At 67.9% G+C, this 110,428-nt stretch carries 112 protein-coding genes, 1 tRNA gene and 1 pseudogene (2 of these 114 cut by a window edge); 57 read left to right on the forward strand and 57 right to left on the reverse strand.

Annotated features, from left to right (window positions below; genetic code table 11):
* From E1H18_RS22880 to rhmD, 6 genes are all read right to left on the reverse strand, one after another.
* Positions 1-606, reverse strand: the 5' portion of a protein-coding gene (locus E1H18_RS22880; RefSeq protein WP_172273273.1) for a glycoside hydrolase family 88 protein. Its footprint begins 504 nt before the window's first position; the window shows 606 of its 1,110 coding nt (coding positions 1-606); its start codon is at positions 604-606; its stop codon lies off the left edge, out of view.
* A 58-nt stretch (positions 607-664) separates the two neighbouring features.
* Positions 665-961, reverse strand: a complete 297-nt coding sequence (locus E1H18_RS22885) for an L-rhamnose mutarotase (RefSeq protein WP_172273669.1) — start codon at positions 959-961, stop codon at positions 665-667.
* 77 nt (positions 962-1,038) lie between these two features.
* The gene (locus E1H18_RS22890; RefSeq protein WP_172273276.1) at positions 1,039-1,947 is read right to left on the reverse strand and encodes an amidohydrolase; all 909 of its coding nucleotides are present in this window, start codon (positions 1,945-1,947) and stop codon (positions 1,039-1,041) included.
* A 19-nt stretch (positions 1,948-1,966) separates the two neighbouring features.
* Complete coding sequence (locus E1H18_RS22895; protein ID WP_172273279.1) at positions 1,967-2,716, reverse strand: SDR family NAD(P)-dependent oxidoreductase; 750 nt, start codon at positions 2,714-2,716, stop codon at positions 1,967-1,969.
* The gene (locus E1H18_RS22900; RefSeq protein ID WP_172273282.1) at positions 2,713-3,576 is read right to left on the reverse strand and encodes a fumarylacetoacetate hydrolase family protein; all 864 of its coding nucleotides are present in this window, start codon (positions 3,574-3,576) and stop codon (positions 2,713-2,715) included. The genes E1H18_RS22895 and E1H18_RS22900 overlap by 4 nt, the downstream gene beginning before the upstream one ends.
* Before the next feature lie 21 nt (positions 3,577-3,597).
* A complete protein-coding gene (gene rhmD, locus E1H18_RS22905; RefSeq protein WP_172273285.1) occupies positions 3,598-4,776 on the reverse strand; it encodes an L-rhamnonate dehydratase in 1,179 nt (392 codons plus the stop codon).
* Between the two features lie 258 nt (positions 4,777-5,034).
* Between rhmD and E1H18_RS22910 the strand changes: the two genes are divergently transcribed.
* The 4 genes from E1H18_RS22910 to E1H18_RS22925 are packed head-to-tail and all read left to right on the forward strand — an operon-like array spanning position 5,035 to position 8,531.
* On the forward strand, positions 5,035-5,838 hold the full coding sequence (locus E1H18_RS22910; protein ID WP_172273288.1) for an IclR family transcriptional regulator C-terminal domain-containing protein: 804 nt from the start codon (positions 5,035-5,037) through the stop codon (positions 5,836-5,838).
* A 23-nt stretch (positions 5,839-5,861) separates the two neighbouring features.
* Positions 5,862-6,623 (forward strand): SDR family NAD(P)-dependent oxidoreductase, encoded by a 762-nt coding sequence (locus E1H18_RS22915; protein ID WP_172273291.1) that lies wholly within the window; start codon positions 5,862-5,864, stop codon positions 6,621-6,623.
* Between the two features lie 4 nt (positions 6,624-6,627).
* Entirely contained in the window at positions 6,628-7,770 is a 1,143-nt protein-coding gene (gene lldD, locus E1H18_RS22920; protein WP_172273294.1) for an FMN-dependent L-lactate dehydrogenase LldD, read from the forward strand.
* Positions 7,767-8,531 carry a GDSL-type esterase/lipase family protein gene (locus tag E1H18_RS22925; RefSeq protein WP_172273297.1) on the forward strand — a complete coding sequence of 255 codons (765 nt, stop codon included), beginning with the start codon at positions 7,767-7,769 and terminating at the stop codon, positions 8,529-8,531. The genes lldD and E1H18_RS22925 overlap by 4 nt, the downstream gene beginning before the upstream one ends.
* A 115-nt stretch (positions 8,532-8,646) precedes the next feature.
* Here the strand turns inward: E1H18_RS22925 and E1H18_RS22930 are convergent, their stop codons facing one another.
* From E1H18_RS22930 to E1H18_RS22955, 6 genes are all read right to left on the reverse strand, one after another.
* Entirely contained in the window at positions 8,647-9,903 is a 1,257-nt protein-coding gene (locus tag E1H18_RS22930; RefSeq protein WP_370526581.1) for an oligogalacturonate lyase family protein, read from the reverse strand.
* Between the two features lie 111 nt (positions 9,904-10,014).
* Positions 10,015-10,686, reverse strand: coding sequence for a DUF6250 domain-containing protein (locus tag E1H18_RS22935; RefSeq protein WP_206679124.1), 672 nt, complete (start codon positions 10,684-10,686; stop codon positions 10,015-10,017).
* Complete coding sequence (locus E1H18_RS22940; RefSeq protein ID WP_172273303.1) at positions 10,683-12,074, reverse strand: glycoside hydrolase family 28 protein; 1,392 nt, start codon at positions 12,072-12,074, stop codon at positions 10,683-10,685. The genes E1H18_RS22935 and E1H18_RS22940 overlap by 4 nt, the downstream gene beginning before the upstream one ends.
* Positions 12,071-13,042, reverse strand: coding sequence for an alpha/beta hydrolase (locus E1H18_RS22945; protein WP_172273306.1), 972 nt, complete (start codon positions 13,040-13,042; stop codon positions 12,071-12,073). Before E1H18_RS22945 ends, E1H18_RS22940 begins: the two co-directional genes overlap by 4 nt.
* A gap of 93 nt (positions 13,043-13,135) precedes the next feature.
* Entirely contained in the window at positions 13,136-14,119 is a 984-nt protein-coding gene (locus E1H18_RS22950; protein ID WP_172273309.1) for a flippase-like domain-containing protein, read from the reverse strand.
* Positions 14,116-15,318 carry a glycosyltransferase gene (locus E1H18_RS22955; RefSeq protein WP_172273312.1) on the reverse strand — a complete coding sequence of 401 codons (1,203 nt, stop codon included), beginning with the start codon at positions 15,316-15,318 and terminating at the stop codon, positions 14,116-14,118. The genes E1H18_RS22950 and E1H18_RS22955 overlap by 4 nt, the downstream gene beginning before the upstream one ends.
* A 373-nt stretch (positions 15,319-15,691) precedes the next feature.
* Here E1H18_RS22955 and E1H18_RS22960 point away from each other — a divergent pair, with 373 nt between their 5' ends.
* Entirely contained in the window at positions 15,692-16,456 is a 765-nt protein-coding gene (locus E1H18_RS22960) for an NTP transferase domain-containing protein (RefSeq protein WP_172273315.1), read from the forward strand.
* Between the two features lie 100 nt (positions 16,457-16,556).
* Here E1H18_RS22960 and E1H18_RS22965 read toward each other — a convergent pair whose 3' ends face one another.
* Genes E1H18_RS22965 through E1H18_RS22985 form a run of 5 tightly spaced genes read right to left on the reverse strand, consistent with a single transcriptional unit; the run spans position 16,557 to position 21,178 of the window.
* A complete protein-coding gene (locus E1H18_RS22965) occupies positions 16,557-17,408 on the reverse strand; it encodes an NTP transferase domain-containing protein (RefSeq protein WP_172273318.1) in 852 nt (283 codons plus the stop codon).
* On the reverse strand, positions 17,312-18,466 hold the full coding sequence (gene bcerS / locus E1H18_RS26985) for a ceramide synthase (protein ID WP_172273321.1): 1,155 nt from the start codon (positions 18,464-18,466) through the stop codon (positions 17,312-17,314). Before bcerS ends, E1H18_RS22965 begins: the two co-directional genes overlap by 97 nt.
* Complete coding sequence (locus E1H18_RS22975; protein WP_172273324.1) at positions 18,466-19,527, reverse strand: LptF/LptG family permease; 1,062 nt, start codon at positions 19,525-19,527, stop codon at positions 18,466-18,468. Before E1H18_RS22975 ends, bcerS begins: the two co-directional genes overlap by 1 nt.
* A complete protein-coding gene (locus E1H18_RS22980; protein ID WP_172273327.1) occupies positions 19,524-20,744 on the reverse strand; it encodes an LptF/LptG family permease in 1,221 nt (406 codons plus the stop codon). The genes E1H18_RS22975 and E1H18_RS22980 overlap by 4 nt, the downstream gene beginning before the upstream one ends.
* Positions 20,741-21,178: an HIT family protein gene (locus E1H18_RS22985; protein ID WP_172273330.1), complete on the reverse strand. Its 438-nt coding sequence runs from the start codon at positions 21,176-21,178 to the stop codon at positions 20,741-20,743. The genes E1H18_RS22980 and E1H18_RS22985 overlap by 4 nt, the downstream gene beginning before the upstream one ends.
* Positions 21,179-21,242: 64 nt before the next feature.
* Between E1H18_RS22985 and E1H18_RS22990 the strand changes: the two genes are divergently transcribed.
* Entirely contained in the window at positions 21,243-21,743 is a 501-nt protein-coding gene (locus E1H18_RS22990) for a DUF2141 domain-containing protein (RefSeq protein WP_172273333.1), read from the forward strand.
* On the opposite strand, the gene E1H18_RS22995 is transcribed toward E1H18_RS22990, so the two are convergent.
* A complete protein-coding gene (locus tag E1H18_RS22995) occupies positions 21,736-22,620 on the reverse strand; it encodes a metallophosphoesterase (RefSeq protein ID WP_172273336.1) in 885 nt (294 codons plus the stop codon). The two genes, E1H18_RS22990 and E1H18_RS22995, sit on opposite strands and share 8 nt — an antisense overlap.
* Positions 22,621-22,697: 77 nt before the next feature.
* Here E1H18_RS22995 and E1H18_RS23000 point away from each other — a divergent pair, with 77 nt between their 5' ends.
* Genes E1H18_RS23000 through E1H18_RS23010 form a run of 3 tightly spaced genes read left to right on the forward strand, consistent with a single transcriptional unit; the run spans position 22,698 to position 25,605 of the window.
* On the forward strand, positions 22,698-23,825 hold the full coding sequence (locus tag E1H18_RS23000; protein WP_172273339.1) for a CDP-alcohol phosphatidyltransferase family protein: 1,128 nt from the start codon (positions 22,698-22,700) through the stop codon (positions 23,823-23,825).
* Positions 23,822-24,736 carry a diacylglycerol kinase family protein gene (locus E1H18_RS23005; RefSeq protein ID WP_172273342.1) on the forward strand — a complete coding sequence of 305 codons (915 nt, stop codon included), beginning with the start codon at positions 23,822-23,824 and terminating at the stop codon, positions 24,734-24,736. The genes E1H18_RS23000 and E1H18_RS23005 overlap by 4 nt, the downstream gene beginning before the upstream one ends.
* Positions 24,733-25,605 (forward strand): hypothetical protein, encoded by an 873-nt coding sequence (locus E1H18_RS23010; protein ID WP_172273345.1) that lies wholly within the window; start codon positions 24,733-24,735, stop codon positions 25,603-25,605. Before E1H18_RS23005 ends, E1H18_RS23010 begins: the two co-directional genes overlap by 4 nt.
* Before the next feature lie 60 nt (positions 25,606-25,665).
* On the opposite strand, the gene spt is transcribed toward E1H18_RS23010, so the two are convergent.
* The 7 genes from spt to lptC form a co-directional block, all read right to left on the reverse strand.
* Positions 25,666-26,880: a serine palmitoyltransferase gene (gene spt / locus E1H18_RS23015; protein WP_172273348.1), complete on the reverse strand. Its 1,215-nt coding sequence runs from the start codon at positions 26,878-26,880 to the stop codon at positions 25,666-25,668.
* Between the two features lie 4 nt (positions 26,881-26,884).
* The gene (locus tag E1H18_RS23020; protein ID WP_172273350.1) at positions 26,885-27,136 is read right to left on the reverse strand and encodes an acyl carrier protein; all 252 of its coding nucleotides are present in this window, start codon (positions 27,134-27,136) and stop codon (positions 26,885-26,887) included.
* 76 nt (positions 27,137-27,212) lie between these two features.
* A complete protein-coding gene (cerR, locus tag E1H18_RS23025; protein ID WP_370526582.1) occupies positions 27,213-28,175 on the reverse strand; it encodes a ceramide reductase in 963 nt (320 codons plus the stop codon).
* Positions 28,150-29,868: a fatty acyl-AMP ligase gene (locus E1H18_RS23030; RefSeq protein WP_172273356.1), complete on the reverse strand. Its 1,719-nt coding sequence runs from the start codon at positions 29,866-29,868 to the stop codon at positions 28,150-28,152. The genes cerR and E1H18_RS23030 overlap by 26 nt, the downstream gene beginning before the upstream one ends.
* Complete coding sequence (locus E1H18_RS23035) at positions 29,831-31,216, reverse strand: lipopolysaccharide biosynthesis protein (RefSeq protein ID WP_172273359.1); 1,386 nt, start codon at positions 31,214-31,216, stop codon at positions 29,831-29,833. The genes E1H18_RS23030 and E1H18_RS23035 overlap by 38 nt, the downstream gene beginning before the upstream one ends.
* Positions 31,213-32,337, reverse strand: a complete 1,125-nt coding sequence (locus tag E1H18_RS23040) for a glycerophosphotransferase (RefSeq protein WP_172273362.1) — start codon at positions 32,335-32,337, stop codon at positions 31,213-31,215. The genes E1H18_RS23035 and E1H18_RS23040 overlap by 4 nt, the downstream gene beginning before the upstream one ends.
* Before the next feature lies 1 nt (position 32,338).
* Positions 32,339-32,971 carry an LPS export ABC transporter periplasmic protein LptC gene (gene lptC / locus E1H18_RS23045; protein ID WP_172273365.1) on the reverse strand — a complete coding sequence of 211 codons (633 nt, stop codon included), beginning with the start codon at positions 32,969-32,971 and terminating at the stop codon, positions 32,339-32,341.
* Positions 32,972-33,148: 177 nt separating this feature from the next.
* Between lptC and E1H18_RS23050 the strand changes: the two genes are divergently transcribed.
* From E1H18_RS23050 to egtB, 3 genes are all read left to right on the forward strand, one after another.
* Positions 33,149-34,228 (forward strand): LLM class flavin-dependent oxidoreductase, encoded by a 1,080-nt coding sequence (locus tag E1H18_RS23050; RefSeq protein WP_172273368.1) that lies wholly within the window; start codon positions 33,149-33,151, stop codon positions 34,226-34,228.
* A complete protein-coding gene (locus E1H18_RS23055) occupies positions 34,225-34,848 on the forward strand; it encodes a cysteine hydrolase (protein WP_172273371.1) in 624 nt (207 codons plus the stop codon). Before E1H18_RS23050 ends, E1H18_RS23055 begins: the two co-directional genes overlap by 4 nt.
* 313 nt (positions 34,849-35,161) lie before the next feature.
* A complete protein-coding gene (egtB, locus tag E1H18_RS23060; RefSeq protein WP_172273374.1) occupies positions 35,162-37,324 on the forward strand; it encodes an ergothioneine biosynthesis protein EgtB in 2,163 nt (720 codons plus the stop codon).
* 149 nt (positions 37,325-37,473) lie between these two features.
* Here egtB and E1H18_RS23065 read toward each other — a convergent pair whose 3' ends face one another.
* Together E1H18_RS23065 and E1H18_RS23070 are read right to left on the reverse strand one after the other, a co-directional pair.
* Entirely contained in the window at positions 37,474-37,677 is a 204-nt protein-coding gene (locus tag E1H18_RS23065; RefSeq protein ID WP_172273377.1) for a general stress protein, read from the reverse strand.
* Between the two features lie 23 nt (positions 37,678-37,700).
* A pseudogene (locus tag E1H18_RS23070) lies at positions 37,701-37,857 on the reverse strand (hypothetical protein).
* Between the two features lie 118 nt (positions 37,858-37,975).
* Between E1H18_RS23070 and E1H18_RS23075 the strand changes: the two are divergent.
* Positions 37,976-38,644 (forward strand): DUF1345 domain-containing protein, encoded by a 669-nt coding sequence (locus tag E1H18_RS23075; RefSeq protein ID WP_172273383.1) that lies wholly within the window; start codon positions 37,976-37,978, stop codon positions 38,642-38,644.
* On the opposite strand, the gene E1H18_RS23080 is transcribed toward E1H18_RS23075, so the two are convergent.
* The 5 genes from E1H18_RS23080 to E1H18_RS23100 all read right to left on the reverse strand — a co-directional run bounded on the left by E1H18_RS23080 (position 38,619) and on the right by E1H18_RS23100 (position 44,133).
* On the reverse strand, positions 38,619-39,359 hold the full coding sequence (locus tag E1H18_RS23080; protein WP_172273386.1) for a hypothetical protein: 741 nt from the start codon (positions 39,357-39,359) through the stop codon (positions 38,619-38,621). The genes E1H18_RS23075 and E1H18_RS23080 overlap by 26 nt on opposite strands.
* A gap of 90 nt (positions 39,360-39,449) precedes the next feature.
* Positions 39,450-40,859 (reverse strand): ATP-binding protein, encoded by a 1,410-nt coding sequence (locus E1H18_RS23085; protein ID WP_172273389.1) that lies wholly within the window; start codon positions 40,857-40,859, stop codon positions 39,450-39,452.
* Positions 40,856-41,632, reverse strand: a complete 777-nt coding sequence (locus E1H18_RS23090; protein ID WP_172273392.1) for a response regulator — start codon at positions 41,630-41,632, stop codon at positions 40,856-40,858. The genes E1H18_RS23085 and E1H18_RS23090 overlap by 4 nt, the downstream gene beginning before the upstream one ends.
* 101 nt (positions 41,633-41,733) lie before the next feature.
* Positions 41,734-42,444, reverse strand: a complete 711-nt coding sequence (locus tag E1H18_RS23095; RefSeq protein ID WP_172273395.1) for an MBL fold metallo-hydrolase — start codon at positions 42,442-42,444, stop codon at positions 41,734-41,736.
* 72 nt (positions 42,445-42,516) lie between these two features.
* Positions 42,517-44,133, reverse strand: coding sequence for an amino acid permease (locus tag E1H18_RS23100; RefSeq protein WP_172273398.1), 1,617 nt, complete (start codon positions 44,131-44,133; stop codon positions 42,517-42,519).
* 167 nt (positions 44,134-44,300) lie between these two features.
* Between E1H18_RS23100 and hrpB the strand changes: the two genes are divergently transcribed.
* Together hrpB and E1H18_RS23110 are read left to right on the forward strand one after the other, a co-directional pair.
* The gene (hrpB, locus tag E1H18_RS23105; protein WP_172273400.1) at positions 44,301-46,742 is read left to right on the forward strand and encodes an ATP-dependent helicase HrpB; all 2,442 of its coding nucleotides are present in this window, start codon (positions 44,301-44,303) and stop codon (positions 46,740-46,742) included.
* A gap of 84 nt (positions 46,743-46,826) precedes the next feature.
* A complete protein-coding gene (locus E1H18_RS23110; RefSeq protein ID WP_172273403.1) occupies positions 46,827-47,297 on the forward strand; it encodes a hypothetical protein in 471 nt (156 codons plus the stop codon).
* Between the two features lie 4 nt (positions 47,298-47,301).
* Here the strand turns inward: E1H18_RS23110 and E1H18_RS23115 are convergent, their stop codons facing one another.
* Genes E1H18_RS23115 through E1H18_RS23130 form a run of 4 tightly spaced genes read right to left on the reverse strand, consistent with a single transcriptional unit; the run spans position 47,302 to position 51,338 of the window.
* On the reverse strand, positions 47,302-48,147 hold the full coding sequence (locus E1H18_RS23115) for a DUF4350 domain-containing protein (protein WP_172273448.1): 846 nt from the start codon (positions 48,145-48,147) through the stop codon (positions 47,302-47,304).
* 18 nt (positions 48,148-48,165) lie between these two features.
* The gene (locus tag E1H18_RS23120; RefSeq protein WP_172273451.1) at positions 48,166-48,957 is read right to left on the reverse strand and encodes an RNA methyltransferase; all 792 of its coding nucleotides are present in this window, start codon (positions 48,955-48,957) and stop codon (positions 48,166-48,168) included.
* A gap of 5 nt (positions 48,958-48,962) precedes the next feature.
* Positions 48,963-49,874 (reverse strand): class I SAM-dependent methyltransferase, encoded by a 912-nt coding sequence (locus tag E1H18_RS23125; protein WP_172273454.1) that lies wholly within the window; start codon positions 49,872-49,874, stop codon positions 48,963-48,965.
* Between the two features lie 15 nt (positions 49,875-49,889).
* On the reverse strand, positions 49,890-51,338 hold the full coding sequence (locus tag E1H18_RS23130; RefSeq protein WP_172273457.1) for a glycosyltransferase: 1,449 nt from the start codon (positions 51,336-51,338) through the stop codon (positions 49,890-49,892).
* Between the two features lie 189 nt (positions 51,339-51,527).
* Here E1H18_RS23130 and E1H18_RS23135 point away from each other — a divergent pair, with 189 nt between their 5' ends.
* Genes E1H18_RS23135 through E1H18_RS23150 form a run of 4 tightly spaced genes read left to right on the forward strand, consistent with a single transcriptional unit; the run spans position 51,528 to position 54,706 of the window.
* The gene (locus tag E1H18_RS23135; protein ID WP_172273460.1) at positions 51,528-52,163 is read left to right on the forward strand and encodes a WHG domain-containing protein; all 636 of its coding nucleotides are present in this window, start codon (positions 51,528-51,530) and stop codon (positions 52,161-52,163) included.
* 4 nt (positions 52,164-52,167) lie between these two features.
* Entirely contained in the window at positions 52,168-52,974 is an 807-nt protein-coding gene (locus E1H18_RS23140) for an ABC transporter substrate-binding protein (protein WP_172273463.1), read from the forward strand.
* On the forward strand, positions 52,917-53,957 hold the full coding sequence (locus E1H18_RS23145) for a FecCD family ABC transporter permease (protein ID WP_370526578.1): 1,041 nt from the start codon (positions 52,917-52,919) through the stop codon (positions 53,955-53,957). The genes E1H18_RS23140 and E1H18_RS23145 overlap by 58 nt, the downstream gene beginning before the upstream one ends.
* A complete protein-coding gene (locus E1H18_RS23150) occupies positions 53,954-54,706 on the forward strand; it encodes an ABC transporter ATP-binding protein (RefSeq protein WP_172273470.1) in 753 nt (250 codons plus the stop codon). The genes E1H18_RS23145 and E1H18_RS23150 overlap by 4 nt, the downstream gene beginning before the upstream one ends.
* Here E1H18_RS23150 and E1H18_RS23155 read toward each other — a convergent pair.
* The gene (locus tag E1H18_RS23155) at positions 54,703-56,799 is read right to left on the reverse strand and encodes a lytic transglycosylase domain-containing protein (RefSeq protein WP_172273473.1); all 2,097 of its coding nucleotides are present in this window, start codon (positions 56,797-56,799) and stop codon (positions 54,703-54,705) included. The genes E1H18_RS23150 and E1H18_RS23155 overlap by 4 nt on opposite strands.
* A 245-nt stretch (positions 56,800-57,044) precedes the next feature.
* Between E1H18_RS23155 and dapA the strand changes: the two genes are divergently transcribed.
* Together dapA and smpB are read left to right on the forward strand one after the other, a co-directional pair.
* A complete protein-coding gene (gene dapA / locus E1H18_RS23160) occupies positions 57,045-57,929 on the forward strand; it encodes a 4-hydroxy-tetrahydrodipicolinate synthase (protein WP_172273476.1) in 885 nt (294 codons plus the stop codon).
* Positions 57,929-58,387: an SsrA-binding protein SmpB gene (gene smpB / locus E1H18_RS23165; protein ID WP_172273479.1), complete on the forward strand. Its 459-nt coding sequence runs from the start codon at positions 57,929-57,931 to the stop codon at positions 58,385-58,387. Before dapA ends, smpB begins: the two co-directional genes overlap by 1 nt.
* A gap of 12 nt (positions 58,388-58,399) precedes the next feature.
* Here the strand turns inward: smpB and E1H18_RS23170 are convergent, their stop codons facing one another.
* From E1H18_RS23170 to E1H18_RS23180, 3 genes are all read right to left on the reverse strand, one after another.
* The gene (locus tag E1H18_RS23170; RefSeq protein ID WP_172273481.1) at positions 58,400-58,513 is read right to left on the reverse strand and encodes a hypothetical protein; all 114 of its coding nucleotides are present in this window, start codon (positions 58,511-58,513) and stop codon (positions 58,400-58,402) included.
* Positions 58,514-58,633: 120 nt separating this feature from the next.
* The gene (locus E1H18_RS23175) at positions 58,634-58,831 is read right to left on the reverse strand and encodes a hypothetical protein (RefSeq protein WP_172273484.1); all 198 of its coding nucleotides are present in this window, start codon (positions 58,829-58,831) and stop codon (positions 58,634-58,636) included.
* Between the two features lie 139 nt (positions 58,832-58,970).
* Positions 58,971-59,966, reverse strand: coding sequence for a DUF2891 domain-containing protein (locus tag E1H18_RS23180; RefSeq protein WP_172273487.1), 996 nt, complete (start codon positions 59,964-59,966; stop codon positions 58,971-58,973).
* 126 nt (positions 59,967-60,092) lie between these two features.
* On the opposite strand from E1H18_RS23180, the gene E1H18_RS23185 reads away from it, so the two are divergent.
* The 4 genes from E1H18_RS23185 (at position 60,093) to E1H18_RS23200 (ending at position 66,018) form a co-directional block, all read left to right on the forward strand.
* The gene (locus E1H18_RS23185) at positions 60,093-60,866 is read left to right on the forward strand and encodes a class II aldolase/adducin family protein (RefSeq protein ID WP_172273490.1); all 774 of its coding nucleotides are present in this window, start codon (positions 60,093-60,095) and stop codon (positions 60,864-60,866) included.
* A gap of 80 nt (positions 60,867-60,946) precedes the next feature.
* Positions 60,947-61,654 (forward strand): hypothetical protein, encoded by a 708-nt coding sequence (locus tag E1H18_RS23190; protein ID WP_241736160.1) that lies wholly within the window; start codon positions 60,947-60,949, stop codon positions 61,652-61,654.
* Between the two features lie 117 nt (positions 61,655-61,771).
* Entirely contained in the window at positions 61,772-62,875 is a 1,104-nt protein-coding gene (locus tag E1H18_RS23195) for an efflux RND transporter periplasmic adaptor subunit (RefSeq protein WP_172273496.1), read from the forward strand.
* On the forward strand, positions 62,875-66,018 hold the full coding sequence (locus E1H18_RS23200; RefSeq protein WP_172273499.1) for an efflux RND transporter permease subunit: 3,144 nt from the start codon (positions 62,875-62,877) through the stop codon (positions 66,016-66,018). The genes E1H18_RS23195 and E1H18_RS23200 overlap by 1 nt, the downstream gene beginning before the upstream one ends.
* Here the strand turns inward: E1H18_RS23200 and E1H18_RS23205 are convergent.
* From E1H18_RS23205 to E1H18_RS23215, 3 genes are read right to left on the reverse strand one after another with little or no spacing between them, the layout of a single operon-like run.
* Positions 66,015-66,386, reverse strand: a complete 372-nt coding sequence (locus E1H18_RS23205) for a nuclear transport factor 2 family protein (protein ID WP_172273502.1) — start codon at positions 66,384-66,386, stop codon at positions 66,015-66,017. The genes E1H18_RS23200 and E1H18_RS23205 overlap by 4 nt on opposite strands.
* Positions 66,383-66,772 carry a nuclear transport factor 2 family protein gene (locus tag E1H18_RS23210; protein WP_172273505.1) on the reverse strand — a complete coding sequence of 130 codons (390 nt, stop codon included), beginning with the start codon at positions 66,770-66,772 and terminating at the stop codon, positions 66,383-66,385. The genes E1H18_RS23205 and E1H18_RS23210 overlap by 4 nt, the downstream gene beginning before the upstream one ends.
* Complete coding sequence (locus E1H18_RS23215) at positions 66,769-67,275, reverse strand: cytochrome c family protein (RefSeq protein WP_172273508.1); 507 nt, start codon at positions 67,273-67,275, stop codon at positions 66,769-66,771. The genes E1H18_RS23210 and E1H18_RS23215 overlap by 4 nt, the downstream gene beginning before the upstream one ends.
* 293 nt (positions 67,276-67,568) lie before the next feature.
* On the opposite strand from E1H18_RS23215, the gene E1H18_RS23220 reads away from it, so the two are divergent.
* From E1H18_RS23220 to E1H18_RS23230, 3 genes are all read left to right on the forward strand, one after another.
* The gene (locus E1H18_RS23220; RefSeq protein ID WP_172273512.1) at positions 67,569-68,072 is read left to right on the forward strand and encodes a GcrA family cell cycle regulator; all 504 of its coding nucleotides are present in this window, start codon (positions 67,569-67,571) and stop codon (positions 68,070-68,072) included.
* A gap of 83 nt (positions 68,073-68,155) precedes the next feature.
* Positions 68,156-68,377 (forward strand): hypothetical protein, encoded by a 222-nt coding sequence (locus tag E1H18_RS23225; RefSeq protein ID WP_172273675.1) that lies wholly within the window; start codon positions 68,156-68,158, stop codon positions 68,375-68,377.
* 202 nt (positions 68,378-68,579) lie between these two features.
* Positions 68,580-69,107 (forward strand): MarR family winged helix-turn-helix transcriptional regulator, encoded by a 528-nt coding sequence (locus tag E1H18_RS23230; RefSeq protein WP_172273515.1) that lies wholly within the window; start codon positions 68,580-68,582, stop codon positions 69,105-69,107.
* A 6-nt stretch (positions 69,108-69,113) separates the two neighbouring features.
* On the opposite strand, the gene arfB is transcribed toward E1H18_RS23230, so the two are convergent.
* From arfB to E1H18_RS23245, 3 genes are all read right to left on the reverse strand, one after another.
* Positions 69,114-69,536: an alternative ribosome rescue aminoacyl-tRNA hydrolase ArfB gene (gene arfB, locus E1H18_RS23235; protein WP_172273518.1), complete on the reverse strand. Its 423-nt coding sequence runs from the start codon at positions 69,534-69,536 to the stop codon at positions 69,114-69,116.
* On the reverse strand, positions 69,533-69,994 hold the full coding sequence (locus E1H18_RS23240; protein WP_172273520.1) for a YaiI/YqxD family protein: 462 nt from the start codon (positions 69,992-69,994) through the stop codon (positions 69,533-69,535). Before E1H18_RS23240 ends, arfB begins: the two co-directional genes overlap by 4 nt.
* Positions 69,995-70,020: 26 nt before the next feature.
* Positions 70,021-70,095: transfer RNA gene (locus E1H18_RS23245), tRNA-Thr, on the reverse strand.
* A gap of 157 nt (positions 70,096-70,252) precedes the next feature.
* On the opposite strand from E1H18_RS23245, the gene folD reads away from it, so the two are divergent.
* Genes folD through E1H18_RS23260 form a run of 3 tightly spaced genes read left to right on the forward strand, consistent with a single transcriptional unit; the run spans position 70,253 to position 72,927 of the window.
* A complete protein-coding gene (folD, locus tag E1H18_RS23250; protein ID WP_172273522.1) occupies positions 70,253-71,146 on the forward strand; it encodes a bifunctional methylenetetrahydrofolate dehydrogenase/methenyltetrahydrofolate cyclohydrolase FolD in 894 nt (297 codons plus the stop codon).
* Positions 71,146-71,505 carry a cytochrome c5 family protein gene (locus tag E1H18_RS23255; protein ID WP_172273524.1) on the forward strand — a complete coding sequence of 120 codons (360 nt, stop codon included), beginning with the start codon at positions 71,146-71,148 and terminating at the stop codon, positions 71,503-71,505. The genes folD and E1H18_RS23255 overlap by 1 nt, the downstream gene beginning before the upstream one ends.
* Positions 71,506-71,520: 15 nt before the next feature.
* Positions 71,521-72,927, forward strand: a complete 1,407-nt coding sequence (locus E1H18_RS23260; protein WP_172273526.1) for a D-arabinono-1,4-lactone oxidase — start codon at positions 71,521-71,523, stop codon at positions 72,925-72,927.
* On the opposite strand, the gene E1H18_RS23265 is transcribed toward E1H18_RS23260, so the two are convergent.
* The 3 genes from E1H18_RS23265 to E1H18_RS23275 all read right to left on the reverse strand — a co-directional run bounded on the left by E1H18_RS23265 (position 72,924) and on the right by E1H18_RS23275 (position 75,423).
* Complete coding sequence (locus E1H18_RS23265; RefSeq protein ID WP_172273528.1) at positions 72,924-73,406, reverse strand: Hpt domain-containing protein; 483 nt, start codon at positions 73,404-73,406, stop codon at positions 72,924-72,926. The genes E1H18_RS23260 and E1H18_RS23265 overlap by 4 nt on opposite strands.
* 91 nt (positions 73,407-73,497) lie before the next feature.
* Complete coding sequence (locus tag E1H18_RS23270; RefSeq protein WP_172273530.1) at positions 73,498-74,280, reverse strand: NAD kinase; 783 nt, start codon at positions 74,278-74,280, stop codon at positions 73,498-73,500.
* Between the two features lie 57 nt (positions 74,281-74,337).
* A complete protein-coding gene (locus tag E1H18_RS23275) occupies positions 74,338-75,423 on the reverse strand; it encodes a DUF2336 domain-containing protein (protein ID WP_172273678.1) in 1,086 nt (361 codons plus the stop codon).
* Positions 75,424-75,577: 154 nt separating this feature from the next.
* On the opposite strand from E1H18_RS23275, the gene glpK reads away from it, so the two are divergent.
* From glpK to E1H18_RS23290, 3 genes are all read left to right on the forward strand, one after another.
* Positions 75,578-77,068 carry a glycerol kinase GlpK gene (gene glpK / locus E1H18_RS23280; protein WP_172273532.1) on the forward strand — a complete coding sequence of 497 codons (1,491 nt, stop codon included), beginning with the start codon at positions 75,578-75,580 and terminating at the stop codon, positions 77,066-77,068.
* A 132-nt stretch (positions 77,069-77,200) separates the two neighbouring features.
* Positions 77,201-77,863 carry an RpiB/LacA/LacB family sugar-phosphate isomerase gene (locus E1H18_RS23285; protein ID WP_172273534.1) on the forward strand — a complete coding sequence of 221 codons (663 nt, stop codon included), beginning with the start codon at positions 77,201-77,203 and terminating at the stop codon, positions 77,861-77,863.
* Between the two features lie 424 nt (positions 77,864-78,287).
* On the forward strand, positions 78,288-78,686 hold the full coding sequence (locus tag E1H18_RS23290; protein ID WP_172273537.1) for a hypothetical protein: 399 nt from the start codon (positions 78,288-78,290) through the stop codon (positions 78,684-78,686).
* Here the strand turns inward: E1H18_RS23290 and E1H18_RS23295 are convergent.
* The gene (locus tag E1H18_RS23295; protein ID WP_172273540.1) at positions 78,683-79,360 is read right to left on the reverse strand and encodes a uracil-DNA glycosylase; all 678 of its coding nucleotides are present in this window, start codon (positions 79,358-79,360) and stop codon (positions 78,683-78,685) included. The genes E1H18_RS23290 and E1H18_RS23295 overlap by 4 nt on opposite strands.
* 1 nt (position 79,361) lies before the next feature.
* Positions 79,362-79,958, reverse strand: a complete 597-nt coding sequence (locus E1H18_RS23300; RefSeq protein WP_172273543.1) for an NYN domain-containing protein — start codon at positions 79,956-79,958, stop codon at positions 79,362-79,364.
* Positions 79,959-80,007: 49 nt separating this feature from the next.
* On the opposite strand from E1H18_RS23300, the gene folK reads away from it, so the two are divergent.
* The 5 genes from folK to E1H18_RS23325 all read left to right on the forward strand — a co-directional run bounded on the left by folK (position 80,008) and on the right by E1H18_RS23325 (position 85,141).
* Positions 80,008-80,496: a 2-amino-4-hydroxy-6-hydroxymethyldihydropteridine diphosphokinase gene (folK, locus tag E1H18_RS23305; RefSeq protein WP_172273546.1), complete on the forward strand. Its 489-nt coding sequence runs from the start codon at positions 80,008-80,010 to the stop codon at positions 80,494-80,496.
* Between the two features lie 42 nt (positions 80,497-80,538).
* Positions 80,539-81,138, forward strand: coding sequence for a YdeI family protein (locus E1H18_RS23310; RefSeq protein WP_172273549.1), 600 nt, complete (start codon positions 80,539-80,541; stop codon positions 81,136-81,138).
* Between the two features lie 144 nt (positions 81,139-81,282).
* Positions 81,283-81,642: a DNA-directed RNA polymerase subunit omega gene (gene rpoZ / locus E1H18_RS23315; protein WP_172273552.1), complete on the forward strand. Its 360-nt coding sequence runs from the start codon at positions 81,283-81,285 to the stop codon at positions 81,640-81,642.
* A 251-nt stretch (positions 81,643-81,893) separates the two neighbouring features.
* Complete coding sequence (locus tag E1H18_RS23320) at positions 81,894-83,972, forward strand: bifunctional (p)ppGpp synthetase/guanosine-3',5'-bis(diphosphate) 3'-pyrophosphohydrolase (RefSeq protein WP_241736178.1); 2,079 nt, start codon at positions 81,894-81,896, stop codon at positions 83,970-83,972.
* Positions 83,973-84,049: 77 nt separating this feature from the next.
* Positions 84,050-85,141 carry an alpha/beta hydrolase gene (locus E1H18_RS23325; protein WP_172273555.1) on the forward strand — a complete coding sequence of 364 codons (1,092 nt, stop codon included), beginning with the start codon at positions 84,050-84,052 and terminating at the stop codon, positions 85,139-85,141.
* On the opposite strand, the gene E1H18_RS23330 is transcribed toward E1H18_RS23325, so the two are convergent.
* Entirely contained in the window at positions 85,138-85,548 is a 411-nt protein-coding gene (locus E1H18_RS23330) for an NUDIX domain-containing protein (RefSeq protein WP_172273558.1), read from the reverse strand. The genes E1H18_RS23325 and E1H18_RS23330 overlap by 4 nt on opposite strands.
* A gap of 82 nt (positions 85,549-85,630) precedes the next feature.
* On the opposite strand from E1H18_RS23330, the gene pyrE reads away from it, so the two are divergent.
* From pyrE to rnc, 5 genes are all read left to right on the forward strand, one after another.
* Entirely contained in the window at positions 85,631-86,215 is a 585-nt protein-coding gene (pyrE, locus tag E1H18_RS23335; RefSeq protein ID WP_172273684.1) for an orotate phosphoribosyltransferase, read from the forward strand.
* Between the two features lie 5 nt (positions 86,216-86,220).
* Complete coding sequence (locus E1H18_RS23340) at positions 86,221-86,976, forward strand: pyridoxine 5'-phosphate synthase (RefSeq protein ID WP_172273561.1); 756 nt, start codon at positions 86,221-86,223, stop codon at positions 86,974-86,976.
* Positions 86,973-87,377, forward strand: a complete 405-nt coding sequence (gene acpS / locus E1H18_RS23345; protein ID WP_172273564.1) for a holo-ACP synthase — start codon at positions 86,973-86,975, stop codon at positions 87,375-87,377. Before E1H18_RS23340 ends, acpS begins: the two co-directional genes overlap by 4 nt.
* 126 nt (positions 87,378-87,503) lie before the next feature.
* A complete protein-coding gene (lepB, locus tag E1H18_RS23350) occupies positions 87,504-88,343 on the forward strand; it encodes a signal peptidase I (protein WP_172273567.1) in 840 nt (279 codons plus the stop codon).
* 21 nt (positions 88,344-88,364) lie between these two features.
* Positions 88,365-89,060 carry a ribonuclease III gene (gene rnc / locus E1H18_RS23355; protein WP_172273570.1) on the forward strand — a complete coding sequence of 232 codons (696 nt, stop codon included), beginning with the start codon at positions 88,365-88,367 and terminating at the stop codon, positions 89,058-89,060.
* Between the two features lie 75 nt (positions 89,061-89,135).
* On the opposite strand, the gene E1H18_RS26990 is transcribed toward rnc, so the two are convergent.
* Positions 89,136-89,237 carry a hypothetical protein gene (locus E1H18_RS26990; RefSeq protein ID WP_241736161.1) on the reverse strand — a complete coding sequence of 34 codons (102 nt, stop codon included), beginning with the start codon at positions 89,235-89,237 and terminating at the stop codon, positions 89,136-89,138.
* 698 nt (positions 89,238-89,935) lie between these two features.
* Here E1H18_RS26990 and E1H18_RS23360 point away from each other — a divergent pair.
* The 8 genes from E1H18_RS23360 (at position 89,936) to E1H18_RS23395 (ending at position 101,316) form a co-directional block, all read left to right on the forward strand.
* Positions 89,936-92,269 carry a TonB-dependent receptor gene (locus E1H18_RS23360; RefSeq protein ID WP_172273573.1) on the forward strand — a complete coding sequence of 778 codons (2,334 nt, stop codon included), beginning with the start codon at positions 89,936-89,938 and terminating at the stop codon, positions 92,267-92,269.
* Between the two features lie 102 nt (positions 92,270-92,371).
* The gene (locus E1H18_RS23365) at positions 92,372-93,061 is read left to right on the forward strand and encodes a response regulator (protein ID WP_172273576.1); all 690 of its coding nucleotides are present in this window, start codon (positions 92,372-92,374) and stop codon (positions 93,059-93,061) included.
* A complete protein-coding gene (locus E1H18_RS23370; RefSeq protein ID WP_172273579.1) occupies positions 93,058-94,110 on the forward strand; it encodes an ATP-binding protein in 1,053 nt (350 codons plus the stop codon). The genes E1H18_RS23365 and E1H18_RS23370 overlap by 4 nt, the downstream gene beginning before the upstream one ends.
* Positions 94,111-94,149: 39 nt before the next feature.
* Positions 94,150-95,103: a GTPase Era gene (gene era / locus E1H18_RS23375; protein ID WP_172273582.1), complete on the forward strand. Its 954-nt coding sequence runs from the start codon at positions 94,150-94,152 to the stop codon at positions 95,101-95,103.
* 15 nt (positions 95,104-95,118) lie between these two features.
* A complete protein-coding gene (gene recO, locus E1H18_RS23380; protein ID WP_172273585.1) occupies positions 95,119-95,856 on the forward strand; it encodes a DNA repair protein RecO in 738 nt (245 codons plus the stop codon).
* A 52-nt stretch (positions 95,857-95,908) separates the two neighbouring features.
* Entirely contained in the window at positions 95,909-97,498 is a 1,590-nt protein-coding gene (locus E1H18_RS23385; protein WP_172273588.1) for an alkaline phosphatase, read from the forward strand.
* 60 nt (positions 97,499-97,558) lie between these two features.
* A complete protein-coding gene (parC, locus tag E1H18_RS23390; protein ID WP_172273591.1) occupies positions 97,559-99,838 on the forward strand; it encodes a DNA topoisomerase IV subunit A in 2,280 nt (759 codons plus the stop codon).
* Entirely contained in the window at positions 99,838-101,316 is a 1,479-nt protein-coding gene (locus E1H18_RS23395; RefSeq protein WP_172273594.1) for a serine hydrolase, read from the forward strand. Before parC ends, E1H18_RS23395 begins: the two co-directional genes overlap by 1 nt.
* A 66-nt stretch (positions 101,317-101,382) precedes the next feature.
* Here the strand turns inward: E1H18_RS23395 and E1H18_RS26420 are convergent, their stop codons facing one another.
* Positions 101,383-102,822 (reverse strand): hypothetical protein, encoded by a 1,440-nt coding sequence (locus tag E1H18_RS26420; protein ID WP_194248157.1) that lies wholly within the window; start codon positions 102,820-102,822, stop codon positions 101,383-101,385.
* Positions 102,823-103,023: 201 nt separating this feature from the next.
* Here E1H18_RS26420 and E1H18_RS23405 point away from each other — a divergent pair, with 201 nt between their 5' ends.
* The 4 genes from E1H18_RS23405 (at position 103,024) to E1H18_RS23420 (ending at position 107,165) form a co-directional block, all read left to right on the forward strand.
* On the forward strand, positions 103,024-104,337 hold the full coding sequence (locus tag E1H18_RS23405) for a serine hydrolase (RefSeq protein WP_172273597.1): 1,314 nt from the start codon (positions 103,024-103,026) through the stop codon (positions 104,335-104,337).
* Between the two features lie 157 nt (positions 104,338-104,494).
* Positions 104,495-105,457 (forward strand): zinc-binding alcohol dehydrogenase family protein, encoded by a 963-nt coding sequence (locus E1H18_RS23410; protein ID WP_172273600.1) that lies wholly within the window; start codon positions 104,495-104,497, stop codon positions 105,455-105,457.
* The gene (locus E1H18_RS23415; protein WP_172273603.1) at positions 105,454-106,386 is read left to right on the forward strand and encodes a nitronate monooxygenase family protein; all 933 of its coding nucleotides are present in this window, start codon (positions 105,454-105,456) and stop codon (positions 106,384-106,386) included. The genes E1H18_RS23410 and E1H18_RS23415 overlap by 4 nt, the downstream gene beginning before the upstream one ends.
* A gap of 11 nt (positions 106,387-106,397) precedes the next feature.
* The gene (locus tag E1H18_RS23420; RefSeq protein ID WP_172273606.1) at positions 106,398-107,165 is read left to right on the forward strand and encodes an SDR family oxidoreductase; all 768 of its coding nucleotides are present in this window, start codon (positions 106,398-106,400) and stop codon (positions 107,163-107,165) included.
* A gap of 137 nt (positions 107,166-107,302) precedes the next feature.
* Here the strand turns inward: E1H18_RS23420 and E1H18_RS23425 are convergent, their stop codons facing one another.
* Both E1H18_RS23425 and E1H18_RS23430 read right to left on the reverse strand, forming a co-directional pair.
* The gene (locus E1H18_RS23425; RefSeq protein ID WP_172273609.1) at positions 107,303-108,139 is read right to left on the reverse strand and encodes an arginyltransferase; all 837 of its coding nucleotides are present in this window, start codon (positions 108,137-108,139) and stop codon (positions 107,303-107,305) included.
* Between the two features lie 117 nt (positions 108,140-108,256).
* The gene (locus tag E1H18_RS23430) at positions 108,257-109,156 is read right to left on the reverse strand and encodes a flagellar motor protein MotB (RefSeq protein ID WP_172273612.1); all 900 of its coding nucleotides are present in this window, start codon (positions 109,154-109,156) and stop codon (positions 108,257-108,259) included.
* A gap of 116 nt (positions 109,157-109,272) precedes the next feature.
* Between E1H18_RS23430 and E1H18_RS23435 the strand changes: the two genes are divergently transcribed.
* The gene (locus E1H18_RS23435; protein WP_172273615.1) at positions 109,273-110,127 is read left to right on the forward strand and encodes an NAD(P)-dependent oxidoreductase; all 855 of its coding nucleotides are present in this window, start codon (positions 109,273-109,275) and stop codon (positions 110,125-110,127) included.
* Here E1H18_RS23435 and bioD read toward each other — a convergent pair.
* Positions 110,116-110,428, reverse strand: the final stretch of a protein-coding gene (gene bioD, locus E1H18_RS23440) for a dethiobiotin synthase (RefSeq protein ID WP_172273618.1). 344 nt of this gene lie beyond the right edge of the window; only the last 313 of its 657 coding nucleotides appear in the window; its start codon lies beyond the right edge, outside the window; the stop codon is at positions 110,116-110,118. The genes E1H18_RS23435 and bioD overlap by 12 nt on opposite strands.

Consider the following 110,428-nt stretch of genomic DNA (forward strand, 5'->3'; position numbering starts at 1 on the left):
GTGGAACCACAGGCCGGTCTTGCGGTCGGCCAGATACTTGATGTGGACCATGAACTGGCGCTTGGCCTCCTCGACGAAGTCGGGGCGGTCGAGCAGCAGGCCGATCTTGGCCAGCGGCAGCACGCTCATCATCAGCGTGTCGTCCCACAGTTGCTGCGGGTTCTCGCTGTTAAAGACGATGTGCTGGAAGCCGCCTTCCTCGGTGCGCGGACCCTCGTACATGACGTAGTCGGCCCAGGTCTCGAGATAGGGGATGTAGGTGTGGTCGCCGGTGGCCTCATAGAGATAGGCCAGGGTCAGGAACGGCGAGACCGTGTTGATGTTCTTGGTCGGGGTGCCGGCCTCGAAGCGGTCGGCGAACCATTGCGTCATGATGTCGAAGGCGCGCTCGTCGCCGTGCATCTCGTACTGCTTCCACAGGCCGTAGAGGCCCACGCCGTGGGTCCATTCCCAGTCGTTCCAGCCTTTGGTGTCGATGACGCGGCCGTCGTCCAGGCGCAGCAGGAACTCGCCGGTCTCGTCGGTGATGTCGACGAGGTTGCTGATCAGCGAGGCGATCTTGGCCTTGATGTCCTTGGCGTCCAGGCCATGGGCGAGATTGGGCACGGGGAAGTCTCCAGAGAAAGTCGGGTAGGGCGGCGCGCGGCCGCGTGTAGGGGGCGGATCAGCCCGCGAAGTGGAAGACCGGCTTCAATGGCCACTCGACGGGCTTGTTGTCGGGATGGACCTCCATGAGGTCGGCCATGAAGTCCCACCAGCGCTTCATCACCGGCTGCAGCGGCAGGGCGTCCTTGTTGTGGTCAGGACGCAGGCGCAGCACGGCGAAGAGGCTCATGGTCTCTTCGTCCAGGAAGATCGAATAGTCGTAGATCCCGGCGCCGCGCAGGGCTTGCGCGAGATCAGGCCACAGTTCGTCGTGGCGGCGCTCGTACTCGGCGGCGACGCCGGCTTTGAGCTGCATGCGAAAGGCGAGGGGACGGTCCTCGGGCGTGGTGCTCACAATGTCCTCCTGTAGGTGATTGTTTTTATTGTTCTTGTTTAGTGGGGCAGGCGGTAGATGCGCCGGGCGTTGCCGGCGAACAGGGCTTCGCGCTCTTCGTCGCTGAAGCCCGCCGTGATGGCGTCATAGGCCGCGTAGAAGGCGCCGAAGCTGCCGTGCACGCGCTCGACCGGGAAGTTGCTGGCGAACAGGCAGCGCTCGACGCCGAAGGTCTCGATGACCTGCAGCACAAAGGGCTTCAGGCTGACCGTACTCCACGACCGGTCGACCATGGCCAGGCCCGAGATCTTGCAGCTGACGTTCGGGCGCTGGGCCAGGACGGCCAGCCCCTCGCGCCACGCCGCCAAGCCCGCCTCGTCACGATCGGTCGGCATGCCGGCGTGATTGACGATCAGCGGGATGTCCGGATGGGCGTCGGCAAGCTCGGCGGCCACGGCCATCTGCGAGGCGTAGAGCTGCAGATCGAACGACAGGCCGTACTTGGCCAGCAGCGCGAAACCCGTCCTCCAACGGGCGTCGAGCAGCTTGTCAGAGGGACCGTAGGTCTTGGTCGGGTCCTCGTGCCAGTTGACGATCTGGCGGACGCCGCGAACGGCGGGGCGGGCGGCGTGGGCCGCTAGCATCGCCTCGACGTCCGGATCGTCCAGATTGGCGCCGGCGACGATGCCGGCCACCACGCCGCGCGTGTCGGCGATCTCCTGCAGCCAGTCGGTTTCCGACAGCTGGTCCTCAGGGGGCAGGCCGCATTCGACATGGACCGTCTGCACGACGTTCCAACCCTTGGCGTCGGCCAGATAGTCCGACAGGCCGTAGGACTTGTAAGCGATCGACGTCATGTCGCCGGCCGGATTGTTCGGCAGCGGGGTGTCCTGGAGCCAGGCGTAGTAGTGCCGATCCAGATCCCACAGGTGCATGTGGGGATCGACGATGGGGCCGGTGTACGCCATGGCTCCAGGGTACCTTTTCTTAGAACGTCGTCCGGCCGCCGGAGGTGTCGAAGGTTGCAGCGGTGGTGAAGCTGCACTCCTCTGACGCCATGAAGCAGACCATCGCAGTGCTCTCGTGGATCTCGCCAAGGCGACCCATCGGGATCTTGCCCCGCATGTAGTCGACCTGGCTCTGCGGCAGCTGGGCCAGGATCGGGCTTTCGAAGGTGGCGGGGGTCAGGGCGTTGGCGATCACGCCCTTGCCGGCCAGTTCCTTGCCCAGCGACTTGGTCAGGCCGATCACGCCGGCCTTCGACGCCGAATAGGCGCTGGCGTTGGGGTTGCCTTCCTTGCCGGCCACCGAAGCGACGTTGACAATGCGGCCATAACCGGCGGCCAGCATGTGCGGCACCACTTCACGGCAGCAGTAGAACAGGCCGTTCAGGTTGATGTCGATCACGCGCTTCCAGCTGTCGAGCGGGAACTCGTGCACCGGAACGGTAGCGCCGGTGATGCCGGCCGAATTGACCAGAACGTCGATCTTGCCCAGGGCCTCCAGGCTGGCCTTCGTGGCCGCAGCCACCGCAGCCTGGTCCGAGACGTCGAGGGCGTAGGTGAAGCTGGCGCCCACCTCCTCGGCGGCTTCCTTCAGCGCGTCGGCGTTCAGGTCCCACAGGGCGACCTTGGCGCCTTCGGCGACCAGACGCTTGGCGGTGTCCTTGCCCAGCCCCGAGGCGCCGCCGGTGATCACGGCCGTGCGGCCGGCGAAACGATCTGCGTAGACGCTCACTGGACGCCGTCCTTCGACCAGGCCACGACGATCTGGCGCTGTTCACCCAGCTTCTCGATGCCCAGGCGGATCTCGTCGCCAGCCTTCAGATAGACGGGCGAGGGCTTCTGGCCCATGCCGACGCCGGGCGGGGTGCCGGTGGTGATCAGGTCGCCCGGTTCCAGCGTCATGAACTCGCTGATGTACGAAACCAGCTTGCTGATCGGAAAGATCATGGTCTTGGACGAGCCGTCCTGCTTGCGGGCGCCGTTGACGTCCAGCCACATGCCCAGGTTCTGCGGATCGCCGACCTCGTCCGAGGTGACCAGCCAGGGGCCCACGGGGCCAAAGGTGTCGCAGCCCTTGCCCTTGTCCCAGGTGCCGCCGCGCTCGATCTGGAAGGCGCGTTCCGACACGTCGTTGATCAGGACGTAGCCGGCGACGTGGTCGAGGGCTTCTTCCTCGGTGACGTACGAGGCGCGCGAACCGATCACGACGCCCAGCTCGACTTCCCAGTCGGTCTTTTCCGAACCGCGCGGGATCATCACGTTGTCGTTCGGACCGGTCAGGCAGCTGACGGCCTTGGTGAACAGCACCGGCTCCTCGGGGATCGGCAGGTTCGACTCGGCGGCGTGGTCGGCGAAGTTCAGGCCCACGGCGATGAACTTGCTGACGCCGTTGACCGGCACGCCGTAGCGGGACGAGCCTTCGACCACCGGCAGGGTGGACGGGTCGATGGCGGCCAGGGCCTTCAGGCTGGCCGGCGACAGCTGGGCGCCGGTGATGTCGGCCACGTGGCTCGACAGGTCGCGGATCTGACCTTCAGCATCGAGCAGGCCGGGCTTCTCGGACCCCTTGGGGCCGTAGCGGAGCAGTTTCATGGTTCTACGCTTTCAATGAGATCAGCGGGCGTAAGGACGGTGCAGACCGACCTCGCGATTGAGTTCGACGCCGAAGCCGGGGGCGTCGGAGAGCTTGAGCTTGCCGTTCACGGGCACGGGTTCGCCGATCAACTGCGGGTGGAACATCGGCACCACCTCGTCGGCCTTGGGGGCCATCATCAGGAACTCGGCGAACGGGCTGTTATGGCGCGTGATGACGAAGTGGTAGCTGTACACCGACGAGCCGTGCGGGATCATCATCACGCCCTTGCTGTCGGCCAGGTTGGCGATCTTGATCAGTTCGGTGACGCCGCCGCACCAGCCCACGTCCGGCTGGATGATGTCGCAGCATTCCATCTCCAGCAGCATGCGGAAGCCCCAGCGGGTGGCTTCGTGCTCGCCGGTGGTGACCAGCATGCCCTTGGGCGCGTTCTTCTTCAGGTCGCGATAGCCCCAGTAGTCGTCGGGGCTGAGGGCTTCCTCGATCCACTTCAGGCCATACTCGTGGGCCTTGTGGGCCAGCTTGGTGGCGTAGTTGAGGTCCAGCGACATCCAGCAGTCGAACATCAGCCAGAAGTCCTCGCCACAGCGCTCGCGCATGGTGGCCAGTTCCTCGATGTTCTTGCGCAGGCCTTCCTCGCCCTCGGCCGGGCCGTGGTGCAGGGGCATCTTGCCGCCGATGAAGCCCATTTCCTTGGCCAGGTCCGGGCGCGCGCCCGTGGCGTAGAAGGTCAGCTCGTCGCGGACCTTGCCGCCCAGCAGGGCGTAGACCGGCTCCTGGCGCAGCTTGCCCAGCAGGTCGTACAGGGCCAGGTCGACGCCCGAGATGGCGTTCACCACCAAGCCCTTGCGGCCGTAGTACTGGGTCGAGAAATACATCTGGTCCCAGATCTTCTCGACCTCGGTCGGGTCGCGGCCCTCCAGGAAGCGGGACAGGTGCTTTTCGACGATATAGGCGGCCGGCTCGCCGCCGGTGGTCACCGCGAAGCCGATCGTGCCGTCGGCGGCTTCGATCTCGACCACGAGAGTGCCCAGCACGTTGATGCCGAAGCTCTGGCGGCTCTGGCGATATTCCGGATAGCGCGACATCGGCGTGGCGATGTGGTCGTCGATCCAGTGGCCGTCGCCCTGGTCATGATAGTCGGCGCCGCCGCCCCGGACCACGAAGGCGCGAACATGCTTGATGACCGGAAACGCCATGGGCGACGAGGCTCCAACCTTATGGACGTCGCCTCGAGGCGACGTTCGGGACAAGGAGAGGCGCGAGCAGGGCGGACCGCTCCGCCATGTCCTGGCGCCGCCGCTCGGCCGCGCCTACCTCCCCAACACAACCTGTGACACGCTATCGCTGGGTGTCGGCCAACGTTTAGAGTCGGCGTCTGTCCGCTTGCGTTGCGTTCCACAATATGAGAGGTAGTGCTACAAAATGAAACGATCAGCGTCAAGGGGACGGAACGGGTGAGCGCCGCCGATAGCAATGACGACACCGCGGTGGCCAAGACTCCTAGCGGCAGCCAGACCCTGTTTCGGGGCCTCGACCTGCTGGACGTGGTTGCGGAATCTGGGACGATCGCACTGCCGGCCCTGGCCAAGCAGCTGGGTCTGACGCGCAGCACCACCCACCGCCTGGCCACGGCCCTGGTCGAGCGCCGACTGCTCTCGCAGGCCCCGCGCGAAGGCTACAGCCTGGGCTCCAAGCTCCTGGAGCTTGGCTATCTGGCTAGCCAGCAAATGGACTTGCCGCGCGTGGCGCGCCCACATCTGGAAAAGCTGTGGGACGACACCGAGGACACCGTCCACCTGGGCGTTCTGGACGCCGACCGGGCGCTTTATCTCGACAAGCTGACCGGCCGTCGCCGGATCAACATCAGCTCGCGCGTCGGCGACCGCCAGCCGGTCCGCTCGACGGGCCTGGGCAAGGCCCTGGTGCTGGATGACGACGAGGAGCGCTGGCGCTCGCTGTACCGCTCGGAAGGCCCGCCGGCCCCGGGCGCGCCGGACGAGAAGCGCTGGATGGAATGGATGCGCGACTACGCCAAGCGCGGCGTGGCCTTCGACATGGAAGAGAACGAAGACCGCATCCGCTGCGTGGCCGCCCCGATCCGGGGGGCGTCGGGCCAGATCGTCGGGGCCATCAGCGTTTCGGGCGCGGCCCAGTACATGGACGACGAGCGCCTCGCCGCGCTGGTCGACGACGTCCGCGACACGGCCAATGCGATCGGCCGCGACCTGGGTTGGAACGGCAAGCGGCTAGCCCGCTAGAGCTTACAAAGTAGAGGTAGGAAATGCTGCTGAAGGACAAGGTGGTGCTGGTGACCGGCGCCTCGCAGGGGATCGGCAAGGCGGCCGCGATCGGCTGCGCCCAGCACGGCGCGGACGTGGCGATCAACTACCACTCCGACGAAGCCGGGGCCGCCGACGCGGTCGCCCAGATCGAAGCTCTGGGCCGTCGCGCCATCGCCATCAAGGGCGACGTGGCGAATGTCGAGACCGCCACGTCCTTCGTGCAGGCCGCCGTCGACGCGTTCGGCAAGGTCGATGTGTTCGTCAACAACGCCGGCATCTGCCCCTTCCATGCCTTCCTCGACATGCCCCCTGAGGTCATGGAGCGGACGATGAAGGTCAATCTGTTCGGCGCCTACTACATGGTCCAGGCCGCAGCCAATCAGATGGTGAAGCAGGGGAACGGCGGCGCGATCATCGCGGTGTCGTCGATCAGCGCCCTGGTCGGCGGCGGCATGCAGACCCATTACACCCCGACCAAGGCCGGCGTGCACAGCCTGATGCAGTCGACCGCCATCGCGCTGGGCAAGTACGGCATCCGCTGCAACTCGGTGCTGCCGGGCACCATCGAGACGGCGATCAACAAGGACGACCTAGCCGACGTCGCCAAGCGCGAATACATGGCTGGCCGTATTCCGCTGGGCCGCCTGGGCGAGCCCGACGACCTGGCCGGGCCTATCGTGTTCCTGGCCTCGGACCTGGCCAAGTACGTGACCGGCGCGGCGCTGCTGGTCGACGGCGGCGCCTTCGTGAACCTGCAGTAGTCCGGTGATCGTCTCTTCCACGACGGATTTCCGCGAGGCGGCGCGGCGTAAGCTGCCGCGCTTCCTGTTCGACTATATCGACGGCGGCGCCTATGCCGAGCGGACCCTGGGCCGCAACGTCTCGGATCTGGCCGACATCGCCTTGCGCCAGCGGGTTCTGAAGGACGTCTCGGCGGCCGATCCCTCGACCACCCTGTTCGGCGTCAAGCAGGCCTTGCCGGTGGCCCTGGCCCCGGTCGGCCTGACGGGCATGTACGCCCGTCGTGGCGAGTGCCAGGCCGCTCGGGCCGCCGCCAAGAAGGGCGTGCCGTTCTGCCTGTCGACCGTCTCAGTCTGCGATGTGGACGAGGTCAGCAAGGCCTCGGCCAATCCGATCTGGTTCCAGCTCTACGTGCTGCGTGACCGGGCCTTCATGCGCGACCTGCTGATCCGCGCCCGCGAGGCCGGGGCCACCGCCCTGGTCTTCACCGTCGACATGCCCGTGCCCGGCGCCCGCTATCGCGATGCGCACTCGGGGATGAGCGGTCCCAACGCCGCCGCCCGCCGCATGATCCAGGCCATGTTCAAGCCTCAATGGGCCTGGGACGTCGGGGTCATGGGCCGGCCGCACACCCTGGGCAATGTCGCCCCGGTGCTGGGCGAGAACTCGGGCCTGGAAGACTTCATGGGCTGGCTGGGGGCGAACTTCGACCCCTCCATCCAGTGGAAGGATCTGGAGTGGATCCGCGACCTGTGGAAGGGCCCGCTGATCATCAAGGGTGTGCTGGACCCGGAAGATGCCAAGGCCGCCGCCGACATCGGCGCGGACGGGGTCGTGGTCTCCAATCACGGCGGCCGCCAGCTGGACGGCGTGCTGTCCTCGGCTCGCGCCTTGCCGGCCATCGCCGACGCCGTGGGTGATCGCCTGACCGTGCTCGCCGACAGCGGCGTGCGCTCGGGCCTGGACGTGGTGCGGATGCTGGCCCTGGGCGCCAAGGGCGTCCTTCTGGGCCGTGCGGCCGTCTACGCCCTGGCCGCCAATGGCGAGGCCGGGGTCACCCAACTGCTGGACCTGATCGAGAAGGAGATGCGCGTGGCCATGGCCCTGACCGGCGTTCGCGACGTCGCCAGCATCGACCGCTCGATCCTGGCGGAGCTGAAGGCGTGATCGCGGCCCTGGCCCTGGCGGCCGCGGTTTCGACCACGCCGCCGCGTATCGTCATCGCCAGCGACTCGACCGCCGCCAACTACGAACCCGCCAGCTATCCGCAGATGGGCTGGGGCATGGTGCTGAAATGCTCGCTGACGCCGGACGTCCAGGTGGTGAACCTGGCGCGTGGCGGCCGCTCGACCAAGACCTTCATCGAGGAGGGGTTGTGGGATCAGCTGCTGGCCCAGCTGACGTCCGGCGACACGGTCCTGATCCAGTTCGGCCACAACGACGCCGACACCAAGAAGATCGTCCGCTTCACCGATCCGAACGGCGCCTACGAGGTCAACCTGCGCCGCTTCGTGGCTGACGTGCGGGCGAAGAAGGCCTCGCCGGTCCTGGTCACGCCGATCGCCCGTTGGCTGTGGGAGAACGGCGAACTCAAGGACGCCCATACCGCCTATGCGGCGACCATCCACCGCGTGGCGAACGATCTGAAGGTTCCGCTGGTCGACCTCGACGGCGACATGATGGCGGCGCTGAAGGCGAGGGGACAGATGGCCTCGCGCGGCTTCTATCTGCAGTACGCGCCCTATGACGGGATCGCGCGCTTCCCGGACGGCATCACCGACGACACCCACGTCAACGAGCGCGGCGCCCGCCTGGGCGCGGCCCTGGTGGCGACGAGCCTGGTGAAACTGAAGCTGCCGATTTCACGCTATGTGCGGCCGGCGCCGCTGGACAACCAGGCCAAGCTGGGCGGGCCGGGCTGTCCTTAGGGACAAGCTCTGCGTCCTTCGAGGCCCGCTCCGCGGGCGCCTCAGGATGAGGAGATCAGAAACTTCCTCATCCTGAGGTGCGAGGCAAAGCCGTGCCTCGAAGGACGCACAGCGCCTACTGCGCCTTGGCGATCTCCACCGCGTACACGTGGCTGGCCCCGTGCATGTTCGAGCGGAACACCAGCCACTTCTGGTCTGGCGTGAAAGTCACGTTCGGCTCCAGGCGGTAGTCGTGGTCGCGCATGTCGACCAGACGCTCGGAGTCCAGCACGCCGGGACGGGTCAGGTGCTCGGCGCCGGGGGCGTGGATGCCGGCGACATCGGGGATGGCGCGGGGTTTGAACAGCACGATCCACTTGCCGTCCGGGGCGTGGGCGACCATCTCGCTGTCGCCGCCGTCGCCGGCGAACCACTTACCGTCCGGCGAGCTGTTGAAGTGCACCGACCAGTCGTTGCGGTTGACGTGCAGCCAGTCGCGCTTGCCGGTGGCGATCTCGTATCCGGCGACCCAGAAGTCCTCGCCGCGCGGGGTCTGCAGGTCGTACCAGACGGTCTTGCCGTCGGCGCTGAACCATTCGTGGCCGGCGATCTCCATGTTCATGGTCCGGGTGTGGATCTTCACAGGCGTATCACCGGTCCTGTCCGTCCGGATCAGCCACAGGCGGTCGACCTTGTGCCAGGGACCCTCGTGGCAGAACATCAGCAGACCCGGATCGGTTGGCGAGAACTGCAGGTGGTTCAGCCAGTCGGTGGCCTGGTGGACGATCTTGCGCTCGCCCGTCCGCGTGTCGATCGTGAAGATCTCCATCGGGATGCGGCTGTCCAGGCGAGCGTTCAGCTGCACCTCGCGGCCCTCGGCGTAGGACAGCTCCTTGCCGTCGGCGCTTTTGACGTCGTCGGGGTTCTTGGGCAGGGCGTCCATCATGTTGGCCGGGATCGGCACGTCGGTGCGCACCGCCACGCCGGCAAGCAAGGTCTCGTCGGCGTTCAGCGACTGCAGACCACCGCGCTCCATCTTCGCCACCTGGCGCGTGGCCTTGGTGTAGGGATCGGTGGCCATCACCGCCTTGGGGCCGGCCGGATCGGCGGTCAGGGCCTTCTCGTAATAGACCGCGCCGGTCTTGCGGCCGACGAACAGCAGCCGGACCTTGCCGTCGACGATCTTGGTCAGGGCCCGGGTCTTCAGGTCCATGGCCGTGATGCCGTTCGGCGTGGAGAACACCAGCCGGTCGCCCTTGGGCGTGTAGCCGTTGTAGTTGAAATAGAGGCTGGAGCTGCCGGCCTCGCGTGACAGGCGGACCAGGCGGTGGCCGGTGGACTTGTCGATCCATTCCAACGGCGGTTCGGGCGCGCCGGGCTTGGCGGCGGTCATGACGTCCTGGGCCGGGGCGGCGCCGGCCAGCGCCAGGGAGGCCAAGGCCCCCAAGGCGAGTGATTTCACAAACGATCTCATGGGCTAGCCCTCCGGATGACGATGGCGGCCTTAAGCCGGCCGGGACACGGTGAAATTCCTGACGCGCAGGTGGCTCTGGGTCGTGCGCAGGGCGAACCAGCCGCGTGTGTAGGGTTGCGGATCCTGGAGATCGAACAGCCGCCGGCCGTCGCTCCAGTATTCGATGCGTTGGCCGTCGGCGATCAGCCGCACGGCGCTCCAGCGGTTGGGCGTCAGCATCTCGTCGGCCGCGGCGTGGTTGTGACGCGGCAGCATGGGGCGGTCGCCGGCCCGGCCGACATAGCGGCGAAAGCGTGTGCTGGTGTTGGCGTTGCCGCCCTGGCCGACATAGTAGGTCTGCAGCGTGTCGTAGTCGGCGAAGGCGCCCGAGCGCGGATGCTTAAGCGGCGAGCCGCCGTCGGCCTCGCGCGCCATCCAGAAGGCGTTGAGGTCGCTGACTCGGTCCCACGGCCCGCCTTCCGAGACGGCCTTGGCCTCGTAGGCGATCGCCACGGGACCGGTTAGCTCGGGGCGGAACCAAGCGGTCAGGCCGCTGGGGGCGATGATGTCCAGCACGTCGTTCTGCGCCGTCACAGTCGCGGGCTTCTCCGCCTCGATCGCCCATTGGCGCAGACCGTCGCGAAAGTCATCGACGTGCAGCGGCCGGCCCGCGAATGGCGCGGCGGCGAGGCCCGCCAGCAGGTCGCGGCGGTCCAGCATCATGCCGGGGTCTCTTCCCGCAGCCGGACGTTCTCGAAAAGCTGCTCGGGCCGGGCGTCCGGGGTCGTGGTCTCGATGACCAGATTGTCGATCTTCAGGCCGTCGACATGTCGCGCCCACAGGCCGTGGACCGGGGAGGGGCCGAACATGCTGGGCTCGGGATAGGCGTCGGGCAGGTCGCCCGGTTGGCGCTGCGCCCACGCGGCCGGACCGCCGCCGCGATAGGACAGGCGAATGTTCGACAGGGTGACGTTCTGGATCGGCGAGTCCGGCAGGCCCGCGATCGTCGCGGCATAGTCGGCCAGGATGTCGGTGGCGGTGATGTCGCGCAGCACGATGTTGCGCATGGCGCTGAGCGGCGTGCCCTCGGGTCCGCGTCGCCGGCCGCCAACCCGCAAGAAGATCGGCGCGGTGGTGACTTCGGAGAGGGTCAGGCGCTCGGCCACGACGTTCTCCAGCATACCGCCGTCGACGGTCTCCAGCGCCAGGCCGCGCGAGCGCACGAAGCGGCAGTCGCGGATGGTGATGTCCTTGAAGCCGCCATTGGACTCGGTGCCCAGCTTGATGCGGCCGGTGACGCGGTCCTGGTCGGGGGAAACGAGCTGGGTCCGGCCGAACGTGCCGTCCAGCATGGTGCCGGGATCGAAGCCGCTGACCTCGCAGTGTTCGATCACCACCCGCTCGGTGGGGATGACCTCGCCCAGGGCCAGGGAGCTCTTCAGCACGATGGCGTCGTCGTTGGGCGTATTGACCTTGCAGCCGGTGACCAGCACGTCGCGGCAGGCGTCGATGTCCAGGCCGTCGCGGTTGGTGTCGACGATCAGGTCGCGCAGGATCAGGTCCTCGCAGCCGGTGGCCAGCACGGCGAAGTGGCCGCCCTGGAAGACGGTCAGCCCCTCGATGCGGGCGCGCTTCACGCGCTTGAAGGCGATGGCCTTGTTGCCCAGGCCCGCCATGGCTTCGACCTGCGGCGACAGCTCGGCCATCACCTCGGCCGAGAGGCCGGCCATGCTGAGCGGGAATTCGCCGGCCTGCTTACTCCAGCGGGAGCCCGGGCCCTCGCGGGTCAGGCCGGCGCCGTCGATGCGGCCGGGGCCGACGATGGCAATGTCCTCGGCGTCCTCGGCCCAGATCAGGCTGTTGCGCCAGTGGCTGTGCCCGAAGTCCTGCCACAGGTCGTGCGGATTGGGCTCGGCCGGGTCGTAGGTTCCGCCATGCAAGGCCGGATCAGCGGCCTCCAGCACGCAGCCTTCCGCCAGTTTCAGGGTCACGCCGCTGAGCAGGCGGATCGAGAACGACAGGTGACGGCCGGCCGGCAGCACGACCTCGCCGCCGCCGCGCGCATGGGCGTGGACGATGGCCGCGTTGATCGTGTCGGTGGCCAGTTTCATGCGTACAGGCCGTGGCGTTTGAAGAAGGCGTCCAGCAGGCCGGTCCAGGCCAGCACCTTGCCGTCGGGACCGGTCAGGCCCATGCCGTGGCCGCCGACCTCGAACAGATGCGCCTCGACCGGGACCTTCTGGGCGCGCAGGGCCTGCCACATCAGCACGCTGTTCTCGACCGGCACGGTGGCGTCGTCGGCCGGAGCCATGATGAAGGTCGGGGGCGTGTCGGCGGGCACCTGGCGCTCGGCCGACTGGGCCAGGCGCTGAGCGTCGCTGGGCGAGGGGCCCAGCAGTTCCGTGGCCGAGCCGGCATGCGCATGCGGCTGGGTCATGGTGATGACGGGGTAGAATAGGCCGGCTGCAAAGGGACGCGTCGGCAGCTTGTCGGCTGCGTCGACGGGCGCGTAAGTCTCGCGGGCGAACTGGGTGGCCAGACGCGCGGCGACGTGGCCGCCGGCCGAGAAGCCCAGGGCGGCGACCTTGGCCGGGTCGACACCCAGCGAGGGCGCGCGGGCGCGGATCAGTCGCATGGCCCGCTGGGCGTCTTGCAGAGCCACGTCGGGACCGGCGGCCCAGCCGTCGGCGGGCAGGCGATAGTCCATGGCAAAGACGGTCAGGCCTTGTTCCAGAAGCCAGGCGTCGATCGGCCCGCCTTCCTTGCGGGTGGCTACCCGCCGGTAACCGCCGCCGGGGATCAGCAGCACCGCCGCGCCATTGGGCTTGACCGGCCGGCGCATGGTCAGCCAGGGCCGGGTGACGTGCAGGAAGGCCGTGTCGGTCGGATCGTTGGGCGTGCGCGCAATCACTTGCTCGGTAACCGTGACCTTTTCACCGCCTGGCGCAGGACCGGGCCAGAGGTCGAAGATGTCGAGCTTGGAAGCGGCGACGGGCTGAGCGGCGCGCGCCAGAGCTGGGGCGGCTGCCAGACCGGCGGTCAGGCCCAGCAGGGTTCGCCGATTAGGTTCGATCGCCATGAACGCCTCCCACTTTTCTTTGAGCAAAGTGGTAGCGGCGGTCCTGTCGGCTTTCAATGTCAAAATGCAGGATATTGTCCTGCAATATGGGATTTAGGTTTGAAGGGCTGGCGTGGGATCGGGAGAGCGGGTGGTCCGCCAGAGCACGAGCCCCAGGCTGCCCAGGGTCAGCTCCCGCAGGCGACGCAGCAGAGACAGGGCCAGGGCTTGGTCCGGCGTCAGGCCCAGAGCGCCGCCCATCAGCAGATAACCGCCTTCCTGCACGCCCAAGGCGCCGGGAATGGCGAAGCCCACGACCTTGGCCGCCTGGGCCAGGCCCTCGACGATCAGCGCTTGCAGCAGGGTGGGGTGCAGGCCCAAGGCCCACATGGCGACATAGGTCTCGAACGCGCCGCCGACCCACGCGGCCATGTGCCAGGCCCAGGACGCGAAGATGTTGGCGCGTTGACGGCCGATGCCGCGGAAGGCTTCGCCCAGCTCGCCAACCCGGCTGGCGATGGCGGTCCAGCGCTGCGAGAACTGGCCGATCCGCCGGCCGACCCCGGCCTTGTGGGCGACGAAGAGCCCGCCGGCCAGAGCGGCGATGACGCCCAGCATCGCCAGGCCGGCGATGGCCAGGTCGGGGTTGTTCAGCGTGACCATGGCCACGATCAGGCTGGCCAGGATGATCATGAACAGACCCACAGTGCCGGCCAGCACGTCGACGACGCAGCTGGCGGTGGACTCGGCCATCGTCAGGCCGTTGCGCACGGCCAGCTTGGCGCGCACGACTTCACCGCCGACCTGGGCGACGGGAAGCAGGGCGTTGACGCCTTCCTTGATCAGCCGAAGCCGGAAGATGAACGCCAGGGACGGGCGGCGCTCGGGGGGCATCAGCACCCACCAGCCCACGCCGGCCAGGAAGGTGACGGGAAGGTGAGCCAGGATCACGAACACCGCCTGCCAGCCGACCTCCAGCACCAGCGCGCGGACGGCGCCGGCCCCATGCGTGGCCAGGAACACGGCCAGCAGGCCGATGCCGATGGTCAGCAGCCAGCCCTTCCAGGGAGAGGGCTTGGCCGGGGCCTGTGTGGTCATGCAGCGGTGCGGGCGCGCTGGACGGGGGCGGCGCCCAGGTCGCGGTAGACGTCCAGGACGGCGGCGCAGATCGTGTTCCAGTCGTAGCGGGCGCTGGAGATCCGGGCGGCGCGGGCCAGACGCAGGCGGCGCATCGGTTCGGCCACGAGGCCGGCGATCGCATCGGCATAGGCGCTGGCGTCGGCGGTCGACGTCAGCACGCCGTCCTGTCCGTCGATGACGAGCGCGCTGGTGCTGGGGGCCAGCGGACAGACCACGGCCAGACCCGCGGCCATGCCCTCCAGCGTGGCGTTGCCGAACGCCTCGGTGACGCTGGGATTGAACAGGATGTCGGCGCTGGACACCGCGCGGCCCAGGGCTTCGCCGTCCAGATGGCCGGTGAAGATCGCCTCGGGCAGCTTGTCCTGCAGGAAGGCGTGCGCAGGACCCTCGCCGATGATCAGCGGTCGGATCGGCTGGCCGCGGAGGCGGGCGAAGGTCTCGGCCATCACGTCCAGACCCTTCTCCATCACCAGGCGGCCCAGGAAGGCGACGACGATCTCGTTGTCGGCCACGCCCAGCGACCGGCGCCAGGCCATGTCCTTGCGAGCGGGAGCGAAGCGGTTGCGGTCGACGCCGCGTCCCCAGACGCGGACCCGTTCGCCCAGGCCCTGCTCGCGCAGCAGCTCGGCCAGCGGGGCGTTGGGGGCCAGCACACGATCGCAGCCGCGATAGAAGCGATCGAGATACCGCTCGGCGCTGGGGCGCAGCCAGTCCAGGCCATAATAGGTCAGGTAGGTCTCGAAACGCGTATGCAGGCTGGCCACGACCGGCAGGCCCTGGCGACGACCCCAGCGGCCGGCCTGGTTGCCCAGGATGTCCGGCGCCGACAGGTGGACGGCGGTCGGCTGGAATTGAGCAAGGTCGGCGCGCAGAGCGCGGGTCAGGCCCAGGGCCAGGCGATACTCGCCGCGGCCGGGCAGGGCGACCGACGGTGCGGAGACCAGCTGGCCGGCCGGCTCGAAGGCCGGCGTGTCGGTCGTGGGCGAGTACACTCGCACCTGGGCGCCCGCGTCGATCAGGTAGGACGCCAGCCGGTTGAGGGCCTGGTTGGAGCCGTCACGGGTGTAGTTGTAATTGCCGGAAAACAACGCCAGGCGCAGGCCTTCGGCGGATTTTTCCTCAGTGGCCTGACGAATCGATTTTCCCGCGAGCAGCACAACGCCTCCGTAGATCTACGTGTCGAGGCCCCCGCCCAATCCTCCGTATGACAATGGCCATATGGTGGAATGGTTCAGTTTACGGAAGACCGTTCGTGTCGAACGCACGACAATTTCCCGGTGAAGCTGAACTCAAGCTGAACCGTGACGTAGGCGACGTCTCTAAGGCGGCGACCGTCACCGTTTGGTCGCATCGCGCGAAAAAGCGTGGACAGGGGTTGCGTTGCGGCGCCATGCGCGGCTTTGACATGGCGGGGCCACTTGCCGTGAGGCGCCTTCGTGCGCAGTTATGCGGCGCGCGACTGGTCTGGTCGCCGTTCAACGATTCCTAGAGGGGCGAAGTCGCCCCGATCAGCGAGATTTGTAAAACGTCATGCAGCCGGTCAAGACCCTCATCCTCAGCGCCGGCCAGGGCAAGCGCCTGTCGCCCCTGACCGACGACCGGCCCAAGTGCCTGGTCGAGCTGGCCGGACGCACGGTCTTGGAATGGCAGCTGCGACACCTGCATCAAGCCGGCGTCACCGAGGCGGTGGTCGTCACCGGTTTCCGCGCCGACCTGGTCGAGGCCGAGGTCGCGGGCCTGAGCCTGCCGGGCATGACCGTCCGCACGCTCTACAACCCGTTCTACAGCGTCACCGACAACCTCGCGACCTGCTGGCTGGCGCGCGAGGAGATGCGTGGCGGGCCGTTCATGATCCTCAACGGCGACACCCTGTTTGAGCCGGCCATCGCCGAGCGCCTGATCAGCGCGCCGGACGCGCCGATCACCGTGACGGTCGATCGCAAGGACGACGGCGTCTACGACAGCGACGACATGAAGGTGCTGACCGACGGCGACGCCCTGCGCGCCATCGGCAAGACCATCACTGAATACGACGCCGAGTCGATCGGCTTCCTGCGCTTCAACGCTGAGGGCGGCGCGCTGTTCATCCAGACGCTGGAAGCGATCATGCGCACGCCGGAAGGCCTGAAGCGCTGGTATCTCAGCGTCATCAACGAGATCGCCCAGAACCACGACGCCGTCCGCGTGCGCTCGATCCAGGGTCTGGACTGGGCCGAGATGGATTTCCCTGAAGACCTGATCCGCAATCGCGCCCTGACCGCCGAATGGGCGGCCAAGGAAGCCGAGACGGTCTGAGGGCCCGTCCTCGCCCTTCGACAGGCTCAGGGTGAGGACTATTTCAGACGTCGCATTAGAAGCCTCACCCTGAGCCTGTCGAAGGGCGAGGTTTCGCGGCTCAAACTTCGCCGACGATTTCCCGCACCAGATCCAGGTCCGACGGCTTGTCGACATCGACCGCCGCCAGGCCATCGTGCGCCCGGACCGCGGCGGCCTTGACGCCGGCCAGCTTGCCCAGCTTCAGCACGGCCTGGTCCAACGTCAGCCAGTTCAGCAGATAGCGGATCAGGAACGACGGCCCCAGCATGGCGGCGATCTTCCAAGGCTGCTTGCGCAAGGCCTCGACCTTGCGCCAGGTCTCGACCACCTTGAGGGCGTTTTCGTTGCGCAGCAGGAAGAGGTTGCAGCCCGAATAGCGGCCGTCCTGGAAGCGCAGATAGGTGCGCTTGGTCTGCGGCGCGGCGGCCCGAACCTTCTCCTCGGAAGCCAGCAGCACCGCGACATCGGCCCAGTCGGGCGTGTCGGCCAGGAACTGGGTGATCCACTCTGGCCTCAGCAGGGCGTGGTCGACGGTGGTGACGACCAGCGGGAAGCCCAGTTCGCGCGCGGCGTTCTCGACGCTCTGGCTGGGTCCAGAGGCGGTGGGCAGCACCACGACCTTGGCGCCGGCGAGCGCGCTCTTGATCGCTTCGTCATTGGCCGCGACGCCGATGGTCTGGGGGCCGGCGGCCTCGATCGCGCCCAGAACCCGCGTCAGCAAGGTCCGACCTTCTAGCGTGATGAGGCCCTTGTGGCTGACCCCGGCATAGGCGGCGGCCGGATCGACCTCGCCGCCGCGCGAGCCGGCCAGGATCAGCGCCTTGAACGGCAGGCTCAAAGCGCCTTCTCGTAGACGCGATAGGTCTTGTAGTGCGTGCCGCCGACGTTCTCGGCGATGTGGCACATGGCCTTGTTGGCTTCGAGCACCCACGAAATCTCGAACCGATTGTAGCCCAGGCTCATCGCCATATCGCGGCTGGCCTTCATCATCCAGAAGGGCAGCATGCGGCCGCGCTGTGTGGCCTGGAACTTTTTCTTCACGCCCATCAGCGGGATGCGGGCCGACTTCACGCCCTTGACCTTCAGACGCCACAGCAGCTTGGCCCAGCCGAACGGCAGCAGCTTGCCGCCCAGATCGCTGATGGCCTCGTTGACGTTGGGCAGGAAGACCACGACGCCGGCCGCTTCGCCGTCGATCTCGGCGAACCAGATCAGGCGCTTGTCGATCACCTGCTTCAGCGCCTTACCCAGCTGGTGGGTCTCGGCTTCGGTGGTCGGGGTGAAGCCCCAGTTGTCGGACCACGCGTCATTGAGGATATCGGTCAGCGTCTGAACCTCGGCGTCGTAGCGGCTCATGTCCAGCTGACGCAGGATCACACCGGACGGCAGGCCGCGCTTCACCCGGCGCTGGGCGATCTCCGGAATGTCGCCGTTCTCGTCGGCCTTGTAGGCGAACAGGTCCTGAGCCTTGGCATAGCCCTGCTCCTCGACGCGCTTGCCCGCATAGGCCGGGTCGTGGCCCATCAGGATCATCGGCGGGGTGTCGAAGCCTTCGACCAGCAGGCCGACCTCTTCGTTGATCGACAGGTTGAAGGGCCCGACGACGTGCGTGCGTTCGCGGGCGCGCAGCCAGTCCTCGGCGGCGCGAAACAGCACCTGGAAGACGGCGGGGTCGTCCTCGGCGGCGATCATGCCGAAGTGACCGTCCAGGCGGCCCGGCGTCGGCTGAGGGGTCAGTTGATCGATCTGGGCGCTGATCCGGCCTACGTCACGGCCGCCCCGCGTGGCCAGGAACAGCTGGACCTCGGCATGGGCGAAGAACGGGTTGGTCTTGGGCGTCAGCGCCTCGGTCCGCTCCATGAACAGCGGCGTGATCCAATTGGGATCCTTGGCGTTCAGGCGGGCGGGCAGGGCGATGAAGCGCTTCAGCTCCTGGGGCGTCTTGACCGGAATGACCGACAGGTCGGCATTGGTGGAATCGAAGGCCATCACCCCTCCAGGGCAAGGAACGTGCGGACGGCCAAGGCGCCGAAGATCGCGGGGGCGGCCCAGACGGCCAGGAAAGGGGACAGGGCGCCGGACTCGCCCAGGGCGGTCATCATGCCGTTGGCCACCAGGAACAGCAGGCCGGCGGCCAGGCCGCCCGTCAGCAGCACCGCGCCCTGGCCGCTACGGAAGTTGGCCAGCGCCACCGGGGCGCTCAGCAGCAGCATGACCAGCGACACGAACGGGCTGGCGAAGGCCGCCTGCAGGTGGGTGGCGTAGAAGCTTTCGGGGCGGTCCGAGCCGCCGTCCTGCAGCGCCCGTCGGGCCGAAGCCGCGGTGGGGGCGGTGTCGTCGCCCAGCAGGCCCTGGACATCGTTGGGACGCAGCGCCGTGGCCCAGGTCGTGGAGGCCGCCGTCGAGGTCTGGGCCAGGTCGCCGGTGAAGCGAGTGGTCTTGGGCTGGTCCAGCACCCAGGCGCGGCCGTCGAAGCGGGCGGCGGGGCTTTCGACCTTCTCGACCAGGATCCCCTTGTCGTTGCGGCGGAAGATGGTGAGCGCGCTGATCTGGCGGCCGTCGGCCGAGGCGCTGGTCGCCATGATCAGATCGGCGCCGACGCGGAAGGTGCGGGGAGCGGCTTCCTTGCGTTCGGCGACGGGGGTGGTGTTCTTCCACCAGTCGGCCAAAGCCGGATCGGCGCGGGGGGCCAGGACCTGGCCGCACAGGGCGTCCAGCAGCATGACGCCAGCGACGGCGGGGATGGCCATGCCGATGATCCGATAGCCCGAGACGCCGCTGGCGCGCATGGCGACGACGGCGCTCTCGCGGGCCAGACCCGAGAAGGCGAACAGGCCGCCGGCCAGGACGGCGATCGGCGCCACCTGCTCGAACAGGCGTGGCAGGCGCAGGCCGGCGTAGAAGAACACGCCGGCGATACCCAGGCCGCGGTCGAGAATGTCGGTGGTGACGTCCAGCAGGTCCAGGATCTGCAGGATGGACATCAGGATCAGGGCCGCGCCGAGGATGCGGGTGGCGACCGTCTTCAGGACATAGAGCTGCAGGTTCATGCGGCTTGTCGCTTCTTCGGCAAGGGCAGGGCGCGGACGATGCGCGCGACCACGTGATTGATGCGGCGCACGGTGCGCGAGACCGGGGTGTCGCCCGGACGCGTGCGGCTGCCCATGAACAGCCAGACGCCCAGGCCCGCGAAGATCGAGAACGGGATCCAGATGGCGGGGATGGCAGCGATCTTGCCCGCCTTGGCCAGGCTCTGACCCAGCAGCAGCGAGTGCTGGAAGGCCAGCAGCATCACGCCAGCCATGACCAGACCCGGCGCCCGGTTGCCGCGTTTGGACGCCAGGCCCAGCGGGAAGGCCAGCAGCGGCAGGAACGGCAGGAACAGCGCCCGCGCCAGGCGGCCGTAGAGTTCGCTTTCCAGCGTGGCCTTGGAGACGACGGGATTGGGCGACTTGGCCTGTCGCGCCAACTCGCCCAGGGTCAGTTCGCGCTCGTCGCCGCCCCGGTCGCGCAGCAGCACGGCGGCGGCCGCCAGCGGCGTCTGGGTGGTCAGGCTGTCGAAGGCCAGATTGCGATAGGCCCCGGTCGAGTCATGGCCGATGCGGCGACCATCCTTCAGGTCCATGGTGATGGTCTTGCCGCCGGCGTCCATCTTCAGGTCGGCCGAGGCGGCGGTGATGATCTCTTCCTGACCTCGGGCGTCGAGGCGACGGATGAACACCCGGGTCAGGCGCTGACCGGCCATGTCGGCGCTGTCGGCGGTCAGCATCGAGCCCTTGTCGTCGATGAAGGCGCCGCCGGCGAGCCGTCCGTTCCAACCCGCATTGACCGCCGCGTGCATGACGGCGCGGTAGGCGTAGCGGCTATAGGGCTGCATGTAGCCGAACACGACGATGCTGAAGACGGCCAGGAACACGCCGACGGCCAGGAACGGCGCGGCGATGCGTTCCAGCGATTGGCCGCTGGCCAGCAGGGCGTCCACTTCCGAGCCGTCGGACAGCTTCACGATGACGATGAACAGCGCCACGAAGAACGCCACCGGCAGGGCCAGGCCCAGATAGTGCGGCACCAGATTGGCGGCCAGTTGCGCGACATAGCCGAAGCGGGCGCTGCTCTGCGACAGCACGTCCAGCAGGCGCAGGATGCGTTCGAGCAGCAGGGCCACGACGGTGACGCCCAGGCAGCCGACCAGCGGCCACAGCAGCAGGCGCAGCAGGTAGCGGTCGATCAGCCTCACGGGGCCGGCGGTCAGGGTCTTGGCGCTCACGCTTGTGTCCAGGCCTTGGCGAAACGGTCGGCCAGGCGCGCGACGGCTTCGGAAGACAGTTCGACGGCGGTCCCAAGGGCCGGGGCGGCGGGCCAGCCAACGTCGGGGAAACTCACGCCCTCATCCTCGCGCGCGCCTTCATAGCGAGGCAGCACGTGGAAATGAACGTCCTTATCGACCATCATCAGCATCAGGTAATTGATCTTTTCGTAGGCGACTTGGGCTTTCAATAGACGCTCGATGCCGGTTACGGCGACCTGCAGGTCGGCGAAGGCGGCGGGACTCAGTTCGGAGAACGCCTGGACAGCTTCCTTGCACACCAGCACCAAGGACCCAAATGTCGGTTGCTTGGGACGAACCAGAATCAGCCAGTGATCGGTTTCCGCGACCTTCGAAGCGGGATAGCCGAACGCCAGGGCGGTAGGATTGGTCATGAGAAAGCCGGGAATTTCGGGCAGAGATCGCCCCACGCGTAACAATAGGGATGCGGCGTTTTAGATGAAAGCACGATCCGTTCTCGTCGCCGCGATGTTCGCGACGGTCGCGACGGCGCCGGCCGCCCATTCCGAGGGCGTGGCCCGTGCGCTGACGGACAAGGAGTGCGTGGGGCGCAAGACGCCGACGCGCCTGAACGTGCAGGTGGGCGCGCTGCGCTCGAACGCCGGCAATGTGATCGTCACCGTCTATCCGGGGGATCCCAGTCGCTTCATGACCGCCAAGGGCAAGGTGGGGCGCGCCAAGATCAAGACCTCGGCGCCGATGAGTCAGGCCTGCTTCTTCCTGCCTTCACAGACCGACGCCTATGCCGTGGTCATCTACCACGACGCCGACGGCAACGGTGACCTGACTCGCAGTCCGGACGGCATGCCCACCGAGGGCTACGGTTTTTCCAACGACGCACCGACCAAGTTCGGCGCTCCGGCCTTCGACGCGGTCCGCTTCGGGGTGAAGCCCGGCGAGACCACGATCCGCGTCAAGGTCCGTTACCCCGCTAGATGAGATCGGCCAGGCTGTAGCGGCCTAACTCGGCCAAGCCTTCGCGACCCGGCTCGATGCCCCGCACGACGATGCGGGCGTGCTGGCCTTCGATCTCGATGGAATGCCAGCGGGCGGGAGAGTGGCCGCTGGGCTTGGCCGAGGCGGACGGCACGCCCAGAACCGGAATGGCCGAGCCGTTCGGACCTGGCACCGAGCCGACCAGCGCCTCGTGGGCGTGGCCGTGCAGGATCAGGTCGGCGCCGTGCTTGGCCAGCACCGCGCGCAGGGCCTCCTGGTCGTCCAGGGCCTTGCGCTTGGACACCGCGCCTTTGTGCGGCGGGTGGTGCAGTACGACGATCCGAAAAAGGTCCGCATAGGCCGGATCGGCCAGGGCGGTGTCCAGGCGCTGAAGCTGGTCCTCGCCCAGGCGGCCGGTGGCCAGGTGCGGGGCGGTCGGCACGGCCGAACACAGGTTGAAGATCGCCGCCGGGCCACGCACGCGCACCTGCGGGAAGACGGTCTCGCCGGCGTCGCCCAGCCACGGCGTCCAGGGGGCGAAGCGTTCCGGTCCGCCGACGCCTGCGAGCGCATCGTGATTGCCCGGACTGACGGTCAAGTCGTTCGCCGGGCCCAACGACTGGAGCCACGCCGTCGCGGCAGCAATTTCCGTGTGCGAAGCAAAGTTGGTGAGATCGCCGCTAATCACCACATGATCTGGCGCGGCGGCCTTCAGGTCGGCGACCAGGGCCGCCAGAATCTCGGGCCGATGAACCTTGCGCTTCTTGCGCCAGGCGATGCGGCTGAGCAGGCGCTTGGTGAAGACGTCCTTCCAGCCGAAAGCCCCGGCGGGCGGCGGCAGGTGGGGGTCGGAGAGATGCGCGATACGGTATATGGACAAGGCGGTTCGGGTCGTTCTGGTCGAAGCGGGCGAAGCCGCTTATCAAGCGGCTCGGGTTTGAAGGGGTTTATCTGTCTTTGAGTAGCGAAATGCAAAGCCGGCCGCGCGCGGTCACCGTAGGCCAGGGCGGCGGACGGATCTGGGGCATGACCTCGGGCGAGCGCCTGTCGCGCATCTATCGCCGCCTGGACATGGTCGAGACGCCGGCCGCCGACCTGTCGCACGCCGTGGTCGCCGTGGACGCGGGCTGGGTGTTCGACGAATCGCTGATCAAGGCGCTGGCGGGCCGCGAAGGCGCGGTGCTGGTCGACGACGCCGGCCGCGCCGTGGCCGTTCATGCCCCGGCCGAGCTGGCCTATGCCGCTACCGAGGCGCTGCACGCCGGCCAGGACCCTTCGAGCCTGGATCCCCGGTTGATCCGCCTGACCGCGCTGGAGCTGGGCTCGGCCTATAACAGCGCGCTGCGCAAGCGTGAGCCGCCGGTGCTGGAGCGCCTGACGCCGGAGACGGTCCGCGCGGTCGAAAAGCGCCTGTTCCAGGGCTCGTACAAAGGCGTCACCGACCTCGTCACCAAATATGTCTGGCCCGCGCCGGCCCGCGTCGTCACCCGCTGGTGCGCCATCGCCAAGATGACCCCCAACCAAGTGACCGGCATTGGCTTCCTGCTGGTGCTGGCGGCCATGTACCTGTTCTGGACCGGCCACTTCGGCTGGGGTCTGGTCTGCGCCTGGATCATGACCTTCCTGGACACGGTCGACGGCAAGCTGGCCCGGGTGACCTTGACCTCGTCCAAGTGGGGCAACGTCTTCGACCACGGCATCGACCTGGTCCACCCGCCGTTCTGGTGGTGGGCGTGGTTCGTCGGCGTCTATGCGGTCGGTCAGGAGATCCCCTATGCAGGCCTCAGCCTGGCGGTGGTTCTCGGCGGCTACGTCCTGCAGCGGGTGGAGGAGGGTATCTTCCTGGCCCTCTTCAAGCTGGAGGTCCACGCTTGGCGGCCGTTCGACAGCTTCTTCCGCCTGATCACCGCCCGCCGGAACCCGAACCTGATCCTGATGACCGGCGCAGCCCTCGTCGGCCGTCCGGACGTCGGCTTTACCCTGGTGGCGATCTGGACGGCGATCTGCCTGATCGTCCACGCCGTGCAGATCCTGCAAGGCCTGTTCGCGCCCAAGGGCTCCATCCAGTCCTGGTTGGCGAAATGACGCGCATCGGGGTCGTCCGCAATCCGAAGAGCCACGGCAATCGGGTGCATCCGCCCGGTCCCACGCCCGAGGGCGTGCGCCTGGTCGAGCCCTTCGGACGCGAGGCCCTGAAGCTGGCCCTGGAGGATTTCGCCAAGGACGGTTTGGACCTGCTGATCATCGACGGCGGCGACGGCACGGTCCGCGACGTCATCAGCCTCTTGCCGCACACCTTTGGTGAGGACGTGCCGCTGCTGGCGGTGCTGCCCTCGGGCAAGACCAACGTGCTGGCCATCGATCTGGGCACGCCCAACGACTGGCGGCTGGAGGAGGCCCTGGTCGCTGTCCGGCAGGCCGAACCGCGCATCAAGTCGCGTCCGCCGCTGCGGGTCAGCTGGGCCGACGAGCGTCCGTGCCTGCAGGGCTTCTTCTTCGGCGTCGGCGCGCCGGTGAAGGCCACCAGCCTGTCGCAGAGGGTCCACAAGGTTGGCTTCTTCCACAATCTGGCGGTGGCCGTGACCATCTTCACCGCCACCCTGGGCGCGCTGTTCGGCGGCACGCGGGACGAGTGGCGCGAAGGCGTGCCCGCCCGGCTGTCGCTCGACGGCGAGACCCAGTCGGGGGGCGAGCGCTTCGCCGTGGTCGTCACGGCCCTGAAGCGCCTGCCCTTCGGCCTCAAGCCCTTCGGCGAGCCGCGCGAGGGCCTCAAGATCCTGGATGTCGACGCCCCGCCCAAGCGCCTCTGGAAGGCGTTGCCGCTGGTTCTTAGCGGCAAGGCCGAGCCCAAGCTGGAGAGCATGGGCTATCGCCGCCGCGATCCGTCCAAGGTCACCCTCTCCGGAGGCGCGCCGTTCGTGCTGGACGGCGAAATCTTCGACGGCGACGACCTGACCATCGGCCTGGGACCCTCGCTGCGGTTCCTGGTCGGATGAACGGCCTTCGCGACCTCGTCGCGGCCGAGCTGTCCACCCAGACGCCTAAGCCGATCACCGCCTTCGCCGAGCATCTCACGACGCTGTTCCCGGGCGCCCAGGCGGTGCTGTTCTACGGCTCGATCCTGCGTACGGGCGATCTGTCCGGGGTGCTGGACTACTATGTCCTGACCGAGCGGCCGCCGGCCGGCTGGCGGGGTCTGTTCACTCGCCTCCTGTGGCCTGACGTCAGCTATCACGAACTGGAGCACGACGGCGAGGCGCTGCGGGCCAAGGTCGCCTCCATGACCCTGGCGCAGTTCCGCAGGGCCACGAGCGGGCAGGGGATCGACACCACCATCTGGGCCCGCTTCGTTCAGCCCTGCGCCCTGATCTGGACCGCCGACGGCGCGCGCCAGACGGTGATCGACGCCGTGACCGACGCCTGCCGCACCGCCGCGCGCTTCGCCATCGCCCTGGGCCCCATTGGCGGCGCGCCGCTGGCCCTGTGGACGGCGCTGTTCCAGGAGACCTACAAGGCCGAGTTGCGGGTCGAGAAGGCGGGCCGCGAGGTCTCGATCCTCACCTACGACCCCGACCGCTACGAGCGGGTGATGGAGGCCGTGCAGGGCGACGAGGGCGCGGCCATGGCCGAGAGCGAGCGCAAGCGGCTGCAGAAGGCCTGGAGCGTCCGCAAGGCCCTGGGCAAGCCGTTGAACGTGGCGCGCCTGATCAAGGCGTCCTTCACCTTCCAGGGGGCCGCTCGCTACGCCGTCTGGAAGATCCAGCGCCACACCGGCGTCGAGGTCGAGCTGACCCCCTGGCGGGAGCGCTTCCCGGTGCTGGCCGCGCCCGGAGTGCTGTGGAAGGTCTGGCGGAGCCGGCGCTGACAAACGAAAACGCCCGGACCGAAAGGTCCGGGCGTTTCTGTTTCCAGCGGAGCGGAAGCCTTAGGCGCGAGCGCGCTGCAGGGGCTCGATGACGCCGAAGGCCGCGCCGATCTCGGCGAAGGCGTTCAGGACGGCGTCGATCTGCTCGTCGGTGTGGGCGGCGCTGACGCTGGCGCGCAGCAGCGGACGGCTGTCCGGCGTGGCGGGCGGCAGGGCCAGGTTCAGGTAGACGCCGGCTTGCAGCAGGCCGTTCCACATGGCGATGGCGCGTTCCTGGTCCGGGATGGTCGTGGCGACCACCGGGCTGGCCGTCGGGCCGGTGTGGAAGCCCATGGCGGTCAGGCCGTCGTATAGGCGCTGAGCGTTGCGGTTCAGGCGGTCGCGCAGCTCGGGCTGCTCGACCATGCGACGCAGGGCGGTCACGGTCGAGGCGACCACGGCCGGCGGCAGCGAGGCGGTGAACATGTAGGGACGGCAGACGACGCGCATGACGTCGAAATCGTCCATATTCGAGACGCAGAAGCCGCCGATGGCGCCCAGGCTCTTGGAGAAGGTGCCGACGATGAAGTCGACGTCGTCTTCCACGCCGGCCGCTTCGGCCAGGCCGCGGCCCGTGGCGCCCAGGACGCCCATCGAGTGGGCTTCGTCGACCAGCAGGTAGCCGCCCAGCTCGCGCTTCACAGCGGCGATTTCCTTCAGCGGCGCGACATCGCCGATCATCGAATAGACGCCTTCGACCACGATCAGGCGCTCACCGGGCGCGTCGCCCAGGCGGCGCAGGCGCTTGGCCAGATCTTCGGGATCGTTGTGGCGGAAGCGGATGACCTCGGCATGGCCCAGGCGCGAGCCGTCGTAGATCGAGGCGTGGCTGTCGGCGTCGAGGATCAGGTGATCGCCGCGACCCACCAGGGTCGACAGCACGCCCAGATTGGCCTGGTAGCCGGTCGTGAAGACCATGGCGTGCTTGCGGCCGTAGAATTTGGCCAGCTCGGTTTCGAGTTCGACGTGCGCCTCGAACGAACCGTTGGCGATGCGGGAACCGGTCGTGCCGGTGCCGCGTTCCTGTACCGCTTTGACCGAAGCGGCGATCGCTTCTTCGTCAAAGGTCAGGCCCAGATAGTTATTGGTGCCGAGCAGGATTGTCGGACGACCTTCGACGACGCCTTCGGTCGGCGAGGTGACGGCGTCGAAGCGGACCTTGAACGGGTCAGCCCCGGCGTCCTGAATGGCCTTGTACGCATCGCGATAGGCCAGGTGCTTATCAAACAGCCCCATTAAGTTAAGCCCTAGTCCGGAGATCGTTGATCAGTTTGGAAAGGTCGCCGACGGTCTCCACAGAGGCCAGGCGATCCAGCGGAATGGAGATGTCGAAGGTGTCTTCGAGCTCCATGATGATGTTCATGAGGGCCAGCGAATCTACGGCGAGATCGCGACCGATATGAGACTCTGCGTGCACCTCGACCGGGCGTCCCAGAACCTTGCTCGTCGCAACCCCGATCTCGCGCAAGCTGAGATCCGTCACCGTTTCCATACTAAATCAAACCTCCGGGAGCCCCACCCGTGACACTACTGTAACGGCGAGTCTGTCAGATATCCGCCCAATTCGCTCAGGCGGCGATGTTTTTTGGCAACCAACCCTCTGCTCGGTACCAGTCGACGGTGTTCTGAAACCCGTCGGTCAGACCGAACACGCTGGGTACTCCCTCCGCCATCGGAGCGCTAGATAGTGTCCAATCGGCGTGAATCAATTCCCGAGCCTTGCCGGAACCGAAGACGAGCGGTGTTTTGGTCGCTGAAGACCAAGCATCCGCAAGGGCTCCAGCGGCTCTGATGGCGGCGTCGGGAACCCTTACCAGGCTTGGCCTGCGGCCCATCGCCACCCCCGCGGCGCGCATGATTTCCGCCCAAGTGTATCCGCTACGCCGCACATCCGAGAGTTCGACGACCCCCGCGGAGTGTCTTTTGCAGTAGTCGACAAGCTTCGCCGCGGCGTCCTGCACGTGAATCATCGCTATTCGCGAGTCCGGGGAGAGCACGGGCAGGAACGGACTCTTGGCCGCCAGTTCGAACAGGGCCAGCGTCTCTGTGTCACCCGGCCCGTAGATCGCAGGCGGTCGCACGATCAAAGCCTGGGGCAGCGCTTCGAGGACAGCGTCCTCGCCCGCGCGTTTGCTGGCGGCGTAGTTCGACAGATACGGCTCGCGGGCCGCCAAACTCGAAACGAGGATGAAACGCGCGCCTGCCGCTTTCGCGGCCAGGGCGGCGGCCCGAGCACCGTCGCGATTGACAGCGTTGAAGCCCTCCAGCGACGCGGCCTTGATCAGGCCGGCGACGTGGATGACGACATCCGCGCCTCGGCACAGGCGTTCGAGCGCGCCGGGAGTCCGGAGGTCGCCAGCGACGACCTCAAGCTCGATATCCCGCCACAGGGGATGGACTGGATCGCGGCGCACCAGGACGCGGGGCGTCCAGCCGTCCTGCGCCAAGGCGCGGATCAGGTGACGACCCAGGAAGCCCGTCGCGCCGGTGACGGCGACGACAGGTTTAGTCACCGTAGTTTCCGGCCAGATAGGCGATCTTGGCCTTCGAACGGCTCAGCTTGCCGGACGAGGTCTGGGGCAGGGCGTGTGCGCCGACCAGCTTGACCTTGGCGTCGACGCCGTGACGGGTGCGCAGCAGGGTCGCGACCTGCTCGACCAGGGCTGCGCGGGTGTCTGCGTCGCCGCCGCGCGCCTGCACCAGGACCACGATCTGGTCTTCCGGCTCGGCGGGGATGGCGAAGGCGCAGACGTCGCCGCTACGCAGGCCGCCGATCTCGTGATCGGCGGTCCATTCCAGGTCCTGCGGCCAGATGTTGCGGCCGTTCAGGATGATCAGGTCCTTGGCGCGACCGGTGATGACGATCTCGCCTTCGATCTTGAAGCCCAGATCGCCAGTGTCCAGCCAGCCGTCGGCCGACAGAACGCGAGCGCTCTCTTCGGGGTTGGCGAAGTAGGCGCTCATGATCGAGGGGCCCTTGGCGAAGATCCGGCCGACGCCGCGCTCGGGCAGGACGGCGCCGTTGTCGTCACGGACTTCCAGCAGGTGATCGGGCAGGGCTGGGCCGCAGCGAGCGAAGTCGCGCGCGCGCTCGGAGCCTTCCGGCGCATCGACGGCGAGGTTGTCGCGCTCGAGGCGTTCCACATCGAGGGTCTCCGCGCGCAGGCCTTGCCCCAGCGGAGCCATGGACAGCGCCAGGGTCGCCTCGGCCATGCCGTAGCTGGCCACGAAGGCCTTGGGCGAGAAGCCGGCCGGGCCGAAGGCCTCGACGAAGGCCTTCAGTGGCGGCATGCGGATCATGTCGCCGCCCAGGCCGGCGTTGCGCCAGCGCGAGAGATCGTAATTGTCCAGCGGCTGGCCTTGCACGCGGCGGGCGCACAGCTCGTAGCCGAAGGTCGGGCTGTAGGCGATCGTCGCGCCGTTCTTGCCGATCAGGTCGATCCACAGCAGCGGGCGGCGCACGAAGGCGCCCGTGGGCAGCAGGTCGACCGTCATCTGGCAGGACAGCGGGGCCAGCAGGAAGCCGATCAGGCCCATGTCGTGATAGAGCGGCAGCCACGAAATGGCGCGGTCGCTGGGCACGACCTGCAGGCCGTCGCGGGTGATCGCCACGCAGTTGGCCATCAGGGCCTTGTGCAAGACGAGGACGCCCGTCGGGGTGCGGGTGCTGCCCGACGAGAACTGCAGGTAGCAGGGATCTTCCGGCGTGATGGTCGGCAGGTCTGCGCCGCCGTCTTCCGGCAGGTCGGCCAGGACGCCTGCGAAGTCGAGGCCCGCGCGCTGACCGATCTCGGCCACCCAGTCCTTCAGGCCGACCGGGCCGATCAGGATGCGGGCCTGGGCGGATTTCGCCAGGTTGCTGATCTGCTCGATATAGGCCTCGCGACCGCCCAGCGGGGTCGGCAGAGCCATCGGTGCGGGCAGCAGGCCGGCATATTGGCAGGCGAAGAAGGCGCGGACGAAGTCGCCGTCGGTCTCGGCCAGCAGGGCCACGCTGTCGCCGACCTTGGCGCCAGTCGCCAGCAGACGGCGGGCCAAAACGATCGCGTCGTCGCGGAGCTTGGCGTAGGGCAGGGCCTCGACCAGTTCGCCGCGCAGCGAATGCAGGTTGATCCCGGTTTCACCGGTCGCGGCGAAATCCAGGGCCTGGGTCAGGGTCGGGAAGTCGGCTAACCGAACGGTGCGGTCAGACGCCGTGGGCGTAATCATGGCTTGGGCCTTCATCGTCTTTGTCGGTGCGAGCGGAGCCTTCTTCCGCCGCGAGTCTAGCGAGCCGTCGGCGCGCCATGAAATACATGCCTATGGCCATCGCCAGGGCCGACGCCACCAGAGCAGCGCCCGCGCCGGTCAGGCCGAACGTGGTGATCAACGGAACCAGCGCCGCCAGGTAGGCGATCACCACCACCAGGCGAACGGCCAGTGCGGCGCCGGCGGCGCGCATCGAGACCAGCATCGGTTCCAGCGGCAAGGTCATGACCCCGATGGCGGCGGCCGCGACTTGCCAGTTCATCACACCCGCCGCTGCGCCGTAGCCTTCTCCCATGACCGTGGTCAATATCCAACGTCCGGCGACGAGACTGACCAGTAACAATATGCCGGCCGCGGCGCCGCCGATCAGGCCGATCTGCAGGGCCAGCTTGGTCATCGCCTGCTGGCCCCCGGAAGCCCGCATCTTGGCCAGTTCGGGGTAGAGGGCGGGCACCATCAGGCGAGCCGGCTTGGCCATGCCGTCGGCCACCTGCTTGCCGATCCGCCAGTACCCCGCCTGGACCGGGCCCAGCAGGACGCCGACGACCAGTGTCAGCACGTGCGTGAAACCCACGTCCAGGGTGCTGGAGAAGTTGGTGGCCATGGCGAAGCGCCAGACGCCCGGCAGGCCGGCGCCGGTGGGACCGAACACGGCGAAGCCTTTCAGCAGGCCGCGCTTGTTGAGGTCCCAGATCGCGATGGCGGCGATATAGATGAACTGGGCGAAGGTGCCGGCCGCCCAGGCCAGCAGGAACCACTGGATCGGCGCGTGCAGCACCGCGCAGATCGCGCAGCCGACCATCCGCACCAGCGAGCTGACCGCCTGCTGGCCGGCCAGGTAGCGGAAACGGTCGAACATCCGCAGCAGGCCCACGCCCGTGGCCGAGGTCATCACCCCGATCGACAGGGCGTAGAGCGCGCCATAGCCGATCACGTCAGCTGGCCACTGCAGTGTCTTCCAGAAGAAGAGGGCTCCCAGCACGCCCAGGACAACGCCCAGGACGCCGCTGATCAGGTCCAGCAGCAACGACAGCCGCAGCACCTGGTGGAACTTGGGACGATCGTTCTCGATCAGCGGACCCGTGCCGTAGGTGATCAGGGTCTGCCACGACTGGAAGTGCGCCACCTCGCCCAGGAACTGGGCGAAGGCGTTGACCAGCACGACGACGCCCATGGCTTCCTGGCCAAGGCTTCGGGCGGTCAGGGCGATATAGGCCAGGCCGACCACAGCGTTGACGACGCGGCCGCTCAGCAGTTGGCCGGCGTTGGCCAGCACCTTCTTCAGGGGCGACACGGGCTTGGCAGCCGCTGGAGCGTCGGTCATGCGGCGCGTTCCAGGCGGTCGACGATGGCGCGTGCGGCCCGCACCGAGGCCGGCGTGTTGCTGGTGTCGAAGGTCTCGTCGATGCCCCAGGCCTGGGTTTCGCGATAGTCCTCGTGGGTCGCGAACGCCTGGTCCAGGGCGTCGCCCAATCCGCTGATGTTCTCCAGCACCGGACCATACAGCCAATGGTGGAAGCTGGGGTCGCCGCACCAGATCGCGCCGCTGGAATTGAGGAAGAGGCACGGCTTGGGCGTGCGCAGGAACTCGTAGATCTGGCTGGACACGTCGCCCAGATAGAGGTCGGCCGAGCGGGTGTAGGTCATGTCGGCCGCGGCTGGCCCGCCCAGGTCGACATGGATGCGCGGATGCTCGGCGAAGGCCTTGAACGCGGCGCGCTCCTCCATCGAGGCCGTCTCGAACAGCCGGATGTGCGGGGCGAAGACCAGGTTGTAGCGATCGTTGGCCGCGAAGTGCTCCAGCACCTGCCGGCCCCACTTGGGCCAGGAGCCCAGCTGGGCGTGGAAGTGGGGATTGTACAGCACCACCGGGCCTTCGCGGTCGAAGCGCGGGGCGGGGCGGGGGGGCAGGTCGTCCACGAGGTCGAACTTGGGGTAGCCGACCATCGCGCAATTGTCGGGCTTGACCCAGCCTTCGCCGACCATGCGGTCGCGTTGCTTGCGGCCCGCGGCCATGACGATGTCGAACACCTTGAGGCGTGGCTCGAACGGGCCTTCGCGGTCGCCGGCGCCGTGCTGGGTGTAGACCAGCAGCGGGTGACGCACGCCTATTCGGCGCAGCAGGGCCGTGGTGCGCTCGGGCGTGATCACCGCGTCGTAGCGCGATAGCCGCAGGGCGTTGGCGATCAGCATCGGCGCCTTGGGCGGGGCGCCCCGGCCAAGGCTGCGCAGCCAGGCGGGCGGCAGCAGGACCAGCTCGATCGGCGCGCCGCCCAGATCGGCCAGCAGGCTTTCGACATAGCCCAGCAGGTCGGACGTCGTCGCGGCGATCTCGACCTTCACGCCCGGCCAGCGGCGGGCCATGGCGACAGCCACCGACAGGCTGTGCCAGACCTGATGGTGTTGCGCGATGTAGAGAAAGCAGACGCGTTTGGCGGCGGCCACGTCAGCGACTGGGCTCCAGCCGCGTGCGGACCCGGCCCTGCAGCTTCACCCGGTCGCCCTTGTCGGTGACCTCGTAACTGTTGGCGCGAGTGCTGGCGTTGGGGCCCGAGCCCTCGATGCCGGACTGGCCCGTGACTTCGCCGGTGCGCATGTCGATCAGAGCCTGGGGCGCGTCGAAGGTGTAGCCCTCGGCGCTTTCGATCTTCACGTCTTCGGATAGCAGCAGCTTGTGCTCTGCCTCGCGATAGACGCCGGTCTTGGCGGTGGCTTGTGTCGATTCCGGCTCGCCATAGCCGCGCACCAGGGTCGGAGCGATCAGGCGAACCAGGTTCTCGTCCTTGGGATCGCGCTCGGCGCGCTGGGCGGTGATCAGGAAGGCGCGGCCGTCCTTCAGCACGCCGGTGAAGCGCGGCTTGTCCAGGAGCAGCGGCGTTGCGGTCGCCTGGGTCTGCAGCTTGCTTGAGGCGAAGCTGCGCCACGAGGCCTGACCGACCACGGCGACGCCGATGACCGCGGCGAAGACGGCAAGGCCCAGGCGCAGTCGGCGGACCGGCGCCCGGCGGCGATTGCGGGCCCGTTCTGCGGCGCTGGGAACAGAGGGGACGGCGGACGCGCCATCGGTCTGGGTGAGCATTTGGGGAATGGATAGTCCTACGCCGGCTTTCGCCCAAGACCTTTGTTTCTATCTGCACGCACCTGGCGCAGCGCGGCGCGGCCGAAATAGGGCTTTCTACCCTCGCGGAAACTGAGCCGTTGTCGCCCGCCGCGAACGGCGTGATGTTCCCGCGCGCCCCGTGTAAGGATCTGCGTCATGTTCGACCGCCCGCCAAAACGCAGGGATTCCAAGCACAAGGATTTCGGCGTCTTCCTGCCCGTCGCCAATGGGGGCTGGATCGTCTCGAAGACCACGCCGACGCTGGACGGCCTCTACGCCCAGAACCGCGCCGCGGCTGTGGCCGCCGATCAGATCGGCCTGGATTTCGTGATGTCTATGGCCAAGTTTCGGGGCTTTGGCGGCGAGACCGATCACTGGGGCACGGCCCTGGAATCGGTGACGCTGATGGCGGCCTTGGCCGAAGCGACCAAGACGGTCCGCATCTGGGCGACCCTCCACCCGCTGCTGCAGAACCCGGCCGTGGCCGCCAAGATGATCGCCACCTTGGATCACATCAGTGGCGGCCGGGCAGGACTGAATATCGTCGCGGGTGCCTACAAGGCCGAGTTCGACCAGATGAGCGCCTGGGACGATTCGCTGTCGCACGACGACCGCTATGCCTTGGCCGAGGAGTGGACGACCATCGTCAAGCGGCTGTGGGCGGAGGACAGCGTCGACTTCGCCGGCCGGTACTTCACGATGAAGGACTGCCAGTCGCGGCCCAAGCCCTTGTCCCAGCCACGGCCGGAGCTGATCTGTGCGGGCATGTCGGACCGCGGCTTCCAGTTCTCGGTGCGCGAGGCCGACGCCTGCTTCATCGGCGGGCGTTCGCGCGGCGACCATCGCGACGCCTCGCGGCGGGCCAAGGCGCTGGCCTCCAGCCTGGGCAAGAGCGTGCGGGTCTATGCCATGTGCACCGTGATCCACGCCGAGAGCGATGCCGCGGCGCAAGCCTTGGCCCGTCGCTACGCGGAGGGCGCGGACATGGGCGCCATTCTGGCCATGCTGCAGAGCTGGGGCGTGCCGGCCGATCGCTTGCAGGCGACGGCGGAAAAGCAGGGCGCGTTCCTGACTCAGACCGTCATCGGCTCGCCCGCCTCCTGCCGCGAGCAGATCCAGGCCTTCATGACGGACTGCGAGCTGGACGGGCTGATGCTGATCTTTCCCGACTATGCCGAGGGCCTGGCCATGTTCGGCTCGGAAATCCTGCCCCATCTGCGTGAGGCCTTTGCATGAGCCTGCAGCACTGGATCGCGCCGGAGCGCACCGCGCTGCTGATCATCGACATGCAGGCCGACTTCGTCTCGCTGGATGGCGCGGCTGGTCGTTGGGGGGCGGACCTGTCGGCCATGCCGGCGGCCCTCGACGCCGCGCAGCGGTTGGCCAAGGCGGCGAGGGCCGCCGGCGTCCCGGTGATCTTCACGGGCCTGTTCACGCGGCCCGAGACCGACTCGCCGGTCTTGCTGGAGCGCTTGCGCCGACGTGGCGGCGATCCGGAGGTCGAGGCGGCGATCTGCCGGGACGGGGAGGCTGGCAGCGCCTTTGTCGGGCCTCAGCCCGGGCCGGGCGAGTTGGCGGTTCGTAAGACCCGCTACAGCGCCTTCTGGGAAACCGACCTAGATGAGCACCTGCGCGCAATCGGCGTCGACACGGTGGTGTTGGCGGGCGTGACGACGGAATGCTGCGTCGACGGCACGGCCCGCGACGCCTTCAACCTCGACTATCACGTGATCGTCGCCGCCGACGCCTGCGCGGCGTATGAGCCCGACTTGCATGTCGGCGCGCTGAAGGTGATGGACCTGAACACCGCAATCGTCACCGATACGGCGCGCATCACGACCGCTTGGGGCGCCTGAAGGCGGAAATCTGGAAAGTGGGGTCCGGCCGAGGCTGCTCAATTCCCCGGCCGGTTGGGGTTCGTCGGCGGTAAGGGGCTGCCGACGTCCTCGAAGAAGTGACGTCCCCGCGAGCTCGCGCCCTCACGTCTTTTCAAAAATAATTCGCTCGAATTGGGTTTGGCGCGTTCAAGCGCCGCCGTACGCTTCCTGACATCCGTTGTCAGCAGCCTCAGGTCGCTGTGCTTGCTGATGCACGGGGGAACACTGAAGTTGCCGGTACGTTGTCGTCGCGGGCCCTGACGCCGCCCGCCTTGGCCTTTCAGGAGCGCTCATGACCCCGGACGATCTGCCCGCGATGGACCTTGTCGGCGCGCCCGTCGAGACCTCGGCCGACCAGTACCGCCGCGTCCGCTGGCGCACCGAGGCCCTGGCCGCGCCGCTGTCCTCCGAGGATCAGGCGGCCCAGTCGATGCCCGACGCCAGCCCGACCAAATGGCACCGGGCGCATACGACCTGGTTCTTCGAGACCTTCCTGCTGACGCCGTTCCTGTCGGGCTACCAGGTCTTCGACGAGAGCTTCGGCTACCTGTTCAATTCCTATTACGAGGCTGTGGGGCCGCGGCAGCCGCGCCCGCAGAGAGGTCTGTTGACCCGGCCTTCGGCCCAGGCGGTCGGGGCCTATCGCACCCATGTCGATGCGGCGATGATCCGCCTGCTGGACGGCCCGTTGACGCCGGAAATCCGCGAGCGGCTGGAGTTGGGCCTGGCCCATGAGGAGCAGCATCAGGAGCTGATCCTCATGGATATCCTGCATCTGTTCGCTCAATCGCCGCTTAGTCCGGCCTACCAGCCAGGTGCGCCGGCTAAGCGCCCGGACGCGGGCGTTCTCAGGTTCCATCGTTTCGCTGGAGGGCTGGTCGAGATCGGGGCGGGCGAGGGCGGCTTCGCCTTCGACAACGAACGCCCCCGCCACAAGACCTATGTCGCGCCGTTCCGCCTGGCCGACAGGCTGGTGACCAACGGAGAGTGGATCGCCTTCATCGAGGCTGGCGGCTATGTCCAGGCCGACCTCTGGCTGTCCGAGGGCTGGAGCAAGATCCAGGAAGAGGGCTGGGAAGCCCCGGGCTACTGGCGGCGCGAAGCCGACGGGACCTGGACGACCATGACCCTGCGCGGCCGCCATCCGGTCGACCCCAATGCGCCGGTGCTGCATGTCAGCTATTTCGAGGCCGCCGCTTTCGCCGCCTGGAGCGGCCGCCGTCTGCCCACCGAGGCCGAGTGGGAGGCCGCCGCCACCGCCAGCGGCCCCTCGGCCCTGCGCCAGCTCTACGGCGCGGCGTGGCAATGGACGTCCAGCGCGTACAGCGCCTATCCGGGTTTCAAGCCGGAGGCGGGCGCGCTGGGCGAGTACAACGGCAAGTTCATGGTTAGCCAGATGGTGCTGCGCGGCGGCTGCGAGGCCACGCCCTGCGGCCACACGCGGGCCAGCTATCGCAACTTCTTCCACCCGGACAAGCGCTGGATGTTCGGCGGCGTGCGCCTCGCCGACGATGATCGCCTGAGCACGGTGACGCCCGAGAACGGCTTCCTCAGCGAAGTGATCGCCGGGCTCTCGGCCAGTCCCAAGACCCTGTCGGCCAAGTACTTCTACGACGCCGAGGGCTCGCGCCTGTTCGAGGCGATCTGCGAGCTGCCGGAATACTATCTGACCCGCACCGAGACGGCGCTGCTACGCCAGATCGCCCCGGAGATCGCCGCGCGCATCCCCGACGGCGCGGCTTTGGTCGAGTTCGGCAGCGGGGCCAGCACCAAGACCCGCATCGTGCTGGACGCCGCCCCGCAGGTCGCCGTCTACGCCCCGATCGACATCAGCCCCAGCGCCTTGGAGGCGGCTGCCGCAAGCCTGCGCGCCGACTATCCGAACCTGGCCGTCGCGCCGCTGGTCGACGACTTCACCCAGGCCATGCGCCTGCCGGAGGGCGCGCGCGGTCATACGCCGGTGGGCTTCTTCCCTGGCTCGACCATCGGCAACTTCGCGCCCGACGAGGCCGAAGCCCTGCTGCGTGGAGCGCGCGAGCTGCTGGGGCCAGGGTCGCTGTTCATCGTCGGCGCCGACGTCGCCAAGAGCGCGGACGTCCTCGTGCCGGCCTATGACGACGCCCAAGGCGTGACGGCGGCGTTCAACCGCAACATTCTGGTCCACATCAATCGCGAGCTGGGCGGGACCTTCGATCCGATGGCCTTCCGACATCGAGCGGTCTGGAACGCCGAGGAGAGCCGGATCGAGATGCATCTGGAGAGCGCTTGCGACCAGATCGTCATGGTCGGCGACCATGGCTTCCGTTTCGCGGCTGGCGAGACGATCCACACGGAGAACTCGCACAAGTACCGCCCGGAGGCGTTCGAGGCGATCGCGCGGCGCGCCGGCTGGACCGTGGCGCAGCGGTGGGTCAGCGAGGATCCGGCCTTCGCCGTCTACGCCCTGACAGCCTGATTTCCGCACGACCGCCAAGCAAAAGGGCCGCCCCTTTGAGGGGCGGCCCTATCTTTTTGCGTCTGGGTCAGGAGCGACGACCCACACACGAAAAGGCGCCGGTTCCGAGTGAGCCGGAACCGGCGTCCGAACCTCGCGGTTCGATCGTCTTAGAGTCGTTCGCCGGGTCGACCGCTGCGGGAGGACGAGCCCCCCTTGCGTCCGGCGTTGGCCGCCAGATCGCGATCCTTGGCGAAGCTGCGCTTTTCACTGGGCACGCTAGCTCCGCCCTTCCTGGCGATCTCGCGTCGGCGTTCCGGGTCCATGGCGGCGAAACCGCGACGGCCGCGGGGACGTTCGCTATCGATGTCCATGTGGGGCTCCTAGTCGGGACTGGTCACAGGCGGTACGCATCAGGTCGCGGCGCTATAGGGACGGTCGTCCCCCGGATCGACCGGTGGCGGCGAGGTAGGGGGCTCCTCGACGGGTATAACGCCGGGCTCATACTCGGGCGGTTTAGGCTCGGGCGGGGGCGGGGCGGTTGGGTCGGTCACTGGCGTCGTTTCCTGCGCGTTCCGGTGAAGTAACCAGCGAACACGGTTTCGGTTCACCGCTTGGCAGCACTAATTACGCCGCACAGGGATCAGCGGCGAAACAAGGAGTCGTCTGAGAATGCCCCGCAACGCCAAGCAGATGCTCGATACCGCCGCCGCTCATTGGCGTTTGCCGGCCGCGCTGGCGGCGGGAATTGTCGCCTGGACGGCGGCGAAAATCTTCGGAGCGCCGCGGGGCGCGCACCTGTTGCTGGGCTGGGACTGCGCCGCCCTAGTCTATCTACTGACCACCTGGGCGCTGTTTCTACGCGCCGACGAGGCCGAGGTGCGCTCGCGGGCGGCGCAGGAAGACGAGGGCGTGCCCGTCCTCCTGCTGATCGTGCTTGCCGCCATCCTCGCCAGCCTGGGGGCGGTGGTCGACGCCATGATCGCCGCCAAGACGACAGCCACCGGCGCGCGGGGGCTGATCGCCGTCTGCGCCGGGGCGACCCTGGTGCTGTCTTGGCTGGTGCTGCAGTCGGTGTTCGTCCTGCACTACGCCCACCGCCACTTCGGCGACGGCTCGGCGCCGGGCGCGATCCAGTTTCCGGGCGAGCAGCCGACCAGCTATCTCGACTTCGCCTATCTGGCCTTCAGCGTGGGGGCGACCTTCCAGGTGTCGGATAACGCCATCCTGACCTCGAAGCTGCGTCGCCTGGTCACCGCCCACGCCGCGGCAGCCTATTTCTACAACACCGCCATCCTGGCGCTGGGAATCAATCTCATCGCCGGCCTGGTTTCCGGCTAGGACCGCCCTTTGCTCGCAGCTGGGCCGGCGTCTTGGGCAGGGTCTCCAGGCGCAGGACGCCGTCCTTGTCGGCATCCAGCAGCCTGAAGCGCGTCACAGCGGCCTTGGTCGCCTCGTCCCTGGTGATCCGACGGTTGAAGTCGGCGTCGGCGCCCATGACCGGCTGAGGCTCGGCGATCAGGCCATACAGCGACGCGCCCTGCAGAGCGTTGCCGCTTATGCCGCCTCGGCCGCCGCCCTTGCCGCCGCCAGGCGGGCCGCCACCGCCGCGTCCTCCGCCGGGCGGGCCATCGCCGCCGCCGGGGCCCTGGCCCATCGGACCGCGCCGCAGCGAGGGCGGCGCTCCGCCGATGATCTCGGGCGCGATGCGCTGCTCGTAGGCGCTGACCTCGAACCCGTCGATCACGCCGTCATGGTCGGCGTCGACCATGGCGAAGAAGCGCAGCGAGTCGGCGACGAACTCGTCGCGCGTCAGGGCGCCGTCGTGATTGGCGTCCGCGCCCGCGAACCAGGCCGCGACGGGGTAGGGGGCGCCCGGCGGAGCGCGGAACGGTTCGCCCGCCGGGCTGATGAACAGCTGCTGGCCGCCGCCGCGCGGGCCGGGGCCGTCCTCGCCGGGCGGCGGACCTCGGCGCGGACCTTCCGGCGGTCCGGCGGCGCAGGCCGTCAAGGTCAGGGCGAGAGCGGCGGTCAGGCCGAGCGTGCGGGGCGTCATCCAGGGATCTCCGTTTGGCCAAGCTTGAAGCGCGGCCGGATGTCCCGGGAATGTCAGCCGTCCGACGGCGCCTTGCGGCGCTGAAACATTCTAGGCCGGCAGGCGGATGCAGGCCCGCAGGCCGCCGCCCTGTCGGTTATGCAGGGTGACATCGCCGCCGTGGGCGCGCGCGAGGGAGCGGACAACCGCCAAGCCTAGACCAATTCCGCCCGTCTCGCGGTTGCGTGAGGGCTCGCCGCGATAGAAGGGCTCGAACACCCGCTCCAGCTCGGTTGGGGGCACGCCAGGGCCGTCATCGTCGATCTCGACGATCGCCATGCCGTCCTCGGGATAGACCCGCGCGCGGGCCGCGCCGCCGTACTTCAGGGCGTTCTCGACGAGGTTGGACACCAGGCGCTTGAGAGCCACGGGATCGCCCTCGATCACCACCTTCTCGGCCCGTTCGACCGTGGCGGCGCCGCCGGTCTCGGCGGCCTCGTCCACGACGCTCTCGACCAGCGAGGACAGCTCCAGCTTGGTGCGCTCGGCCGGGCGGCTGGTGTCGCGCACGAAGCCCAGGGTGGCCGAGATCATCGCGTCCATCTGGTCGATGTCAGCCGCCAGCTTGGCGCGGATGTCGTCAGGCGTGGCTTCGATGCGGAACTTCAGCCGGGTCAGGGGCGTGCGCATGTCGTGGGCGATGGCCCCGACCATGGCCGTCCGGTCCTCGACATAGCGGCGCAGGCGCTCCTGCATCATGTTGAAGGCCGAGGCGGCAGCCAGAACCTCGGTCGAGCCGGTCAGGTTCAGCGGCGGCGTGCGCGGGTCCTTGCCCAGGCGCTCGGCGGCGTCGGCGAAGGCGGTGATCGGCTGCGACAGCCGGCGCGCGAACAGCCAGGCCAGCGGCGAGACGGCGATGACCGACAGCAGCAGGATCAGCAGCACCCGCTGCTGCCAGCTGTCCAGGCGCAGGCTGGGGCGTGGCTCGACCACCAGCCAGTGGCCGTCGCTCTGGCGCACGCCCAGCTTGAAGTCGCCAAAGATGAGTGGCTCATCGGGACCTTGGCCGCGCGCGCCGGGTCCGCCCTCGCGGGCGAAAGGCTCGCGCGCGCCGGGGCCGGGCGGCGGCCCGGGCGGACCTTCCGGGGGCTTGGGTTTGTTAATCTGGTTGCGGCGGACGAAGAAGCGCGGGCCGTTGTCGGTATGAAGCTCGATCCGGTCGACCGGCACGCCGATCGCGCGGCTGACGCCGGCCTTGAAGTCGGCGCGGCGCGGGCTGTCGACGCCCTCGGAGCGGAAGGCGTTGCGCTGGCGCACGACCAGCTGCCGGCCGTCGCGGGCCTGCACGGGCTGGCCGGTGCGCATGGCGCGGGCGATCTCGCTGGAGCGATAGAACTCCGGCGGCGGCGGCGGAAGGTTGAAGATGACGGCGATCGAGATCAGCTGGGCCGCCACCAGGGTGACGATGACCAGGCCCAGCGCCTGCACGAACAGCGGCGCGCCGCGCCGGAACATCGTCATGGCGTGCGCAGCACCTTGGCGGTGAACATGTAGCCTTCGCTGCGGATGGTGCGGATCAGTTCGCCGCCGCCGCCGTCGTCCAGCTTGCGGCGCAACCGGCTGATCTGGACGTCGATGGCGCGGTCATAGGCGTCGCTGTCGCGGCCGCGGGCCAGGTCCAGAAGCTGGTCGCGCGTGAGCACCCGTTGCGGACGTTCGACGAAGGCGCGCAGCAGCGAGAACTCTCCGCTGGAGAGGTTGACCACCACCGACTGCGGCGAGCGCAGTTCGCGGCGAACCAGGTCCAGGCGCCAGCCAGCGAACTCGCAGGCTGCGCCCATGGCGTCGTCGACGGCGCGCGGCTCCTGGCGACGGCGCAGCACGGCGCGGACGCGGGCCAGCAGTTCACGCGGATTGCAAGGCTTGGGCAGATAGTCGTCGGCGCCCAGCTCCAGCCCGACGATGCGGTCGGTCTCTTCGCCCATGGCCGACAGCATGATGATCGCCGGAGCGTCGCTGGCGCCCGACAGGCGGCGGCAGATGGCCAAGCCGTCCTCGCCCGGCAGCATGACGTCCAGCACGATCAGGTCGATCGGGCCGCGCGCCAGCACCTGCTCCATTGTGCGGGCGTCTTGGGCGGTCTCGACGGCATAGCCGTGGCGGCTGAGGAACTCGGAGACGACGTCACGGATGCCGGGGTCGTCGTCGACGATCAGTATGCGCGGAGCGGCGCCGCGGAGAGCGTCGGGTTCGCCCTGGGCGGGACCGGGTGCGGTGTTCTGGACGGTTTCCATGCGATGCTTCCTGTCACGCCCCCGTCACGCTCAGATTTCACGGCTGAAACAGGGGCGCAACCCTGTCATGTGGCCCAATGTCGCGTCCCTCGTGTCGCGGCTCAGCCCGGCGAGTGGTTCTTCGGCGCCTGATAGCCCGAACCCTGCGCCTGCATCTGGGCGATCACCCGGTCGGCGACGAACGGATTGCTGCGGCGTTCGGCGCCGAAGGTCGACATCGGCCCGTGGCCCGGGACGAAGCGAACATCGTCGCCTAGCGGCCACAGCTTCTGGACGATCGAATCGAGCAGGTCCTGGTGATTGCCCAGCGGGAAGTCGGTCCGACCGATCGAGCCCTGGAACAGCACGTCGCCGACCTGGGCGAACTTGGTCTCGCGATGGAAGAACACCACGTGGCCGGGCGTGTGGCCGGGACAGTGGAAGACCTCGAACTCTGTCTCGCCCAGGGTGACGGTGTCGCCGTCCTGCAGCCAGCGATCGGTGACGAAGATCCGGGCCTCGGGCATGCCGTACTGCTCGCCGGATTGCTGGATGCGGTCGATCCAGAACTGGTCGTCCTTGTGCGGGCCCTCGATCGGGACGCCCGTGCGCACCTTTAGCTCGGCCGCGCCGCCGGCGTGGTCCATGTGGCCGTGGGTGATCCAGATCTTCTCCAGGGTCAGGCCCTTATCAGCCATGGCCTTGAGCAGGCGATCGACCTCGCCGCCCGGATCGATGACGGCGGCCTTCATCGTCTTGGTGCACCACACGATCGTGCAGTTCTGCTGCAGCGGCGTGACCGGCGCGATCACCGCGGAGATGGGCATGGTCATTGGAGGCCTCAAAAGAAAAGGGCGGGAGCCGAAGCGCCCGCCCTCTCTGACCTAAGGCCTATGAGCCGAAGATCAATCGCGTTCTTCTTTCGAGCCCGGAGCAGGCGCGCCAGGCATCGGCGGCACGGGGCCAGCCGGCGCAGCCGGATCCAGTTCCGGCACGTCGACCAGACCGCGGCCCACGTGGCTCTTGCGGTAGCCGTAGGCGAAGTAGATCACCAGGCCGATGGCGCCCCAGATCGGCAGCACGGCCATCGCCTCGAAGGGCAGGTTGAAGTAGAGCACCGCGCAGCCGATCATGGCGATCGGGGCGATCACCCACAGCAGCGGCGTCTTGAACGGACGCGGACGATGCGGGTCCTTCTTGCGCAGCACCATCACGGCGATGGACACCATGAAGAAGGCGAACAGCGTGCCCGAGTTCGAGATGTCGGCCAGCTGACCCACCGGGAAGAAGGCGGCGGCGATGGCGACGAACACGCCCGTCACCATGGTGACGATGTGCGGCGTCTTGAACTTCGGGTGGATGGCGGCCAGCTTCTCGGGCAGCAGGCCGTCGCGGGCCATGACGAAGAAGATGCGGGTCTGGCCGTAGATCATCATCAGGATGACCGACGGCAGCGCCAGGTTGGCGGCCAGGCCCAGCAGGTTGCCCAGGACCGGGAAGTTGATCATGCGCAGAACGTGGGCCAGGGCCTCGTTCGAGCACACCAGCTGGTCCTTGTTGGCGGCCAGGTTACAGGCGGCGGTGAAGGCGGCCGAGCCGGGCTGGACGGCCGAGCCGTCGGCGCCGAGCACCGGCTGTGCGCCGATGGCGCCGATCGCACCAGCCGCGACCAGCAGATAGAAGACGGTGCACAGGGCCAGCGAACCGATCAGGCCGATCGGGACGTTGCGCTGCGGGTCCTTGGTCTCTTCGGCGGCCGTCGAGACGGCGTCGAAGCCGACATAGGCGAAGAAGATCGAGGCGGCTGCGCCGACCACGCCCATGCCGGTGGTGCCGGCCGGGCCGAACCAGCCGTTCGGGGTGAACGGCGAGAAGTTGCCGGTCTTCAGGACCGGGATGGCCATGAAGATGAAGACGGTCAGGGCGGTGACCTTGATCGCCACCAGGATGGCGTTGACGCGGGCGCTTTCGGTGGTGCCGAGCACCAGAAGGGCGGTCACGGCCAGGGCCACGATGATGGCCGGGACGTTGACGATGCCGGCGCTGAAGTCGGCGGCCGGCATCCAGCCGTTCATCGACCAGGCGGGGCCGTGCCTCAGGGCGTCAGGCCAGTGGAATCCGAGCGCGTTCTCGATCAAGCCCAGGAAGTAGCCGGACCACCCGACCGACACGGCCGAGGCCGCGACGGCATACTCCAGGATCAGCGCCCAGCCGACCATCCAGGCCAGCAGTTCGCCCATGACGGCGTAGGAATAGGTGTAGGCCGAGCCCGAGACGGGGACCATCGAGGCCAGTTCGGAGTAGCAGAGCGCGGCGAAGGCGCAGACGGCGCCGGCGATCACGAAACTCCACATCATGCCCGGGCCGGCCTTCTGGGCGGCGGCGGCGGTCAAGACGAAGATCCCGGTACCGATGATCGCGCCAACCCCCAGCAGCGTGAGCTGGACGGGACCAAGCGAGCGGTGAAGGGATTTTTTCTCAGCCGTCGCTAGGATCGCATCAAGCGATTTAACGCGCCACATAGTTCCTCCTGGATAGGCAAGACTCCCCCCGGGGGTCGCCTTTTGGAAAATTTTGCGGACCGTGACCCTTTTATGAGCATGGGGTCAAGGTCGAGCGGTGGGTGGGCGTAAATGTTCTCCGCCATCCTGGCTAGTCCGGGGCAGCGCGTGAGGTTAAAGCGGGCGCGATGTTGCCCATTTTCGAGGCCCTTCCAGCGCTGAAAGGCGCCCTGAGCGAACGGGAGACCGCCGTTCTCGTCGCGCCGCCCGGCGCCGGCAAGACGACGGCTGTGCCTCTGGCGCTGCTGGACGAGACGTGGACGCAGGGCCGCAAGATCATCGTACTGGAGCCCAGGCGGCTGGCCGCGCGCGCCGCCGCGTCGCGGATGGCCGCCAATCTGGGCGAGGCCGTCGGCGAGACGGTCGGCTTCCGCGTGCGCCTGCAGTCGAAGGTCTCGGCCCGGACACGGATCGAGGTGGTCACCGAGGGCGTGTTCACCCGGATGATTCTGGACGATCCGGGCCTGGACGGCGTCGCCGCCGTGCTGTTCGACGAGTTCCACGAGCGCAGCCTGGACGCCGACCTGGGCCTGGCCTTCGCCCGCGACGTGCAGAGCGTTCTGCGCGACGACCTGCGCCTGTTGATCATGTCCGCCACGTTGGACGGGGCGCGGATCTCCGCGCTGCTGGACGACGCGCCGATCGTCGAGAGCCAGGGACGGATGTTCCCGGTCGACACCCGCTATCTGGGGCGCGACGAGCGCCAGCGGCTGGAAGAGCGCGTCGGTCGCGCTGTCGAGCGGGCGCTGGCCGAGGAGAGCGGGTCGATCCTGGTCTTCCTGCCGGGCCAGGGCGAGATCCGCCGAGCCGAGACCTGGCTGAACGAGCGCCTACGCCGTCCGGATGTCGACATCGCGCCGCTGTATGGCGCGTTGGAGCCTGCGGTGCAGGATCGCGCCATCGCCCCCGCGCCAGTCGGCCGCCGCAAGGTGGTGCTGGCCACCTCGATCGCCGAGACGTCGCTGACCATCGAGGGCGTGCGGGTCGTGATCGATGCGGGATTGGCCCGCGTGCCGCGCTTTGACCCCGCCTCAGGCATCACCCGGCTGGAGACCGTGCGCGTCAGCCGCGCCGCCGCCGACCAGCGCCGTGGCCGCGCCGGCCGCACCGAGCCCGGCGTCTGCTACCGCCTGTGGGACGAGCCGGAGACCCGCTCGCTGCCGGCCTTCGCTCGGCCCGAAATCCTGGAGGCCGACCTCTCGCGTCTGGCCTTGGACCTGGCCCGCTGGGGCGCGCGCGATCCTTCGGGGCTGACGTTCCTGGACCCGCCGCCGGCGCCCGCTTTCGCCGAGGCGCGGACCCTGCTGACCCGCATCCAGGCGCTGGACGGGCAGGGGGACCTGACCGCTCACGGCAAGGCCTTGGCGCAGATGCCGCTGCCGCCGCGGTTGGCGCACATGGTCGTCCGCGCCGCCGCTTCCGGTCAGGGGCGCGAGGGCGCCGAGATCGCCGCCGTGCTGACCGAACAGGGTCTGGGCGGCAAGGACGTCGACCTGCGCCGACGGCTGGAAAGCCTGCACCGCGACCGCTCGCCCCGTGCGCGTGACGCCATGGCCTTGGTCGAGCGCTGGAGCCGGGCGGCCGGCAAGACGAGCGGCGCCAAGGCGCTGGAAGCCGGACTGATGCTGGCCGAGGCCTATCCCGAGCGGGTGGCCAAGGCGCGCGGCAAGCCTGGCGAGTTCCAGCTGGCCGGCGGTCGCGGCGTCTATCTGGAGCCGACCGATCCGCTAGCCCGCGAGGCCTGGCTGGCCGTGGGCGAACTGGGCGGCGGCGACAGCCGCGACCGCATCCTGCTGGCCGCCGCCGTCGACGAGGCCGATCTGCGCGAGACCTTCGCCGATCGCCTGGTCGCCGAAGACCGATTGGAGACCGCTGGCGGCAAGGTCCGCGCCAAGCGCCTGCTGCGGCTGGGCAAACTGGTGCTGGAAGAACGGCTGATCGAGAACCCCGACCCAGCGATGATCGCCGGCGCGCTGCTGGACCAGGTCCGCGCCGACGGCCTCAGGGCCCTGAGGCTGGGTGACCGCGCCAAGGCGCTGCTGGATCGCGTGGCCTTCCTGCGCGATGTCGATGGCGAGGACTGGCCCGATCTGTCTGAAGCTGCCCTGATCGCGCGGATGGACGAGTGGCTGGAGCCGCTGCTGCCGGGCCGCTCGTCTTTGGCCAGCCTGGACGAGGGCGCGCTGCATGATGCGCTGAAGACCCTGGTGCCGTGGGACCTGCAGCGGAAGATGGACGCCATGCTGCCGGCCCGCTTCGAGGCCCCGACCGGCTCGACCTTCGCCATCGACTATGCGGCTGAGGGCGGTCCCCGTGTCGAGGTGCGGGTGGGCGAGCTCTATGGCCTGTCCGAGCACCCCAGCGTCGCCGGCGGCAAGGTTCCGCTGACCCTGGCGCTGCTGTCGCCGGCCCATCGCCCGATCCAGATCACCAAGGACCTGCCCGGCTTCTGGAAGGGTTCGTGGCGCGAGGTGAAAGTAGAAATGAAGGGCCGCTACCCCCGCCATGTCTGGCCGGACGATCCCGCTAGCGCCGCGCCGGTGACCCGCGCCAAGCCGCGCGGAACCTGACTTGCCCGCAGGGTGTCGCTGGTGTGTCTGAAGGGCGCGCGATTCCATGCGCCAGTAGCGTTGAGTAACACCATGCGTCGATTGTTGATGTCGTTCGCGGCTGCCGCCGCCGTCTGTGCGCCCGGTCTGTCGCATGCGGGCGTTTTTGCGGACGGCATGTCCAAGTGCCTGATCGACTCGACTGACGACGCCGACCGGCGCGCCCTGGTGATCTGGATCTTTTCCGGCATGAGCGCGCATCCGGACGTCGCATCCTACGTCACCATCACGCAAGCGCAACGCGACGGCTTCAATCAGCGTGGCGCGGCGCTGATGCAGCGCCTGCTGATCACCAACTGCCGCAGCGAAACGGTCGCGGCCTTGAAGAACGAGGGCACGGCCGCGTTCCAGCAGGCGTTCGGCGTTCTGGGCGAGGTGGCCATGGAGGGGCTGATGGAGCATGAGGCCGTGAACGGCGCCATGGCGGGCCTCGCCGCTGCGGTGAACCAACAGAAGCTGGAGGCTTTATTCGCGGAGGCCGGCATCGTGTTCAAGGACGAGGCGGAGGCCAAGTAGGCTTTCAGGGCGCGCGGCCCAGCCAGTTCAGGATGTTGAGCAGGAACGGCTTGTTCTGGCTGGCCTGGGGCGCGTTGAAGCCAGCGGGCGCGCCGCTGGCCGCCCGCTGGGCGCTGAACATCGCCGCCTCGCTGAACATCGCCACGCGTCCTTTGCCGGTCGCCATGATCGCGCCGCGCAGATCCTTGTCGTCGGACGGGCGCGAAGGGACGCCGTCGAACTTCCAGGGCTCCTTGGGATAGAAGATCGTCCAGCCCGTCCCCAGACGCATCACCGGCATCGCCGTTGAGGGGGCGTGCAGCACCGTGCCGGTGAAGGCGTAGACGCTGTCGATCCCGCTCGGGGTGATGGGGCTGTCGGTCAGGCGGCCATTGGTCTTGGAGAACAGTTCGGGGCCGCGCGGCTCGGTGAAGGCGAAGCTGCTCTCGAAGCTGAAGCCGAACGCACGGGCCAGGCCGTCGGCGGCGTGGCTGAACGGCATGTGGTCGGCGATCAGCAGCAAGGACCCACCATCCTCGACCCAGGCGCGCACGGCGGCGATCTCAGCCGGCGCCAAGTCCTCGGCGGCGTTAGCTACGACCAGTACTCGCGTCCTGGCCAGGCTGTCGGCGGTGAAGGGCGTATCGTTGCCCACGACCCGGAAGCCGTTGTTGCGGGCTAGGGCCGCGAACGGCGCATAGCGACCGTCGATGGTGTGAAAGTTGTCGTGCGCCGCGTCGATCGTCAGCACCGGACCGGCGTCTCTCGCCCAGGCAGGCGCGGCGACGCTGACGTCTGCCTTGTCGTCGGCGACCTGCTGGGCCAGCGCGGGAGAAGCGATCAGCGCCAGGGACAGGATCAGCCAACGCATCGCGCTTCTCCGAAGGACTTACCCCGTCACCGTATAGATCATGATGCCGGTCGCAACGCTGAGGTTCAGGCTGTCGGCGCGGCCACGCATGGGGATCTTGACGTTGACGTCGCAGGCGGCGGCCAGCTCGGGCGGCAGGCCCTGCTGTTCGTTGCCCATCAGGATCAGCGACGGCTTCACATAGTCGGCGCTCTTGTGATCGACGGTGGCGGTCAGCAGGGTGCCGACCACGCTGCCAGGCCAGGTCTCGCGCCAGGCCAGAAACTCTGCGATCGTCGCCTTGGCGATCTTCACGGCGAAGATCGAGCCCATGGTCGCGCGCACGCCCTCGACCGAATAGGGATCGACGCAGTCGCCGACCAGGATCACCCCGCCGCAGCCGGCCGCGTCGGCCGTGCGGATGACGGTGCCCAGATTGCCAGGGTCGCGCACGGCCTGCATGGCCACCCAACAGGGCGCGCTCTCGGGCACGATGGCCGACAGCGGCGTGAACACCTGCTTGAAGACGGCGACGACAGCCTGAGGATTGTCGCGGCGCGAGACCTTCTCGAGGATTTCCCGATTGACCTCAATGACTTCGCCGCCAGCCTTGACGCAGGCGGCGACGGCCTTCTTGAGCATCGGATGGTCGGCGGCGTCGGGACCGTACATGACGATCTTGGGCGCGTGGCCGCAGTCGATCGCCTCGATGACGATCTTCAGGCCCTCGGCCAGGAACAGGCCGCTCTCCTCGCGCTCCTTGCGCATATGCAGGGCGCGGACGGCTTTGACCGTGGCGTTGGTCAGGGAGGTGACGGTCTTGGTGTTCATCGCGCTCACCCTTCAGAAGACCAGCGGGCGAAGAACGACAGGCCGATCTGGCGGTCGCCTTTTTCTTCGACCAGCGACAGCTCGCCCCAGTCGATGACGCCGCCGCGGCCTTCCAATTCCTGGGCTAGCAGGCCCGACATCGCGGCGCCCGAAACGCGGGCGGCATAGGCGTTCATCAGCAGGAACGAGGCGTCGGGGCTGAGCAGCTGGGCGCAGTCCTTGGTCAGGGCGGCCAGGTCCTCGAACAGGCGCCAGACTTCGCCGTCGGCGCCGCGGCCGAACTTGGGCGGGTCCAGGATGATGCCGTCGTACGTGTTGCCGCGCCGGACCTCGCGGGCCACGAACTTGCGGGCGTCCTCGACGATCCAGCGGATGGGCTTGTCGGCCAGACCAGCGAAGGCGGCGTTCTCGCGCGCGAAGCCGACCGACTTCTTGGAGGCGTCCACGTGGGTGACGGCGGCGCCGGCGGCGGCGCAGACCAGCGAGGCCACGCCGGTATAGCCGAACAGGTTCAGGATCTTGGGTTGCGGACCAGAGCCCTTGCATAGCGCCCGTACGCGTTCGTCCTGCCAGGCCCAGTTGGCGGCCTGCTCGGGGAAGAAGGCCAGGTGGCGGAAGGGCGTGAACTGGCCATGGAACTTGGCGCCGCCCCAGGCCAGGTCAAATTTCTCGATCGGCTTGCCCTTGAAGCGCCAGCGGCCGGCCTCGTCTTCGTCGCTGGGATCGAAGACGGCGTCGGCATTGTCCCACACCTTCTGGTCCAGGCGCGGCGCCCAGAAGCACTGCGGCTCGGGGCGCACGACGGTGTAGCGGCCGTAGCGCTCCAGCTTCTTGCCGTTACCGCTGTCCAGCAGGGCGTAGTCCGCCCAGCCGGTGGTGCGCATGACGAGGGGGGATGGAGCGATCTTCGGGGCCATGCCCGCCCATACTGCCTAGGCCTCGGGAGGTCCAGAGCGAGGCCCAACCCGAGGAGCATGCGCGGTCTTGTCCCAGCGGTGCGGATCGGTGACGAACTGCTGCAGGGCCTTGGCCGCCGCCAGGCTCTGCAGCAGCCAGTAGAACGCCATGCCCAGCAGGTGCAGCGACTTTGGCCGATGGCCGGCTCGCATCACGCCGCGCGCACCAGCGATCGCCGCCGAACCCCAGCCCAGGACGTAGAGCATGAGATCCCAGCGCGGGATCGCAATGTCGCCGTCGGGCAGCCAGTCCATCGCCGCCAGGACCAGCGCTGCCGCCATCACCGGTCCGTGCAGGTGCGAGGAGGTCACCGACTGGGCCAAGGTCAGAACCAGGGCGACGGCGTTGCGTGGCTGCCGCGGAACGGGGCCACGGGCATGGACGAACAGCGTCTGCATGTGACCCTTGATCCAGCGGGCTCGCTGCGGGAGCCATTGGCCCCAGGTGGTCGGCGCGGTCTCCCAGGTCGGACGCGCGATCACCCCGAGGCGGTAACCGGCGGCGGCCAGCCGGAAACCGACATCGGCGTCTTCCGTGACGTTGAAGGCGTCCCAGGCCCCGACCTCGCGCAGCGGCGCGGCCTTGAAGTGGTTGCTGGTGCCGCCCAGCGGGAAGGCCAGCCCCCAGCGGGCCAGGGCTGGCAGCAGCACCTCGAAGTGGGCCGCATATTCCAGCCGAAACTGCGAGGGCAGAAACAGCGAAAGGCCGGGATCCTCGATCCGCAGCGGCGCCTGCAGGCAGGCCAGGCGTGGGTCCGAGGCGGCGAACCGCGCGGCGGCTTCGCGAAGCTGGCCGGGATCGGGCATGTCCTCGGCGTCATAGATGACGACCACCTCGCCCTTGGCGTGGTCGAGCGCGTAGTTGCAGGCGCGCGGCTTGGTCTTTGGGACGCCCGGCGGCGCGACAAGCACCGAGACGAAGCTGGGCAGGTCGAGGGATCGGGCGGCGGCCTGGGTGGTCTCGTCGTCGGCTTCCAGCACGATCAGGACCTGCAGGCGCTCGCGAGGATAGTCGATGGCCTCCAGGCTTTGAACCAGTTCGGCCAGGACTTCGGCCTCGCGATAGAGCGGGGTGATGATGGTGTAGGTTGGCAGGTCCTGGTCAGCCAGCGGCGGGGCCCGGGCCGAGGGCAGGGGCGTGCAGGCGGCCGCGAGACGGGTCAGGCCGCCCAGCAGGAACACGGCGAAGAACAGGTGATGCGCCGCGGCCAGGGCGCTGTCGGGGTCGAGAGCCACCCCGGTCGCCGCCAGCAGGCCCGCCAGGGCCACCGCGACCGCTTGAGCGGGCGACAGGCTCTGGTGGGCGCCGTCGCGGCCCCCAACCTCCAAGGCGGTCGAAACGCGTTCCGCAGGCGCCCGCTCTACAGGCGCAAAGCCGCCGCTCGCCGGCGCTAGCGCCGGTTCCAGTCCTTCCTTCCGCGTCATGGATTGCTCCCGATGCCGCCGTCGCCCCAACGCGAGGTATATCGGAATCGCAACCTTGAGCTGTCAAATGGAAAAACACGCGTCTCGCGCTTCGTCGCCGCGGAAACCCGTCACGGGCGCACGTTCTTGCAGCGGCTGGGTGATTCCCGTTTAGTGTCAGGCGGGGAAATGAGAGGGGAAGCCAATTCCGTGTCCGTCGTTTTGAAGAAGCCTCACAAGTCCGCACGGAAGCCCAAGGGTGACGGGCACATGCGCAGAGGCGAGATCCTGGCGGCGGCCGAGAAGATCTTCATCGCCGAGGGCTATGCCGGCGCGACTATCCGCAAGATCGCCGACGCCGTTGGCGTGTCGTCGACCGCGCTCTACATGCACTTCCGCGACAAGGACCAGATCCTGATGGAGATCAGCAACGACGCCATCGAGCGTCTGCTGGCTCTGAACACCGAAATCGCCGCGCAGCCGGTCGATCCGGTGGCGGGCGTGCGTCTGATGCTCGAGGCGTACATGACGTTCGCGCTCGAGAACCCCAACACCTATCAGCTGGTGTTCTGCAGCACCGGCGACCACATCTCGCAGGACAAGATCGCCGACACCCTGGCGCTGGGCGACCGCTGCTTCGAGAAGTTCAGCGAACCCGTGCATGCGATCGCCGCCCAGGGCCGCCTGCGCTCGGGCACGGCCCATGCGGCCGCCGAAGTGCTGTGGAGCGGTTGCCATGGTCTGGTGTCGCTGTTGATCACCAAGCCTTCGCGCGGCTGGTCCGATCCGGATGAGCTGATGAAGGTGATGCTGGACGGCCTGCTGTACGGCCTGGTCACGGACTGATTTCATGAATGCCGCCAAGGCCTTGTGCGCCGTTCTGGCGGCGGTGGCGCTCGTCCCGACGCTTGCGATGGCTGCGCCGCGGGTGATGTCGCTGGACTCCTGCGCCGACCAATATGTGCTGGCCCTGGCGCCGCGCGACAGCATCGTCGGCCTGTCGCACCGGGCGGTCTCGCGCGACAGCTATATGCGTGACGTCGCCGGCGGCTTGCCTTTGCGTCGGGCGACGTTCGAGAGCCTCGTGGCGGCCAAGCCCGACGTCGTGGTGCGCCTGTGGGGCGGCGATGCACGGCTCTCCAAGGCGCTTGACCGCAAGGGCGTGGCCACGGTCGCGCTGGACGACGTGGCCGATTTCGACGGCGTACGGGGCAACATCCGCAAGGCGGCCGCCGCTCTCGACCGCCGGCCGCAGGGCGAGGCCCTGATCGCGCGCATGGACGCCAAGCTGGCCAAGGCCGCAGGGGCGGGGCAGGGGCGCGAGGCGCTGTATCTGACGCCGGGCGGCTATACGGCCGGCTCCGGGACCCTGATCGACGCCATGCTCAAGGCGGCCGGCTACGTCAATGCCTCCAAGGATCCGTACTTCGCGCCGGTGTCGCTGGAGCGGATGGTCATGACCCCGCCATCGGCGGTGGTGCTGGGCCTGTTCGACCTGGTTCGCGCTGGCGGCGACCGCTGGGGTCCCGGTCGTCATGCCGCGCTGCAGAAGGCGGTTAAGACCCGCACCGTCGCCTCGCTGCCGGCCTCGGTGGTCGGTTGCGCCGGCTGGTTCGCTGCGGACGGATCCGAAGCTTTGGCGAAGGCCGCGCGATGAGCCTTGTTCGTCTTTGCTTGCTGATGGTGCTGGTCCTGGTGGGGGCGACGGTCCTGGCCGTTGTCCTGGGCGAGACGCCGCTGTCGATGGCGCAATATGCGCGGGCGGTGGGGCAGCCGGCCTCGCCGCCGGGCGAGGTGCTGTGGACGATCCGCGCGCCCCGCGTCGCCGTCGCCGCCCTGGTCGGCGCGGCCTTGGGCCTGGCGGGGGCGACGATGCAGGGCTTGCTGCGCAATCCCCTGGCCGATCCTGGCGTGCTGGGCGTTTCGGCGGTTTCCGGGCTGGGCGCGGCCTTGGCCATTTCCGGGGGGCTCGCCGTCGCACCCGGGGCCATCGAGTTGTCGGCCCTCGTCGGCGCTCTGGTCGCCGGCGCGGTGGTCGTGGCGATCGCCGCGCGGTTCCGCGAGCCCGAGGCGCTGATCCTGTTCGGCGTGGCCCTGTCGGCGTTCGGCGGGGCGCTGACGGCATTGGTGTTCAACCTCTCGCCCTCGCCGGTGGCGACGGCCGAGATCATGGCCTGGCTGATGGGCTCGGTGCAGAATCGCGACTGGACCGATGCGGCGTGGGCGGTGGTCCCGATGGCGCTCGGCGCGGCCTTGTGCCTGCGAGCCGGACAGGGCTTGCGCATGCTGACCCTGGGCGAGGAGGCGGCGCGGATGTCGGCCCTGCCGATGGCGCGTCTTCGGCTCTACGCCGTGGCGGGCGCGGCCCTGCTGACCGGGGCGGCGGTGGCCGCGGCGGGCGTGATCGGCTTTGTCGGCCTGGCCGCGCCGCATCTGGTGCGCGCGCTCGTCCGCGACGACCCCAAGCGCATCCTCTGGCCCTCGGCCCTGGCCGGCGCGCTGCTGCTGGTGCTGGCCGATCTGGCGGCCCGGCTGATCCCAACGGAGCAGGAACTGAAGCTGGGCGTGGTTACGGCGCTGTTCGGCGCGCCGGCCTTCGCCCTGCTGGCCTGGCGGGCGTCACGGAGCTGGCGGTCATGAGTGCCCTGTGGAGCCTGCACGGCCTGACCGCGCGACAGGGCCGCAAGACGGTGCTGGACGGCGCGAGCCTGTCGGTTTCCGCCGGCGAAGTGGTCGGCGTCGTCGGCCCCAACGGCGCGGGCAAGACCAGCCTGCTGCGCGCGGGGCTGGGTCTGCTGGCGGCGGAGGGCGAGGCGCGGCTGTCGGATCGTCCCGTCGCCCAACTGAAGCCGCCCGAGCGCGCCCGGCTGGTCGGCTATCTGCCTCAGGACCGCCGTGCGGCCTGGAACCTGCCGGCCCGCATGGTCGCCGCTTTGGGCGCGAGCGACTTGGCCGATGACGCCGCCGACGCCCTGGCGCTGGAGATGCTGACGCGCGTCGGCGCTCGCGATCTGGCGGACCGTGGGGTCCTGGACATGTCGGGCGGCGAGCGGGCGCGGGTGCTGTTGGCGCGCCTGCTGGCCACCCGTGCGCCGCTGCTGGTCGCCGACGAGCCGGTGGCGGGCCTGGATCCCGACGCCCAGTTGCTGACCCTCGACCTTCTGCGCGCCGAAGCGGCTCGGGGCGCGGGTGTGGTGGTGACCTTGCACGACCTGGGCCTGGCGGCGCGGTCGTGCGACCGGATCGTGGTGGTGGACGCAGGGCGGATCGTGGCCGACGCCGCGCCGCAGGAGGCGCTCTCGCCGGCCGTCCTGCGCGCCGTCTTCAAGCTGGACGGCGCGCTGATCGAGACCGAAGCCGGGCCGGTGCTTGCGGCCCGCAGGATCTAAGGCTGCGCCGAAATCCCGTCCGCGCTCGCCACCGACGGCGTGTACACATAGCCACCGCGCTTCAGGTCGCTCGACAGCGTCAGCGGCGTCACGCCACCCGCCAGCCGTGCGCGGTAGACCATGGTCGTCTCAAGTGTCCGCATCACGTAGTTGCGGGTTTCGGAGAACGGGATGCACTCGATGAAGTCCAGCGGGTCGGTGGCCGCGCCGCGCGGGTCGCCGCACAGGCCCGCCCACTGGGCCGGACGGCCGGGGCCGGCGTTGTAGGCCGCCGCGGCCATGATGTACGAGCCGCTGAACGTGCGGACCATGTCGCCCAGATACACCGAGCCCAGGCGCATGTTGTAGGGCGCGTCGCCCAGGCGCTCGACGCTGTGGCTTTCGCCCAGCTTGCGGGCGACCAGCGAGGCGGTGGCCGGCATCAGCTGCATCATGCCGCGCGCGCCGACACCTGAGCGGGCGGCGGGGTCGAAGTTACTTTCCTGGCGCGAGATCGAATAGACGAAGGCCGTCTCGGCCGCGCCGGGACCGGGCGTGAAGTGGTGGTCCAGCAGCGGATAGCCGCGCTCGGTCAGGATCATGCCGCGCTGGGCCGCCGTGCGAACTGCGCGCATGGCCAGGTCCTGGTCGCCATAGCCGCGCGCCAGGTCGACCAGCAGAGCGCTCTCCTCGGCGTTGGGCAGGGTGTCGTCGATATACAGAACCAGGCTGCGGAAGAGATCGCGCTGGCCGATGTCGGCCAGGATCCGGGCGGCCCGGACCTGCTCGCGGCCGTAGAAGCGGGCGCGGTCGGCCTGGGTGATGACCGGATCGCGCGGCAGGCGCAGTTCCTTCATCCCGGCTTTCTCGGCGGCCAGCTGGCCGTAGAAGGTGGTCGTGTGGCGCGCGCCTTCGGAATAGAAGGCCTGGGCGGCGATCGGGTCGCCTTGCGCCTCGGCCGCGCGGCCCTGCCAGTAGAGGGCCCGGCCACGGGTGATCGGCGAGGCGCCGACGGCGGCGATCTGGGCGAAGTGGGCGGCCGCGGCGTCGGGATCGCGCAGGCGGGTCAGGGCGATCCAGCCGGCATAGAACTCGCTCTCGGCGATGTCGGCGGGGGCGATGGCCTGGGTGTTGTTGGCGGCGGCATAGGCGCCGGCGCTGTTGCCGGCCTTCAGTGCGCCGACGATCAGTTGCTTGCGCTCACGCCAGATCGCGCCGGAGGCCTCCTCGGTCGGCGGGACCGGGAAATTGACCACCATCGGCAGCGCCAGGGTGTCCATGCCCTTGCGGCGCAGATAGGCGGCGCGCTCGAACACGACGCCCGGCTGGGCCTGAAGATCGGGCGTGAGGCTGTTGTAGAGGTCGTTGGCGTTGCCGGCGTTCTGGCGATAGGCCATCCGCACGCGTGCGGCGGCCTGGCCGGTTTCCGACAGCATCGCGACCATGTCGCGGGCCGCAGGACCTTGCTGGCCGTACAGCAGGATGTCGGCGCGGCGGTTGTAATCGTCGGGCGTCAGCATGCCGCCGAACCGGGCGACCATGCTGCGCTGGGCGTCGGCCTCGAACACCTTGTCGCGGAAGGTGTTGCGGATCAGATTCGTGGCGTCCTTGGCTCGGCCGGTGGCCTGCCAGGCGCTGGCCAGGGCCATGGCGCCTTCGGCCGTTGAGGGCGGGGCGCCGCCGAACCAGGCGATGATGCGGGCCGGATCCAGGCCCGAGGTCGACAGGGACTTCTCGGCCGCTGAGTCACGACGTCCGCTGCGCGGCCAGCCGGCCAGGTCGCGGCGAGCGGCGTCCAGCTCGAAGAAGCTCATGGCCTCGGCGTTGCTGTCGACCATCTGCCACTGGGCGATCTTCTTGGCGATCGGATCCTGTAGGCTGCCCATCGCCATGCGGGCGCCCGAGACGTCGCCGCGCTTGGCGGCCGCGAGCGCGCTCTGGAGATTGGCCGAGTCGGTGTCCGACAGGGTTTGCGGCGCGGCCGTCGGCGGCGTGGTGATCAGGCTCGAGGCGCCGGGCGTTGCGTAACCCGACGTCGTCTGGGCGTCCGCCGCCCCGACCACGGCCGCGATACAGGCTCCCCCGAGCAGAATCCGACGCACCACAGAAGCCAAAGCACTCTCCTCAAAGGCCCGATCCGAGCCTTCTACCTGAAACTAGGGTCAGCCCCTATGCGACGATTCAGGCCCTAATAGGTTTTAAAGTCTGGTTGGCGGGCTTGACCGGAAAGCCTTCCCCCATCAAATCCGCCTTTGCCTTGTCAGACCCGGTTGCGGGACCACAGGGCGCGGACATATTGTCCGCCCCCATCCTCAAGCCGCAACACATGCGGCGCCATTCTCACGGCAATTTGCAAGTCATGGTCCAGTCTCACTTCAAGGGCGTCATTCCGGCCCTCGTCACGCCGTTCCGGGACGGTGAGGTGGACGAAAAAGCCTTCGTGGCCCTGGTCGAGCGCCAGATCGCCGGCGGCGTCCACGGCCTGGTGCCGGTGGGCACGACGGGCGAGACCTCGACCCTGTCGCATGACGAGCACAAGCGCGTCGTCGAGCTGTGCGTGAAGACCGCCGCCGGCCGCGTGCCCGTGATCGCCGGCGCAGGCAGCAACTCGACCGACGAAGCCATCGAACTGGCCCAGCACGCCAAGGCCGTCGGCGCCGACGCCGCCCTGGTCGTGACCCCGTACTACAACCGCCCCAGCCAAGAGGGCATGTATCAGCACTACAAGGCGATCAACGACGCCGTGGAGCTGCCGATCTTCGTCTACAACGTGCCGGGCCGCTCGGGCGTCGACATCAGCAACGAGACCCTGGCGCGGCTGTCCAAGCTGCCCAACATCGTCGGCATCAAGGACGCCACGGGCGACCTGACGCGCATCAGCATACAGCGCCTGCTGTGCGGTCCGGACTGGATCCTGCTGTCGGGCGACGATCCCACGGCCCTGGGCTACATGGCCCACGGCGGCCACGGCGTGATCTCGGTGACCTCGAATGTCGCCCCGGACGCCTGCGCGGCCTTCATGAACGCCTGCATGCAGGGCGCCTGGGAAACCGGCCTCTACTGGCAGGACCGCCTTGTGCGCCTGCACAAGGCTTTGTTCCTGGACAGCTCGCCCGGGCCGACCAAGTTCGCCATGGCCCATCTGGGCCTGTGCAGCGAAGACGTGCGCCTGCCGATCACCGCGTGCGGCGAGGCCGTGCGTCCGACGATCATCGAGGCGATGCGCGAGGCCGGTCTCCAGTAATGACCAAGCCGATCGCGGAGAACCGGCGCGCCCGGTACGACTACTTCATCGAAGAGGTCTTCGAGGCCGGCATCATGCTGACCGGCACCGAGGTCAAGTCGCTGCGCGTCGGCCGGGCCAACATCGCTGAATCCTACGCCTCGGTCGAAGGGCGTGAGATCAAGCTGATCAACGCCGACATCCCGCCCTATGGCCACGCCAACCGCTTCAACCACGAGCCGCGCCGGCATCGTAAGCTGCTGCTGCACCGCAAGCAGATCGACAAGCTGATCGGCGCGGTGCAGCGCGACGGCCGGACGATGATCCCGCTCAAGCTCTATTGGAACGAGAAGGGCCTGGCCAAGCTGGAGATCGGCCTGGCCAAGGGCAAGAAGAACCACGACAAGCGCGAGACCGAAGCCGCCCGCGACTGGCAGCGTGACAAGGCCCGCCTGATGAAGGGCAATCGCGACGACTAACGGCGGGTGGGCCTAGTGCTGGCCCATCAGCAGGAAGCCGATCGCCAGACCCAGGGCGAACGCGCCGGCGCTGACGTACAGAAAGGTTCGGACCTCGTGACGAAGGGTCGTGGGGGTTTGCGCCATGGTCAGACTCCGGTTCGGCGGCGCGTGCTACTCGCGTCACGATTCAGTCTTCGCACGGATATTAAACCCTGGCGCGAGCTGAGCATTGTCAACGATTGTTAAAGGTGAGGTGTCGGGACCTCAGGCCGTGGCGGTTCGCTCGGTCACCTGAGATCGAACGCCGCGCTCGAACAGGTCTCCGCAGATGGCCAGGGCGGTCTTGTAGGCGCTCTCGACAGTATCGAACTGTCCGGCGGGGCGTCCGCCCTCGATGACGACCCAGCCATCCTGGATCGGCGCGATCTCGATATTCTGACAGTGCGCGACGCCGGTGGGCATGACGACGGGCTCCCTGGCTGAGACTCACGTCCGTGGTGTCGGACGCGCGACATCCTTAACGCGAGCTGCTTCGCGTTCATTGTCAATCAATGTAAACAGTCCCCGGACGATCGCGCGTTGCGACAGATCAACCTGCCGCTCAACCGTTCTCCAGGGCCAGCAGGGCGAAGGTCGCCAGCCAGTGCTCGCCCATATAGTCGCCCGAGACGTGCGGGATCGCCGCCGCGAGGTGGTTCAGCGCCGCGTTGATCGCCAGCGGCTTGGCGGGATCCGCGTCGGGCATGGCGCCGGCCAGGTTTCGCCAGCACCAGGCGCGCGACAGGTTCAGCCCGTCCAGCTTGACGATCTGGCCGTCCGTGCGGTCGCTGACCCGGGCTGGCGTGAACAGGGCGGCCGGCTGCTTGCGGGCGAGATCCGGCAGGAAGCGCGGGAACCACAGTTCGAAGCGCTCACGCGGCATCAGCCGGCGCATGGCCTCGGCCTCGATCAGGGTGGGGGAGAGGAAGTCGTCGCCCGATGGCTCCCACGCCGGGCATGAAGCGTCCTGGCCGTACCAGACCAGCGCTCGGTCCAGCAGCAGCTGGCGGAAGGCGGCGTCATGGGTCATGTCGGCATATTCGCTGGCCAGCACCAGCGAGAAGGCGGTGTTGAAGTGCGCGCCGCTGCGGACCGGATAGTCGGCGATTGGCAGGAACTCCTCGAACCGTTCGGCGAAGGCGTTGGCCAGGGGCGCGTGGGCGCCGGCCCACGGGTGGTCGTGGCGCAGCAGCTCGGCCTGCAGCATCAGGTTCCAGGCCCAGCCATAGGGCCGCTCGAAGCCGCGGCTTTCAGGACGGGCGAGATAGGCCACCTCGCCGGCGACCTTGTCGGGCGTGAAGGCGTCGTCGAAGATCTCGAGGATCTGCTCGGCCTCGGCCATCTCCGGACGCAGGCGCAGCAGGGTCGCCAGCAGCCAGTAACCGTGCACGCACGAGCACCAGTCGAAGCTGCCGAAGAAGATGGGATGCAGGTCGCGCGGGCTGCGGATGTCGTCAGGCCCGCCCATCACGTGATCCAGCTTGGCGGGATACTCGCGCGTCAGATGGCCCAGGGCGATCCGGGCGAAGCGCGAGGCCGTGGCGCGGGCCAGACTCATCTGAAGGCGGCGAGGGCGGTCATAAGCCCCTTCAACTTCAGCGTGACAGGCGGCGCAAGTCCCTCTTGACGCTGAAACGCCCCGGCGCGACCCTCAAGTCAACAATGATAACCTACGGAGGAAACCATGGCCGACGGGTCTCTGCCGATCACGTCCCTGAAGGGCAAGGTCAGCGACGCTGAATGGCAAGCGCGCGTCGATCTGGCTGCTCTCTACCGTCTCGTGGCCTTGCACGGGTGGGACGACATGATCTTCACCCACATCTCGGCCCGTATTCCCGGGCCTGAGCACCACTTCCTGATCAATCCCTACGGCATGTTCTTCGGCGAGATGACCGCCTCGTGCCTGGTCAAGGTCGACCTGGAAGGGAACATCGTCGACAAGACCCAGTACTTCATCAATCCGGCGGGCTTCACGATCCACTCGGCCATCCACGCCGCGCGCGAGGACGCCCAGTTCGTCATGCACCTGCACAGCGACCAGGGCGTGGCGGTGTCGGCGCACAAGGACGGCCTGCTGCCGCTGACCCAGCATGCGCTTATCACCTTGCCTCAGGTCGCCTATCACGACTATGAAGGCATTGCGCTCAACCTTGACGAGCGAGAGCGGCTTGTGGCCGATCTCGGCGCCAAGAAGCTGATGATGTTGCGCAACCACGGCACCCTGTCCGTGGGGGCCACCGCGGCGGAGTGCTGGTTGGGGATGTTCTTCCTGGAGCGGGCGTGCGCACAGCAGGTGATGGCGCTCTCGATCGGTCGCGACAACGTTCTGCTGGCGCCGGAAGGCGCTCAGGAGGAGGTCCGTCGTCAGGTCGGCATGGGCATGGGAATGATCGGCGGCCTGGCTTGGCCCGGCTGTCTGCGCCAGTTGGACCGCGCGCTGCCCGGCTACGCGGACTAGGCGTCTTTGTAGCCTTTTGGAAAGCCGTCGCGGTCCTGGTGATCGCGGCGGCTTTTCCATGTCTGGCGCCTCAGAAGGCCATGGCCGGCGCGTGGCCGATGGACGCCGGCCGCACCCAGCTCATCGCCAAGTACGAGCGCACCAGCGCCGACCAGGGCTTCGATCCGAATGGCGCTCTGGTCACGGTCGGTCACCGCCGAGACGAGATGCTGTCGGTCTTCGTCGAGCATGGCGTGACGCCCCGCCTGACCCTGCAGGGCAAGGTCGGTGTCACGCGCGGCCACGATCGATGGGTGGACTATTCCGGACGCGGGCCGATCGAGGCTGGTGTCCGTTGGACTGTCCGCCGAGACGATCGTTCGTCCTTGGCCGTCTATGTCGGGGCCGGGGAAGCGGGCGTGGGTCGCAATGCCGGCTATGCGACGCCAGGGCAGGGGAGTCTCGATCTGGAGGCGAGGGTGCTCTATGGCCGCTCGGCCGTCTGGCGCGGACGCGAGGTGTTTGTCGATCTGCAGGCTGCGCGGCTCAAGCGCCAGGGATTGGCCGACGAGACGAGGGTGGACGCGACCCTGGGCATGAGACCGGCCAGAGACTGGCTGGTGCTGGCCCAGACCTATGCCGGTCGCACCGACCACGGCGACGTCGGCGCGCGGTGGGTGAAGAACGAGATTTCCGTGGTTCGTGCGGTCGGCCCCTGGAGCGCCCAGGTCGGTTGGCGAGATACTGTTGTCGGCCGCGAAGTCGCCCGTGATCGGGGCGTAATGCTCAGTTTATGGCGCCGGCTATAGCTTGTTTCAACGCTGCAACAGTCGGTCATCCGGCTGTCACTGGACGACGCTTTAGGCTGCCGTCATATGTCGCCACAGAATAACCGCCGAATCTAAGTCGGCGCCCGGAGCGTTTCGTTGATCCGCAGGCATTTCTTTCTCGTGGTGGCCGTCGCCGCCGTCGTCTTGATGGTGGTCGCCGGGGGGCTGAAACTCGCCTTTGGCGGCAAAAAGGACGAAGGCGGCCCCGCTGGCCGTGCGACCAGCGTTTCGCAGGCCGTTGCGGTCGATCGCCAGTTCACCGACCGTATCGAGGTGCTGGGCGTGGCCAAGGGCCGCCAGTCGGTGACGATCACCTCCAACACCACAGAGCAGATCACCGCCGTGCGCTTTACGGACGGTCAGGCCGTCTCGCGCGGCCAGGTTCTGGTCGAGCTGCGGGCCGAGCAGGAAGACGCCGGGATCTCCGAAGCCCGCGCGCGCCTGGGTCAAGCCGAACGCGACTACGCCCGCTGGAAGACCCTGGCCGACAAGGGCATCGCGCCGCGCGCCACGGCCGAGCAGTCTCTGGCCAATCTGGAAGCCGCCCGCGCCGCCGTCGGCACGGCTCAGGCCCAGAAGCTGGACCGCGTGATCCGCGCGCCGTTCTCGGGCCGCGTCGGCATTTCGGACGTCGCCCCCGGCACGATGATCAGCCCCGGCGCCGCCATCGTCAGCCTGGACGACGTCTCGGTGATCCGCGTCGACTTCTCGGTGCCCGACCGCTATCTGCGCACCCTGCGCGTGGGCCTGCCGATCGTCGCGCGGCCCGACGCCCTGCCGGGCGAGACCTTCCAGGGCCGCATCGCCCAGGTCGACACCCGCATCAATCCCAGCACCCGCGCCGTCATGGCCCGCGCCGAGTTTCCCAACGCCGGCGATCGCCTGAAGCCGGGCATGCTGGTCAAGGTCGCGATCGATCAGGGTGTGCGCACCGCCGTGGCCACGCCCGAGACCGCCGTGCAGTTCGAAGGCTCACAGGCCTCGGTGTTCCGCATCGCCGAGGGCCCGAAAGGCCTGGTCGCGCGTCGCGCCGACGTCGACACCGGGGCTACCGAGAACGGTTTCGTCGAGATCCGCGCTGGTCTGAAGGCGGGCGAGAAGATCATTGCCGACGGCCTGAACCGCATCCAGGACGGCGCCAGCGTCAGCACCGGCCGCCAGGGCGCGCAAAAGGGCGGTGAAGGCCGCAAGGGCGGCTGATGCTGTCCGACCTTTCTGTCCGTCGTCCCGTATTCGCCGCCGTCGCGGCGATCATTCTCTGCGTCATCGGCCTGGCCGCCTATACCTCGCTGCCGATCCGCGAACTTCCCAGCGTCGATCCGCCCGTGGTGTCGATCTCGACGACCTATCGCGGCGCTTCGGCAGAGGTCATCGAAGAGCGCATCACTCAGGTGATCGAGCGCCAGGCGGCCGGCATCCAGGGCATCGACCGGGTCAACAGCTCGTCGCGCGACGGTCGCTCGCAGATCACCATCACGTTCAATCTCGACCGCGACCTGGACGCGGCCGCCAATGACGTGCGCGACGCTGTCAGCCGGGTGACGGCCAATCTGCCCGATCAGGCCGATCCGCCGCAGATCGCCAAGGCCAACGCCGACTCCTCGCCGATCATCATCCTGAACCTGACCTCGACCACGCTGGATCCGCTGCAACTGGCCGACTACGCCGACCGCTACCTGGTCGAGCGGATGTCGACGATCGACGGCGTGGCGCAGGCCAACCTGTTCGGGGCCAAGATCTTCGCCATGCGCGTCTGGCTGGACGCCGACGCCATGGCCGCGCGCGGCGTCACGGTCGATGACGTCGAGAACGCTCTCAACACCCAGAACCTGGAACTGCCGGCCGGCTCGCTGGAAAGCGCCACCAAGGACTTCACCATCCGGGTCGTGCGCGCCTACGCCAAGCCTGAAGAGTTCGCCCGCCTGCCGATCCGCGCCGCCGACGCCGGCGGTTTCGTCGTGCGCCTGGGCGATGTGGCCCGCGTCGAGGAAGGCCCGGACGAGCGCCGCCGCCAGTTTCGCGGCAACGGCGTCGATCAGGTCGGCATCGGTCTGACCCGCCAGTCGCAGGCCAATGACGTCGCCATCTCCGAGACCGTCCGCAAGGAAGTGGAGTCGATCAACCAGACCCTGCCGCCCGGCACCAAGCTGGTCGTCGCCGTGGACAACTCGGTGTTCACCGCCGAGGCCATCCATGAGGTCTGGATCACCATGGGGCTGTCGATCGGCCTGGTGGTGCTGGTCAATCTGATCTTCCTGGGCAGCTGGCGTTCGGCGCTGATCCCGTCGGTCGTCGCGCCGATCTGCATCCTGGCCACCTTCATCGTCCTGGCGCCGCTGGGCTTCTCGTTGAACCTGCTGACCCTGCTGGCCCTGGTGCTGGCCGTCGGCCTCGTGGTCGACGACGCCATCGTCGTGGTCGAGAACATCCAGCGTCGCGTGGACGAGGGCGAGCCGCCGCTGGTCGCCGCCGAGCGCGGCACCCGCCAGGTGTTCTTCGCCGTCGTCGCCACCACCATCGTGCTGATCTCGGTGTTCGCGCCGCTGATGTTCCTGCCCGGCTATATCGGCCGCCTGTTCGTCGAGCTGGCCGTGGCCATCGCTTCGGCCGTGGCCTTCTCGGCCCTGCTGGCGCTGTCGCTGTCGCCGATGATGGCGTCCAAGCTGCTAAAGTCCGCCCACAACGAGGGCTGGCTGGCGCGCAAGGTCAATGTGGCCATGGACGGCCTCAAGAACTCGTACCGCGCCTCGCTGGAGGGCATTCTGGTCGGCCGCTGGACCGCAGCCCTGGCCGGCGTGCTGGTGGTGGGCCTGGCGGCCTTCGCCGGCCTGATGTTCGCCACCCTGCCCAAGGAGCTGGTGCCGCCGGAAGACCGGGGCCGCGTCGACGTCTCGATCACCGCGCCGGAGGGGGCGGGCTACGACTACACCGCCTCGATCATCGGTCGGGTCGAGAAGGAGATCTCGGCCTATCGCGAGAACGGCCAGGCCGAGCGAACCATCGTCTCGATCCCGCGCTTCGGCCAGAGCCAGTTCAACACCGGCAACGGCGTGGTGGTGATGAAGCCGTGGGGCGAGCGGGACATGACCGCCGACGAGGTGGCCGCCCAGCTCAACAAGGACCTCAACAAGATCACCGGCGTGCGCGCCGTGGCCAGCGTCCGCGGTCCGTTCCAGCGGGGCGGCGGTGGCGGCGGAGGCGGCGGTACGAACGTCGACCTGATCGCCGTCGGCAACGACTATGTCCAGCTGGCCAACTGGCTGAAGCCGATCCTGCAAGCCTCGCAGCAGAACAGCGGCATGTCGCGGCCGCGCCTGGACTACGAACCGACCGCGCCGCGCCTGTCGGTGTCGATCGACCTGGACAAGGCCGCCAGCCTGGGTGTCTCGGCTCAGTCGATCGGTCGCGCGCTCGAGACCATGTTCGGCTCGCGCCGGGCGACGACCTACATCAAGAACGGCCAGGAATACGACGTCATCCTTCAGACCAACCTCGACCAGCGTCGCAGCATCGAGGACCTGAACCGCCTGAACGTTCGCGCCGCCTCGGGCGCCGTGGTGCCGCTGTCGACCGTGGTGACGACGCAGCTGCGCGGCGACACGCCGGACCGACCGCGCGTCGACCGCCTGCGTTCGGTGACCCTGACCACCCAGCTGAACCCCGGCTACACGGTCGGCGACGCCGTGACTTTCCTCCAGCAGCAGGCCGCGGACCACGCCGCGCCGGGCGTGTCGGTGAAGTGGGGCGGCCAGGCCAAGGACTATCTGGAAGGCTCGGGCGGCATCGCCATCGCCTTCGGCCTGGCCCTGCTGCTGGTCTTCCTGGTGCTGGCCGCGCAGTTCGAAAGCTGGATCCACCCGGCCGTGATCATGCTGACCGTGCCCCTGGCGGCGCTGGGCGGCCTGTTCGGCCTGTTGATGACCGGCTCGACCATCAACACCTACAGCCAGATCGGCCTGATCATCCTGGTCGGCATCGCCACCAAGAACGGCATCCTGATTGTCGAATTTGCCAACCAGTTGCGCGACGAGGGCCTCAGCGTGCGCGAAGCCGTGATCGAGGCGGCGGCTCTGCGCCTGCGTCCGATCATCATGACCTCGATCGCCGCGGCCATGGGCGCCTTGCCGCTGATGCTGTGGGCCGGGGCCGGGGCGGGCAGCCGCCAGACCATCGGCGCGACGATCTTCACGGGGGCGATCTTCGCCACCCTGCTGACGCTGTTCATCGTGCCGGTGTTCTACGACCTGCTGGCCCGCTTCACGAAGTCGCCGGAATGGACCGCTCGCCAGATCGAGGCCTACGAGGCCGAGGAGAAGGCGGCGGCCCAGAACCCGACGGCTTAAACGCCGCTGAGGATGATCACGTCGCTGAGCAGGCCGTCGCGGAAGCGATAGGTCAGGCGAGCGCGGGTGTCGGACCAGATGTGCCCCTTGTGGTCCTCGACCAGCAGCTGGACCTCGACATCCAGCTCGCCCTCGGTCTCGGCCACGACGCGGATCAGCTGGACATTGGGCCGGGTCAGGGCAAATAGCTGCGCCAGATGAGCCACAACGGCGTTGCGGCCATGCAAACGGCCGCCTTCCAGGGTGTCGGGCCACGAGACATCCGGATGCAGAACCGCGCGCGTGGCGGCCAGGTCCTGGGCGTTGACGGCCTCATAGGACCTCGCCAGGACTGTCTGTTGCGCGCTGCGTTCCGCCTCGGCCGTCATGGGCTTGGTTCCGCGTCTCCCTTTGCGGCGACATCCATGCGCCAGAAGAGGCCGTCGCGAAGCGTGTAAAGATGCCGCACGCAGAAGTCCGACCACAGCCGGCCGGTCAGGTTCCAGACCACCTGGTTGGCGTCGACCACCACGCGGCCTTCGTCATCCAGCCAGATCTCGACCGGCGTGGTCTCCACGCGGATCGAAGCGTCGTTGTAGCGCCAGTAGTCGCGAACGGCCTCCGGGGTCTCCAGCTGGCCCCCGCGTGTGATGTCGGGCCATTCCAGCTCCGCCGGGACCAGAGCGCGGAAAGCCTCGTAGTCCCGGCGCCCGGCGGCGTCGTAGAGGCGCCCGACCAGCGCCTCGATCTCTGGCGGGGCCGGGCGCAGGGTCATGGGACGGGCTTGTAGCCTGTCTCGACCTTGAGATAGGCGATCAGATCGATCCGGTCCTTGGCGTCATGCAGGCCGGCGAAGGTCATCTTGGTGCCCGGCATGAAGCCGCGCGGGTCTGCCAGCCACTTGTCCAGGTGCTCGGCGTCCCAGGCAAAGCCCGCGGCCTTCACGGCGTCCGAGTAACGATAGCCCGCCTTGGTTCCCGCCGTGCGGCCGAACACGCCATGCAGGTTGGGGCCGGTCAGGTCCGGGCCGCCTTCGGTGATGGTGTGGCACGAGCGGCAGAGCGCGAACTTTCGCTGGCCGTTGGAGAGATCGCCGGTGTTGTAGGGGGCGGGCAGGGCGGCCAGGGCCGCGGCCTTCTCGGCGTCGGTCGGGGGCGCCGCGGCGGACGCGGACGCGGGGGCCTCGCCGGAACCGCCGCCGTCCTTCGAGCAAGCCGCGAGGTTCAGGCCCATGCCCAGGCACAGGGCCGCGAGGGCGGCCGTTTCGATCTTACGCATATTGATCCCCGACGGAGCGATCCCGACTGACGTTTCGCCGCACGGGCTGCGACGGCGCGACGCATTCCAAACCCTTATAAATTCAGGGCCATGGCCTTGTCACGGAACGATGTTCCCAAACCGGGCCTCCGGCAGGGCTCTGCGACAATTGCTGGTAGCTAGCTGATTCTCTTCACGAAAAGTGGAAATGCAAACCGTGGGTCTGCACATAACCGTTTGACGTGCGTTAACCATAAATTCTACCCATTTCTCCACGGAGCGGGCTGGCTCCGAGCAGGGCACGAGAGACGATCATGGACTGGAGCGAAGAACGTACCGCCACACTCAAGAAGTTGTGGCTCGAAGGCCTCAGCGCAAGCCAGGTGGCGCGCCAACTGGGCGGCGTCAGCCGCAGCGCGGTGATCGGCAAGGTGCACCGTCTGGGCATCACCGTCCGCGACACCCCGGTTCGCCAGCGCATCACCACCGTCCGCGCCCCGTCGCGCATCGTGGCCCGCCAGCGTCCCGCCCGTGAGACCACGGCCGCCCCCCACGTCGCCCCGCGCTTCGAGCGCATCGAGGAAGACATGCTGCCGACCTCGGGCATCCTGGGCCTGGGCGCCCATTCCTGCCGCTGGCCGATCGGCCATCCCGACAGCGACGAATTCGGCTTCTGCGGCCGCCCCAAGCTGACCCGCCGCGGCTCTTACTGCGAGCAGCACAGCCAGGGCGCCCATCGCAACGGCGGCTCGGCCAAGTCGGTCGAGGCCTGGGCCCTGCGCGGCCTGAAGGAGCGGGTGCAGCCCAGCCTGGGCTGACCTGGCCTTCGACGACCTTTCACGACCTTCCCATTCCCTCGAGATCACCGAGACGAACCCCCATGACCGCTCCCCTCAATGCGATGAACATGGTCCTGATCGAGAACGCCGCCGGCAGCAGCCAAGTGATCACCATCATCGAGGAGTTCGCCGGCCACTCGGTGTCGCGCGATCTCAACCCCGGTGACCATGCCCGCATCCCGGTGACCCAGTTCAAGTCGATCACCGTGCGTGAGACCTATCCCGACGACTGGCTGACCCGTGGCCGCAACCGCAACCGCGAGGCCGCCGCCGTCGCAGCCTGACAGGCGGAGAGTCGGATAGGTGACATTTTGGCGAGACTGCTGACGTAATCGCCTGCTGCGTCAGTCAATTCTCGTCTAAATTGAAATGGATGACCCCGCGAAGCCTTTCGCGGGGTTTTTCGTTTCCGTCGCAGGCGCACAGATTGCGTTGGCGTTAACCTTATGACACACACAGCGCCGCTTCTGGGGGACGGAAACCAAGATGGGCGAGGGGTTTGAGGGCGGCGGGCCGGTCGACGAGCACGCGCTGCCGTTGCCGAGCTACCTGAGTTATCTGCTCTACCAGACCGAGCAACATCGCCGGGCGATGGCCGCCGATCTGTTGGCGCGGCATGGTCTGACGTTCGCCAAATGGGTGGCGATGATCTCGTTGCGCCGTTTCGGCGACCTGTCGATGACGCGCCTGGCCAAGCTGGCCGCCACCGACCGCACGACCCTGACCCGCGCCATCGACAGCCTGATCACCGATGGTCTGGTGGCGCGCGCGGCCTCGCCCAGCGACCGCCGTATCGTCGTCGTCTGCCTCACCGACACCGGTCGTACGCTGCTCGAAGCCATCCGCGCCGAAATCCGTCCGCTGAATCGCGACATCTGCTCGAACCTGACGGCCGAGGAGCAGGCGGCCATGACCGGCTATCTGCAGAAGATGCTGTCGGGCCTGATCGTCGAGCCCGACTGGAAGCAGGATGTTCTGGCGTTCTCGACCCCCGCGCCGTCGGAGCTGGTCTGAGGTCGCTCAGTCGTCGAACTTCACCCGGCCGCGCCCGGACTTCACGCCCGCTCGCTTGGTCTTGGTCTCCAGCCGCTTGAGCTTGCTGGAATAGGTCGGCTTGGTCGCCTTGCGCGCCTTGGGCCGTTCGGTGGCGCGCAGGATCAGTTCGACCAGCCGCGCCTGGGCGTCCTGTCGGTTCATCTCCTGCGAGCGAGAGCCCTGGGCGAACAGGATCAGCACGCCGTCCTGGGTCAGGCGGCTGCCAGCCAGCTTCTCCAGCCGTGTCTTGACGTCCTCGGGCAGGGCGGGGGAGTTGCGAACGTCGAACCGCAGCTCGATCGCGGTCGAGGTCTTGTTGACGTGCTGGCCCCCGGGACCCGAGGCGCGGGTGGCCTTCCAGACCAGCTCGTCCTCGTCGATCCGGAGCCAGGACGTGATCTCGATCATCGAGGCGGGACCCGCTTGGCCTTCACCACCAGTTGGTCCAGCGCCTGCAGGAAGCGCGAGCGGTCGGCGTTGGCGAAGGCGGCGGGGCCCTTGGTGACCTCGCCCATCGAGCGCATGTGCTCGCCGATCGAGCGCGAGGCCAGGGCCGAGCCGATCATGTCGTGGCTGAAGACTCGTCCGTTCGGGGCCAGCGCCGCGCCGCCAGCCTTCAGCACCCGGTCGGCCAGGGGAATGTCGTTGGTGACCACCACGTCGCCCGGACCGCAGCGTTCGGCGATCCAGTCGTCGGCGACGTCGGGACCGGCCTCGACCACGATCTGCTCGATCACGGGAGTCTGCGGCACGCGGATCCAGCTGTTGGACACCACGAACGTCTTGAAGCCATGACGGGCGGCGACCTTGTAGGCCTCGTCCTTCACGGGACAGGCGTCAGCGTCGATGAAGAGGATGGCGGTCATCGCGCAAAAGCCTGGATAAGGAAGACTGGTGCCGGCGGAGAGGATCGAACTCCCGACCTTCGGTTTACAAAACCGCTGCACTACCGCTGTGCTACGCCGGCATGGGTCAGTGACCCGAGGTCAGGGCTTATGCCGTTTGAGCGCGCGGACGGCAAGGTGGTGAATGGCGCCAGGACGTGTCGGCAATCCTCCTGTCGCGGGTGAGGATTGATCGTCACCGCGCCAGCCGCTAGGGACGCTCCAAGCAGGAGAACCGACATGGCCCAGGGCAAACTCATCGACGGCAAGGCCTTCGCGGCCGACGTCCGGGCCAAGATCGCGGTCGACGTCGCCGCTCTGAAGGCCGAGCATGGCATCACGCCCGGCCTGGCCGTGGTGCTGGTGGGCGAGGATCCGGCCAGTCAGGTCTATGTCCGCAACAAGGGCGAGCAGACCGAGGCCGCCGGCATGTACTCCGAGACCCATCGCCTGCCGGCTGACACGACCCAGGACGACCTGCTGGCCGTGGTCGCCAAGCTGAACGCCGACCCCAAGATCCACGGCGTGCTGGTGCAGTTCCCGGTGCCGGCGCACATCAATCAGATGGACGTCGTAGCCGCCCTGTCGCCGGACAAGGACGTCGACGGTCTGACCGTGACCAACGCCGGGCGTCTGGCCAGCGGCCTGCCGGCCCTGACGCCGTGCACGCCGCTGGGCTGCATGATGCTGCTGAAGGACGTGATCGGCGACCTGAAGGGCAAGACCGCCGTCGTCATCGGCCGCTCGAACCTGATGGGCAAGCCTATGGCCCAGATGCTGCTGGCCGCCGACTGCACCGTGACCATCGCCCACTCGCGCAGCCAGGACCTGCCGTCGATCGTACGCCAGGCTGACATCGTCGTGGCCGCCGTCGGCCGGGCCGAGATGGTCAAGGCCGACTGGGTCAAGCCGGGCGCCGTGGTCATCGACGTCGGCATCAGCCGTTTCCCGGCCCGCGATCCGGAGGCCGCCGCGGCCGGCAAGACCCGGCTTGTCGGCGACGTCGCCTTCGACGAAGTTCGCGAGGTCGCCGGCGCGATCACGCCGGTTCCGGGGGGAGTCGGACCGATGACCATCGCCTGCCTGCTGGCCAATACGCTGACGGCCGCCAAGCGCATCTCGGGCGTCGCCTGATGAGCCGGGCGTTCGTCTTCGCAGCGTTCGCCCTGTTTGTCTCAGCCTGTGGGGCCAAGCCGCCGCCGGCTCCCACGCCGGAGCAGGCTCTGGCTCTTCGCCCCGCCGATGCGCGGCTGGCGGCGCTGTACGAGACCTCGTGCCACGCCTGCCATGCGATTCCCGAGACCGGCGCGCCGCTGGTCCATGACCGTGCAGCCTGGGATCCGCGCTGGAAACAGGGTGAGGCCGTGCTGCTGGATCACACCATCCAAGGCTTTAACGCCATGCCGGCCACCGGCCAGTGCGCGACTTGCACGCCGGGCGATTTCGAGGCCCTGATACGTTTCATGGCGGGACGAGAAGATTCCGCGACCTAGACCTTGGGGAGCGGCATGATCTCACGACGCGGAGCCTTGATCGCCGGTGGGACCGGCGCTGTGGTCGTCGCTGGCGGCGCGGGCGCGGCCTATGTGGTGGCCACCGGAGACAAGCCCGAACCGCCGTCTCCCGCCTCGGTCGACGCTCAGGGCAAGATGCTGTGGCGCAACTGGTCGGGCGTGCAGCACGCCTATCCCGCTGCGCGCCTGGCCCCAAAGGACGAGGCTGAGCTGGCGACCATGCTGAAGGTCGCTCAAGCGCCCATCCGTCCCGTCGGCGCGGGCCACTCGTTCACCGGCCTTGCCCCGACCAACGGCGCGCTGGTGTCGCTGGACGCCATGGCCGGCATCATCGGCTGGGAGGGCGACGAGGCGATCGTGCGCACCGGCACGCGGCTGGGCGCGCTGGGCCCGGCCCTGGCGCAGAAGGGGCGGGCGCTGCCCAACCTGCCCGACATCAACAAGCAGTCGCTGGGCGGGGCGCTGGGCACGGCCACTCATGGAACCGGCGCCAAGATCCCGGCCATGCACGCGGATGTCACGGGCCTCAGGCTGATCACGCCGTCGGGGCGGGTGATCGACGCCGACGAAAGGTCCAACCCCGAGATCTTCCAGGCCGCCAAGGTGTCGCTGGGCGCGCTCGGCGTGATCACCCAGGTGCGGATGCGCACCGCCGCCAACCGCCGGCTGCGCCGCAACGTCTGGCTGGAGCCGCTCGACGAGGCCATGCACAAGGCCGAGGCGCGCTGGGCCCAGCACCGCAATTTCGAGTTCTTCGCCGTGCCGTTCACGGGACTGGCGGCCGGGATCAGCCACGACGAAACTGATGATGCCGTCGAGGCGCGCGGGCCCGACCAGGACACCGAGCTGCTGCAGGCCTTGCGGGGCTTGCGCAATCTGCTGGGCTTCTCGACGCCGCTGCGCAAGGCGGCGGCCAAGGCGCTGATGTCGACCGCCAAACCCGAGACGGCCGTCGACGAGGGCTGGAAGCTGCTGTCGACCGAGCGGCCGGTGCGCTTCAACGAGATGGAATTCCACCTGCCGGTCGAGAACCAGCTCAAGGCCTTGGCCGAGGTCATGCGGGCGATCGAGCGGGAGCGGCCGGACGTCTTCTTCCCGATCGAGGTGCGGCGGATCGCAGAGGACGACGCCTGGCTGTCGCCGTTCCAGGGCGGGCCGCGCGGCTCGGTGGCGGTGCACGCCTATTACCGCGACGACTTCAGCTTTCTGTATCAGCTGATCGAGCCGATCTTCCGCCGCTACGACGGCCGGCCGCACTGGGGCAAGCTGCACACCCTGCGGGCGGGGCAGCTGGAGGCGATCTATCCGAACTGGAAGGACTTCCTGGCGGTCCGCCGGGAATTGGATCCCGACGGCCGGATGCTCAACCCCTATCTGAAGGGGCTGTTTGGCGTGCTCTAGGCGCCGAGATAGTCGGCGACGCGGGCTTCCAGTTCGGTGACCAGGGCCTTGCCCACAGGATGGGTGTCGACCTTGATGTCGTCGCGGACGCAGGCCTTGATCGCGTCGATGTGAGCGTCGACCAGGAACATCGGCGCCGACAGGCGGGTGTCCGGATCGTCGATCAGCTTGCATAGCGAGGCCGCCAGGCGGGTGATCAGCGGGAACTCGTAGGTGGCGCCCAGGCCCTTCAGGTCGTGAGCGCGGAGGTACAGGGTTTCGACGGTCTGGGCGTTGAGGCCCTCGGCGCGAACACCCTGGCGGGCGGCTTCCAGCTTGACGATCTCGTCGTCCAGCCATTGAGCGAAGTTGCCCGACAGGCTCTTCAGCGCAGCTTCGGCCTTGGCGATGGCGGCCATGTCGATGCCGCCTCGACCGCCGACCTTGAGCTTCAGCATGTTCGGAACCTGGATGACCTCGGCGTTGGTCTTGTTCGTCACGGGCGCTTCCCCAGCGGCGTTAGTTGGGAATCAGATAACTCGACAGGCGTTAATATTGGATGAGACGCAAGTTTCACTGCGACCCGTTGCCTCAGGCCGAGAACTGTTCTGCCAGAACTCTTTCCTCCAGGCTGCGGCCGGCGTCGAACAGCATCGACAGCGACGTTCCGCGGTCTTCGGAGATGTGGACCTCGATGACGTCGCGGACTTCGAAGTTGTCGGCCACGGCGCTGACCGGACGCTTGTCGGCTTCCAGGATCTCGAACGTGACGCGGGATGACTGCGGCAACAGGGCACCGCGCCAACGGCGGGGGCGGAAAGCGGAAATGGGCGTCAGGGCCAGCACTTGGCCGTCGATCGGAATGATCGGGCCGTGGGCCGACAGGTTGTAGGCGGTCGAGCCGGCCGGCGTGGCCAGCAGGGCGCCGTCGCAGACCAGCTCGCCCATCCGCACCTTGCCGTCGATCGAGATGCGCAGCTTGGCGGTCTGGCGGGTCTGGCGCAGCAACGAGACCTCGTTGATCGCCAGGGCGCGGTGCTGGGTGCGGCGGGCGTCGATGGCGACCATGGCCAGCGGGTGGATGACGGCGCGCTCGGCGACGTTGATCCGTTCCAGCAGGTCGTCTTCCGAGTACTCGTTCATCAGGAAGCCGACCGAGCCGCGGTTCATGCCGTAGATCGGCGTCTGGCTGGCGATCGACTCGTGCAGGGTCTCCAGCATGAAGCCGTCGCCGCCCAGGGCGACGATCACCTGGGCGTTCTCGTCGCCGACGTCGCCATAGCGGGCGGCCAGCCGCTCGCGCGCTTCGATGGCCTCGGGCCGGTCGCTGGCCCGGAACGACAGGCGAGTCACGAAGGGTTGAGGCTGGTACATGGGGCCAAGTGGCGGGAAGCTCGCCAGCTTGTCAAAGGGAGCTTGTCAGGCGCCCGATCAGGCTTGCCCGACGGCCTGGCGGAAGGCCATGCCAGCGATGTCCGGCGTGAATGGGCCAAAGGCGCTGGCGGCGCGGCGCACGCCTTCCTCCCCGCCGCCCGGACGGCCGCCGTTCAGCTGGCGAACGTGCTCCAGGATGGTCGGGAAGACGCTGCGGTCGATGCCGATGGACGAGCAAGCCAGGGCCAGCAGTTCAGGGCGGCCGCTGTCGATGGCGCGGCGGATCTGGGCGGATTCGAACTTGCCCAGGCGCGCCAGGGCCATGACGAACAGCTGCAGCCGGCCTTCGCGCAGGACCCGCAGCAGATAGCCGGGGCGCAGCTGGCCGGCGGAGTCGAGCTTCTCGATCAACGAGCGCTCCATCTCCTCGCGATCCTCGTCCATGCCGACGGCGGCGACCTGGCCTTCTGCGGTTCCGTGATGGGCGGCCTTGGCCGCGTCGGCCACGGCGGCCTGCATGCGAACCGGGTCCAGGTGGAAGCGGGCTTCAAGGGCGTCCTGCAGCGCGCGACCGACCAGCAGATAGAGCTGCTCGGCCAGTTGTTCGGACAGGCGCGGATGGCGGGCCAGCGGCGAGCGCAGGGCGACGACCTCGCGAGACCGGTCGACCAGCTTGCCCATGGCGTCGGTCGAAATGTCGGCGGTCTCGTTCGAGGCCAGGGCGGTCAGCACGGCCGGCTCGTCGCGGTCGATGATCGCTTCGACCACCGAGGCGCGCAGGCGGGGGCGGCGGGCGATCTCGATCTGGTGTTCTAGCGTCGCCTGGACCAGCAGGCGTATCAGGTCGTGGTCCTGCAGCACGGCGCTGCGGGCGATGATCGGCCTGGCGATCTCGATCTCGTCCAGCGCCATGATGTTGATCAGCGCCGACGGCGCCCATTCGGCGTCGGCCAGGCGTTCGGCCAGGCGATGGCGGATCTCGCGCTCGGCCTCGACCACCAGCGTCATGAAGATGGAGTTGAGCAGGGCCTGGACGTCGGGATGGGTCGGCTCGCCGCGAGCCTGGCCCTCCTCGCAGAGGTCAATGATCCCGGTAAGCAAACGCTCGCGATCGCCGGCCTCGCGGCTGCGGGCCAGCTTCAGGAGCGAAGCGATCTCGACGGCTGGAATGATCCCGCCTCCACGAATCCGGAAGACCCGAATGAGGATGACCTTGCCGTCCTCAAATGAAAACATGCTTAAACCAGTCAAGGGTAGCGGCGTCGAAATGTCGCAAGCTGCAGTGGAGGACGCGTCGATGGCTCAAGACCTCATTCTGGCTTTGGACCAGGGCACGACCAGCACGCGGGCCATCCTGTTCGACCGCGCCGGCAAGCCGTTATCTGAAGCCACGCGTCCGCTGCGCCAGAGCTATCCGCGCGACGGCTGGGTCGAGCACGACGCCGAGGAGATCTACGCCGCCTGCGTGGCGGTGTTGCGCGAGGCGGTCGAGACCTCGGGCCGTCTGGAGCATGTCGCCGCCATCGGCATCACCAACCAGCGCGAGACGGTGGTCATCTGGGACAAGGCCACCGGCCGTCCGATCCATCCGGCCATCGTCTGGCAGGACCGCCGCACGGCCGAGGTCTGCGCCAAGCTTAAGGCCGAAGGTCACGAACCGCGTGTCACCGAGGTCACCGGCCTGCTGCTGGACCCGTACTTCTCGGGCACGAAGATCGCCTGGATCCTCGACAAGGTCCCTGGCGCGAGGGCGCGGGCCGAGGCGGGCGGGCTGCTGGCCGGGACCATGGACAGCTGGGTGATCTGGCGGCTGACCGGCGGGGCCAAGCATGTCACCGACGCCACCAACGCCTCGCGCACTCTGCTGTTCGACATCGCCGAGCAGGACTGGTCGACCGAGATGCTTGACCTGCTGCGCGTGCCGGCGGCGCTGCTCCCCAAGGTGCTGGACTGCGTCGACGACTTCGGTTCGTCACAAGCCGAGATCCTGGGGCGCGAGATCCCGATCCGCGGCGTGGCTGGCGACCAGCAGGCGGCGCTGATGGGGCAGGGCTGTGTCGCGCCCGGCCAGATGAAGGCCACCTACGGCACCGGCTGCTTCATGTTGATCAACACCGGCGAAGACCGCCCCGTCTCCCGTTCGCGGCTGCTGACCACGGTGGCGGCGCGGGTGAACGGCAAGACGACCTACGCCCTTGAGGGCTCGATCTTCGTGGCCGGGGCGGCCATCCAATGGCTGGGCGAGGGGCTGGGCATCACCGGCGGTCCGCGCGCCGCCGAGGCCCTTGCCCGAGCGGCCAAGGCCGATCACGGCGTCGTCGTGGTGCCGGCTTTCACCGGCTTGGGGGCGCCTTGGTGGGACGCCGGCGCGCGCGGCGCGGTCTTCGGCCTGACCCGAGACGCCGGCCTGCCCGAGATCGCCGCGGCCACCTTCGACGCCTGCGCCCTGCAGAGCCGCGACCTGATCGAGGCCATGCGCGCCGATGCGCCAGCCGCGTTTGGCGAGGCGGCGCAACTGCGCATCGACGGCGGCATGTCCAAGAGCGCCTGGTTCTCGCAACGCCTGGCCGACCTGACCGGCATCGACGTGCGCCGGGCCAGCTATCAGGAGATGACCGCCCTGGGCGCGGCCCTCTTTGCAGGGGTTGGGGCGGGGCTCTATGCCTCGGTCGAAGAGGCCGCCGAGGTCAGCCCCGCGGCCGAGACCCTGTCGCCCTCGATCAAGGAGCACGCCCGCGAGGCGGCCTATGCCCGCTGGCTGGACGCCGTGCCGCGGGTGCGATCGTAGGGGCGCCAAGACTGTCGCAAAATCTGTGTAACTGACCTAAGGGAAGTGGCGACGCGAGCAGATCGCTCTAGACATCACCCGGCGGCGCGTCTAACCGGCGCCCGCCGCCCCGCGCGTAATAAGGAACACCCCATGAAGATCGCCCTGATCACCGAGAACAGCCAAGCCGCCAAGAATCAAACGATTCACGCCGCGCTGACCGCCGTCGCCGAGCCCATGGGCCATCAGGTGTTCAACTACGGCATGTACACCGCCGAAGATAAGGCCTCGCTGACCTACGTGATGAACGGCCTGCTGGCCGCCATCCTGCTGAACTCGAAGGCCGCCGACTTCGTCGTCACCGGCTGCGGCACGGGCATGGGCGCCATGCTCGCCTGCAACGCGATGCCGGGCGTGTTCTGCGGCCTGGTCATCGACCCGACCGACGCCTTCCTGTTCGGCCAGATCAACGACGGCAACGCCATCTCGATGCCGTACGCCAAGGGCTTCGGCTGGGCGGCCGAGCTGAACCTGCAAGACGTCTATCGCAAGCTGTTCGAAGGCGAGCGCGGCCTGGGCTACCCCAAGGAGCGCGCCGAGATCATGGCGAAGAACCGCGGCATCCTGAAGGGCCTGAAGGAAGTCACCTGCAACGACATGCTGACCGTCCTGAAGAACGTCGATCAAGACCTGCTGAAGGCCGCCATCGCCGGTGAGAAGTTCCAAGAGTACTTCTTCGCCAACGCCCAGGACGAAGGCATCCGCGACTACATCAAGGGCGTGCTGGCCGACTCGCGCGTTCTCGAGAACGCCTGAGGCTAAGCAAGGCCGCGCCTCGTCAGAGGCGCGGTCAGCCTGAAGTAAAGCCCTCCGGTCGTCATGGCCGGAGGGCTTTTCTGTTGGGCCTCTACCGCACCCCTGGGCCTGAAATCGCGGATCGCTTCTCGGTTTATAAAGACTCTCACATCACCCTTGGGGCGAGTTTTTGAGGCGCCAGATGAGCGGTGTTGGAAATCTCGCCCTTGGCGGCGGCGTGTTTGGCGCGGTGTTCTTGTGCGCGTGGTTCTTGCTGCCGCATGCTGGGAAAGTCCCGCCTCCGAGCGCGCCGAAGCTCGCGGCTCCGGAGCCCGCGGGGGCGGCTCAGGAGGTCCTGCCAACCTTCTCTCAGGTGAGGACTGCACAGGCCAAGAGCGGCCTCTCTGAGCCCAGGCCCGAGGTCCAGGCCGAGGGGGAGCGGGAAATGGCCCGGCGGATTTTGGCCTTCAAAGGCCAGAAGGTCTCCGAGGCGATGTTGATCGCCGCCCAGAACGATGCGCCGCCGTCTGACAAGTATGTCCGCTTCGCCAAGATCGAGCAGGGCGCCGAGACCACGCTCTGCACGTCCTCGCGCTCCGACAAGGAGGTCGAGCACCGCGTCACGGTCTTCACGAAGACTGAGGTTCGGCCCGACCTGGCGGGGATGAGCCTGCCTCAATATGTCCTGAGCGGCTGCGCGCAGGCCATCCAGGATCACTCCAGGCTCATCAGTCACGTCCAGTACCTGCAGGCCTTCTCGGGCCTGCTGCCCAAGACGACCAAGTACGACCAGGATCGCCAGGAGCTGGCGGAGGCGATCCGCACGGCCAGCCGGACCCGCTAGGGGTTCTCGTCCAGGTAGGCCTTCACCCGGGCGAACAGGTCCTCGAACATCGGCGTCGTCAGGCGGCCGGTGTTCGTGTTGAGCCGCGAGCAGTGATAGCTGTTGAAAACCCGATAGGGGCCGGCCTGGAACTCCGAGCCGTGGCCGGGAACGCCCGCCGAGGCTTTCAGGCCCAGGGTCTTGAGCACATTGCGCCGCGAGACGTCGCCCAGGGTGACGATGACCTGCAGCTTGGGGAACATGTCCAGCCGCGCCTTCAGGAAGGGGCGGCAGTTGTTCTCCTCAGAGGTCTCGGGCTTGTTGCCGGGCGGGGCGCAGCGGACGGCGTTGGTGACGGCTGCGCCGACCAGCTTGAGGCTGTCATCGGGGCGAGCCTCGAACTTGCCGGTGGCGAAGCCGAACTTGATCAGGGTCTCGTAGAGCAGCGTGCCGGCATAGTCGCCGGTGAACGGTCGGCCCGTGCGGTTTGCGCCCTTGCGGCCGGGAGCCAGGCCCGCGACCAGCAGCCGCGCGTTCGGATCGCCGAACGACGGCGCGGGACCATTCCACCAGTCGGGATAGAGGTCGCGGTTTTCCTGGCGATAGGCCACCAGGCGCGGGCACAGCGGGCAGTCGCGTGGCGGTTCGGCGGGATTGGGGACGGTCTCGCCGACGATGTTGGAGTGCTGCAGCATCCTAGTACTCGTCCTCGGCTTCGCGCTCGGCCGGGGTGCGGGTGTCCACCACCTGGCGGGGCTGCACCCGCTGCGGACGGCCGATGATGCCGCCCAGATCGGCCAGATCCACGAAGTTGTCGGCCTGACGGCGCAGGTCGTCGCTGGTCATCGGCGGCTGGCTCTTCATCGTCGAGACCACGGTGACGCGGCGGCCCTTGCGCTGGACGGCCTCGACCAGGGCGCGGAAGTCGCCGTCGCCGGAGAACAGCACCAGGTGGTCGGCGGTCTCGGCCAGCTGCAGCATGTCGACGGCGATCTCGATATCCATGTCGCCGCGCCAGCGCTTGCGGCCCTGGCTGTCGGTGAATTCGCGCGCCGGCTTCGTCACCATCGTGAAGCCGTTATAGTCCAGCCAGTCGACCAGCGGCCGGATCGGAGAATAGTCGTCGTTCTCTGCGATCGCGGTATAGTAGTAGGCGCGGATCAGGACGCCGCGCTTTTTGAACTCGTCGAGCAGCTTGCGGTAGTCGATATCGAAGCCCAGTGACTTGGCGGCGGAATAGAGATTGGCCCCGTCGATGAACAGGGCGAGGCGTTCGCTCGGATAGAAGGTCACGGAAAATCCCTTGAAAAATCAGGTCGCTCGAAATGACTTGGACGAGGCCGTGATCGTGGCGCTCGGCTGTAATCTGCCGGGAGCCTATACGAGTCGCGAGGCGCTGTTGGAAGCGGCGCTGGAGGCCTTGCCGCAAGCGGGACTGGAGATCGTGGCCCGCTCGTCCTGGTGGGCTTCGGCGGCTTGGCCCGATCCGTCTGGACCGGGCTATCTGAATGGCGTGGCCATCGTCGACACCGACCTCTCGCCGGCTGAAACCCTGGCGGCGCTGCACCGTATCGAGGCCGAGTTCGGGCGGGCGAGGGGAGAGGCCAACGCCGCCCGCACCCTGGACCTGGACCTGATCGCTCACGGCCGGGCCGTGCTGGACAGTAATCTGGTCGTGCCGCACCCGCGCGCTCACGAACGGCTCTTCGTGATGGGGCCGCTGGCCGAGCTGGCCTCGGCCTGGATCCATCCGGTCACCGGCGAGTCGGCTTTCCGTCTGGCCGCGACCTCGACGGTCGGCCGCGATGCGCGCCCTACTGCCAGGACCTGACGCGCGGAGGGATAGACAGGCCAAAATTCAGGGAGCCGAATGATGGCCGCCATCGACGTCAATCCGGCGCATGTTCGCGAGTTCGCGGACGCGGACGCCTTCTACGATTGGCTGTCGCACCATCACGACCGGCAGGACGAGGTCTGGATCAAGATCCACAAGCTTGCGTCCGGCTTGCCATCGATCACGCCGGTCCAGGCGATCGACGTGGTGCTGTGCTGGGGCTGGATCGACGGGGTCAAGAAGAGCTTCGACGCTCAAAGCTACCTGCAACGCTACACCCCACGCACCAGGAAGAGCATCTGGAGCCAGATCAACGTCGCCAATGTCGCGCGCTTGATCGCGGAAGGTCGGATGACCCCGCACGGCCTGCGCGAGGTCGAGGCGGCCAAGGCTGACGGCCGGTGGGACCGCGCCTATGGCAGCGGCAAGGGCATGAAGATCCCCGATGACCTGCAGGCCGCGATAGACGTCAACCCCGAGGCCAAGGCGATGCTGGGGCGGCTGACCGAGCAGAACCGCTTCGCCCTGGCGTTTCGCACGCACAACATGAAGACGCCGGCCGGACGTCAGAAGAAGATCGAGACCTTCGTCGCCATGCTGGCGCGCGGCGAGACGATCTATCCCCAAAAGCTGCGCTGAACCCCGCGTCGCATGGCGACGCTGGACTTCGCCACCCGAAGCGGGCATAAGCGCCCCCTCGCGAAAGCTGGAAGATCGTGCGCGGCGTTGCGTGTCGCCGCACGGGAGCCTATTTTGCGATAGCAACCGCAGCCCGAGGAACTCATGGCCCGCGTCACCGTCGAAGATTGCGTCGAGAAGGTTCCGAACCGTTTCTCGCTGGTCCTGCTCTCGGCGCACCGCGCCCGCGCCATTTCCGCCGGCGCCGCCCTGATGGTCGACCGCGACAACGACAAGAACCCCGTTGTCGCCCTGCGTGAGATCGCCGACGACGTGATCGACCACGAAGGCCTGAAGGAACACCTCATCACCACGCTGCAACGCGTCGATGAGCACACCGAAGCCGAGGAAGAGGCCGAGACCCTGGCCCTGCTGGCCGATCCGAGCCACATGCAGATGAGCGAGCTGGAACTGGTCCGCGCTCTGCAGAGCGACCGCGACGGTGGCCAGGAGGAGCGGTACTGAGCCCCGAAGGCGCAGACCCTCTGACTTTGGAGGCGGTCGAACCGACCGCTTCCCCCGAACGCGCGCCAGATTCTGCTCCTGTCGGGGCCGAATCGGGCGCGTCTTCGTCTCAAGCTCCCGCCACGGCCGTCGAGCCGCCGGCCCCCAAGCCGCGCCCCAAGTTTCTTCGCCAGTACGAGCTGATCGAGCGGGTCCACGCCTACGACCCGACGGCCGACGAGGCGCTGCTGAACCGCGCCTATGTCTACGCCATGCGCATGCACGGCTCGCAGACCCGGGCCAGCGGCGATCCCTACTACGCCCACCCGATCGAGGTGGCGGGCATCCTCACCGAGTACCGCCTGGACACCGCGACCATCGTCACGGCCCTGCTGCACGACGTGATCGAGGACACCCCGGTCACCAAGGACGAGATCGCCAAGCTGTTCGGCGAGGAGATCGGCGAGCTGGTCGAGGGCGTGACCAAGCTTTCCAAGCTGGAACTCCAGGCCGAGCACATGCGCCAGGCCGAGAACCTGCGCAAATTCATCCTGGCCATCTCCAAGGACGTCCGCGTCCTGCTGGTGAAGCTGGCCGACCGTCTGCACAACATGCGGACGCTGCACTTCATCAAGAACCAGGCGAAACGCGAGCGGATCGCCCGCGAGACCCGCGACATCTACGCGCCGCTGGCCCGCAACATCGGCTGTCACCGGATCTGCGTCGAGTTGGAGGAGCTCAGCTTCCAGCACACCAATCCGGTCGCCCGCGACGCCATCGAGCGGCGGCTGGACGCGCTGCGCGAGGAGCAGGGCGGGGCGGTAGCCCTGGTCAGCCAGGAGATCGCCGCGCGCCTGGAGTCGGCCACCCTGCCGGCCCGCGTGTTCGGCCGCGAGAAGTCGCCGTATTCGATCTGGCGCAAGCTGCAGCGCAAATCGATCGGCTTCTCGCAGATGGCCGACATCTACGCGTTCCGCGTGATCGTCGACAGTGAGGAAGACTGCTACCGCGCTCTCGGCGTCGTGCACCGGGCCTGGTCCAGCGTGCCCGACCGCTTCAAGGACTACATCTCGACGCCGAAGCGGAACAATTACCGCTCACTGCACACGACCGTGGTCGGTCCGCGCGGCATGCGTATCGAGATGCAGATCCGCACCGAGAGCATGGACCGCGTCAACGAAGAGGGCGTCGCCGCCCACTTCCGCTACAAGGACGCTTCGTACGGCCTCGATCTGGAAGGCATGGAAGCCGCTGGCGGCCGCGACCCGCTGGCCAATCTGCGCCAGCTGGTCCAGGTGCTGGAGCATGGCGGCGACTCTGAAGAACTGGTCGAGCACGCCAAGCTCGAGATGTTCCTCGACCAGGTGTTCGTCTTCACCCCCAAGGGCAAGCTGGTCAGCCTGCCGCGGGGCGCGATGCCGCTGGACTTCGCCTATGCGGTCCACACTGACGTGGGCGACACCTGCATCGGCGTGAAGATCAATGGCGAGCTGAAGCCCCTTCGCACCCCGCTGATCAATGGCGACGTGGTCGAGGTGGTGCGCGGCTCCAAGCCCGTGGTGCCGCCGGACTGGCGCTCGCTGACGGTGACAGGCCGGGCCCGCTCGGCCATCCGCCGTCACATCCGCCAGACCGAGAAGGAAGAGTTCCTGCGCCTGGGCAAGGCGTCGATGGAACAGGTCTTCGAGCGCGCCGGCAAGAAGCTGAAGGACGTGTCGCTGCGGCCGATCCTGGAGCGCTTCGCTCTCGAGACCGAGGAAGCCCTGTTCGACGCCGTCGGCCGCGGCCGGGTCTCGCCCAGCCAGGTGCTGGAAACGGCCTATCCGGGCATGAAGGATTCCGACCGCGAGGCCGCCACGGCCCGTCGCCGGATCGAGGGCGGCGCCAACGCCACGCTCTATGTGCGCGGCGGCGGCCTGACCCCCGGCGTCTCGCTGCACTTCGCCCATTGCTGCAGCCCGGTGCCGGGCGACCGCATCGTCGGCATCCTGCGCGAAGACGGTGAAGGCCTGGACGTCCACACCATCGACTGCCCGCGCCTGGCCGAGTTCGAGGACCAGGAAGAGCTGTGGCGCGACCTGAACTGGACGCCAGAGGCCGAGCGCTCGACCATCTCGCTGACCCGCCTGCACGCCACGATCCAGAACGCGCCGGGCGTGCTGGGCCTGGTCTGCACGATCATCGGCGAGGCCGGCGGCAACATCGTCAACCTGCGCATGCACCACCGGCAGAGCGACTTCTTCGACACCGACATCGATGTCGAGGTCCGCGACGCCAAGCACCTGACCAATATCCAGGCCGCCTTGCGCGCCTGTCCGTCGGTCGAGACGGTAGACCGAACGCGCGGTTGAGCCTTCGGGCTGCATAGTTGTTAAGTTCTCGTTAAGGGTGTATTCTCCGGCTGTCGTTAAGTCAGGGGGAGACGACCATGACGGCTGTGCGCGTGTACTTTGCGACCAATCGCAATCACCAGCCGCAGAGCGCCCAGTCGGTGTTCGGACCGCGGTTCAATCCGGACGGCGTCGCGGCGCTGAGGTTCGGCCACGTCGATTTCGAGGCCGGCGCAGACGCCCTGCAGGCATCAGCGGTCACGGTCTACGAGGACGCCAAGGGCGATCCTGACGCCAAGGCCGAGTTCGACCCGCACAAGGGCGGAGGCCGCTTGCTGGAGGCCCTGCGTCAGTCGATGTGCTCGGGCCATGACACGCTGGTCTTCATCCACGGCTTCAACGTGTCGTTCAACGATGCGATGGAGGCCGGCGCTCGCCTGGCGCGAGAGATCAGAAAGCGACCTCTGGAGGGCCTCGGCGACGGGGCGCCGATGAATGTCGTCGTCTTCAGCTGGCCGTCCGACGGCGCGGCTGTTCCGCTGATGTCCTATTACAGCGACCGGGAGGACGCGCGGGCTTCGGGACCGGCGGTGGCGCGGGCCTATTTCAAGCTGCGAGACTTTCTGGTCCAGCTGCACAAGGCGGACGCCGAGCGGGTGAAAGCCGGGCTGCCGTCGCAGCTCTGCGACCGGGGCATCCACCTGATGGCCCATAGCATGGGCGCCTATGTGCTGCGCCAGGGCGTCCAGGCGCTTCTGGCCAAGGAGGCCGATGGCGTCCTGCGAATCTTCGACCAGATCCTGCTGGCGTCGCCGGACGAGGACGACGACACCTTCGAGCACGACCACAAGCTGAAGCCGCTGCCGCGCCTAGGCAAGCGGGTGACGGTCTATTTCAATCCCAAGGACAAGGCGCTCTGGATCTCGGACAAGACCAAGACCAATCCGGACCGTCTGGGCGCAGACGGCCCGCGTCTGATCGACCTGCTGCCCAAGAAGGTGGCCCTGGTGGATTGCCGGCGAGTTGCGGACGTCGCCGATCCGAAGATCCAACACAGCTACTATGTCGGCAGTCGCGCAGTGGTCAGCGATATCGAGCTGACCATCGCCGGCGCCGAGATCGATGCGTTCCCCGGTCGCCTGTGGGTGCACGAGCGGCGGGTTTGGCGGATCGAGACGGCGCTGGTCTAGGGCTTGGCCTTCAGCGCCGCTACGGCGTCCAGGGCGCCGGCGGTCATCGGCGAGGGCAGGGCGTCCAGGGCGAACCAGCCCCAGTCGTGCAGGGCGTGGTCTTCCAGGATCGTCGGTTCGCCCTCGAAGCTGTCGGCCAGATAGGTGATGGCCACCCAGTGGTAGTCTTCGGCGACCATGTCGGTGACCGACAGCAGGCGGCCGGCCTTCACGACGATGCCCAGCTCTTCCTGGGTCTCGCGCTCGGCGCAGACGTGAGCCGCTTCACCCCAATCCAGCTTACCGCCGGGTACGCCCCAGTGGTCGGCTTCGGGGTTCTTGACCCTCTTGACAAGCAGCAGCCGGCCCTGGTCGTCGAGGATGGCCGCGCCACAGCCGACGCGAGGGCGCTGGATTTCTTCGCTCATGAGCCGGTGTAAAGCCCGAAACGCGCCGAGGAGGCAAGGCGGCGTTTGAAGACTCAGGTTCGTGCTTCTATATCCGTGGTTCATGACCAACGACGACGTCCTCGACGAATTCCGCGCCGCCGGCGCCCTGCGCGAAGGCCACTTCGTGCTGTCCAGCGGCCTGCACAGCCCGGTGTTCCTGCAGAAGAACCTGGTGTTCATGCGCCCCGAGCGCTGCGAGCGCCTGTGCAAGGCCCTGGCGGAAAAGATCATCGCCACCGTGGGCCAGCCGGACGTCGCCGTCTCGCCGGCCGTCGGCGGCATCATTCCGGGCTACGAGACCGCTCGCCACCTGAACGTCGCCTCGATCTATGTCGAGCGCGAGGCTGGCGGCTTCAAGTTCCGTCGCGGCTTCCACCTCGAGCCCGGCCAGAAGGTCGTGATGGTCGAGGACATCGTCACCACCGGCCTGTCGTCGCGCGAATGCATCCAGGCGATCCAGGACGCCGGCGGTGACGTCATCGCGGCGGCCTGCATCGTCGACCGCTCGGGCGGCAAGGTCGATGTCGGCGTGCCGTTGATCTCGCTGTGCAGCCTGGAAGTGCCGGCCTATCCGGCCGACGCCCTGCCGCCTGAACTGGCCGCGATCCCGATCGAGGATCCCGGCTCCCGCCGTTTGAAGGGCTGATCGCCATGCTGCGTCTGGGCGTCAACATCGACCACGTGGCGACGATCCGGAACGCCCGCGGCTCCTCCTATCCCGAGCCGGTCCGGGCCGCAGAGCTGGCCCTGGCCGCCGGGGCCGACGGCATTACGGCGCACCTGCGAGAAGACCGCCGGCACATCAGCGACGCCGACATCGCCGTGCTGACCGACCTGTGCCACAAGCGCGGCAAGCCGCTGAACTTCGAGATGGCGGTCACCGACGAGATGATCGGCATCGCGCTTGGGGCCAAGCCGCACGCCGCCTGCCTGGTGCCCGAGCGCCGGGAGGAAGTGACGACCGAAGGCGGCCTCGACGTCGTGAAGGGCCAGAACCGTATCACCGACGCCACGGCCCGCCTGCGCACCGTCGGCGCGCGGGTCTCGCTGTTCATCGAGGCCGACCCCGACCAGATCCGCGCGTCGGCCGCCGCCGGCGCCCAGGTCGTCGAACTGCACACCGGCGCCTATTGCGACGCCTTCCGGGAAGGTCATGTCGAACGGGCTGAGGCCATCCTCGAACGTCTCAAGACGGGCGCGGCCCTGGCCGCCAGCCTTGGCCTGGAAGTCCACGCCGGCCACGGCATCGACTACGCGACGGTGAAGCCCATCGCCGCCATCCCCGAAGTGGCCGAGCTGAACATCGGTCACTTCCTGATCGGCGAGGCGATCTTCGTTGGCTTGCCGCAGGCCATCCAGCGCATGCGCATCCTGATGGACGCAGCGCGCCTGGAGGCTGCCGCATGATCATCGGCATCGGCTCGGACCTGTGCGACATCCGCCGGATCGAGAAGTCCCTCGAACGGTTCGGCGAGCGGTTCACCAACAAGGTCTTCACCGAGATCGAGCGCAAGCGGTCAGAGCGCAAGCCCGACCGCGCCTCCAGCTACGCCAAGCGTTTCGCCGCCAAGGAGGCCTGCTCCAAGGCGCTGGGTACGGGGCTGAAGCGCGGCGTGCACCTGGCGGGCATGGGCGTGGTCAACCTGCCGTCCGGCAAGCCGACCCTGGCCCTGACCGGCGGCGCGCTGGAGCGCCTGAAAGAGATGACGCCGGAGGGCATGGAAGCGGTGATCCACCTGTCGTTGACCGACGATCATCCTTACGCCCAGGCCTTCGTGATCATCGAAGCGCTGCCCGTCGCCGGTTGAAGCGGCGCCATTGTCGCGCCACGAGCGCAAGCTAAGCCGTCCCTTCGACTTGCTCCGAGCCTTCGGCCCGTCTAGCAAGGCGGAGACGACGGTCTCTCGACCGACCATTCCAGAGCCCCGGGGCCCATGACCGACGCCGACATCACGCCGCCCGAAGACAAGGGCGCCGTCGCCGAGTTCATCGAGATCATCAAGACCGTGGCCTACGCGCTGGGCATCGCCCTGGTGCTGCGGGTCCTGCTGTTCCAGCCGTTCACGATCCCGTCGGCCTCGATGGAGCCCAATCTCTATCAGGGCGACTACATCATCGTGTCGAAGTTCAGCTACGGCTGGAGCAAGCACTCGATCCCGTTCAGCCCGCCGATCATCAAGGGCCGCCTGCTGGGACGCGCGCCGACTCGCGGCGACATCATCGTCTTCAAGCTGCCGCGCGATAACCGCACCGATTACATCAAGCGCCTGATCGGCATGCCGGGCGACAAGGTCCAGATCCGCGGCGGCGTCGTCTACATCAATGGCAAGGAACTGCCGCGCAAGGCGATGGCTCCGGCGCTGGTCGACACCGGCTACGGCTTCACCCAGCAGGTCCAGCGCTTCGAGGAAACCAATCCGGAAGGCCGTCCGTACGCGACCCAGGACTACGGTCCCGACAGCCGCGGCGACAATACCGGCGTCTATACCGTGCCGACCGGCTGCTACTTCTTCATGGGCGACAACCGCGACAACTCGGCCGACAGCCGTTTCGATCCGGGCGTCTCGCCGTTCAAGGAGAGCGCCTGCAAGTGGGACTATGAACTCGACCAGTACATCGGCGACGAGGTCGGCGTCGGCTTCGTGCCCGAGGAGAACCTGGTCGGACGCGCCCAGATCATCCTGCTGTCGTGGAACGCCGAGGCCAGCCTGTTCAAGCCCTGGACCTGGTTCCTGAACGCCCGTCCCAGCCGCTTCTTCCACGTGCTCAAGTGATCTTTCTGGGTTTCTGGCAAAATGGATAGACGGGTCGCCGCCGTCGGCGACCTCGAGCGCCGCATCGGCCATCAGTTCAAGGACCGCGAACTGCTCGAACGCGCCCTGACGCACGCCAGCGTCGGGGATGGGGCCAAGAAGGTCCGCGACAACGAGGTGCTGGAGTTCATCGGCGACCGCGTGCTGGGCCTGCTGGCCGCCGAGGCCCTGGCCCAGCGGTTCCCCAAGGCCAAGGAAGGCGAGCTTGCGCCGCGCCTGAACGCCTTGGTCAGCCGCGAGACCTGCGCCCGGGTGGCCCGCGCCGCCGAGATGGGCGGTGCGCTGCGCCTGTCGGCTTCGTCCAGCAAGATCGGCGGTCGCGAGACCGAATCCATCCTGGCCGGCGCCACCGAGGCGCTGATGGCGGCTCTGTATCAGGACGGCGGTCTGGACGCTGCGCGCCGGGTGTTCCTGGCGCTGTGGGCCGATGAGTTCGACAAGGCCGGCGAGGGACGTCCGCGCGATCCCAAGACCGCGCTGCAGGAATGGGCGCAAGGCAAGAGCCGGCCGCTGCCGACCTATCGCGTGCTGGACCGCACCGGGCCGGACCATGCGCCGGTCTTTACGGTCGAGGCGACGGTCGTCGGCGTCGATCCGGCCGTCGCCAAGGGCAAGTCGCGGCAAGAGGCCGAGAAGGCTGCGGCGAAGGCGCTGCTGGAGCGCGAAGGGGCGGGGTAGGAGCGGCCGGCTCAGCACAGGCCCCCACCTGACTTCGCTTCGCGAAGTCTGTCCGCCCCCAAGCGGGGCGGAGAGTTACGCGCCGCTTGCCGGGGCTTCATCTCTCCTCCCCCTTTGGGGGAGGGGGACCGCCGAACGGCGGTGGAGGGGCCAGCACGGGCGTCGGCGGGTCTCCATCCCCGGCGTTCACGATCTCAGATCAAACGAAATCAATCGCTTGTCGATTTTTCACCCCGCTGAATGATCCGCGCTCAGCCCTGCCCCATAATCACCTGGTCCCCGTCGCAAGGGGAGGGCGCTTGGATCCGGCCCAAAGCGGCGGCGGGGATAGGTTGAGCGGGGCCGCTGATGGCTCCCGAACGGTTTGGTCAGGTCGTGCGGCTTACTCTTTAGGAGCGCGTACGGGTGACGAGACTGTTCGGGATCAAGCCTTCAGCGGATCGACAGGGCGGTGAACGTTCAAAGCCGCCTATCGTGGAGCGTCGGGGTCGAGACGGATGTAGCCGATCGACTTGCTCTGCGCCCGTCCGGGGGTTCTTGGAGTCCCGGGCCGATAAGGCCCACGCCCTCCGCCCTCACGGACAAGAACAACCTGGCGGAGCGGACTCGCGAGCCGAAACACAAACAAACCTTACGGTCTCCGGGTTCGCCCGGCCGCTCCGTCGCCTCCCCAGCAAACTTCAGCGGATTGCCGCGTGAAGCGGCCAAGCCATGTCGCTGGATGAATTGTGGAGATCGTGTGGAGTTGATGTGCGATCCAAGCGCGCGTTTGAAGTCTCCGTTTCGTGAAACTTATTTGAAACATTTAAGAATGTGCGAAATACGCTTCACGCGGCGCTCGTAGGTCTCGACCCCTCTTCAGGGGATCAAGAACAATGAAGACGTCTCTCAAATCACGAGCCTATCTGCTGGCCACGGCCGCCATTCTGGCGACGCCCTTCACGGCTTTCGCCGCCGAAACCGCGCCGGCCGACGCCACGCCCGCCACGGCCGAAACGCCGGACGGCCCCACCGCGCTCAGCGACGTGACGGTCACCGCGACCCGTCGTGAAACCAAGCTGCAGGAAACCCCGATCGCGATCTCGCTGCTGGACGCCAAGGCCCTGGAAGCTCGCCACGTCCAGAGCCTGATGGACCTGGCCGACGGCGCCATTCCCGGCCTGCGCGTCGCCACCTTCGAAGCCCGCCAGTCGGCTCTGACCATCGGCATTCGCGGCATCGTTCCGCTGGACGCCAACCAGCCTGCCCGCGAGCAGGGCGTCGGCGTCTATGTCGACGGCGTCTATCTGGGCCGTCAGCACGGCCTGGGCGCCGCGCTGCTGGACATCGAGCGCCTGGAAGTCCTCAAAGGTCCGCAAGGCACGCTGTTTGGCCGCAACACCGAAGGCGGCGCGCTGAACATGGTCACCCGCGGCCCGACCGGCGAGTTTGGCCTGCGCACCACGGCCGGCGTCGGCAACTACGGCGCCTATAACGCCGAGATGCACCTGGACCTGCCCTCGGTCGGCGACTTCTCGTTCAAGATCGATGGCGCGCTGCAACGCCAGAACGCCGTGACCAAGAACCCGCTGCCCGGCAGCATCGGCTGGGGCGCCTATGACCGCCGCGGCCTGCGCGCCCAGGTCCGCTGGCGTCCGACCGACAAGTTCCAGGCCGACCTCGCCGCCGACATCGGCAAGGACAAGAACACGCCGTTCTACAGCCAGCTGCTGGGCTACAACCCCAACAACCTGGTCGTCGGTCCGGCTACGGGGACTCTGCCGGCCGGTCAGATCCGTCCGCTGCCGTCGATCGTCAAGTCCGGCACGGACCGCATGTCGGTCGCCGACATCGGCGTGCCGCAGCAGTGGAGCGTCGACAACACCAACGGCGTGTCGCTGAACCTGAAGTACGAGGTCAACGACAACCTCGAACTGCGCTCGATCACCGCCTATCGCGAAGTCGACGTCGACCAGTGGGACAACTCGGGCGGCGCTCACCGCATCCCGGCCTATTCGCCGAACACCAACTTCAGCCGCTACAGCCTGGCGGGCCTGTGGCAACACCAGTTCAGCCAGGAGTTCCAGGCCGTCGGCAGCACCGACCGCATCGACTACGTGGCCGGCCTCTACTACTTCCACGAAAACGCCAGCGACGACGCCGCCACCCCCAGCACCAACCGCTGGAACGCCGACGGCACGGGCTACACGATCAACGATCCGGCCCCGACCATCCGCGGCTCGCGCTCGATCGACCGCGCCTCGCGCGCCGAGGCCGAGAGCTACGCCGTCTACGGCCAGGCGACCTACACCCCGGCCATGCTGGATGAAGCCCTGCACCTGACGGTCGGCGGCCGTTACACCTGGGACGACAAGACTGGCCAGCTGTACATGGTCAGCAATGTCGCCACGAACCTGACCTTCGCCCAGAAGAACGACCGGTTCGACCCGATGGTGACGGTGGCCTACGACGCCTCGTCGAACATGCACCTCTACGCCAAGTACTCGACCGGCTACCGGGCCGGCGGCGCCAGCTCGCGCTCGCTGACCTATCGCCAGTTCGGTCCGGAAGAGGTCAAGGCCTACGAGATCGGCGCCAAGACCGACCTGTTCGATCGCCGCCTGCGCCTGAACGTGGCCGCCTTCGCCATGGATCGCACGGGCAGCCAGATCGACTTCAGCCTGGTGACGGTGACCGGTTCGTCGACCCGCAACACGCTGGAAACGATCAACGCCCCGGGCGTCACCAAGATCAAGGGCCTGGAAGTCGAGAGCACCCTGCGCGTCACCGAAGGCCTGACCCTGTCGGCGGCCTACGCCTACACCGACACCAAGGTGCCGCCGACCCGCAACCCGTTCAGCGGCGTGGTCCAGCCCGTGTTCATCGTCTTCACGCCGAAGAACGCCGGCAGCGTCTCGGCCGACTACGAGGCGCCGCTGTGGAACGCGACCTTCCGCGGCCATGTCGACGCCAACTACTCGGACGCGACCCAGACCTTCGACCAGACGGACGTCAAGAACGACAAGTCGTTCATCGTCAACGCCCGTTTGTCGCTGGCCGACGTGCAGGTCAAGGAAGGCGCGCTGCTGACCATGTCGCTGTGGTCGCGCAACCTGCTGAACGAGGAATATGTCTATCGTCGCGACCCGGCCAACCGGGCCACGCTGGGCGATTACGGCAACTTCAACACGCCGCGCACCTACGGCGTGGAGTTCTCGGTCCGCTATTGATCGCTTCTCTTCGAGAGATCTGGAGCAGCCCCTTCCGCCGCAAGGCGGGAGGGGTTTCTCTTTTTCCTTGATCGGAGCGAGTTTTCGCCGGACCAGAACGACATGAGCAGCCTGATCCTGATCGCCGAGGACGAAGCCGAGATCGCCGAGATCCTCGACGCCTATATGCGCCGCGAGGGCTTCCGCACGGTGCTGGCGGCCGATGGCCAGCAGGCGCTGGACCTGCACGCCACGCTCAAGCCCGACATGGTGCTGCTGGACGTGCGCATGCCCAGCCGCGACGGCTGGGATGTGCTGGGCGAGCTGCGCCGGCGCGGCGAGACGCCGGTGGTCATGGTCACCGCCCTGGACCAGGATCTCGACAAGCTGCAGGCCCTGCGCATCGGGGCCGACGACTATCTGGTCAAGCCGTTCAACCCGATCGAGGTGGTGGCTCGGGTGCAGGCGATCCTGCGCCGCCGGGTCGGCGCGCCCGACGCCAAGCTGCTGCGGGTGGGGGCGGTCGAGGTCAATATCGAGAACTACCTGGCCACGATCGTGCAGCCCGAGGGCCGCCGCCGTCTGGACTTGACCCTGACCGAGTTCCGCATCCTGGCCCACATGGCCCGCATCCCGCTGCGGGTCTTCACGCGCGCCGAGCTGACCGAAGCCTGCTTCCCCAACCAGGACGTCGCCGGCCGCACGGTCGACAGTCACGTCAGCCACCTGCGCCGCAAGCTGGAGGCGGGCGGCGCGCCGGGCCTGCTGGTCAATGTTCGCGGGGTCGGATACCGGCTGGAACCGGCCGAATGACCCGTCGCGCCAGCCTGTGGCGCAAGATCGCCACGCGCATGGCGCTGGTGACGCTGGCCGGCTTCGCCAGCGCGGCCTTCGCGGCCCTGTTTCTCTACGCCTGGGTGTTCGAGAACCACTCGGACGCGGCGCCGCGGCCCAGCGAGTGGACGCCGCACGAGATCGACTATCTGGTGATCGCCGCCGCGATCGGGGTGGCGGTGCTGATCGCGGTGATCGCCGGGGCGCAGCTGGCTCGCCGCATCGTCATGCCGGTCAACGGCCTGGCCGAGGCGGCGCGACGCATCGCCGGCGGAGATCTCAAGGCCCGCGCCGTGGTCGATGACGAGACGGCGGGCGAGGTGGCGACCCTCGTCGAGGACTTCAACCGCATGGCTGAGCGTCTGGAGAGCCTGACCACCGGCATGGTCGACTGGAACGCCGCCATCGCCCACGAGTTGCGCACGCCTGTGACGATCCTGAAAGGGCGCCTGCAAGGTGTCGCCGACGGCGTTTTCCAGATCGATGAGCGGACCCTGACCAGTCTGCTGCGCCAGGTCGACGGCCTGGCGCGTCTGGTGGAAGACCTGCGGGTGGTCAGCCTGGCCGACGTGGGGCGGCTGGATCTGCGGCCGGAGCTGATCGATCTGGCGCAGATCGTCGCCGAGCTGCAGGCGGCCGTCGGCCCGCGCCTGACCGAGGCGGGCTTTGTCTGTGACTGGCGTTTGGAGCCTGCCCGGGTTCTGGGCGACCCGGTCCGCCTGCGCCAGGCGCTGCTGGCGCTGCTGCAGAACGCCCTGGTCCACGCCACGCCCGGACCGCTCACCATCCGTTCCGGACCGCTGGGCGCAGGCGAGGTGGGCGTGGCGGTCGAGGATGATGGGCCAGGCCTTACGCCTGATGAGGCCACGGTGATCTTCGAACCCTTCCAGCGCGCCTCGACGCGAACCCAGGGCAGCGGTCTGGGCCTGGCCGTGGTCCGCCAGATCGCCCAGGCGCACGGCGGATCCATCCGGCATCGGCCGCATAACGCGGGTTCGACCTTCGAGCTGGTGTTGCCCGCGTCCTGATCGCGACGCGGCCTCCAATCGGTGCTACACGCACGCGCAATGACTGACACCACCTCCAAAAACACCCGCGCGGGTTTCGCCGCCATCATCGGCGCGCCGAACGCCGGCAAGTCCACCCTGGTCAACCGCATGGTCGGCGCCAAGGTCTCGATCGTGACCCAGAAGGTCCAGACCACCCGCTTCCCCGTGCGCGGCGTCGCCATCGAGGGCGATGCGCAGATCGTGCTCGTCGACACCCCCGGGATCTTCAGCCCGCGCCGCCGCCTGGACCGCGCCATGGTCCGCTCGGCCTGGGCCGGCTCGGAAGACGCCGAGGCCACCGTCCACTTGGTCGACGTGCAGGCCGAGCTGTCCAGCCGCGCCGACAAGGCCACGCCGGGCGAGTTCCGCTCGGCCCAGGACGTCCAGACCATCATCGAGGGCCTGAAGGCCGCCGATCGCAAGGTCATCCTGGCCCTGAACAAGATCGACGGCGTCAAGCGCGACACCCTGCTGGCCATCGCCAAGGACTTCTTCGACCAGGGCGTCTACACCGACGTCTTCATGATCAGCGCCGCGACCGGCGCCGGCGTCGAGGACCTGACCGCCAAGCTGGTCTCGCTGATGCCGGAAGGCCCCTGGCTCTATCCGGAAGACCAGACCGCCGACCTGCCGGCCCGCCTGCTGGCCGCCGAGATCACCCGCGAGAAGGTCTATCTGCGCGTCCACGAGGAGCTGCCCTACGCCGCCAGCGTCGAGACGACGGCCTTCGAAGAGCGCAAGGACGGCAGCGTTCGCATCGAGCAGACCATCTTCGTCGAGCGCGAGGGCCAGCGGATCATCGTCATCGGCAAGGGCGGCCAGACCCTGAAATGGATCGGCCAGGCCTCGCGCGAAGAGCTGTGCGACATCCTCGATCGCAAGGTGCACCTGTTCCTGCACGTGAAGGTCAAGGAAAACTGGGCCGAGGAACGCGGCCTGTTCAGCGACATCGGCCTGGACTTCGATGTCTGATCAGGGACGTCTCGCTTGAGCCAGGAGTGGGAGGACGAGGCCTATGTCCTCTCGGCCCGCGCCCATGGCGAGACCGGAGCGATCGTCGAGCTGTTGACGGAGGCGCGCGGCAAGGTCGCCGCCCACGTCTCCGGCGCGGCCTCGCGGCGGATGAAGCCCTTCCTGCAGCCCGGCGCGCGGGTCATCGTCCGCTATCGCGCCCGGGTCGAGGGCCAGCTGGGCTCTGCGGCCCTGGAGCCGATGGGCGAGGGGCCTTCCAGTCTTTTCGATGACCGTCTTGCGCTGGCCGGGCTGTCATCGGCCGCCTCGGTCGCCGCCTCGGCCCTGCCGGAGCGCGAGGCCCATCCAGGCGCCTTCCACGCGCTGGAGGCCCTGATCCGCGTGCTGGAAATCCCCGACATCTGGCCGGCGGTCTATGTCCGCTACGAGATGGGCCTGTTGCAGGAGCTGGGCTTTGGCCTGGACCTGTCGAAATGCGCCGCCACCGGCAGTTTCGACGACCTCGTCTATGTCAGCCCGCGCACCGGACGCGCGGTCAGTCGCGCGGCGGGCAAGCCCTACCACGACAAGCTGATGCCCCTGCCGCCGTTCATGCTGTCCTCGCAGGGCGGTCTAGCGGACGGTGACGTCAGCGCCGGCCTCAACATCACCGGCCACTTCCTGGAGCAGTTCGTGTTCGGCCCGCTGAACCGCCCTCTGCCGCCGGCTCGGATGTGGCTGCTGGACCGCCTGACCGAGGCCGGCAGGCTTTAAGAACCGTCACAAAGCAGAGCTATCGCCGGAGCTTCCTTCCCGGAGTTCCGCCATGTCCGTGCTCGACCGCTACGCCCTGAGCCGCCGCCGCCTGCTGGGCGTGTTCGGCGCGTCCGCCGTCACCGCCCTGGCGATCCCGCTGGAGAGCGGCAAGGCCCTGGCCCAGGTCGGGTTCCGCAGCTATCCGTTCCAGCTGGGCGTGGCTTCGGGCGATCCGGCGCCGGACGGTTTCGTGATCTGGACCCGCCTGGCGCCCGAGCCCTTCGAGATCGGCTATGGCATGCCGATGGCCCCGGTCGCGGTCGAGTGGGAAGTGGCCGACGCGGCCAATATGCGCACCATCGTCGCCAAGGGGACGGCGATCGCGCCGCCGGAACTGGGTCACGCCGTCCACGTCGAGGTCGGCGGCCTGCAGCCCGGCCGCGACTACTGGTACCGCTTCACCGTCGGCAAGGAGCGCAGCATCGTCGGCCGCGCCCGCACCACGCCGGCGCTGGGCGCGGCCCTGGACCGCGTGCGCTTCGCCGTCGCCGGCTGCCAGCACTACGAAAGCGGCTACTACACCGCCTACCGCCGCCTGGCCGAGGACAATCCCGACTTCGTGTTCTGCTACGGCGACTACATCTACGAGGGCCGCGGCAACCGGATGTACACCGGCTTGGGCGGGCCGCAGGAGAACGTCCGCCAGCACTTCGGCGGCGAGATCTACGCCCTGGACGACTACCGCCGCCGCTATGCCCAATACAAGATGGACGCCGACCTGCAGGCCGCCCACGCCGCCGCGCCGTGGTTCACGGTCTGGGACGACCACGAGATCGACAACAACTGGGTCGGCGACCTGGACCAGGACGGCACGGATCCCAAGCTGTTCAACCTGCGCCGCCAGGCTGCCGTCCAGGCCTATTACGAGAACATGCCGCTGCGGGCTTCGAGCTTCCCGGTCGGGACCAGCTTGCAGATCTATCGCCGCGCCGCCTATGGCCAGCTGTTGAATCTCAATCTGCTGGACACCCGCCAGTTCCGCACCGATCAGCCGTGCGATGACAAGTACGGCGCATCCTGCGCCGAGATCGACGCGCCCAAGGCCCAGGTCATGGGCGACGCCCAGGAGAAGTGGCTCAATGACGGCCTGACCGGGTCGAAGGCGACTTGGAACGTCATCGCCCAGCAGATCATGATGATGGACCTGGACCGCCTCCCGGAGGCTGGCCGGAACGTCAATCCAGACTCCTGGGCGGGCTACAGCATCCCGCGCGTCCGGCTGCTGAAGACGATCCGCGATCGCAAGGTCGGCAATGTCGTCGTGCTGACCGGCGACGAGCACCAGAACTTCGCTGGGGACCTGTTCCTCGACGGGGCCAAGGCCGAGGGCGCGCCGATCGCCTCGGAGTTCGTCGTCACCTCGATCACCTCGGGCGGCGACGGCAACGACCAGCGGCTGGACATGGCCAAGCTGCAGGCGGCCAATCCGATCCTGAAGTTCAACAACAACCAGCGCGGCTACGCGATCTGCGACGTCACGCCGAAGACCTTCACGACCGAGTTCAAGGTGCTGGATTCGGTGCGCCGGACCGACGGCAAGCTGTCGACGCGCGCGAAATGGGCGCTGGAGGCCGGAAAGACGGGGATCGTTCAGGCGTAACGGCTCGAATCAGGCCGAAGAGTTCTGCTAAGGTGCGATCTCGCATAACGAATCTGCCTGATGAACAAACCTGTCCTCCCCCCCGGCGGTCCTGGCGACGGTGACCGCATCCTCGACGAGCCGCTGACCGAAGCGCTGTCGCGACGCTATCTGGCGTACGCGCTGTCGACGATCGGCTCGCGGGCGCTGCCCGACGTGCGCGACGGCCTCAAGCCCGTGCATCGTCGCGTCCTGTACGCGATGAGCAACATGCGCCTGAACCCCGAGTCCGCCGCGCGCAAATGCGCCAAGGTGGTCGGCGAGGTCATGGGTAACTTCCACCCGCACGGCGACCAGTCGATCTACGACGCCTTGGTCCGCCTGGCGCAGGAGTTCAGCCAGCGCATCCCGCTGGTCGAGGGGCAGGGCAACTTCGGCAACATCGACGGCGATAGCGCCGCGGCGATGCGTTACACCGAATGCAAGATGACCGAGGCGGCCACGCTGCTGCTGGACGGCATCGACGAGGACGCGGTCGACTTCCGGCCCACCTATGACGGCCAGGACGAGGAGCCGGTGGTTCTGCCGTCGGGCTTCCCGAACCTGCTGGCCAACGGCTCGTCGGGCATCGCGGTCGGCATGGCCACCTCGATCCCGCCGCACAACGCCGCCGAGCTGATCGACGCCTGCCAGTTGCTGCTGAAGAACCCCGACGCCACGACCGAGCAACTGCTCGAAAAGGTCCCGGGTCCCGACTTCCCGACCGGCGGCGTCATCGTCGAGTCGCGCGCGTCCCTGCTGGAAACCTACGAGACCGGCCGCGGCGGCGTGCGCATTCGCGCCAAGTGGGAGAAGGAAGACACCGGTCGCGGCACCTACCAGATCGTCGTCACCGAGATCCCGTACCAGGTGAAGAAGTCGGATCTGGTCGAGCAACTGGCCGACCTGATCGACAGCAAGAAGGCCGCCCTGCTGGGCGACGTCCGCGACGAGAGCGCCGAGGACATCCGCCTGGTGCTCGAGCCGAAGTCCAAGAACGTAGAGCCCGAAGTGCTGATGGAGAGCCTGTTCAAGCTCTCGGCGCTGGAAAGCCGCTTCCCGGTCAATATCAACGTGCTGGACGCGCGGGGCACCCCGGGTGTCATGGGCATCAAGCAGGCCCTGATGGCCTTCCTGGCCCACCGCCGCGAAGTGCTGACCCGCCGGGCCCGTCACCGCCTGGCCAAGATCGAAGCCCGTCTGCACATCCTGGACGGCCTGCTGATCGCCTATCTGAACCTCGACGAGGTCATTCGGATCGTCCGCTACGAGGACAAGCCGAAGGAAAAGCTGATCGAGACCTTCGGGCTCTCGGACATCCAGGCCGACGCCATCCTCAACACCCGTCTGCGCCAGCTGGCCAAGCTGGAAGAGATGGAGATCCGCCGCGAGCACGCCGAGCTGGTCGAGGAGCGCGACGGCATCCTGGCCATGCTGGCCAGCGACGAAAAGCAGTGGAAGCTGGTCGGCAAGGGCCTGTCGGAGGTTCGCGCCACCCTGCTGAAGATCAAGCACCCGCTGGACAAGGGCGGTCGCCCGACCGGCGTGACCGGCCGCTCGATCTTCGAAGACGCCCCGGTCGTGGACGCCGAGGCGGCCATCGAGGCGATGATCGTCCGTGAACCGATCACCATCATTCTGTCCGAGCGCGGCTGGATCCGCGCCGCCAAGGGCAAGGTCGAGGATCCGTCCGAACTGAAGTTCAAGGAAGGCGACAAGCTGGGCTTCCTGGTCCCGGCCGAGACCACCGACAAGCTGCTGATCTTCTCCAGCGACGGCCGGTTCTTCACCCTGGGCTGCGACAAGCTTCCCAGCGCGCGGGGCCACGGCGAGCCGGTGCGGATGATGATCGAGCTGGACGACAAGGTGAAGATCGCGGACGTCTTCCCGTTCAAGGCGGGCCGCAAACGCATTCTGGCCTCGAAGGCCGGCTACGGCTTCCTGATGCCCGAGGAAGAAGCCCTGGCCAACCGCAAGGCCGGCAAGCAGGTCCTGAACGTCGACGCCGCCGGCGCGGCCTTCTGCCTGGAAGCCGTCGGCGACCAGTTCGCCGTGGTCGGCGACAACGGCAAGATCCTGATCTTCCCGCTGGAAGAGCTGCCGGAAATGCCGCGCGGCAAGGGCGTCAAGCTGCAGGCCTATCGCGAAGGGGGCCTGCGCGACGGTCTGTCGTTCAACGCCGAGACCGGCGCCTACTGGATCGACACCGCCGGCCGCCGCCGCGAGTGGGCAGAGTGGAAGGAATGGGTTGGCCGTCGGGCCGGGGCCGGCAAGCTGGCGCCCAAGGGCTTCGCCACGAACAAGCGGTTCCGGCCGAAGTGATGCTGACCAAGGTCGGGTTGGGGCGGTTGCGTCGCCGCGCGCTGCGCCTGTTGGCCAGCGCCTTTGGTTGCGCGGCCGTCGCCGCGACGCCGGCTGCGGCCCTGGTCCTGCCGCGCGCCAAGCCCGAGGATGTCGGCTTCAACGCCGAGCGTCTCAAGCGGCTGGACGAGCACATGCAGTCCATGGTGACCAACGGCCAGGTGGCCGGCGCGGTGACCTTGCTCGCCCGCCACGGTCGGGTGGTTCACACCAAGGCGTTCGGTCAGCGCGTGTTGGGCGGCCCGCCTATGCCGGTGAACGCCATCTTCCGTATTCGCTCGGAGACCAAGCCGGTTACGGGCGTCGCCATGATGATCCTGTACGAGCAGGGTCTGTGGAAGCTGGACGATCCGATCACCAAGCACGTGCCCGAGTTCGCCAACCTGCGCATCGCTGCGGGCGTCGACGCCGAGGGCAAGCCGGTCCTGGCCCCGATCTCGCGGCCGCCGACCATGCGCGAGCTGATGACCCATACGGCGGGCTTCGCCTATGGCATCGCCGACGACCCCAGCAGCCCTGCCGATCAGGCCTATTATCAGGCCGGGGTGCTGCAGTCGGCGTCACTGGAAGACATGGCGGCGAAGATCTCCGACCTGCCGATGTTCTCCGAGCCGGGGCAGCTATGGCGCTACAGCGTCGCCGCCGACATCCAGGGCTATATCGTCGAGAAGCTGTCGGGCCAGAGCCTGCCGGACTTCATGCAGCAGCGCATCTTTGCGCCGCTGAAGATGCGTGACACCGGCTTCTACGTGCCCCAGCAGAAGCTTCCGCGTTTGGCCGCGATCTATGATGGCGATCCGGTGACCGGCAAGCTGGTCCCCGCCGTCGAAGGCGCCTGGCGCGACGTCAGCAAGCTTCCGGCCGCGCCGTCGGGCGGCGGCGGCCTGGTCTCGACCGCCGGCGACTTCGCGCGCTTCGCCCAGATGATCCTCAACAAGGGCAGCCTGGAAGGCGTGCGGATCCTCAAGCCCGAGACCGTGGCCCTGATGACCCGCAATCACCTGCCACCGGGTTTCGTGGTCACGACCAACGGCACCACGGGCGTCCTGAAGCCCGGCCCGCGGCCGTTCCCGTTCGCCGCCGGCATGGGCTATGGCATCGACCTGGCCGTCGCCGTCGACCCTGCCGCCTCGGGCGCGCCGGTTGGTCCGGGCACGGTCAGCTGGGGCGGCAGCGCCGGCACCTGGTTCTGGATCGACCCGACCAACGATCTCTTCTTCATCGGCATGATCCAGCGCCTGGGCGGCGTGGGCGGCGGTCTGGACGCCCAGTCGCGGACCCTGGTCTATCAGGCCATCGAGCGTCCGCCCGCGCCGGCGACTGCGCCGGTGGTCCAGCCGAGCAAGCCAGCGGTGACGACCCAGCCCGCAAGGCCGCCAGCCACGGGCCAGCAGCCGGTCAAGCCGTCGGGCCCCTCGAAACCGGCCGGCACGCGCTGAGCGCAAAGGAAAGCTCCCCCCGCCAGGCGAGGGGAGCTCTTTCACGGTCCCGGAGGGGCTGAGTCTCTAGGCCGCGAACAGGATGTCGGCGTTCTGGCCGTCCTTGCCGACGGTCAGGCCGGTGACGCCGGCCAGCTTGATCAGGCCGTCGCCCGTATCCAGGCCGGCCACGCCGTTCTGGTGGAAGACATAGGTGTCGCCGTTCCACTCGAAGACGGTGTTGCTGTTGGCCGCCGTCCCGCCGGCATAGGCGGCCAGGGCGTCGTCGAAGGCAGCCGTCGTGACGAAGGCCAGGTCCTTCTTCTGGCCCGGGCCGACGAAGCCGGGGAAGATGAGCAGGTCGAAGCCCTTCTGGAAGTCCTCGATCACCGGGATGTCCACGGCCTTGCCGCCCGCCAGGTGCATATCGGCGAAGGTCCCCAGGTCGATGGTGTCGTGGCCGCTGCCGGTGATGATCCGGCCGTCGAACCTCTCGAGCATGATCATGTCATTGCCCGTGCCGGTGTCGATCAGGCCGCGCATGACGCCATTATCGACACGGACCATGTCGTTGCCGCCGCCGGTGCGGATGTGGCGGCCGGCGTCCAGCCCGCCTTGATCGGACAGGATGGGGCTGATCATGTCGTTGCCGTCGCTGGCCAGCACGTGGGTGTCGTGGGCCGGCTCCTGGTTGACCGCATCGACGTTCCAGTCGTGCTCGAACTTGGCGCGTTCGCCCGGCAGACCCGGATCGTCGACCCCGCCCGGCGCATAGCGGCCGCCCGCGCCGTACAGCGCCAGGAAGCCCTTGGCGGCGTTGGCCTGGCCGTCGACGCCGATGTCCGCCAGGTAGGCGCGCATGGCCTCGCTGTAGGGGCCCTTGTTCTCCTGCGCCGCCACGGCCATCAGCCAGCCGACCATGGCCGCCCGCATGCCCAGGCCGTTGCCGCCGTCGCCGCCGACCTCGGCGAAGAACTCTCCGCGGGTGTAGGTCCCGCCGCGGCCGTTCGGCACGTCTTCGCTGAGCATCTCCAAGGCTTCGGTCTGGGTCTTGTGGACGCCGAACAGCTTGAAATAGGCCTTGCTGAAGGTGTCGAACGCCGTGCCGCTGGCGCCGTACTCCTGGATGAAGGCGTCCTTGGCCTCGCCGCCCTTCACCAGGCTGACGGCGAAGTTGATGTAGCGATTGACCGTGTTGAACGGCGCGTAGTGGGCGCTGTTGAGGTTGTGCGGATTGGCGCCGTTCGCCGCGACCAGATAGTCCGCCCCAGCCGTGCTGAGGCTGGTGTCGGCCAGGAACGCGTAGGACAGCACGGCCACCTGGGTCGTAGCCTTGGCGCTATCCTGGATCCAGCGGGCAGCGCTGGCGTAGCTCCAGATGTCGCCGGCCTGCTGTCCGTTGCGGGCGATGTCGATGCCTTGCGCCATCAGGGTCAGCTGCGCCGTCGCCGAGGCCGGCGGCTCCCCTCCGGCCGGCAGGCGGTGAACGTTGCGATAGAGTGTGATCAGATTGTCGAGCGTCGCCATGGTCCTTGGTGCCTAAATATTTCGTAATCCCTCGTGCAGTTAAAAATATACGTGAACGTCGTTCGATCAACCCAGGCGTTCATGAAATAACCTTAACCTTAGGGCGAGCGACGTCGGCTCGCACGACTGTCACAAAAACCAGTTCCAACAACCCGATTGGCGATCTAGGGTCGCTTCAAACATCTGTTCGGGAGTGGCGACTTGGTGTTCCGCAAATTGATCGTGACTGCGCTGGCCACGACCCTGCTCAGCAGTGGCTCGGCGCTGGCCTTGGAGTCGGCCAAGGCGCCCGCGGTCGCCGTCGCCGCGCCCGAAAGCGCCGGCTTCTCGGCCGAGGGTCTGAAGAAGCTGGACGCCCACATGCAGGGTCTGGTCGATGGCGGTCACCTGCCGGGCGTCACCACCATGCTGGTCCGCCACGGCAAGGTCGTGAACTACCAGGTGCACGGCAAGAAGGGCTTCGACGGCCCGCCGATGACCAAGGACACCATCTTCCGCATCTATTCCCAGACCAAGCCGGTCACGGGCGTGGCGATGATGATCCTGTTCGAAGAGGGCAAGTGGAAGCTCGACGATCCGGTCAGCAAGTTCATCCCCGAGTTCGCCAATCTGCGGGTGTTCAAGGGCGTCAATGCCGACGGTTCGTTCGACACCGTGCCGGCCGACCGTCCGCCGACCATGCGTGAAGTGATGAGCCACTCGGGCGGCTTCGCCTACGGCCTGGTCCCCGACAACCCCATCGACAAGGCCTATGTCTCGACCGGCGTGCTGGGCGCCAAGTCCAGCCAGGAGTTCGCCCAGAAGGTCGCCGCCCTGCCGCTGGTCGCCCAGCCGGGCACGCGCTGGAAGTACAGCGTCTCGGTCGATATCCAGGGCATGATCGTCGAGAAGCTGACCGGCCAATCGCTGGGCGACTTCATGCAGAAGCGCATCTTCGCGCCGCTGAAGATGACCGACACGGGTTTCTGGCTGCCGGCCGCGAAGACCGATCGCCTAGCCTCGCTCTACCTGTGGAGCCCCAAGGAAAACAAGCTGGTCCCGGCCGAGGGCTTCATGGTGCTGGACATCACCAAGCCGCCGGTCGTGGCTTCGGGCGGCGGCGGCCTGGTCTCGACCAACGCCGACTATGCGCGCTTCGCCCAGATGCTGCTGAACGGCGGCGAACTGGACGGCAAGCGGATCCTCAAGCCCGAAACCGTCAAGCTGATGCGGACCAACGCGCTCAGCGACACGATCATGAACTCCGACGCTTCCGAGTTCAGCACAGCCAAGGGGCGCGGCTTCGGCCTCGACTTCGCCGTGGTGCTGGACAGCGCCAAGGCCGGTCCGCAAGGCGAGGGGACCTACAGCTGGGGCGGCGCGGCCGGCACCTGGTTCTGGATCGACCCGACCAACGACCTGTTCTTCCTGGGGATGATCCACATTCTCAACAAGGGCGGCGACCCGGCCATCAAGGACATCGACGAGGACAGCGCCAAGCTGGTCTACGGAGCGCTGGTCGATCCAGCCAAATAACCGTTTCCCCGGCGAAAGCCGGGGCCCAGATGCATCCTGAGCGATCTGGGCGCTCGCGCCGTTCTCCCCGGCTTCAACGAGGAGACCTCCGAGCTCGATCTGGGCCCCGGCTTTCGCCGGGGAGATCGGGTTTGGGGAGCACATAGGGAGTAACGCCATGAAGGCCGCCGTCTATTACGAGACCGGGGCGCCCGACGTCCTTCGCTACGAGGATGTCGCCGACCCGGTCTGCCACGCGCAGGGCGTGGTCATCCGCGTCGAGGCCGTCAGCATCGAGGGCGGCGATACGCTCAACCGCGGCGGCGGCCAGATGGCGGGCAGTCCCCACATTGTCGGCTATCAAGCGGCCGGCGAGATCGTCGAGGTCGGGGCCGAGGTCTCCCACCTGAAGGTCGGCCAGAAGGTCGTCACCGTGAACGCCTTCGGCTCGCACGCCGAACTGCGCGCGGTCCCGGCCCGCAACGCCTGGCCGATCCCGGACGGCTTTGACATCCAGAAGGCTTCGGCCATCCCGGTGCCGTTCGGCACCGCCCACGAGTGCCTGTTCGGCGCGGGCCGCCTGAAGGCCGGCGAGACGGTGCTGGTGCAGGCCGGGGCAGGGGCCGTGGGCCTTGCCGCCATCCAGTTGGCCAAGCAGGCCGGCGCGACGGTGATCGCCTCGGCCTCCAGCGACGAGCGGCTGGAACGCCTGAAGGTCTTCGGCCTGGACCACGGGATCAACTACGGCCGTGACGACCTGGTCGAGAAGGTGATGAGCCTGACCGGCGGCAAGGGCGTGGATCTGGTCGTCGATCCGGTCGGCGGCGCGACGCTGCAAAGCAGCCTCGGGGCCTTGGGCTATCGTGGTCGCATCTCGCTGGTCGGCAACGCCGGGCGCGAGCCGATGAAGGTCGACGTCTCGTCGCTGATGGGCGGCAACCGCTCTCTGACAGGGGTCTTCCTGGGCGCGGAGATCATGACCGACCGCATCCACGACCTGATCCAGGACCTGATCGACCGCGCCGCCAAGGGCGAGCTGGAGGTGGTCATCGACAAGACCTTCCCGCTGTCCGACGCGGCGGCCGCTCACGCCTATATCGAGAGCCGCCAGGCCGTCGGCCGGGTGCTGCTCATCCCATGAACCGGGTCCTGAAGCACACGGGCGCTAAATACCCGATCGTCCAGGCCCCGATGGGCTGGATCGCTCGTTATCCTCTGGCCAGCGCCGTGTCCCGCGCTGGCGGCCTGGGGATCATCGAGACCTCTTCGGGCGAGACGGAGAACTGCAAGGCCGAGATCACCAAGATGGCGGCCAGCGGCCTGCCATTCGGGGTGAACCTGCCGATCATGTTCCTGCGCGACGACGCCATGCTGCGTTTCGTGTGCGAGAGCGGGGTCAAGTTCGTCACCACCTCGGCCGGCAGTCCCGCCAAGTTCGTCGGCCCGCTGAAGGCCGCCGGCATCGTCGTCTATCACGCCGTGCCGACGGTCGACGCGGCGGTCAAATGCGTCGAAGCCGGGATCGACGGCCTGGTGGTCGAGGGCGCAGAAGGCGGCGGCTTCAAGAACCCGGAGGAGGTCTCGACCCTCGTCCTGTTGCAGGCCATCCGGGCAAGAACGGACGTGCCGCTGATCGCCGCTGGCGGCATCTGCGACGGGCGCGGCATGGCGGCGGCCTTCGCGCTGGGAGCCGAGGCCGTGCAGATGGGCACCCGCTTCGTCAGCTCGGCCGAGAGCCCGGTCCACGCCAACTACAAGGCGGCGATCACCGGGGCCAAGGAGACCGGCACCTGGGTGCTGAACAAGAAGGCCAGCCCCTGCATTCGGGCCATCAAGTCGGATCTCACCAAGGAGATCTACGACGCCGGCGTTATGCCGCCCGACGTGCTGAAGAATATCCTCGACGTCTATTTCGGCGGCGACATGGAGGCCGCGCCCGCGCTGGCCGGCCAGACCGTCGGCCTGATCGACGAGGTCAAGACGGTCCAGGCGATCATCGACGAGACCGTCGCCCAATTCCACGACATCACCGGACGCCTCGGCGCCCTGGCCGCGACGCGCGGCTTCTAGGAGACTTTCCCATGCAAGACCTCTTTTCGCTCAAGGGCCGCGTTGCGGTCGTGACCGGCGGCTCGCGCGGCATCGGCGCGATGATCGCCAAGGGCTTCCTCGTCTACGGCGCCGAGCGCGTCTACATCACCGCCCGCAAGGCCGCCGCCTGCGACGCCGCCGCCGAGGAGCTCAGCCAGTACGGCGAGTGCGTCTCTCTGCCGGGCGACATCTCGACCCAGGAAGGCATCCAGGGCCTGGCCGACCGGATCAAGGAGCGCGAGAGCAAGCTCGATATCCTCGTGAACAACGCCGGCGCAGCCTGGGGCGCGGCCTTCGACGAGTTCCCGGAAGCCGGCTGGGACAAGACCGTCGACCTCAACATGAAGACGCCGTTCTTCCTGACCCAGGCCCTGATCGGCCACCTGCGCGCGGCGGCCAAGGATCGTGTCGCCAAGGTCATCAACATCGCCTCGATCGACGGCCAGTCGGTGACCAAGGATGAGACCTATCCCTATGGCGCGTCCAAGGCGGGCCTGCTGCACATGACCAAGCGCATGGCCCTGCGCCTGGCGCCCGAGAACATCGCCGTCAGCTGCATCGCTCCGGGCGCCTTCGCCTCGGACATGAACAAGGTCGCCCGCGACCACGCCGACGCGGTCTCCAAGTCGATCCCCGCTGGTCGGATCGGCGACGACGAAGACATGGCCGGCGCCGCCATTTACCTGGCCTCGCGAGCCGGGGATTACGTGATGGGCTCGGCGGTCACCGTGGACGGTGGCGTCAGCTTCGCGCGGTAGACACAGCTACCGATCTCCCCGGCGAAAGCCGGGGTCCAGATACCAAAGCGCCCGCGGTCCAGAAAGGATCGCGGGCGTTCTTGCGTGCGGCTGGCAGTCATACGATCTGGGTCCCGGCTTTCATCGGGGAAATCTGACTAGGAAAGCTCCACGATCCCCGCCGGTTCGGCGTCGCTCATCGGGAGGTCGAGATCCCTGGTCGCGACCTTGCCGCTGGGCGGGCGGGCGCCGCGTTCGCGGGCCGACATCAGCGACCAGCCGCCGGGCTTGAGGATTTCCAGCGGCGAGAAGCGCGCCTTGTAGGCCATCTTCTCGCTGCCCGGGACCCAGTAGCCCAGATAGACATAGGGTAGGGCACCGTCCTGGGCCTGAACGATGTGGTCCAGGATGATGAAGGAGCCCAGGCTGCGGCGTTCCTGGTCGGGATTGTAGAAGCTGTAGACCAGCGACAGGCCATCGGCGAGCACGTCGACCAGCACGCAGGCGATCAGGTCGCCGGGGCCACGGTCCTGCGACTTGGTGCGGTACTCGATCAGGTGGGTGCGGACCGCGGTGTCCTCGACCATGGCCACGTAATCGGGCCAGGTCATTTCGGCCATCCCGCCGGTGGCGTGGCGAGCCAGCAGATAGCGGCGCAGCAGCTCGAACTGCTCCAGCGTGGCCTCGGCCTCGACCAGGTGACGCTCAAGATCGGTGTTGCGGTTCAGGACCTTGCGCTCTGAGCGCGACAGCACGTACTCGGCCGCCGGCGCACGGGCCGACTGGCAGGCGCGGCAGGTCTCGCAGGCCGGGCGATAGGCGATGTTCTGGGAGCGACGGAAGCCGACCTGGGTCAGGCCGTCATTGACGCTGGGGCCGTCGGACAGCGGCAGGTGGGCGAACACCTTTCGCTCTTCCCGCCCAGGCAGGTATGGGCAAGGCGTGGGCGCGGTCAGAAAGAACCGAAGCTGTCGCGTCGGAAAATGCTGCGTCACGGAACCCCTAACCCCTCTCGTCGATCTTGTTCAGCCCTGAACGGGATTAGGGGGCATAGCGTTCAGTTGCGCAAGCGTCGCAGACGCGTTGCGCGGCGAACGGTCACAGGCTTTCGCCTACAGACCGTCCGGCAGAACCGGCTTTTCACGCAGCAGCACGATCGAGATCCGGCGGTTGCCGGCCAGGGTCGGGTCGTCGGCGTACAGCGGCTCGGAATTGGCCTTGCCCGACACCTGATAGATGCGGTCGTCATTGACGCCGGCGGCGCTGAGGATCTGGCGCGAGCTGTCGGCGCGAGCGGCCGACAGCGACCAGTCGGCGTCCTGCTTGCGGCCATAGGCGTTGGCGCTGGTGTGGCCCGAGATGGTCACGCGGTTGGGCAGCTGATTGATGATCTTGGCCACGGCGCGCAGCAGGATGCGGGCGCGGTCGTTCGGCGTCTTCGAGTTCTCCTGGAACATCGAGCGGCCTTCCTGGTCGACCAGCTGGATGCGCAGGCCTTCCGGGGTCTGGTCGATCATGATCTGCTTTGACAGCTCGGCCAGTTCAGGCATGTCCTGCAGTGACTGGCGCAGCGACTGGGCGGCCGAGGCGAAGGCGTCCTGTTCCTTCTTGGCCAGGGCGTCGCGCAGGGCTTCCTCGCTGGCGGCGTCCAGATTGGCCGTATCGCTGGACTGGCCGTCCTTGCTGACGCTGTCGGGCGCCTCGGGGGCCATCTGCTGGATCACCGACATCTTGCCGTCGGCCTTGGCGCCGTCGTCGCCCAGCGAAGTGCCGCCCAGGATGCCGCCCGAACCGCTGGTGGTGGACGAGATCGAGGCTGGCGCGAAATAGTCGGCGATGCCCTGCTTCTGCTCGGGACTGGTCGTATTCAGCAGCCACATCAGCAGGAAGAAGGCCATCATGGCCGTCACGAAGTCGGCATAGGCGACCTTCCAGGCGCCGCCATGGTGCCCATGGCCGCCGCCCTTCTTGATCTTCTTGATGATGATCGGCTGTTCGGTATTGACCGCCATCGTGCTTAAGCCTGGTTAACCTTGAAGCCGGAACCTGCCTGAAGGTCGTTAAGATGGGGTTGCCGCCGAGGGCTTGGCGCGCGTAATCCCGGCGTCTGATCTGAAGGAGCAGCGGCATGAAGACGGCGTTTATCGGCCTGGGCGTGATGGGCTTTCCGATGGCGGGCCACCTGAAGGCTGCCGGCCACGAGGTCGCCGTCTACAACCGCACCGCTGAAAAGGCCCGCAAATGGGCTGAAAAGCACGGCGGCCAGGCGTTCGAGACCATAGCCGAAGCCGTGGCGGGCGCGGAGGTCGTGCTGCTGTGCGTCGGCAATGACCACGATGTCCGCGACGTCGTGGCGCAGGCCCTGCCGGCCTTGGCGCCGGGCGCGATCATCGTCGACCACACCACGACCTCGGCCACCGTGGCCCGCGAGATGGCGGCGCTGCTGGCGCAAGGCGGCCGCGCCTTCATCGACGCCCCGGTGTCGGGCGGCCAGGCGGGGGCCGAGAACGGCCAGCTGACCATCATGGTCGGGGCCGAGCAGGCTTCTTACGATCGCGTGCTGCCGGTCATCGAGGTCTATGCCAAGGCCGTCCGTCGCATGGGCGAGCCGGGCGCGGGCCAGCTGACCAAGATGTGCAACCAGATCGCCATCGCCGGCGTCGTTCAGGGCGTGGCCGAGGCGCTGCACTTCGCCAAGCAGGCCGGCCTGCCGACCGACGACGTCCTGGCCGCCATCTCCAAGGGCGCGGCCCAGTCGTGGCAGATGGAAAACCGTTGGGCGACCATGGCCCAGGGCAAGTTCGACTTCGGCTTCGCGGTCGACTGGATGCGCAAGGACCTGGGCATCGCCCTGGACGAGGCCCGGGCGAATGGCGCGAAGCTGCCGGCCACGGCGCTGGTGGACCAGTTCTATGCCGAGGTGCAGGCCATGGGCGGTAACCGCTGGGATACGTCCAGCCTGATGGCGCGGCTAGAGAAGTAGGTCGGCCAGCTCGGCGGCGTCCCAGGCCTGGTCGCGGGGGGCGACCAGGATCGACATCTGTCGTTCGAAGGCGCGAAGCATCTCGACCGTCTGACCAAGGTCCGGGGCGTCGAGGCTTTCGCTGACCACGATCGCCGCCACCGTCAGGCCGCGTGCGCGCAGGACTTCCAGCGCCGTCAGCAGATGGCTGGCCGTGCCCAGGTAACTGCCGGCGACCAGCAGCACCGGCAGGTTCAGCGCCGTCATCAGGTCCAGATTGGTCGCGTCGTCGGTCATCGGCGACATGACCCCGCCGGCCCCT

This window comes from Caulobacter sp. RHG1 (assembly GCF_013181195.1).
Taxonomy (GTDB): domain Bacteria; phylum Pseudomonadota; class Alphaproteobacteria; order Caulobacterales; family Caulobacteraceae; genus Caulobacter.

Excerpts from the sequence above, each read along its gene's own strand:
- pyrE (WP_172273684.1), top strand. The coding sequence starts at position 85,631 with ATGACCAACGACGACGTCCTCGACGAATTCCGCGCCGCCGGCGCCCTG.
- E1H18_RS23420 (WP_172273606.1), top strand. The coding sequence starts at position 106,398 with ATGCAAGACCTCTTTTCGCTCAAGGGCCGCGTTGCGGTCGTGACCGGC.
- E1H18_RS23360 (WP_172273573.1), top strand. The coding sequence starts at position 89,936 with ATGAAGACGTCTCTCAAATCACGAGCCTATCTGCTGGCCACGGCCGCC.
- egtB (WP_172273374.1), top strand. The coding sequence starts at position 35,162 with ATGACCCCGGACGATCTGCCCGCGATGGACCTTGTCGGCGCGCCCGTC.
- E1H18_RS23365 (WP_172273576.1), top strand. The coding sequence starts at position 92,372 with ATGAGCAGCCTGATCCTGATCGCCGAGGACGAAGCCGAGATCGCCGAG.
- E1H18_RS23010 (WP_172273345.1), top strand. The coding sequence starts at position 24,733 with ATGAACGGCCTTCGCGACCTCGTCGCGGCCGAGCTGTCCACCCAGACG.
- spt (WP_172273348.1), bottom strand. The coding sequence starts at position 26,880 with ATGGGGCTGTTTGATAAGCACCTGGCCTATCGCGATGCGTACAAGGCC.
- E1H18_RS23170 (WP_172273481.1), bottom strand. The coding sequence starts at position 58,513 with ATGGCGCAAACCCCCACGACCCTTCGTCACGAGGTCCGAACCTTTCTG.
- E1H18_RS23395 (WP_172273594.1), top strand. The coding sequence starts at position 99,838 with ATGCTGACCAAGGTCGGGTTGGGGCGGTTGCGTCGCCGCGCGCTGCGC.
- E1H18_RS23150 (WP_172273470.1), top strand. The coding sequence starts at position 53,954 with ATGAGTGCCCTGTGGAGCCTGCACGGCCTGACCGCGCGACAGGGCCGC.
- E1H18_RS23410 (WP_172273600.1), top strand. The coding sequence starts at position 104,495 with ATGAAGGCCGCCGTCTATTACGAGACCGGGGCGCCCGACGTCCTTCGC.
- E1H18_RS23325 (WP_172273555.1), top strand. The coding sequence starts at position 84,050 with ATGACGGCTGTGCGCGTGTACTTTGCGACCAATCGCAATCACCAGCCG.
- E1H18_RS23290 (WP_172273537.1), top strand. The coding sequence starts at position 78,288 with ATGGCCCGGCGGATTTTGGCCTTCAAAGGCCAGAAGGTCTCCGAGGCG.
- E1H18_RS23240 (WP_172273520.1), bottom strand. The coding sequence starts at position 69,994 with ATGACCGCCATCCTCTTCATCGACGCTGACGCCTGTCCCGTGAAGGAC.
- E1H18_RS23295 (WP_172273540.1), bottom strand. The coding sequence starts at position 79,360 with ATGCTGCAGCACTCCAACATCGTCGGCGAGACCGTCCCCAATCCCGCC.
- E1H18_RS22900 (WP_172273282.1), bottom strand. The coding sequence starts at position 3,576 with ATGAAACTGCTCCGCTACGGCCCCAAGGGGTCCGAGAAGCCCGGCCTG.
- E1H18_RS23385 (WP_172273588.1), top strand. The coding sequence starts at position 95,909 with ATGTCCGTGCTCGACCGCTACGCCCTGAGCCGCCGCCGCCTGCTGGGC.
- E1H18_RS23200 (WP_172273499.1), top strand. The coding sequence starts at position 62,875 with ATGCTGTCCGACCTTTCTGTCCGTCGTCCCGTATTCGCCGCCGTCGCG.
- E1H18_RS23285 (WP_172273534.1), top strand. The coding sequence starts at position 77,201 with ATGAAGATCGCCCTGATCACCGAGAACAGCCAAGCCGCCAAGAATCAA.
- E1H18_RS23065 (WP_172273377.1), bottom strand. The coding sequence starts at position 37,677 with ATGGACATCGATAGCGAACGTCCCCGCGGCCGTCGCGGTTTCGCCGCC.
- E1H18_RS23310 (WP_172273549.1), top strand. The coding sequence starts at position 80,539 with ATGGCCGCCATCGACGTCAATCCGGCGCATGTTCGCGAGTTCGCGGAC.
- E1H18_RS23120 (WP_172273451.1), bottom strand. The coding sequence starts at position 48,957 with ATGAACACCAAGACCGTCACCTCCCTGACCAACGCCACGGTCAAAGCC.
- lepB (WP_172273567.1), top strand. The coding sequence starts at position 87,504 with ATGACCGACGCCGACATCACGCCGCCCGAAGACAAGGGCGCCGTCGCC.
- E1H18_RS23210 (WP_172273505.1), bottom strand. The coding sequence starts at position 66,772 with ATGACCCTGCGCCCGGCCCCGCCAGAGATCGAGGCGCTGGTCGGGCGC.
- E1H18_RS23185 (WP_172273490.1), top strand. The coding sequence starts at position 60,093 with ATGGCCGACGGGTCTCTGCCGATCACGTCCCTGAAGGGCAAGGTCAGC.
- E1H18_RS23090 (WP_172273392.1), bottom strand. The coding sequence starts at position 41,632 with ATGGAAACCGTCCAGAACACCGCACCCGGTCCCGCCCAGGGCGAACCC.
- E1H18_RS23215 (WP_172273508.1), bottom strand. The coding sequence starts at position 67,275 with ATGCGTAAGATCGAAACGGCCGCCCTCGCGGCCCTGTGCCTGGGCATG.
- E1H18_RS23270 (WP_172273530.1), bottom strand. The coding sequence starts at position 74,280 with ATGTACCAGCCTCAACCCTTCGTGACTCGCCTGTCGTTCCGGGCCAGC.
- E1H18_RS23370 (WP_172273579.1), top strand. The coding sequence starts at position 93,058 with ATGACCCGTCGCGCCAGCCTGTGGCGCAAGATCGCCACGCGCATGGCG.
- rhmD (WP_172273285.1), bottom strand. The coding sequence starts at position 4,776 with ATGGCGTTTCCGGTCATCAAGCATGTTCGCGCCTTCGTGGTCCGGGGC.
- E1H18_RS23140 (WP_172273463.1), top strand. The coding sequence starts at position 52,168 with ATGAATGCCGCCAAGGCCTTGTGCGCCGTTCTGGCGGCGGTGGCGCTC.
- E1H18_RS23180 (WP_172273487.1), bottom strand. The coding sequence starts at position 59,966 with ATGAGTCTGGCCCGCGCCACGGCCTCGCGCTTCGCCCGGATCGCCCTG.
- E1H18_RS22990 (WP_172273333.1), top strand. The coding sequence starts at position 21,243 with ATGAAAGCACGATCCGTTCTCGTCGCCGCGATGTTCGCGACGGTCGCG.
- E1H18_RS23190 (WP_241736160.1), top strand. The coding sequence starts at position 60,947 with ATGGCCGGCGCGTGGCCGATGGACGCCGGCCGCACCCAGCTCATCGCC.
- E1H18_RS22960 (WP_172273315.1), top strand. The coding sequence starts at position 15,692 with ATGCAGCCGGTCAAGACCCTCATCCTCAGCGCCGGCCAGGGCAAGCGC.
- E1H18_RS22915 (WP_172273291.1), top strand. The coding sequence starts at position 5,862 with ATGCTGCTGAAGGACAAGGTGGTGCTGGTGACCGGCGCCTCGCAGGGG.
- bcerS (WP_172273321.1), bottom strand. The coding sequence starts at position 18,466 with ATGGCCTTCGATTCCACCAATGCCGACCTGTCGGTCATTCCGGTCAAG.
- E1H18_RS22945 (WP_172273306.1), bottom strand. The coding sequence starts at position 13,042 with ATGGCGATCGAACCTAATCGGCGAACCCTGCTGGGCCTGACCGCCGGT.
- E1H18_RS23005 (WP_172273342.1), top strand. The coding sequence starts at position 23,822 with ATGACGCGCATCGGGGTCGTCCGCAATCCGAAGAGCCACGGCAATCGG.
- E1H18_RS23430 (WP_172273612.1), bottom strand. The coding sequence starts at position 109,156 with ATGGCGGTCAATACCGAACAGCCGATCATCATCAAGAAGATCAAGAAG.
- E1H18_RS23125 (WP_172273454.1), bottom strand. The coding sequence starts at position 49,874 with ATGGCCCCGAAGATCGCTCCATCCCCCCTCGTCATGCGCACCACCGGC.
- E1H18_RS23415 (WP_172273603.1), top strand. The coding sequence starts at position 105,454 with ATGAACCGGGTCCTGAAGCACACGGGCGCTAAATACCCGATCGTCCAG.
- E1H18_RS22935 (WP_206679124.1), bottom strand. The coding sequence starts at position 10,686 with ATGATGCTGGACCGCCGCGACCTGCTGGCGGGCCTCGCCGCCGCGCCA.
- E1H18_RS23095 (WP_172273395.1), bottom strand. The coding sequence starts at position 42,444 with ATGACCATGCCCATCTCCGCGGTGATCGCGCCGGTCACGCCGCTGCAG.
- E1H18_RS23030 (WP_172273356.1), bottom strand. The coding sequence starts at position 29,868 with ATGAAGGCCCAAGCCATGATTACGCCCACGGCGTCTGACCGCACCGTT.
- arfB (WP_172273518.1), bottom strand. The coding sequence starts at position 69,536 with ATGATCGAGATCACGTCCTGGCTCCGGATCGACGAGGACGAGCTGGTC.
- E1H18_RS26420 (WP_194248157.1), bottom strand. The coding sequence starts at position 102,822 with ATGGCGACGCTCGACAATCTGATCACACTCTATCGCAACGTTCACCGC.
- parC (WP_172273591.1), top strand. The coding sequence starts at position 97,559 with ATGAACAAACCTGTCCTCCCCCCCGGCGGTCCTGGCGACGGTGACCGC.
- E1H18_RS22885 (WP_172273669.1), bottom strand. The coding sequence starts at position 961 with ATGCAGCTCAAAGCCGGCGTCGCCGCCGAGTACGAGCGCCGCCACGAC.
- E1H18_RS23435 (WP_172273615.1), top strand. The coding sequence starts at position 109,273 with ATGAAGACGGCGTTTATCGGCCTGGGCGTGATGGGCTTTCCGATGGCG.
- E1H18_RS22950 (WP_172273309.1), bottom strand. The coding sequence starts at position 14,119 with ATGACCACACAGGCCCCGGCCAAGCCCTCTCCCTGGAAGGGCTGGCTG.
- E1H18_RS23205 (WP_172273502.1), bottom strand. The coding sequence starts at position 66,386 with ATGACGGCCGAGGCGGAACGCAGCGCGCAACAGACAGTCCTGGCGAGG.
- E1H18_RS23130 (WP_172273457.1), bottom strand. The coding sequence starts at position 51,338 with ATGACGCGGAAGGAAGGACTGGAACCGGCGCTAGCGCCGGCGAGCGGC.
- E1H18_RS22975 (WP_172273324.1), bottom strand. The coding sequence starts at position 19,527 with ATGAACCTGCAGCTCTATGTCCTGAAGACGGTCGCCACCCGCATCCTC.
- E1H18_RS23320 (WP_241736178.1), top strand. The coding sequence starts at position 81,894 with ATGCGCATGCACGGCTCGCAGACCCGGGCCAGCGGCGATCCCTACTAC.
- E1H18_RS23055 (WP_172273371.1), top strand. The coding sequence starts at position 34,225 with ATGAGCCTGCAGCACTGGATCGCGCCGGAGCGCACCGCGCTGCTGATC.
- E1H18_RS22985 (WP_172273330.1), bottom strand. The coding sequence starts at position 21,178 with ATGACCAATCCTACCGCCCTGGCGTTCGGCTATCCCGCTTCGAAGGTC.
- folD (WP_172273522.1), top strand. The coding sequence starts at position 70,253 with ATGGCCCAGGGCAAACTCATCGACGGCAAGGCCTTCGCGGCCGACGTC.
- E1H18_RS23255 (WP_172273524.1), top strand. The coding sequence starts at position 71,146 with ATGAGCCGGGCGTTCGTCTTCGCAGCGTTCGCCCTGTTTGTCTCAGCC.
- E1H18_RS22930 (WP_370526581.1), bottom strand. The coding sequence starts at position 9,903 with ATGACCGCCGCCAAGCCCGGCGCGCCCGAACCGCCGTTGGAATGGATC.
- E1H18_RS23035 (WP_172273359.1), bottom strand. The coding sequence starts at position 31,216 with ATGACCGACGCTCCAGCGGCTGCCAAGCCCGTGTCGCCCCTGAAGAAG.
- E1H18_RS23085 (WP_172273389.1), bottom strand. The coding sequence starts at position 40,859 with ATGACGATGTTCCGGCGCGGCGCGCCGCTGTTCGTGCAGGCGCTGGGC.
- E1H18_RS23330 (WP_172273558.1), bottom strand. The coding sequence starts at position 85,548 with ATGAGCGAAGAAATCCAGCGCCCTCGCGTCGGCTGTGGCGCGGCCATC.
- E1H18_RS23260 (WP_172273526.1), top strand. The coding sequence starts at position 71,521 with ATGATCTCACGACGCGGAGCCTTGATCGCCGGTGGGACCGGCGCTGTG.
- E1H18_RS23100 (WP_172273398.1), bottom strand. The coding sequence starts at position 44,133 with ATGTGGCGCGTTAAATCGCTTGATGCGATCCTAGCGACGGCTGAGAAA.
- rpoZ (WP_172273552.1), top strand. The coding sequence starts at position 81,283 with ATGGCCCGCGTCACCGTCGAAGATTGCGTCGAGAAGGTTCCGAACCGT.
- acpS (WP_172273564.1), top strand. The coding sequence starts at position 86,973 with ATGATCATCGGCATCGGCTCGGACCTGTGCGACATCCGCCGGATCGAG.
- E1H18_RS23225 (WP_172273675.1), top strand. The coding sequence starts at position 68,156 with ATGAACATGGTCCTGATCGAGAACGCCGCCGGCAGCAGCCAAGTGATC.
- E1H18_RS22940 (WP_172273303.1), bottom strand. The coding sequence starts at position 12,074 with ATGAAACTGGCCACCGACACGATCAACGCGGCCATCGTCCACGCCCAT.
- E1H18_RS23050 (WP_172273368.1), top strand. The coding sequence starts at position 33,149 with ATGTTCGACCGCCCGCCAAAACGCAGGGATTCCAAGCACAAGGATTTC.
- E1H18_RS23220 (WP_172273512.1), top strand. The coding sequence starts at position 67,569 with ATGGACTGGAGCGAAGAACGTACCGCCACACTCAAGAAGTTGTGGCTC.
- E1H18_RS23075 (WP_172273383.1), top strand. The coding sequence starts at position 37,976 with ATGCCCCGCAACGCCAAGCAGATGCTCGATACCGCCGCCGCTCATTGG.
- E1H18_RS26990 (WP_241736161.1), bottom strand. The coding sequence starts at position 89,237 with ATGGAGACCCGCCGACGCCCGTGCTGGCCCCTCCACCGCCGTTCGGCG.
- E1H18_RS23080 (WP_172273386.1), bottom strand. The coding sequence starts at position 39,359 with ATGACGCCCCGCACGCTCGGCCTGACCGCCGCTCTCGCCCTGACCTTG.
- glpK (WP_172273532.1), top strand. The coding sequence starts at position 75,578 with ATGGCTCAAGACCTCATTCTGGCTTTGGACCAGGGCACGACCAGCACG.
- lptC (WP_172273365.1), bottom strand. The coding sequence starts at position 32,971 with ATGCTCACCCAGACCGATGGCGCGTCCGCCGTCCCCTCTGTTCCCAGC.
- E1H18_RS22890 (WP_172273276.1), bottom strand. The coding sequence starts at position 1,947 with ATGGCGTACACCGGCCCCATCGTCGATCCCCACATGCACCTGTGGGAT.
- rnc (WP_172273570.1), top strand. The coding sequence starts at position 88,365 with ATGGATAGACGGGTCGCCGCCGTCGGCGACCTCGAGCGCCGCATCGGC.
- E1H18_RS23340 (WP_172273561.1), top strand. The coding sequence starts at position 86,221 with ATGCTGCGTCTGGGCGTCAACATCGACCACGTGGCGACGATCCGGAAC.
- hrpB (WP_172273400.1), top strand. The coding sequence starts at position 44,301 with ATGTTGCCCATTTTCGAGGCCCTTCCAGCGCTGAAAGGCGCCCTGAGC.
- dapA (WP_172273476.1), top strand. The coding sequence starts at position 57,045 with ATGGTCCAGTCTCACTTCAAGGGCGTCATTCCGGCCCTCGTCACGCCG.
- E1H18_RS23115 (WP_172273448.1), bottom strand. The coding sequence starts at position 48,147 with ATGCGTTGGCTGATCCTGTCCCTGGCGCTGATCGCTTCTCCCGCGCTG.
- E1H18_RS23020 (WP_172273350.1), bottom strand. The coding sequence starts at position 27,136 with ATGGAAACGGTGACGGATCTCAGCTTGCGCGAGATCGGGGTTGCGACG.
- E1H18_RS23175 (WP_172273484.1), bottom strand. The coding sequence starts at position 58,831 with ATGCCCACCGGCGTCGCGCACTGTCAGAATATCGAGATCGCGCCGATC.
- smpB (WP_172273479.1), top strand. The coding sequence starts at position 57,929 with ATGACCAAGCCGATCGCGGAGAACCGGCGCGCCCGGTACGACTACTTC.
- E1H18_RS23230 (WP_172273515.1), top strand. The coding sequence starts at position 68,580 with ATGGGCGAGGGGTTTGAGGGCGGCGGGCCGGTCGACGAGCACGCGCTG.
- era (WP_172273582.1), top strand. The coding sequence starts at position 94,150 with ATGACTGACACCACCTCCAAAAACACCCGCGCGGGTTTCGCCGCCATC.